The sequence below is a fragment of the Streptomyces sp. NPDC037100 genome, assembly GCF_055606225.1.
Window position 1 is genome coordinate 523,631 of record NZ_JBVJSX010000001.1, and the last position, 115,343, is coordinate 638,973.

The 115,343-nt window shown below is 71.0% G+C and carries 95 protein-coding genes and 4 tRNA genes (1 of these 99 cut by a window edge); 17 read left to right on the forward strand and 82 right to left on the reverse strand.

Features of this window, described 5'->3' with window-relative positions; all coding sequences use genetic code 11:
- Window positions 1-1,265 carry the 3' portion of an ammonium transporter gene (locus tag ACZ7EG_RS02415; RefSeq protein WP_471071048.1) on the forward strand. Its footprint begins 46 nt before the window's first position, so only the last 1,265 of its 1,311 coding nucleotides appear in the window; its start codon lies off the left edge, out of view; it ends in the stop codon at window positions 1,263-1,265.
- Window positions 1,262-1,600, forward strand: coding sequence for a P-II family nitrogen regulator (locus ACZ7EG_RS02420; protein WP_362232660.1), 339 nt, complete (start codon window positions 1,262-1,264; stop codon window positions 1,598-1,600). Before ACZ7EG_RS02415 ends, ACZ7EG_RS02420 begins: the two co-directional genes overlap by 4 nt.
- 49 nt (window positions 1,601-1,649) lie before the next feature.
- Here ACZ7EG_RS02420 and ACZ7EG_RS02425 read toward each other — a convergent pair whose 3' ends face one another.
- The 8 genes from ACZ7EG_RS02425 to ACZ7EG_RS02460 all read right to left on the reverse strand — a co-directional run bounded on the left by ACZ7EG_RS02425 (window position 1,650) and on the right by ACZ7EG_RS02460 (window position 8,800).
- Complete coding sequence (locus ACZ7EG_RS02425) at window positions 1,650-2,126, reverse strand: hypothetical protein (RefSeq protein ID WP_361870088.1); 477 nt, start codon at window positions 2,124-2,126, stop codon at window positions 1,650-1,652.
- A gap of 171 nt (window positions 2,127-2,297) precedes the next feature.
- A complete protein-coding gene (locus ACZ7EG_RS02430; protein WP_471071052.1) occupies window positions 2,298-2,651 on the reverse strand; it encodes a cytidine deaminase in 354 nt (117 codons plus the stop codon).
- Between the two features lie 20 nt (window positions 2,652-2,671).
- On the reverse strand, window positions 2,672-3,031 hold the full coding sequence (locus tag ACZ7EG_RS02435; protein ID WP_471071055.1) for an MmcQ/YjbR family DNA-binding protein: 360 nt from the start codon (window positions 3,029-3,031) through the stop codon (window positions 2,672-2,674).
- Window positions 3,028-4,332, reverse strand: coding sequence for a hemolysin family protein (locus ACZ7EG_RS02440; RefSeq protein ID WP_471071058.1), 1,305 nt, complete (start codon window positions 4,330-4,332; stop codon window positions 3,028-3,030). The genes ACZ7EG_RS02435 and ACZ7EG_RS02440 overlap by 4 nt, the downstream gene beginning before the upstream one ends.
- A 7-nt stretch (window positions 4,333-4,339) precedes the next feature.
- Complete coding sequence (gene ybeY / locus ACZ7EG_RS02445) at window positions 4,340-4,837, reverse strand: rRNA maturation RNase YbeY (RefSeq protein WP_033306334.1); 498 nt, start codon at window positions 4,835-4,837, stop codon at window positions 4,340-4,342.
- Between the two features lie 14 nt (window positions 4,838-4,851).
- Window positions 4,852-5,919 (reverse strand): PhoH family protein, encoded by a 1,068-nt coding sequence (locus ACZ7EG_RS02450; RefSeq protein ID WP_471071062.1) that lies wholly within the window; start codon window positions 5,917-5,919, stop codon window positions 4,852-4,854.
- Window positions 5,920-6,235: 316 nt separating this feature from the next.
- Window positions 6,236-7,372: a carbohydrate kinase family protein gene (locus tag ACZ7EG_RS02455; RefSeq protein ID WP_471071065.1), complete on the reverse strand. Its 1,137-nt coding sequence runs from the start codon at window positions 7,370-7,372 to the stop codon at window positions 6,236-6,238.
- Between the two features lie 138 nt (window positions 7,373-7,510).
- Entirely contained in the window at window positions 7,511-8,800 is a 1,290-nt protein-coding gene (locus tag ACZ7EG_RS02460) for a glucarate dehydratase family protein (protein ID WP_471071068.1), read from the reverse strand.
- 95 nt (window positions 8,801-8,895) lie between these two features.
- Here ACZ7EG_RS02460 and ACZ7EG_RS02465 point away from each other — a divergent pair, with 95 nt between their 5' ends.
- Together ACZ7EG_RS02465 and ACZ7EG_RS02470 are read left to right on the forward strand one after the other, a co-directional pair.
- On the forward strand, window positions 8,896-9,678 hold the full coding sequence (locus tag ACZ7EG_RS02465; protein ID WP_471071071.1) for an IclR family transcriptional regulator: 783 nt from the start codon (window positions 8,896-8,898) through the stop codon (window positions 9,676-9,678).
- 201 nt (window positions 9,679-9,879) lie between these two features.
- Window positions 9,880-11,193, forward strand: coding sequence for an MFS transporter (locus ACZ7EG_RS02470; RefSeq protein ID WP_471071074.1), 1,314 nt, complete (start codon window positions 9,880-9,882; stop codon window positions 11,191-11,193).
- A gap of 13 nt (window positions 11,194-11,206) precedes the next feature.
- On the opposite strand, the gene ACZ7EG_RS02475 is transcribed toward ACZ7EG_RS02470, so the two are convergent.
- From ACZ7EG_RS02475 to hrcA, 10 genes are all read right to left on the reverse strand, one after another.
- Complete coding sequence (locus tag ACZ7EG_RS02475) at window positions 11,207-12,199, reverse strand: adenosine deaminase (protein ID WP_471071077.1); 993 nt, start codon at window positions 12,197-12,199, stop codon at window positions 11,207-11,209.
- Window positions 12,200-12,219: 20 nt separating this feature from the next.
- Window positions 12,220-13,125 carry a ribonuclease Z gene (locus tag ACZ7EG_RS02480; RefSeq protein WP_471071080.1) on the reverse strand — a complete coding sequence of 302 codons (906 nt, stop codon included), beginning with the start codon at window positions 13,123-13,125 and terminating at the stop codon, window positions 12,220-12,222.
- A 6-nt stretch (window positions 13,126-13,131) separates the two neighbouring features.
- Window positions 13,132-13,485 (reverse strand): histidine triad nucleotide-binding protein, encoded by a 354-nt coding sequence (locus ACZ7EG_RS02485; protein WP_471071083.1) that lies wholly within the window; start codon window positions 13,483-13,485, stop codon window positions 13,132-13,134.
- 97 nt (window positions 13,486-13,582) lie between these two features.
- Window positions 13,583-16,774, reverse strand: a complete 3,192-nt coding sequence (locus ACZ7EG_RS02490) for a S41 family peptidase (protein ID WP_471071087.1) — start codon at window positions 16,772-16,774, stop codon at window positions 13,583-13,585.
- Between the two features lie 45 nt (window positions 16,775-16,819).
- A complete protein-coding gene (locus ACZ7EG_RS02495) occupies window positions 16,820-17,365 on the reverse strand; it encodes a hypothetical protein (RefSeq protein WP_471071090.1) in 546 nt (181 codons plus the stop codon).
- A 49-nt stretch (window positions 17,366-17,414) separates the two neighbouring features.
- Window positions 17,415-17,807: a VOC family protein gene (locus ACZ7EG_RS02500; protein WP_471071093.1), complete on the reverse strand. Its 393-nt coding sequence runs from the start codon at window positions 17,805-17,807 to the stop codon at window positions 17,415-17,417.
- Between the two features lie 16 nt (window positions 17,808-17,823).
- Window positions 17,824-18,564, reverse strand: coding sequence for a 16S rRNA (uracil(1498)-N(3))-methyltransferase (locus tag ACZ7EG_RS02505; RefSeq protein ID WP_471071096.1), 741 nt, complete (start codon window positions 18,562-18,564; stop codon window positions 17,824-17,826).
- Window positions 18,561-19,634, reverse strand: a complete 1,074-nt coding sequence (locus ACZ7EG_RS02510; protein ID WP_471071099.1) for a nitronate monooxygenase — start codon at window positions 19,632-19,634, stop codon at window positions 18,561-18,563. The genes ACZ7EG_RS02505 and ACZ7EG_RS02510 overlap by 4 nt, the downstream gene beginning before the upstream one ends.
- 306 nt (window positions 19,635-19,940) lie before the next feature.
- Window positions 19,941-21,077 (reverse strand): molecular chaperone DnaJ, encoded by a 1,137-nt coding sequence (gene dnaJ / locus ACZ7EG_RS02515; RefSeq protein WP_142164010.1) that lies wholly within the window; start codon window positions 21,075-21,077, stop codon window positions 19,941-19,943.
- The gene (gene hrcA, locus ACZ7EG_RS02520; RefSeq protein ID WP_033306349.1) at window positions 21,077-22,093 is read right to left on the reverse strand and encodes a heat-inducible transcriptional repressor HrcA; all 1,017 of its coding nucleotides are present in this window, start codon (window positions 22,091-22,093) and stop codon (window positions 21,077-21,079) included. The genes dnaJ and hrcA overlap by 1 nt, the downstream gene beginning before the upstream one ends.
- Before the next feature lie 171 nt (window positions 22,094-22,264).
- Between hrcA and ACZ7EG_RS02525 the strand changes: the two genes are divergently transcribed.
- Both ACZ7EG_RS02525 and ACZ7EG_RS02530 read left to right on the forward strand, forming a co-directional pair.
- Window positions 22,265-22,996, forward strand: a complete 732-nt coding sequence (locus ACZ7EG_RS02525; protein WP_471071103.1) for an MBL fold metallo-hydrolase — start codon at window positions 22,265-22,267, stop codon at window positions 22,994-22,996.
- A 31-nt stretch (window positions 22,997-23,027) separates the two neighbouring features.
- On the forward strand, window positions 23,028-23,831 hold the full coding sequence (locus ACZ7EG_RS02530; RefSeq protein WP_471071106.1) for a DUF3097 domain-containing protein: 804 nt from the start codon (window positions 23,028-23,030) through the stop codon (window positions 23,829-23,831).
- Window positions 23,832-24,239: 408 nt separating this feature from the next.
- On the opposite strand, the gene hemW is transcribed toward ACZ7EG_RS02530, so the two are convergent.
- Both hemW and ACZ7EG_RS02540 read right to left on the reverse strand, forming a co-directional pair.
- On the reverse strand, window positions 24,240-25,472 hold the full coding sequence (gene hemW / locus ACZ7EG_RS02535; protein ID WP_471071109.1) for a radical SAM family heme chaperone HemW: 1,233 nt from the start codon (window positions 25,470-25,472) through the stop codon (window positions 24,240-24,242).
- Window positions 25,473-25,499: 27 nt separating this feature from the next.
- Window positions 25,500-27,899 (reverse strand): SpoIIE family protein phosphatase, encoded by a 2,400-nt coding sequence (locus ACZ7EG_RS02540; RefSeq protein ID WP_471071112.1) that lies wholly within the window; start codon window positions 27,897-27,899, stop codon window positions 25,500-25,502.
- A 177-nt stretch (window positions 27,900-28,076) separates the two neighbouring features.
- On the opposite strand from ACZ7EG_RS02540, the gene ACZ7EG_RS02545 reads away from it, so the two are divergent.
- Window positions 28,077-32,156 (forward strand): HAMP domain-containing protein, encoded by a 4,080-nt coding sequence (locus ACZ7EG_RS02545; RefSeq protein WP_471071116.1) that lies wholly within the window; start codon window positions 28,077-28,079, stop codon window positions 32,154-32,156.
- Window positions 32,153-32,623 carry a response regulator gene (locus tag ACZ7EG_RS02550; RefSeq protein ID WP_471071119.1) on the forward strand — a complete coding sequence of 157 codons (471 nt, stop codon included), beginning with the start codon at window positions 32,153-32,155 and terminating at the stop codon, window positions 32,621-32,623. Before ACZ7EG_RS02545 ends, ACZ7EG_RS02550 begins: the two co-directional genes overlap by 4 nt.
- Window positions 32,624-32,688: 65 nt before the next feature.
- Here ACZ7EG_RS02550 and ACZ7EG_RS02555 read toward each other — a convergent pair whose 3' ends face one another.
- Together ACZ7EG_RS02555 and lepA are read right to left on the reverse strand one after the other, a co-directional pair.
- Window positions 32,689-34,560, reverse strand: a complete 1,872-nt coding sequence (locus ACZ7EG_RS02555) for an AMP-dependent synthetase/ligase (RefSeq protein ID WP_471071122.1) — start codon at window positions 34,558-34,560, stop codon at window positions 32,689-32,691.
- Between the two features lie 247 nt (window positions 34,561-34,807).
- Window positions 34,808-36,676 (reverse strand): translation elongation factor 4, encoded by a 1,869-nt coding sequence (gene lepA, locus ACZ7EG_RS02560; protein ID WP_471071125.1) that lies wholly within the window; start codon window positions 36,674-36,676, stop codon window positions 34,808-34,810.
- A gap of 240 nt (window positions 36,677-36,916) precedes the next feature.
- On the opposite strand from lepA, the gene rpsT reads away from it, so the two are divergent.
- Window positions 36,917-37,183, forward strand: a complete 267-nt coding sequence (rpsT, locus tag ACZ7EG_RS02565; RefSeq protein ID WP_053669127.1) for a 30S ribosomal protein S20 — start codon at window positions 36,917-36,919, stop codon at window positions 37,181-37,183.
- 175 nt (window positions 37,184-37,358) lie between these two features.
- Here rpsT and ACZ7EG_RS02570 read toward each other — a convergent pair whose 3' ends face one another.
- Window positions 37,359-37,754, reverse strand: coding sequence for a nuclear transport factor 2 family protein (locus ACZ7EG_RS02570; RefSeq protein ID WP_471071128.1), 396 nt, complete (start codon window positions 37,752-37,754; stop codon window positions 37,359-37,361).
- A gap of 101 nt (window positions 37,755-37,855) precedes the next feature.
- On the opposite strand from ACZ7EG_RS02570, the gene ACZ7EG_RS02575 reads away from it, so the two are divergent.
- A complete protein-coding gene (locus ACZ7EG_RS02575; protein WP_471071131.1) occupies window positions 37,856-38,281 on the forward strand; it encodes a VOC family protein in 426 nt (141 codons plus the stop codon).
- Window positions 38,282-38,372: 91 nt separating this feature from the next.
- Here ACZ7EG_RS02575 and holA read toward each other — a convergent pair whose 3' ends face one another.
- From holA to leuS, 9 genes are all read right to left on the reverse strand, one after another.
- Complete coding sequence (gene holA, locus ACZ7EG_RS02580; RefSeq protein WP_471071134.1) at window positions 38,373-39,362, reverse strand: DNA polymerase III subunit delta; 990 nt, start codon at window positions 39,360-39,362, stop codon at window positions 38,373-38,375.
- A 237-nt stretch (window positions 39,363-39,599) separates the two neighbouring features.
- Complete coding sequence (locus ACZ7EG_RS02585) at window positions 39,600-39,845, reverse strand: hypothetical protein (RefSeq protein ID WP_471071136.1); 246 nt, start codon at window positions 39,843-39,845, stop codon at window positions 39,600-39,602.
- Window positions 39,846-39,883: 38 nt separating this feature from the next.
- Window positions 39,884-40,765, reverse strand: coding sequence for a YceI family protein (locus ACZ7EG_RS02590; RefSeq protein ID WP_471071139.1), 882 nt, complete (start codon window positions 40,763-40,765; stop codon window positions 39,884-39,886).
- A gap of 173 nt (window positions 40,766-40,938) precedes the next feature.
- The gene (locus ACZ7EG_RS02595; protein WP_471071142.1) at window positions 40,939-41,769 is read right to left on the reverse strand and encodes an arylamine N-acetyltransferase family protein; all 831 of its coding nucleotides are present in this window, start codon (window positions 41,767-41,769) and stop codon (window positions 40,939-40,941) included.
- Window positions 41,770-41,773: 4 nt separating this feature from the next.
- Window positions 41,774-44,368, reverse strand: coding sequence for a ComEC/Rec2 family competence protein (locus tag ACZ7EG_RS02600; RefSeq protein WP_471071145.1), 2,595 nt, complete (start codon window positions 44,366-44,368; stop codon window positions 41,774-41,776).
- Window positions 44,365-45,495, reverse strand: coding sequence for a ComEA family DNA-binding protein (locus ACZ7EG_RS02605; RefSeq protein ID WP_471071149.1), 1,131 nt, complete (start codon window positions 45,493-45,495; stop codon window positions 44,365-44,367). The genes ACZ7EG_RS02600 and ACZ7EG_RS02605 overlap by 4 nt, the downstream gene beginning before the upstream one ends.
- Before the next feature lie 119 nt (window positions 45,496-45,614).
- Window positions 45,615-46,460 carry a DegV family protein gene (locus ACZ7EG_RS02610; RefSeq protein ID WP_471071152.1) on the reverse strand — a complete coding sequence of 282 codons (846 nt, stop codon included), beginning with the start codon at window positions 46,458-46,460 and terminating at the stop codon, window positions 45,615-45,617.
- A 72-nt stretch (window positions 46,461-46,532) separates the two neighbouring features.
- Window positions 46,533-47,336, reverse strand: a complete 804-nt coding sequence (locus tag ACZ7EG_RS02615; RefSeq protein WP_471071155.1) for a hypothetical protein — start codon at window positions 47,334-47,336, stop codon at window positions 46,533-46,535.
- 138 nt (window positions 47,337-47,474) lie between these two features.
- On the reverse strand, window positions 47,475-50,354 hold the full coding sequence (gene leuS, locus ACZ7EG_RS02620) for a leucine--tRNA ligase (RefSeq protein ID WP_471071158.1): 2,880 nt from the start codon (window positions 50,352-50,354) through the stop codon (window positions 47,475-47,477).
- A 469-nt stretch (window positions 50,355-50,823) separates the two neighbouring features.
- On the opposite strand from leuS, the gene ACZ7EG_RS02625 reads away from it, so the two are divergent.
- Complete coding sequence (locus tag ACZ7EG_RS02625; RefSeq protein ID WP_471071161.1) at window positions 50,824-52,089, forward strand: cytochrome b/b6 domain-containing protein; 1,266 nt, start codon at window positions 50,824-50,826, stop codon at window positions 52,087-52,089.
- Window positions 52,086-53,696, forward strand: coding sequence for an NADH-ubiquinone oxidoreductase-F iron-sulfur binding region domain-containing protein (locus ACZ7EG_RS02630; protein WP_471071164.1), 1,611 nt, complete (start codon window positions 52,086-52,088; stop codon window positions 53,694-53,696). Before ACZ7EG_RS02625 ends, ACZ7EG_RS02630 begins: the two co-directional genes overlap by 4 nt.
- Before the next feature lie 111 nt (window positions 53,697-53,807).
- Here the strand turns inward: ACZ7EG_RS02630 and ACZ7EG_RS02635 are convergent.
- The 10 genes from ACZ7EG_RS02635 to ACZ7EG_RS02680 form a co-directional block, all read right to left on the reverse strand.
- Window positions 53,808-53,880 (reverse strand) — tRNA-Ala (locus tag ACZ7EG_RS02635).
- A 122-nt stretch (window positions 53,881-54,002) separates the two neighbouring features.
- Complete coding sequence (locus ACZ7EG_RS02640) at window positions 54,003-54,236, reverse strand: hypothetical protein (RefSeq protein ID WP_006136074.1); 234 nt, start codon at window positions 54,234-54,236, stop codon at window positions 54,003-54,005.
- A gap of 3 nt (window positions 54,237-54,239) precedes the next feature.
- Complete coding sequence (locus ACZ7EG_RS02645; protein ID WP_104780615.1) at window positions 54,240-54,413, reverse strand: hypothetical protein; 174 nt, start codon at window positions 54,411-54,413, stop codon at window positions 54,240-54,242.
- 200 nt (window positions 54,414-54,613) lie between these two features.
- Window positions 54,614-54,686, reverse strand: a tRNA-Ala gene (locus ACZ7EG_RS02650).
- A gap of 97 nt (window positions 54,687-54,783) precedes the next feature.
- Window positions 54,784-55,452: a histidine phosphatase family protein gene (locus ACZ7EG_RS02655; RefSeq protein WP_471071168.1), complete on the reverse strand. Its 669-nt coding sequence runs from the start codon at window positions 55,450-55,452 to the stop codon at window positions 54,784-54,786.
- The gene (gene rsfS / locus ACZ7EG_RS02660) at window positions 55,449-55,895 is read right to left on the reverse strand and encodes a ribosome silencing factor (protein WP_471071171.1); all 447 of its coding nucleotides are present in this window, start codon (window positions 55,893-55,895) and stop codon (window positions 55,449-55,451) included. The genes ACZ7EG_RS02655 and rsfS overlap by 4 nt, the downstream gene beginning before the upstream one ends.
- Window positions 55,896-56,180: 285 nt before the next feature.
- The gene (locus ACZ7EG_RS02665) at window positions 56,181-57,893 is read right to left on the reverse strand and encodes an LCP family protein (RefSeq protein WP_471071174.1); all 1,713 of its coding nucleotides are present in this window, start codon (window positions 57,891-57,893) and stop codon (window positions 56,181-56,183) included.
- A 16-nt stretch (window positions 57,894-57,909) separates the two neighbouring features.
- A complete protein-coding gene (gene nadD / locus ACZ7EG_RS02670) occupies window positions 57,910-58,653 on the reverse strand; it encodes a nicotinate-nucleotide adenylyltransferase (RefSeq protein WP_471071177.1) in 744 nt (247 codons plus the stop codon).
- Window positions 58,654-58,738: 85 nt separating this feature from the next.
- The gene (locus ACZ7EG_RS02675; RefSeq protein ID WP_192583393.1) at window positions 58,739-58,903 is read right to left on the reverse strand and encodes a hypothetical protein; all 165 of its coding nucleotides are present in this window, start codon (window positions 58,901-58,903) and stop codon (window positions 58,739-58,741) included.
- A 164-nt stretch (window positions 58,904-59,067) separates the two neighbouring features.
- Complete coding sequence (locus tag ACZ7EG_RS02680; RefSeq protein ID WP_471071181.1) at window positions 59,068-59,226, reverse strand: hypothetical protein; 159 nt, start codon at window positions 59,224-59,226, stop codon at window positions 59,068-59,070.
- A gap of 124 nt (window positions 59,227-59,350) precedes the next feature.
- On the opposite strand from ACZ7EG_RS02680, the gene ACZ7EG_RS02685 reads away from it, so the two are divergent.
- Window positions 59,351-60,481, forward strand: a complete 1,131-nt coding sequence (locus ACZ7EG_RS02685; RefSeq protein WP_471072438.1) for a M48 family metallopeptidase — start codon at window positions 59,351-59,353, stop codon at window positions 60,479-60,481.
- 46 nt (window positions 60,482-60,527) lie between these two features.
- On the opposite strand, the gene ACZ7EG_RS02690 is transcribed toward ACZ7EG_RS02685, so the two are convergent.
- The 5 genes from ACZ7EG_RS02690 to proB form a co-directional block, all read right to left on the reverse strand.
- Window positions 60,528-61,598, reverse strand: a complete 1,071-nt coding sequence (locus tag ACZ7EG_RS02690; RefSeq protein ID WP_471071185.1) for an SCO2583 family membrane protein — start codon at window positions 61,596-61,598, stop codon at window positions 60,528-60,530.
- Window positions 61,599-61,687: 89 nt separating this feature from the next.
- Window positions 61,688-62,263, reverse strand: coding sequence for an SCO2584 family spore wall biosynthesis protein (locus ACZ7EG_RS02695; RefSeq protein WP_471071188.1), 576 nt, complete (start codon window positions 62,261-62,263; stop codon window positions 61,688-61,690).
- A gap of 193 nt (window positions 62,264-62,456) precedes the next feature.
- The gene (locus ACZ7EG_RS02700; RefSeq protein ID WP_471071191.1) at window positions 62,457-63,743 is read right to left on the reverse strand and encodes a glutamate-5-semialdehyde dehydrogenase; all 1,287 of its coding nucleotides are present in this window, start codon (window positions 63,741-63,743) and stop codon (window positions 62,457-62,459) included.
- Between the two features lie 72 nt (window positions 63,744-63,815).
- Window positions 63,816-64,274 (reverse strand): hypothetical protein, encoded by a 459-nt coding sequence (locus ACZ7EG_RS02705; protein WP_351632845.1) that lies wholly within the window; start codon window positions 64,272-64,274, stop codon window positions 63,816-63,818.
- Between the two features lie 131 nt (window positions 64,275-64,405).
- Complete coding sequence (proB, locus tag ACZ7EG_RS02710) at window positions 64,406-65,512, reverse strand: glutamate 5-kinase (protein ID WP_471072442.1); 1,107 nt, start codon at window positions 65,510-65,512, stop codon at window positions 64,406-64,408.
- Between the two features lie 321 nt (window positions 65,513-65,833).
- On the opposite strand from proB, the gene ACZ7EG_RS02715 reads away from it, so the two are divergent.
- Window positions 65,834-67,900 (forward strand): hypothetical protein, encoded by a 2,067-nt coding sequence (locus tag ACZ7EG_RS02715; protein WP_471071194.1) that lies wholly within the window; start codon window positions 65,834-65,836, stop codon window positions 67,898-67,900.
- Window positions 67,901-67,940: 40 nt separating this feature from the next.
- On the opposite strand, the gene ACZ7EG_RS02720 is transcribed toward ACZ7EG_RS02715, so the two are convergent.
- From ACZ7EG_RS02720 to ACZ7EG_RS02785, 14 genes are all read right to left on the reverse strand, one after another.
- Entirely contained in the window at window positions 67,941-69,149 is a 1,209-nt protein-coding gene (locus ACZ7EG_RS02720; RefSeq protein ID WP_471071197.1) for a glycosyltransferase family 2 protein, read from the reverse strand.
- A 202-nt stretch (window positions 69,150-69,351) separates the two neighbouring features.
- On the reverse strand, window positions 69,352-71,466 hold the full coding sequence (locus ACZ7EG_RS02725) for a hypothetical protein (RefSeq protein WP_471071199.1): 2,115 nt from the start codon (window positions 71,464-71,466) through the stop codon (window positions 69,352-69,354).
- A 174-nt stretch (window positions 71,467-71,640) separates the two neighbouring features.
- Entirely contained in the window at window positions 71,641-73,137 is a 1,497-nt protein-coding gene (locus ACZ7EG_RS02730; RefSeq protein WP_471071203.1) for a D-ribitol-5-phosphate cytidylyltransferase, read from the reverse strand.
- 571 nt (window positions 73,138-73,708) lie between these two features.
- Window positions 73,709-75,259 carry an alkaline phosphatase D family protein gene (locus ACZ7EG_RS02735; RefSeq protein ID WP_471071206.1) on the reverse strand — a complete coding sequence of 517 codons (1,551 nt, stop codon included), beginning with the start codon at window positions 75,257-75,259 and terminating at the stop codon, window positions 73,709-73,711.
- 178 nt (window positions 75,260-75,437) lie between these two features.
- Complete coding sequence (locus tag ACZ7EG_RS02740; protein ID WP_471071210.1) at window positions 75,438-76,925, reverse strand: VCBS repeat-containing protein; 1,488 nt, start codon at window positions 76,923-76,925, stop codon at window positions 75,438-75,440.
- A 144-nt stretch (window positions 76,926-77,069) separates the two neighbouring features.
- Window positions 77,070-78,506 carry a GTPase ObgE gene (gene obgE / locus ACZ7EG_RS02745; protein WP_471071212.1) on the reverse strand — a complete coding sequence of 479 codons (1,437 nt, stop codon included), beginning with the start codon at window positions 78,504-78,506 and terminating at the stop codon, window positions 77,070-77,072.
- A 124-nt stretch (window positions 78,507-78,630) separates the two neighbouring features.
- Complete coding sequence (gene rpmA, locus ACZ7EG_RS02750; protein ID WP_003990207.1) at window positions 78,631-78,885, reverse strand: 50S ribosomal protein L27; 255 nt, start codon at window positions 78,883-78,885, stop codon at window positions 78,631-78,633.
- 14 nt (window positions 78,886-78,899) lie between these two features.
- Complete coding sequence (rplU, locus tag ACZ7EG_RS02755; RefSeq protein ID WP_030836278.1) at window positions 78,900-79,220, reverse strand: 50S ribosomal protein L21; 321 nt, start codon at window positions 79,218-79,220, stop codon at window positions 78,900-78,902.
- A gap of 402 nt (window positions 79,221-79,622) precedes the next feature.
- Window positions 79,623-83,969: an Rne/Rng family ribonuclease gene (locus tag ACZ7EG_RS02760; protein ID WP_471071215.1), complete on the reverse strand. Its 4,347-nt coding sequence runs from the start codon at window positions 83,967-83,969 to the stop codon at window positions 79,623-79,625.
- A gap of 260 nt (window positions 83,970-84,229) precedes the next feature.
- Window positions 84,230-85,012, reverse strand: a complete 783-nt coding sequence (locus ACZ7EG_RS02765) for a TIGR03936 family radical SAM-associated protein (protein WP_471071218.1) — start codon at window positions 85,010-85,012, stop codon at window positions 84,230-84,232.
- A gap of 48 nt (window positions 85,013-85,060) precedes the next feature.
- Window positions 85,061-86,266, reverse strand: coding sequence for a hypothetical protein (locus ACZ7EG_RS02770; RefSeq protein ID WP_471071221.1), 1,206 nt, complete (start codon window positions 86,264-86,266; stop codon window positions 85,061-85,063).
- A 98-nt stretch (window positions 86,267-86,364) separates the two neighbouring features.
- Window positions 86,365-86,610 carry a hypothetical protein gene (locus ACZ7EG_RS02775; protein WP_471071224.1) on the reverse strand — a complete coding sequence of 82 codons (246 nt, stop codon included), beginning with the start codon at window positions 86,608-86,610 and terminating at the stop codon, window positions 86,365-86,367.
- The gene (locus tag ACZ7EG_RS02780) at window positions 86,607-86,837 is read right to left on the reverse strand and encodes a helix-turn-helix domain-containing protein (RefSeq protein WP_104780597.1); all 231 of its coding nucleotides are present in this window, start codon (window positions 86,835-86,837) and stop codon (window positions 86,607-86,609) included. Before ACZ7EG_RS02780 ends, ACZ7EG_RS02775 begins: the two co-directional genes overlap by 4 nt.
- The gene (locus ACZ7EG_RS02785; protein WP_471071228.1) at window positions 86,837-87,334 is read right to left on the reverse strand and encodes a DUF2975 domain-containing protein; all 498 of its coding nucleotides are present in this window, start codon (window positions 87,332-87,334) and stop codon (window positions 86,837-86,839) included. Before ACZ7EG_RS02785 ends, ACZ7EG_RS02780 begins: the two co-directional genes overlap by 1 nt.
- Before the next feature lie 734 nt (window positions 87,335-88,068).
- Here ACZ7EG_RS02785 and ACZ7EG_RS02790 point away from each other — a divergent pair.
- Window positions 88,069-88,344, forward strand: a complete 276-nt coding sequence (locus ACZ7EG_RS02790) for a hypothetical protein (RefSeq protein WP_471071231.1) — start codon at window positions 88,069-88,071, stop codon at window positions 88,342-88,344.
- A 220-nt stretch (window positions 88,345-88,564) separates the two neighbouring features.
- On the opposite strand, the gene ACZ7EG_RS02795 is transcribed toward ACZ7EG_RS02790, so the two are convergent.
- The 12 genes from ACZ7EG_RS02795 to ACZ7EG_RS02850 all read right to left on the reverse strand — a co-directional run bounded on the left by ACZ7EG_RS02795 (window position 88,565) and on the right by ACZ7EG_RS02850 (window position 104,690).
- Window positions 88,565-90,529 carry a TIGR03960 family B12-binding radical SAM protein gene (locus ACZ7EG_RS02795; protein WP_471071236.1) on the reverse strand — a complete coding sequence of 655 codons (1,965 nt, stop codon included), beginning with the start codon at window positions 90,527-90,529 and terminating at the stop codon, window positions 88,565-88,567.
- A gap of 88 nt (window positions 90,530-90,617) precedes the next feature.
- Window positions 90,618-92,123, reverse strand: coding sequence for a CYTH and CHAD domain-containing protein (locus ACZ7EG_RS02800; RefSeq protein ID WP_471071240.1), 1,506 nt, complete (start codon window positions 92,121-92,123; stop codon window positions 90,618-90,620).
- A 67-nt stretch (window positions 92,124-92,190) separates the two neighbouring features.
- Window positions 92,191-92,799, reverse strand: coding sequence for a hypothetical protein (locus tag ACZ7EG_RS02805; RefSeq protein WP_471071244.1), 609 nt, complete (start codon window positions 92,797-92,799; stop codon window positions 92,191-92,193).
- A 21-nt stretch (window positions 92,800-92,820) separates the two neighbouring features.
- On the reverse strand, window positions 92,821-94,023 hold the full coding sequence (rodA, locus tag ACZ7EG_RS02810) for a rod shape-determining protein RodA (protein ID WP_467051167.1): 1,203 nt from the start codon (window positions 94,021-94,023) through the stop codon (window positions 92,821-92,823).
- Complete coding sequence (mrdA, locus tag ACZ7EG_RS02815) at window positions 94,020-96,266, reverse strand: penicillin-binding protein 2 (protein WP_471071249.1); 2,247 nt, start codon at window positions 96,264-96,266, stop codon at window positions 94,020-94,022. Before mrdA ends, rodA begins: the two co-directional genes overlap by 4 nt.
- 148 nt (window positions 96,267-96,414) lie before the next feature.
- On the reverse strand, window positions 96,415-97,089 hold the full coding sequence (gene mreD, locus ACZ7EG_RS02820; RefSeq protein ID WP_471071252.1) for a rod shape-determining protein MreD: 675 nt from the start codon (window positions 97,087-97,089) through the stop codon (window positions 96,415-96,417).
- A gap of 13 nt (window positions 97,090-97,102) precedes the next feature.
- On the reverse strand, window positions 97,103-98,050 hold the full coding sequence (gene mreC / locus ACZ7EG_RS02825) for a rod shape-determining protein MreC (protein ID WP_471071255.1): 948 nt from the start codon (window positions 98,048-98,050) through the stop codon (window positions 97,103-97,105).
- A gap of 144 nt (window positions 98,051-98,194) precedes the next feature.
- Window positions 98,195-99,214 carry a rod shape-determining protein gene (locus ACZ7EG_RS02830; protein ID WP_004001297.1) on the reverse strand — a complete coding sequence of 340 codons (1,020 nt, stop codon included), beginning with the start codon at window positions 99,212-99,214 and terminating at the stop codon, window positions 98,195-98,197.
- 275 nt (window positions 99,215-99,489) lie between these two features.
- Entirely contained in the window at window positions 99,490-99,903 is a 414-nt protein-coding gene (gene ndk, locus ACZ7EG_RS02835; protein WP_104780585.1) for a nucleoside-diphosphate kinase, read from the reverse strand.
- A 65-nt stretch (window positions 99,904-99,968) separates the two neighbouring features.
- Window positions 99,969-100,325, reverse strand: a complete 357-nt coding sequence (locus ACZ7EG_RS02840) for a DUF4233 domain-containing protein (protein ID WP_471071258.1) — start codon at window positions 100,323-100,325, stop codon at window positions 99,969-99,971.
- 5 nt (window positions 100,326-100,330) lie between these two features.
- Window positions 100,331-101,854 (reverse strand): bifunctional tetrahydrofolate synthase/dihydrofolate synthase, encoded by a 1,524-nt coding sequence (gene folC, locus ACZ7EG_RS02845; protein WP_471071261.1) that lies wholly within the window; start codon window positions 101,852-101,854, stop codon window positions 100,331-100,333.
- Between the two features lie 211 nt (window positions 101,855-102,065).
- On the reverse strand, window positions 102,066-104,690 hold the full coding sequence (locus ACZ7EG_RS02850; RefSeq protein ID WP_471071265.1) for a valine--tRNA ligase: 2,625 nt from the start codon (window positions 104,688-104,690) through the stop codon (window positions 102,066-102,068).
- 138 nt (window positions 104,691-104,828) lie between these two features.
- On the opposite strand from ACZ7EG_RS02850, the gene ACZ7EG_RS02855 reads away from it, so the two are divergent.
- On the forward strand, window positions 104,829-105,782 hold the full coding sequence (locus ACZ7EG_RS02855; RefSeq protein WP_471071268.1) for a hypothetical protein: 954 nt from the start codon (window positions 104,829-104,831) through the stop codon (window positions 105,780-105,782).
- A 63-nt stretch (window positions 105,783-105,845) separates the two neighbouring features.
- Here the strand turns inward: ACZ7EG_RS02855 and clpX are convergent, their stop codons facing one another.
- The 5 genes from clpX to ACZ7EG_RS02880 form a co-directional block, all read right to left on the reverse strand.
- Window positions 105,846-107,132 (reverse strand): ATP-dependent Clp protease ATP-binding subunit ClpX, encoded by a 1,287-nt coding sequence (clpX, locus tag ACZ7EG_RS02860; RefSeq protein ID WP_031114127.1) that lies wholly within the window; start codon window positions 107,130-107,132, stop codon window positions 105,846-105,848.
- Window positions 107,133-107,313: 181 nt separating this feature from the next.
- Window positions 107,314-108,021: an ATP-dependent Clp protease proteolytic subunit gene (locus tag ACZ7EG_RS02865; RefSeq protein WP_399901920.1), complete on the reverse strand. Its 708-nt coding sequence runs from the start codon at window positions 108,019-108,021 to the stop codon at window positions 107,314-107,316.
- 109 nt (window positions 108,022-108,130) lie between these two features.
- A complete protein-coding gene (locus ACZ7EG_RS02870; protein WP_030818448.1) occupies window positions 108,131-108,736 on the reverse strand; it encodes an ATP-dependent Clp protease proteolytic subunit in 606 nt (201 codons plus the stop codon).
- A 334-nt stretch (window positions 108,737-109,070) separates the two neighbouring features.
- Window positions 109,071-110,450, reverse strand: coding sequence for a trigger factor (gene tig, locus ACZ7EG_RS02875; RefSeq protein WP_471071272.1), 1,380 nt, complete (start codon window positions 110,448-110,450; stop codon window positions 109,071-109,073).
- A 194-nt stretch (window positions 110,451-110,644) separates the two neighbouring features.
- Window positions 110,645-110,721: transfer RNA gene (locus ACZ7EG_RS02880), tRNA-Pro, on the reverse strand.
- Window positions 110,722-110,885: 164 nt separating this feature from the next.
- On the opposite strand from ACZ7EG_RS02880, the gene ACZ7EG_RS02885 reads away from it, so the two are divergent.
- Window positions 110,886-110,959, forward strand: a tRNA-Gly gene (locus ACZ7EG_RS02885).
- Window positions 110,960-111,024: 65 nt separating this feature from the next.
- Here the strand turns inward: ACZ7EG_RS02885 and ACZ7EG_RS02890 are convergent.
- From ACZ7EG_RS02890 to ACZ7EG_RS02905, 4 genes are all read right to left on the reverse strand, one after another.
- On the reverse strand, window positions 111,025-111,798 hold the full coding sequence (locus ACZ7EG_RS02890; protein WP_471071275.1) for a cation efflux transmembrane domain-containing protein: 774 nt from the start codon (window positions 111,796-111,798) through the stop codon (window positions 111,025-111,027).
- Window positions 111,798-112,133, reverse strand: a complete 336-nt coding sequence (locus ACZ7EG_RS02895) for an ArsR/SmtB family transcription factor (RefSeq protein ID WP_471071278.1) — start codon at window positions 112,131-112,133, stop codon at window positions 111,798-111,800. The genes ACZ7EG_RS02890 and ACZ7EG_RS02895 overlap by 1 nt, the downstream gene beginning before the upstream one ends.
- Window positions 112,134-112,283: 150 nt before the next feature.
- Window positions 112,284-114,809 carry a protein kinase domain-containing protein gene (locus tag ACZ7EG_RS02900; protein WP_471071281.1) on the reverse strand — a complete coding sequence of 842 codons (2,526 nt, stop codon included), beginning with the start codon at window positions 114,807-114,809 and terminating at the stop codon, window positions 112,284-112,286.
- A gap of 104 nt (window positions 114,810-114,913) precedes the next feature.
- Window positions 114,914-115,108, reverse strand: a complete 195-nt coding sequence (locus ACZ7EG_RS02905; RefSeq protein WP_003990237.1) for a hypothetical protein — start codon at window positions 115,106-115,108, stop codon at window positions 114,914-114,916.
- Between the last annotated feature and the right edge of the window lie 235 nt (window positions 115,109-115,343).

A 115,343-nucleotide genomic window follows, 5' to 3' on the forward strand; every position in this document is an offset into this window, starting at 1 on the left:
TGCTCGCCGCCACCGCCCTCGTCCTGCTGATGACCCCGGGTCTGGCCCTCTTCTACGGCGGCATGGTCCGCACGAAGAGCGTGCTCAACATGCTGATGATGAGCTTCGTGTCGATCGCCCTGGTGACGGTGGTGTGGCTGGCGGCCGGCTACTCCCTGGCCTTCGGCGAGGACGCGGCGGGAGGACTCATCGGCGGGCTCGACCACGTCGGCATGAGCGGCCTCGGCCCGGACAGCGTCCAGGGCACGGTCCCCACCCTCCTGTTCGCCACCTTCCAGCTCACCTTCGCGATCATCACGGCCGCCCTGGTCAGCGGCGCCGTCGCGGACCGGGCGAAGTTCGGGGCGTGGCTGGTCTTCGTGCCGGTGTGGGCGTTGCTCGTATACGTTCCGGTCGCGCACTGGGTGTGGGGCCCGGGCGGCTGGATCCTGGAGAAGCTGGGCGCCCTGGACTTCGCCGGCGGGCTGCCCGTGGAGATCGTCTCCGGCGCCTCGGGGCTGGCGCTGTGTCTGGTCCTGGGCCCGCGCATGGGCTTCAAGAAGGACGCCATGCGCCCGCACAACCTGCCCATGGTGATGCTCGGCGCCGGTCTGCTCTGGTTCGGCTGGTTCGGCTTCAACGCCGGCTCCGCGCTCGGTGCCAACGGGCTCGCGGCCGCCGTGTTCCTCAACACCCTCGCCGCGGGCTGCACCGGCCTGCTCGGCTGGCTCTTCGTGGAGCAGAAGCGCGACGGCCACCCCACGACCCTGGGCGCCGCGTCCGGCGCGGTCGCGGGCCTGGTCGCCATCACCCCGTCCTGCGGGTCGGTCTCTTTGCTCGGCGCCCTGGTGGTGGGCCTCGCCGCCGGTGTCGTCTGCTCGTACGCCGTGAGCTGGAAGTTCAAGCTGAACTACGACGACTCCCTGGACGTCGTCGGCGTCCACCTGGTCGGCGGGATCATCGGCACGCTCCTCATCGGTGTCTTCGCCGCGGAGTCGATGACCGGCGCCGCCGAGGGCCTTCTCTACGGCGGTGGGCTCGGTCAGCTCGGCAAGCAGTTGGTGGCCGTGGTCGTGGTGGCGCTGTACGCGTTCGGCGTGACGTACGGGATCGGGCGGCTGATCGACGTGACGATGGGCTTCCGTGCGAGCGAGGAGCAGGAGCAGACCGGTCTGGACCTTACGGTGCACGCCGAGACGGCCTACGATCACGGGGTCCTGGGCCACGGCGCCCCGGTCTCCTCCTCCGTCGTCTCCCCCGCCCAGAAGGTCACCCCCCAGGCATGAAGCTCATCACCGCGATCGTCAAGCCCTACCGTCTCGACGAGGTCAAGAACGCCCTGCAGGAACTCGGCGTGCACGGCCTGACCGTGAGCGAGGCCAGCGGCTACGGCCGGCAGCGCGGCCACACCGAGGTGTACCGCGGTGCCGAGTACCGGGTCGACCTGGTGCCCAAGGTCCGGATCGAGGTCGTCGTGGAGGACGCGGACGCCGAGGCCGTCATCGACGCGGTCGTGAAGGCCGCGCACACCGGCAAGATCGGCGACGGCAAGGTGTGGGCGCTGCCCGTCGACACCGTCGTGCGGGTGCGGACGGGCGAGCGCGGCCCCGACGCGCTCTGACACCGGGGCCGCACCGCTTCGGTCCAGGGCCTGTCGTATGGATCAGGTCCTAGTCGAACACGAACGGGCCCGGTGACTGCGGCCCGGCCGCCGTACAGGTGATGGTGATGCCGAAGACGGTCATCTTCAACGAGCCACCGAAGGCCTCCAGGCTGTCGCCGGAGGCCACGGTGCCGCTGAGGGGACCGACCTCGACCGGGGCCCCGGCGGCTATCGCCGGGTTCTCGGTGCCGGTGAAGTCGACGGTGCCGCCGCCGCTCTTCACCAGGGTGAGGGTGGACGAGATCGAGTCCTCTCCCAGCGCGATGGGCGCCGTGATCGCGGAGGACTTGACCGTGAGGGTGGCGGCGGTGCCGTCCTGCGTGGCCGTGAGCGTGGCCTCGCCACTGCCGAAGGCACCGCAGTCCGCGCTGATCGTCGCCGTCTGGGGGGTGACGGCGAGGGCCGCGGGGGCGAAGGCGAGCCCGGTGACCGCGAGGGCCCCGGCCGCCAGTGCCGCACCTGCTCCGATTCGCTTGCATCTCATGGGATTCCGGCTCCCTTTCCATGTGGGGGGACCGCTCGGCAGGTGAGTGCGGGCACGCTGCGCGAGAGCCGAACCTGACGGTCCGTCGGAACTTACGGTTCCATTGATGCGCGTGGGGCAGGGGTCGACAAGGTTGAAATCCGGCCTAATTACCGGCGGTTACAGCGAAGTTCAGCCAGCCGTGACGGTGGTCCGGACCGTTCCGTCGAACCCCGCCACCAGCACGGGCGTCTCCGCACCGCCGAGGTCCCGCACCGCCGCCCGGTCCTCCGCGGACGCGGTCTCCGCCTCGGTCACCACCGCCGCCGCCTCCAGGGACGTCGCGCCCGAGGCCACCGCCATCGCCACCGCCGTCTGCAGGGCACTGAGCTTCAGGGAGTCGAGGGCCACGGTGCCCGCGACATAGGTGCGTCCGGTCTCGTCCCGTACGGCCGCGCCCTCGGGCACGCCGTTGCGGGCCCGCGCAGAACGGGCCAGGGTGACGATCTTGCGGTCCTCGGGGTCGAGCGCGCTGCTGTCGGTCATGATCCGAGCATACGGAAGCCTCATGGACGGTCCAGGCGCAGGCGGTCCGCTCGGGGCAGGCCCGCGACGACCAGGTCGTACGAGTCCTCGATGAGCTCCCTGACGAGCTGGTCGGGAAGTCCGCCGTCCACCGTCACCGTGTTCCAGTGGCGCTTGTTCATGTGCCAGCCGGGGACGATGAGCCCCTCGTACTCGGCGCGGAGGCGGACGGCGTCGTCCGGGTGGCACTTGAGATTGGCCTTCAGGGGCCGCGCGTCGAGGTACGACAGGGCGAAGAGCTTCCCCCGCACCTTGAAGACCGAGATCTCCGGGCTGAAGGGGAAGTCCTCCACCGCCGCGTTGAAGGACAGGCAGAACGCGCGCAGCTCCTGCGGGGTCACTCCGGCTCCTCCTCGGGGGGCGGGTCCGCCGGGCCGACCGGCTCCGCGAGCACCGTCACGATCTTGTTCCGGCGCCCGGCGGCGGCCTCCGCGGTCAGGCGCAGCTTCCGCCCGTCGGGCAGGTCCACGACGGAGGAGGCTCCCGCGATGGGGACGCGGCCGAGCGCCTTGGCCAGCAGCCCGCCGACCGTCTCGACGTCCTCGTCGTCGTACTCCTCCAGGCCGTACAGCTCGCCCAGGTCGCTGATGTCGAGGCGGGCCGTGACGCGGAAGCGGTCCTCGCCGAGCTCCTCGACCGGCGGCAGTTCACGGTCGTACTCGTCGGTGATCTCGCCGACGATCTCCTCGAGGATGTCCTCGATGGTGACGATGCCGGCCGTGCCGCCGTACTCGTCGATGACGACCGCGACGTGGTTGCGCTCCTTCTGCATCTCGCGCAGCAGGTCGCCGGCGTTCTTGGTGTCGGGCACGAAGAACGCCGGGCGCATCGCCGTGGACACCTGCTCGGACTCGGCGTCGCGGCTGATGTGCGTCTTGCGGACCAGGTCCTTCAGATACACGATGCCGACGATGTCGTCCTCGCTCTCCCCGGTCACCGGGATGCGCGAGAAGCCGGAGCGCAGGGCGAGGGTGAGGGCCTGGCGGATGGTCTTGAAGCGCTCGATGACCACCAGGTCCGTGCGCGGGACCATGACCTCGCGGACGAGTGTGTCGCCCAGTTCGAAGACGGAGTGCACCATGCGGCGCTCCTCGTCCTCGATGAGGGACTCCTTCTCGGCGAGGTCGACCAGGGCGCGCAGCTCCGCCTCGGAGGCGAAGGGGCCGCGGCGGAAGCCCTTGCCCGGGGTGAGCGCGTTGCCGATGAGGATCAGCAGCGACGGGACCGGGCCCATGATCCTTGCCAGGGGCACCAGGACGTACGCGGAGACCGTCGCGGTGTTCAGCGGGTGCTGGCGGCCGATGGTGCGCGGTGAGACGCCGACGGCGACGTACGACACCAGGACCATGATCGCGATGGCGACCAGCAGTGCCTCGGTGGTGCCGTCGAACTCCTGCAGACAGCCGTAGGTGATCAGCGCGGCGGCGGCCATCTCGCAGGCGACGCGGACCAGCAGCGCCACGTTCAGGTAGCGGGTCGGGTCGGCGGCGACCTGGGAGAGCTTGGCGCTGCCGCGGCGGCCGGAGCGCACGGCCTCTTCGGCGCGGAAGCTGGAGACGCGCGCGAGGCCCGCCTCCGCACAGGCGGCGAGCCAGGCCACGACGACCAGGGCGATGGCGCCCAGGGCGAGTTGAGGACTCATCGACGGCTCAGGAGACCGTCGGCGCGGGGGACGGGCCGGTCAGGCCCCGCTCCGCGCGCCAGCCGTCCACGATGGCCGCCTGGAGGCCGAACATCTCGGCCTTCTCGTCGGGCTCCTCGTGGTCGTAGCCCAGCAGGTGCAGCACGCCGTGGACGGTGAGCAGTTGGAGCTCCTCGTCCATGGAGTGCTGCGTCTCCGCTTCCTTGCCCTGCTTCAGTGCGACCTCGGGACACAGCACGATGTCGCCGAGGAGCCCCTGCGGCGGCTCGTCGTCGTCCTTGGAGGGCGGGCGCAGCTCGTCCATCGGGAAGGACATGACATCCGTCGGACCGGGGAGGTCCATCCACTGGATGTGGAGCTGCTCCATGGCGTCGGCGTCCACGACGATCACCGAGAGCTCGGAGAGCGGGTGGATGCGCATCCGAGCGAGCGCGTAGCGGGCGATGTCGAGGATCGCCTGCTCGTCGACCTCGGTGCCGGACTCGTTGTTGACGTCGATCGACATGGTGCTGTGTGTGTCTACTTCCCCTTGTGCCCGGACTTGCCGCGGCCCTTGTGCGTGCCGTTCTGGGTGCCGTGCGTGGTGTCGTACTTCTCGTACGCGTCGACGATACGGCCCACCAGCTTGTGCCGGACCACGTCCTGCGACGACAGCCGGGAGAAGTGGACGTCGTCCACGCCGTCGAGGATGTCCTGCACCTGCCGCAGACCGCTCTTCGTCCCGTCCGGCAGGTCGACCTGCGTCACGTCACCCGTGATCACGATCTTGGAGTCGAAGCCGAGGCGGGTGAGGAACATCTTCATCTGTTCGGGGCTGGTGTTCTGGGCCTCGTCCAGGATGATGAAGGCGTCGTTGAGCGTGCGTCCGCGCATGTACGCCAGCGGCGCGACCTCGATGGTGCCCGCGGCCATCAGACGCGGGATCGAGTCCGGGTCGAGCATGTCGTGCAGCGCGTCGTAGAGCGGGCGCAGGTACGGGTCGATCTTCTCGTAGAGCGTGCCCGGGAGGAAGCCGAGCCGCTCGCCCGCCTCGACCGCCGGGCGGGTCAGGATGATGCGGTTGACCTGCTTGGACTGCAGGGCCTGCACCGCCTTGGCCATGGCCAGGTACGTCTTGCCGGTGCCCGCGGGGCCGATGCCGAAGACGATCGTGTGCCTGTCGATGGCGTCGACGTAGCGCTTCTGGTTGAGCGTCTTGGGGCGGATCGTGCGGCCGCGCGAGGACAGGATGTTCTGTGTGAGCACCTCGGCGGGGGTCTCCTGGCCGTCGCTCTCGCCGTTGTCGCTCGCCTTCAGCATGGCGATCGAGCGTTCCACTGCGTCCTCCGTCATCGGCTGCCCGGTGCGGAGCACCAGCATCATCTCGTCGAACACGCGCGAAATGAGGGCGACGTCCTTCGAGTCGCCGGCCGCGCTGATCTCATTGCCCCGGACGTGGATGTCGGCCGCCGGGAAGGCCTTCTCGATCACGCGCAGGAGGGAGTCGCCGGACCCCAGAACGGTCACCATGGGGTGCTGGGCGGGGACGGTGAACTGCGCTCTCGCCTGCTCCTGCGCGGGGGTGTGAGCTGTCGATGGTTGAGTCATGGGCCGGCGCTTAAGGCCTGCGGTTCCTCCTCGTCATGGCCGCACAGCTGAGGGCGGCCTCGCGATTCCCAGGGTACGACGGGGGAGTGACAACGCCGTAGGGGTTTTGGTGGTGGGGTCGGAAACGGGAGCCTACGACGGCTCCCGCCCGACGGCTTCGGAGGCGACAGGACTTCCTGGCCGACCGCCTCGAAGGCGACGGCACTTCCTGGCCGACCGCCTCGGACGCGACGGCACTTCCTGGCCGACAGGTACGGGCGGTGGGTGGGCACAGGCCGGGGGTCCAGGGGACGGAGCCCCCTGGCGGGCCGGGAGGTCACGCCGAGCGCCGGAAACCGATCGTGGGAACGGCACGCCGCAACGGCCAGGGCCGCACCAGTTCCTCCGACACCAGCCCCGCCAGGAACCCGTACCTCTCCAGCGCCACGGGTGACTGCCCCTCGACCGACTGCACCTCCCGCCACCACGCCGCGATCTCCGACCACCCCGGCGCCGACAGCGACCCCCCGAACTCCTGCACCGACAGTGCCGCCGTCAGCCCGGCGAAGGCCAGCCGGTCGGCGAGCGGCCAGTCCGCCAGGGTGCCGGTCACGAACCCGGCGACGAACACGTCTCCGGCGCCGGTCGGATCGAGTGCCTCGACCGCGATGGCCGGGACCTCCGCCGTCTCCCCCGTACGCCGGTCCACCGCGTACGCCCCCTCCGCGCCGAGGGTGACCACGGCGAGCGGCACGTACTCGGTCAGGGCGTGGGCGGCGGCCCGGGGGCAGTCCGCGCCCGTGTACCGCATGGCCTCCTCCGCGTTCGGCAGGAACGCCTCGCAGTGCCGCAGGTCGGACAGGCCCGCCAGGTCCCACGCGCCCGTGTCGTCCCAGCCGACGTCGCCGAACACCCGGGTGCCGTTGCTCGCGGCCTGGGCGATCCAGGGCGCGCTCACGCCGGGTGCGAGGGAGGCGACGGCGGCACGCGCGCGGGACGGGCATGCGGGGGCCGGCTCCTCGGGGGGTGGCTCGTGGCCGTGGGAGACCATCGTGCGCTCCCCCTCGTAGGCCATGGAGACGGTCACCGGGGAGTGCCAGCCGGGCACCGTGCGCGACGGGGAGAGGTCGATGCCCTCGCCGTGCTCCAGGGCGTCCCAGCAGTAGTCGCCGTAGTGGTCGTCGCCGAAGGCCGCCGCGAGGGATGTGCGCAGGCCGAGGCGGGCCAGGGCCGTCGCCATGTTGGCGACGCCGCCGGGGCTCGACCCCATCCCGCGCGCCCATGACTCCGTCCCGCGCACCGGGGCGGAGTCGAGGCCGGTGAAGATGATGTCCAGGAAGACGGTGCCGGTGAGGTAGACGTCCCAGGGCGGGTCGTCCGGTGTGCGCAGGGGGGCGAGGGGATCGACCTGGCTCTGGCGGTGCGATGCCTTTCCGGCCGGGCCCTTTCCGGCCGGGGCGGTGGACGCGGTCACGATGCGCTCCCTGACGTGGTGCGGATCAGGCCAGTCTGCACCACATCGCCGACGACGTGACGCCGATCACGCCGGACCCACGCGTACCGTGAGCTCGCGCCGGGCTCTCTCGCACCCCCGCCACGGCACCGGCGGGCCCTACCAGCGGGGCATCGCGGGGCTCACCCAATCCGGGTCGGCGTTCCGCATCGCCGCCGCGTCGTCGCGGTCCCGCAGGGCGCCGTCGTCGTCCAGCCACCGCTGGTGCAGTGCGGCCAGCCGCTCGTGGTCGAGCTCCACGCCGAGGCCGGGCGCGTCGGACACCGCGACCCTGCCGCCCTCGAAGGCGAGCCGCTCGGTGAGGACGTCCTCGGACTGCCAGGGGTAGTGGGAGTCGCAGGCGTGGTGGAGGTCCGGGACGGTGGCCGCCACGTGGGTCATCGCGGCGAGCGAGATGCCGAGGTGGGTGTTGGAGTGCATCGACACGCCGACCCCGAAGGTGCGGCAGACGGCGGCGAGCTGTTGGGTGTTGCGCAGTCCGCCCCAGTAGTGGTGGTCGGAGAGGACCACCTGGACGGCACCCCGGGTGAAGGCCTCCTTGATCTCGGCGAACGTCGTCACGCACATGTTGGTGGCGAGCGGCACGCCGGTGCGCTGGGCGACCTCGGCCATGGCCGGTGTGCCGAGCGAGGGGTCCTCCAGGTACTCGAGGACGTCCCCGAGCTCCCGGGCCACCGTCACGGACGTCTCCACGGACCAGGCACCGTTCGGGTCGAGCCGCAGCGGGTGCCCGGGAAAGGCCTCGGCAAGGGCTCTGATCGCCGCGATCTCCTCGTCGGGCGGGAAGACACCGCCCTTGAGCTTGAAGGAGGTGAAGCCGTAGCGCTCCGTGAAGCGGCGGGCCTGCTCCACCACGCCCGCCGGGTCGAGGGCGGCACCCCAGTCGTCCTTCTCGGCCGGCACGCCCTCGGGGTGGCCGGCCCACTTGTAGAACAGGTAGGCGCTGTACTCGACGGCGTCGCGCACCTTGCCGCCCAGCAGCGCGTGCACGGGCAGTCCGAGCGCCTTGCCGAGGGCGTCCAGGCAGGCGACCTCGAAGCCGGAGACGACGGACAGCCGCAGCTTGTCGGCGGTCTGGACACCGCGCAGCCCGCCGACGTCGACGGCGTCCTCGACACGGGAGGAGTCCACCGCGACCTGGTCCGCGACCGTGAACAGGCCGTTCAGATCGCTGACCTGACGCCCCTTCAGCCGCTCGGCGAGGGGCCGGGCCAGCTCCAGGTACTTGGCGTCGCCGTAGGTCTCCCCCACGCCGGTGATCCCGTCCGCCGTGACGACCTCGACGATCAGCCGGGGGGTGTACGGCTGGTGCACGCCCTGGGTGTTCAGCAGCGGCGGGTCGGCGACCAGGATGGGCGTGAGCCGTACGCCGGTGATGGTGAGGTTCACGAAGTCGTCTCCTCATGTAGATGTCATCTATATATGAGAATGCTGGTCGGGTTCGAGAACGTCAACCGCCCGGGCGGCCCGACTACCATCGGCGCATGTCAGACACAGGGGGCGTCCGCGAGGTGAAGTCCGCGGCGCGCACGGTCGAGCTGCTGGAACTTCTCGCCGCGCGCGGCGACCGACCGGCCCGGCTCCAGGAGCTGGCCGACGAACTCGGCGTACCGCGCAGCTCGATGTACGCACTGCTGCAGACCCTGATCTCGCGCGGCTGGGTCCGCACCGACATCACCGGCTCCCTGTACGGCATCGGCATCCACGCCCTGCTCACCGGCACGAGCTACCTCGACTCCGACCCCCGCGTCCGGGCCGTACGGCCGTACCTCGACGAGGCGTCCGAGGCGCTCGGCGAGACCATCCACATGGGCCGGCTGCGCGGCCGGGACGTGGCGTACCTGGCGACCCGGGAGTCGCACGAGTACCTGCGCACGATCAGCCGGGTGGGGCGGCGCCTGCCCGCGCACGTCGGGGCTCTCGGCAAGGCCCTGCTGGCGGAACGCCCGGACGGGGAGCTGCCGGAGGGCCCGTACGAGGCGCTCACCCCGAACTCGCACACGAGCAGGCGGTCCCTGGCGGCCGACCTCGCGCGGATCCGGGCACGCGGCTGGTCCGTGGACCGCGAGGAGAGCGTGCCCGGCATCGTCGGCTTCGGATTCGCCCTGCGCTACGACACCCCGGCACAGGACGCGATCAGCTGCTCGGTGCCGGTCGCCCGGCTCACGCCCGAGCACGAGAAGCGGATCGTCGCGGTCATGCGGGAGGTCCGGGCGAAGGCCGAGGCGACCGTTCCGGCGGGGCCCGGAGCGGTGCACTGGCGTTAGCGGAAGCAGCGTCGACGCCTGACGAAAGGCACGCGTTTACCCGGGCTTCACCACCCCAAACACAACGTGTTCCGGATCACACACCCCGGGCTCCCGTGTGCGACTACGTGCTTGATACAAATTGCTCGCGCGTTCCTGTCCGTCGACGGTCGTCGCCCACCCCCCTTTCCCCCGCTCCTTTCGCATGCCCTGGGAACGCCCGTGTTCGCCCCCCGCACCACTCCCTGGCCCCTCGTCGCCCTTTTCACGGCCGGGTACCTCGCTCCGTATCTGCTGCCCACCACCGTGGGCAGGCTCGACTCGGACCTTCCGCTCTCCGCCACCCAGGCCGGCGCCGTCGGCAGTGCCCTGCTGCTGAGTTCGGCCGCCGCCGGATTCGTCCTGGCCTCCCGGGTCGAACGGATCGGAGCCCGCACCCTCGCCCGGCTCGGCCTCGCCCTGGCCCTGCTCGGCTACGGCGGTGCCGCCCTGACCACCGCGATACCCGCCGTCGTCGCCGGCGCGATCGTCGGCGGGTTCGGCTCCGGCACGGCCACCACCGTCGCCGCGACCCTCATCGCCGGTCAGAAGGACCCGCACCGGGCCTCCACGGCCGGGCTGCTCACCGTCTCCGCCCTCGCGGGCGCCGTGTATCTGACCGTGCCGCACCTCGGCCCGGGGCACGGTCTGCCGCTGGCCGCGATCGCCCTCACGGCCCTGGCGGTCTGGCCGCTCACCGGCAGCCTCCCCACCGGCACGCCCGTCGCGCCCACCCGGCACGACAACGCCCGGCTGCCACATGCCCGTTCGGGGCTGCTGCTGGCCGCCGCCATGGTGTGCTGGTCGCTCGCCCAGAACTCCCTGTGGGGCGTGAGCGGACGCATCGGCCTGGAGCAGGCGCACCTCGGCGAGGCCACCGTCGGCGTCGTCTTCGCCGTCGCCCTCGGCGCCGGCCTGACCGGGGTCCTCGCGGCGGGCGCCCTCGGGGCCCGGCTCGGACGTGCGATACCCATCGGCGGCGGCACCGTCCTCATCGCCGCCTGCATCGCGCTCAGCGCCTGCGCGACCGACCTGGTGGGCTTCGCGGCCGGCGAGATCGCCTGGAACACGCTCTATCCGGTGGTGCTGTCGTACCTCATCGGGCTCGCCGCCTCGCTCGACCCGCGCGGCCGCTGGGCGGTGCTGGTCGGCTCGGCGTCCTCGCTCGGCACTGCCGCCGGGCCGCTGACCGGCAGCGTGCTGTCGGCGCAGGCCGGATTCCCGGTCATGGGCGCGGTCCTGGGCGCCGGGCTGCTGGTGATCGCCCTACCGATGACCGCCGTCGCTCTGCACACCGGCGGACGCCCGCTGCTGCCCGGCGCGATCCGCCGCCGCGGCGGCCACCCGGCCGCCCTGGTCGCCGCCGCCACGGGCACGCCCACCGGCGCGGTCCCCGAGATCGGCGCCCCGGAACAGCCGGTGGTGGAGATCCCGGTCGAGACCCCGGCCGTCCCCGCCCAGCGTGCCTACGACAAGGCGGGGTCGGAGGTCTTCTGAGACCCGCCCGGGGCTAGCCGAAGGTGTAGGCCTCCACCTCGGCGAGATACCGCGCCCGCAGCTCCTCGTCGTCCTCCAGGAAGGAGGCGAGGAAGGAGTTGCGGGCGAGCTCGCGCAGCCGCTCCTCGGTGAGGCCGAGGGTGGCGCGCACGGCGTCGAAGTTGTCGCCCGCGTAGCCGCCGAAGTAGGCCGGGTCGTCGGAGTTGACCGTGCACATGAGGCCCGCGTCGAGCATGGCGGGCAGTGGGTGGTCCGCGAGGGTGTCGACCGTGCGCAGCCGGACGTTGGACAGCGGGCACAGCGTCAGCGGCACCCGGTCGCGCACCAGCCGCTCCACCAGCGCCGGGTCCTCCACGCAGCGCAGCCCGTGGTCGACGCGCTCCACGCCGAGGATGTCCAGCGCCTCGGTGATGTACTCCGGCGGGCCCTCCTCACCGGCGTGCGCGACCCGCCGCAGACCGAGCGCGGCGGCGGCCTCGTAGACCTCGCGGAACTTCACCGGAGGGTGCCCGACCTCGGCGGAGTCCAGGCCGACGCCGGTGATCCGGTCCAGATACGGCTTGGCCGCGTCCAGCGTGGCCAGGGCCGACTCGGCGGACTCGTCCCGCAGGAAGCACAGGATCAGCCGGGTCGAGACACCGTGGTTGGCCTCGCTGTTCCCGAGCGCCCGCCACAGCCCCTCGACGACGGTGCCGATCTCGAGACCGCGGCTGGTGTGGGCCTGCGGGTCGAAGAAGATCTCGGCGTGCCGCACGCCCTGCGCGGCGGCCCGGGCGAGATAGGCGTTCGCCAGGTCCTCGAAGTCCCGCTCGGTGCGCAGGACGGCCATGAGTTCGTAGTACAGGTTCAGGAAGGACTGCAGGTCCTCGAACCGGTAGGCCTCGCGCAGCTCGTCGGTGTCGGCGTAGGGCAGCGTGACGGCGTTGCGCGCGGCGAGCTCGAAGGCGAGTTCCGGTTCCAGGGTGCCTTCGATGTGAAGGTGCAGTTCGGCTTTGGGGAGGGACATCAATTCATCGTACGGCCGTTTCACCGGCGCTTCGGAACCGGCACCCTCAGTAGATCGTGCGCCACGGTCAGCTCACCCTCGTATCCGGCAGCCCGGGCCTGACGCTCGAACTCGTCCGCATGGGTGTAGCGCTGGCTGAAGTGGGTCAGCACGAGATGCCGCACGCCGGCGTCGCGGGCCACCCGCGCCGCCTGACCGGCTGTCAGATGCCCGTGTTCGACGGCGAGGTTTTCGTCCTCGTCGAGGAACGTCGACTCGATGACGAGCAGGTCGCAGCCCTCGGCCAGAGCGTGCACGCCGTCGCACAGCCGGGTGTCCATGACGAACGCGAACCGCTGGCCGCGCCGCACCTCGCTGACGTCCTCCAGCGAGACCCCGCCGAGCGAGCCTTCGCGCTGGATGCGGCCCACGTCCGGGCCCTTGATGCCGTGCGCGGCGAGCCGCTCGGGCAGCATGCGGCGGCCGTCGGGCTCGACGATCCGGTACCCGTACGACTCCACCGGGTGCGACAGCTTCCGCGCCTGGAGCGTGTAGCCGTCCGTACGGGCGAGGGGCCCGTCGGCGGCGACCGGGGCCTCGGTGATGCCGACGGTCTCGCGGTAGGCGGTGGCGTACCGGAGCCGGTCGAAGAAGCGCTGCCCGGAGCGGGGGTAGTGGGCGGTGATCTCGTGCGGGACCTTGTCGAGGTTGATGCGCTGGATCACACCGGCGAGGCCGAGGGAGTGGTCGCCGTGGAAGTGCGTGACGCAGATCCGGTTCAGGTCGTGCGCGGCGACCCCGGCGCGCAGCATCTGGCGCTGCGTGCCCTCGCCGGGGTCGAACAGGATGCCCTCGCCGTCCCAGCGCAGCAGGTAGCCGTTGTGGTTGCGGTGCCGGGTCGGGACCTGGCTGGCGGTGCCGAGGACCACGAGTTCACGTACGGACAAGGCGTACTACCCGGGGGGCCACTGGAGGCCGCGGCCGCCGAGCACGTGGCCGTGCACGTGCCAGACCGTCTGGCCGGCGCCGCTGCCGGTGTTGAAGACGAGGCGGTAACTGTCGAGCTTTTCCTCGTCGGCGACGGCCTGGGCCTCGCGGAGCAGGTCCGCGGTGAGGGCCGGGTCGGCGGCGGCGAGGGCGGCGGCGTTCTCGTGGTGCGCCTTGGGGATGATCAGGACGTGGGTGGGGGCCTGGGGGTTGATGTCGCGGAACGCGATGGTCGTCTCCGTCCGGCGGACGATCGTCGCCGGGATGGTGCCTGCGACGATCTTGCAGAACAGGCAGTCTTCCTGGGGCTCCCCTGCCATTTTCCCTCCGGGGGTTGGCCGAATGTAGGTCCGACTCAGGCATCGTATCGTCGTCGTGTGGGTGCGTTGTGGCTGGTCGCGCAGTTCCCCGCGCCCCTCAGGTGGGCAGGCCCGGGGGCATTTTGGCGGGTGCTGTCTCCAGGCTCTGCAGCGCCAGTCGAATGGCCTCGTCCAGCTGCGTGTCCCTGCCCGCCGCGTAGTCCTGCGGGCGTTGCAGGACCTCCACGTCGGGATCCACGCCGTGGTTCTCCACGCCCCACTCGTAGCCCTCCAGCCAGAAGGCGTACTTGGGCTGGGTCACCAGGGTGCCGTCGACCAGGCGGTAGCGGCTGTCGATGCCGATGACGCCGCCCCAGGTGCGGGTGCCGACGACCGGGCCGAGGCCGAGGGCCTTGATGGCCGCGTTGACGATGTCGCCGTCGGAGCCGGAGAACTCGTTGGCGACGGCCACGACGGGGCCGCGCGGGGCGTCCTCCGGGTAGCTGTAGGGGCGCATGCCGCGCGGGACGGCCCAGCCGACGATGCGGCGGGCCAGTTTCTCGACGACGAGCTGGGAGGTGTGGCCGCCGCGGTTCTCGCGGACGTCGACGACCAGGCCCTCACGGGCGACCTCGACGCGCAGGTCGCGGTGGATCTGGGCCCAGCCGGGGGCCTGCATGTCGGGGACGTGCAGATAGCCGAGGCGGCCGCCGGACTTCTCGTGGACGTAGGCGCGGCGGTCGGCCACCCAGGCGTGGTAGCGCAGGGGTTCCTCGTCGGCGACCGGGACGACGACGGCGTGCCGGGGGTCGCCGCCGCCGGACGGGGAGATGGTCAGCTCCACCGGCTTGTTGGCCGTGCCGATCAGCAGCGGGCCGGGGCCGAGAACGGGGTCGACCGGCTGTCCCGCGACCGCCACGATGGCGTCCCCGGGGCGTACCGCGACGCCCGGTGCGGCCAGCGGGCTGCGGGCGTCCGGGTCGGAGGTCTCGGAGGGCAGGATGCGGTCGACGCGCCAACTGCCGTCCTCGTGGCGGGAGATGTCGGCTCCGAGCAGGCCCTGCCGGGGGCCGCCGCCGTGTCCGCCGCGCGGGGTGACGTAGGCGTGCGAGGTGCCGAGTTCGCCCTGCACCTCCCACAGCAGGTCGACGAGGTCGTCGTGGGTGGCGCACCGGTCCACGACCGGGCGGTAGCGGTCGAGGACGCCGTCCCAGTCGACGCCGCTCATGTCGGACCGCCAGAAGTGGTCCCGCATGATGCGGCCGTTCTCGTCGAACATCTGGCGCCACTCGGCCGCCGGGTCGACGAACTGGCGTACGCGGCCCAGGTCGACGGTGATGTTGGAGTCGCTGTCGTCGTCGCTCGATGCACGCCGGTCGCTGGGGACGACCTTCAGCCGCCCGTCGGTCCACAGCAGCACCCGCTTGCCGTCGCCGCTGACCGCGAAGTGGTCGGCGTCGACGGCGAGATGCTCGACCCGCTGCTGGGCGAGGTCGTAGCGCTCCAGCTCGGACTTGGGGTCGGGGTCGTCCGGAGTGGCCCGGGACGCGCCGAGCACACCGGCGACCGGGTGGCGCAGCCACAGGACGCCGTCCTTGGCGGCGCGCAGGTTGGTGTAGCGGCCGGCCTCGACCGGGAAGGGCACGATGCGGTCGGCGAGACCTTCGAGGTCGATGCGGGTGGTGGGGGTGCCCTCGCTGTCGGGGGTCTCCTCCCGGTCGGGCGTCTCGAAGGACCTGCCGTGCCGCTGCGGACCGAACGGGGAGGGCGTGGTGGCCGCGAGGGTGATCAGATGCGGCCGGGCGCCCACCACGAAGGCCAGGTCGAAGACGTGCTCGTCGTAGACCGGGTCGAAGGAGCGGGTCGACAGGAACGCGAGGTGCTTGCCGTCCATCGTGAACGCGGGCGCGTAGTCCTGGAAGCGCAGCGGGGTGGCCTCGGTGACCGACAGGTCGGTGGTGTTGGCGAGTTTCAGCTGGGCCAGCGGCCGGGGGCCGGGGTGGGACCAGGCCAGCCAGGACGAGTCGGGTGAGAAGACCAGGCCCGAGACGTCGCCGTCCTCACTGCGGTCGACCTCCCGCACCTCGCCCGTCTCCCGCTCCACCAGCAGCAGGCGCCCGTCGTGGCAGGACACTGCGGCCCGGCTGCCGTCGGGCGCCATGGCGAGGTCCAGCACCCGGCCGAGCTGCCCGGCGGCGATCCGGCGGGGTGTCGCGCCGGGGGCGAGTCCGGTGGCGGGCGCGAACTCCAGCGCGTCGTCGCCCTCGGCGTCCGTCACCCACACCACCCACTGCTCGCCGTCCGCGCGGAACGTCCGCGGCAGCCGGGCCCGTACGCCCGGTGTCGCGGCCAGGGCGCGGGCCGGGCCGGAGCGGTGGGTGACCCAGTGCACGGAGCCGCGTACGGCGACCGCGCTGCCGCGTGCGGTGTGGTCCGGGGACGCCGAGCCGAACCACCGGGAGGCGTTCACCGGGAACGGCTGAAGATCGGTGCGCTGTCCGCCCAGCCGCACGTCCAGCCGCCGGGGCTCGGCGCCCTCCAGGTCGTCCAGCACCCACAGTTCACCGGCGCTGGAGTAGACGACACGGGTGCCGTCGCTCGCGGCGTGCCGGGCGTAAAAGCCGTCGAGGGGGGTGTGGCGGCGCAGGTCGGACCCGTCGGCGAGGGAGGAGTAGAGCGCTCCGGTGCCCTCGTGGTCCGAGAGGAAGGCGATGCGGTCCCCCACCCACAGCGGGTACTCGATGTTGCCGTCGATGTCCTCGTGCAGCCGCACGAACTCCCCGTTGTCCTCGGGGTCGATCCACAGCTTGCCCGCCGTCCCGCCGCGGTACCGCTTCCACCAGGCCGCCTCACGTCCCATGGGCGCGGACAGCAGCACCGTGTGCGGGCCGTGCGCGACGTCGCCGACGGGCCCGTACGGCAGGGTGGTGGCCGGGCCGCCGTCCAGCGGGACGGCTCGCGCCCAGGTGCGTCGCAGGCTCGCCTGGCCCTCGGTGCTGATCGCCAGGACCTCGCCGTCCGGGGTCCAGCCGCGCACCTGTGTCTTGAGACTCCCCCAGTACGTCAGCCGCTTGGCCGGACCGCCGTCGACCGGGGCGATGAGCACCTCGGGGGCGCCGTCACGGGTGGAGGTCCAGGCGACGGTGGTGCCGTCGGGCGAGATGCGGGGCTGGGTCACCGGCATGTTGTCGGCGCTGACCCGCCAGGCCCGGCCGCCGTCGAGTGGGGCGAGCCACACGTCGTCCTCGGCGGTGAAGGCGACCAGGTCGCCGTGCACATGGGGGAACCGGAGGTAAGCAGGCGATGTCACCCGATCACCCTATGCAGGGACGACGCCGCGCGGACAGGGTTCGGATCACTTGCCCTCGACAGGGCGGCAGTCCGGGTACCGCTCGCACCAGATGGTCTGGGTGACGGTCACGGTGACCGTCGGCCCGGGCCGGCCGTTCGGGGGCCCGCCGACGGGCGGCGGGCTGGTGGCGTCGCAGTCGCCGAGGCCGTCGACCTGGAACCACACCTTGCCGTCCACCTTGGCGGTGATGTTCCCGCGTACGCAGGCGCCGTTCACCGCGTGGGTGACCTTGCCGTCGACGGTGATGTCCTTGCCGTCGTCGGTCTCGCCCTCGCAGTCGACGGTCGCGACGGTCCGCTCACGCGCCGAGGGTGACGATTTCCCGCCGCTCTCCCCGTAGGAGGCGGTGCACGTGAGCCACCGCACGTCCGCCTTCTGCCGGTTGAGCTCTTTGGTCACGGTCTGGTCGGTGGTGTACGCGACGGACGCGGCGCTGACGCTGCCGGGTTCGCAGGCGACGGCACCGCCCACGGCCACCACGGCGAACGTCGCCGCGACCGCCACACGCCGCCCGCGCGGACCCAGCCGATATTTCCTCGAAGCCCCCATGGAGGGGAGCCTGCCACTGCCGGGGGCCGCGCGGTAGGGCGCAAAGGCGTCAGCCGCGCAGCAGCAGCCACTCCTGAAGCTCCACCAGGTTGCCCTCGGGGTCCTTGAGATGGGCCACCCGCATGCGGTCGGTCATGGGTGCCGGGCCGTGCAGCACCGTGGCGCCGCGCATGGTGATCTCCTCGCAGTACGCGTCCAGCGCGTCCACCCGCAGCACGACCAGGGAGCGGTGGCCCTCGGCCGTGTCACCCAGTTCGTCGAGCACCTCGGCCATCATCGACCGGTCCTGCAGCGCGATCCCCGCGGAACCGACCGCGGGGCTGAATCTCTCGTACGGCCCGTCCGCCGCCCCCGACTGCGGTTTGAGGCCGAGGACCTCGCCGTAGAAGCGGTAGCAGGCGGAGAAGTCGGTCACGAGCAGACGGACCTGTGCGAGTTCCACGGTGCCTCCAAGGGGGTCAGGACCAGCGTCCGGTGCGTGCCAGGAGCACGGCCGCGGCGGCCGTCCCGGCAGTCGATGTGCGCAGCACACTGCGCCCGAGGCGGTACGCCTGCGCCCCCGCCTCCTCGAACAGCGCCAGTTCCTCCGGCGCGACGCCCCCCTCGGGCCCCACGACCAGCACGATGTCACCGGTGGCCGGCAGTTCGGCCGTCGCCAGCGGCGCGTCCCCGCTCTCGTGCAGCACGGCGGCGAAGTCCGCCCCGGCCAGCAGGGCGGCGACCTGCTTGGTCGTCGCCGCCTCCGCGACCTCCGGGAAGCGCACCCGGCGGGACTGCTTGCCGGCCTCCCGGGCCGTGGCCCGCCACTTGCCCAGCGCCTTGACCCCGCGGTCGCCCTTCCACTGTGTGATGCAGCGCGCCGCCGCCCACGGCACGATCGCGTCGACCCCGACCTCGGTCATCGTCTCGACGGCGAGCTCGCCGCGGTCGCCCTTGGGCAGCGCCTGGACGACGGTGACCCGGGGCTCCTCCGCGGGCTCCTCGGACACCGAGTCCAGCTGGAGGATCAGCCGGTCCTTGCCCTCCGTGTCGAGCACGACGCAGTCCGCCCAGCGGCCCGCCCCGTCCGTGAGGACGACGTCCTCACCGGCGCGCAGCCGCTTCACGGAGACGGCGTGCCGCCCCTCCGGCCCGTCGAGGACGTACCGGCCGCCGCCGCCCGCGTCGAAGTGCTCGACCACGAACACCGGCGCGGTCACAGCGCGCCTCCGCCCGTCAACGAGGCCCGGGCGGCGGCCAGTTCCCCCGCCAGCACCTCGACCAGTTGCCCGGCGGGCAGCTCCCGCGCCATCCGGTGCCCCTGCCCGGCCCACAGCGCCATGCCCTGCGCGTCACCGGCCTTGGCGGCGGCCTTGCGCAGCGGCGCGGTGAGGTGGTGGATCTCGGGGTAGGCGGCGGGCGCGTACGGGCCGTGCTCGCGCAGGAACCGGTTGACGAGGCCGCGCGCGGGCCGCCCGGAGAACGCCCGGGTCAGCTCGGTGCGGACGAACAGCGGGTTGGTCAGCGCCTGCTTGTGCAGGGCGTTCGCGCCCGACTCGTGCGTGGCGAGGAAGGCGGTGCCCAGCTGGGCCGCGCTCGCCCCGGCCGCGAGGACCCCGGCGATCTGGCCGCCGCGCATGATGCCGCCGGCGGCGACGATCGGAATGCTCACGGCCTCACGGACCTGGGCGATCAGGGACAGCAGGCCGATGCCGGAACCGTCCGTCTCGGGAATGTCCCGGTGGGTGCCCTGGTGGCCGCCGGCCTCGACGCCCTGGGCGATGACCCCGTCCGCGCCCGCCCGTTCGACGGCCCGGGCCTCGTCGGGGGTGGTCGCGGCGGCCAGGACGAAGGTGCCGCCGCGGTGCAGGGTGTCGACGATCTCGCGGCTCGGGACGCCGAAGTGGAAGGACACCACCGGTACGGGGTTGTCGCGCAGCACCACGAGCTTGGCCTCGAAGCCGTCGTCGCGTCCGCTGTCCGGGTCGCCGAGCTCGGCCTCGTACCAGGTGGCCTCGCCGGCCAGCTGGTGGGCGTAGACGTCGACGGCGGCGGGGTCGGCGTACTCCGGCTGCGGCATGAAGACGTTGACGCCGAAGGGCCTGCTGGTGAGGCTCCGGAGCTGCTTGATCTCCTGGTACATCCCGTCGGCGGTCTTGTACCCGGCGGCGAGGAAACCGAGCCCTCCCGCTTCGCACACGGCCGCGGCGAGCTGCGGCACGGAGACGCCGCCCGCCATGGGGGCCTGCACGATCGGGAAGGGGAAGAGATCGGTCAGTGCGGAGGACATGACCGCATGTTGTCACGTCCTCCGAACAACTCCGAAACCGGCCTGCCGACTGGCGTAGACCAGAAGCACGCCCCGCGTCAGCGCCCGTCGAAGGCATCCTTCAACCCCGAGAACAGCCCCTGCCGCCCCGGCTGACCGTGCCAGCCCGGGGAGCCCCCCCGGACCCCCGGCAGCGGCCGGACCACACACGTCAGCGCCCGTCGAAGGCGTCCTTCAACCGCGAGAACAGCCCCTGCCGCCCCGGCTGACCGTGCCAGCCCGGGGAGACAACCCCCCGGACCCCCGGCAGCGGCCGGACCACACACGTCAGCGCCCGTTGAAGGCGTCCTTCAACCGCGAGAACAGCCCCTGCTGCCCCGGCTGGAACTGCCCCGTGGGCCGTTCCTCGCCGCGGAGCTTGGAGAGCTCGCGCAGCAGGCGTTCCTGCTCGGGGTCGAGCTTGGTCGGGGTCTGGACCTCGACGTGGACGATGAGGTCGCCGCGTCCGCCGCCGCGCAGGTGCGTGACGCCCCGGCCGTGCAGCGGGATCGACTGGCCGGACTGGGTGCCCGGACGGATGTCGACCTCCTCCATGCCGTCGAGCGTCTCCAGCGGCACCTTCGTGCCGAGGGACGCCGCCGTCATGGGGATCGTCACCGTGCAGTGCAGGTCGTCGCCGCGCCGCTGGAACGTGCTGTGGGGCAGCTCGTGGATCTCGACGTAGAGGTCACCGGCCGGACCGCCGCCGGGGCCGACCTCGCCCTCGCCGGCGAGCTGGATCCGCGTGCCGTTGTCGACACCGGCCGGGATCTTGACCGTGAGCGTGCGGCGGGACCGCACGCGGCCGTCGCCCGCGCACTCCGGGCACGGAGTCGGCACGACCGTGCCGAAGCCCTGGCACTGCGGGCACGGGCGGGACGTCATGACCTGACCCAGGAAGGACCGGGTGACCTGCGAGACCTCGCCGCGGCCGCGGCACATGTCACACGTCTGGGCGGAGGTGCCCGGGGCCGCGCCCTCGCCGCTGCAGGTGTTGCAGACGACGGCCGTGTCGACCTGGATGTCCTTCGTCGTGCCGAAGGCGGCCTCGTCGAGCTCGACCTCGATGCGGATCATCGCGTCCTGGCCGCGGCGGGTGCGCGAGCGCGGTCCGCGCTGCGACGCCGTGCCGAAGAACGCGTCCATGATGTCCGAGAAGTTCCCGAAGCCACCGGCTCCGAAGCCGCCCGCGCCACCGCCGCCGGCCTGCGAGAGCGGGTCGCCGCCGAGGTCGTAGACCTGCTTCTTCTGCGGGTCCGACAGCACCTCGTAAGCGGCGTTGATCTCCTTGAACCGCTCCTGGGTCTTCGGATCGGGGTTGACGTCCGGGTGCAGCTCGCGCGCGAGCCGCCGGAAGGCCTTCTTGATCTCTTCCTGCGACGCGTCGCGGCGCACGCCGAGTACGGCGTAGTAGTCCGTGGCCACTACGACTCCGCCAGGATCTGTCCGACGTACCGTGCCACTGCGCGTACCGCTCCCATCGTTCCCGGGTAGTCCATGCGGGTCGGTCCGACCACGCCGAGCTTGGCGACTGCCTCGCCGCCCGAACCGTAGCCGACCGACACGACGGACGTGGAGTTGAGTCCTTCGTGGGCGTTCTCGTGACCGATCCGTACGGTCACGCCCGGATCCTTCGCCTCGCCGAGCAGCTTGAGGAGCACGACCTGCTCCTCCAGCGCCTCCAGCACCGGCCGGATCGTGAGAGGGAAGTCATGCCCGAAGCGGGTCAGATTGGCGGTGCCGCCGATCATCAGCCGCTCCTCGTTCTCCTCGACGAGCGTCTCCAGAAGTGTGGAGAGCACCGTAGAGACCGTACCCCGGTCCTCGTGCTCGAACGCCTCGGGGAGATCCTCCACCAGACTCGGCACATCCGCGAAACGCCGGTTCGCCACACGGCTGTTGAGCCGCGCGCGCAGATCCGCGAGCGAGGCGTCGCCGAAGGGCGCCGGGCAGTCGACGACCCGCTGCTCGACGCGCCCGGTGTCCGTGATCAGCACGAGCATCACGCGCGCGGGCGCCAGGGAGAGCAACTCCACGTGCCGCACGGTCGAGCGGGTCAGCGACGGGTACTGCACGACGGCGACCTGGCGCGTGAGCTGCGCGAGCAGCCGCACGGTGCGCGCCACGACGTCGTCGAGGTCGACGGCACCCTCGAGGAAGTTCTGGATCGCGCGCCGCTCGGGCGCGGTCATCGGCTTGACGCCGGCGAGCTTGTCGACGAACAGCCGGTAACCCTTGTCGGTGGGGATGCGCCCGGCGCTGGTGTGCGGCTGGGCGATGTACCCCTCGTCCTCGAGGGCCGCCATGTCGTTGCGGACGGTGGCCGGGGAGACGCCGAGGCTGTGCCGCTCGGTGAGGGCCTTGGAGCCCACCGGCTCCTCGGTGCCGACGTAGTCCTGGACGATGGCGCGCAGCACCTGCAGCCTGCGTTCACTGAGCATCGCGCACACCTCCAGAAGTCTCCGTCTGCTTGCCCTGCCGGTCCGGCCTGGCACTCTGCGCATGCGAGTGCCAGCGTTCCCCGGCCCAGTGTACGGCGGTGGGGTACACCCCCGGCAAGGCTGGTCGTGCGGCACCGTGCCCCGAGCGGGGGCACCCGCTAGCGTCGCCGTATGACGGTGACTTGGGAAGACCTCGGATGGGAGCGCGTGGCCGCCGGTGTGGGCCGGTGCCGGCTGCCGGTGTGGGACTGCACGATCGGGCTGGTCGCCGGTGAGGGGGCGGTCCTCATGATCGACGCGGGGTCGAGCCTCGCCGAGGGCGCGAAAATGGGGGCGCAGGCGCGTGCGCTCACCGGCCACCGTGTGACGCATCTCGCGCTGACCCATCCGCACTTCGACCATGTCTTCGGCGCCGCGGCGCTCCCGGACACCGAGGTGTTCGGCGCGGTGGGCGTGGACGCGCTGCTGACACGGGTGCGGGACCGCGAGGAACTGCGCGAGGACGGGGTGCGCCAGGGCCTGGCGGCGCCCACGGCCGAGGAGGCGGCGGAGCGGCTGGTCCCGCCCGGCCACCTGGTCTCCGGCGAGTGGACGCTCGACCTGGGCGGCGGCCGGCAGGTGCTGCTGGCGAACGTCGGCCCGGGGCACACCGCGCACGACCTGGCGGTGCTGGTGCCCGGTGATCCGGAGGTGGTGTTCTGCGGGGACCTGGTCGAGGAGTCCGGAGATCCCCAGGCGGGCCCGGACGCGGTGCCGTCGCACTGGCCCGCCGCCCTCGACCGGCTGCTCGACCTGGGTGGCGAGGACGCGGTGTACGTGCCCGGTCACGGAGCGGTGGTGGACGCGGCGTTCGTGCGGGCGCAACGGGACGCGCTGGCGGCGCGTTTCGGCGTGTCGCGGTGATCGCCGTCCGCCTTCTCCTATCGTCATTCGAATGCGCCAGTACTCCGCCGATCTGACCCCGCCGTGGAAGAAGCCGAAGCCGGTACCCGAGGTCGCTGCGGAGCCGGGCCTGGTGGTGGAGGAGCCGGGGACCGGTTTCTGCGGCGCGGTGATCCGCTGCGAGGCGGGCACGGTGACGCTGGAGGACCGCTTCGGCAAGCACCGGGTGTTCCCGATGGAGCCGCGTGGCTTCCTTCTGGAGGGCAGGGTGGTGACCCTCGTCCGCCCCGCGCCCGGCGGCCCGGCGCGTCCCACCCGCACGGCCTCGGGGTCGGTCGCCGTCCCCGGCGCCCGCGCCCGCGTGGCCCGCGCCGGCCGCATCTACGTCGAGGGCCGCCACGACGCCGAGCTGGTCGAGAAGGTGTGGGGCGACGACCTGCGCATCGAGGGCGTGGTCGTGGAGTACCTGGAGGGCGTCGACGACCTGCCGTCGATCGTCTCCGAGTTCGCCCCCGGCCCGGACGCACGGCTGGGCGTCCTGGTGGACCACCTGGTCCCCGGCTCCAAGGAGTGGCGCATCGCCCAGGCCGTCACCAGCGACCACGCCCTGGTCGTGGGGCACCCGTACATCGACATCTGGGAGGCGGTGAAACCGTCGTCCCTGGGCATCGAAGCGTGGCCCCGGGTCCCGCGCGGGCAGGACTGGAAGACCGGGGTGTGCCGGGCGTTGGGTTGGCCGGAGAACACGGGGGCGGCCTGGCAGCGGATCCTGTCGGGCGTGCACTCGTACAAGGACCTGGAGCCGGAACTGCTGGGCCGGGTGGAAGAGCTGATCGACTTCGTCACGGCTCCCTAGCCGCGGGCGCGCGTGCCGCCTCAGCCTCGATCGCGCACAGCCGCCCAACTGCCGCATGCGCGCCACCCGCTTCGTCACAGCTCCCCAGCCGCAGGCGCGCGTGCCGCCTCAGCCTCGATCGCGCACAGCCGCCCAACTGCCGCATGCGCGCCACCCGCTTCGTCACAGCTCCCCAGCCGCAGGCGCGCGTGCCGCCTCAGCCTCGATCGCGCACAGCCGCCCAACTGCGGCATGCGCGCTTCCCCCCAGTGCCTGAAGGGCCTGGGAGGTGCCCCCAGGGGCGGCATGTGTGGGCGTGGAGGTGCCCCTGCTCGAGCGAAGCCGAGAGCTCGGGGGAGGCCACCCCGCCGCGCCGGGCTGCGAAACACCCGCCCCGGCACTCACGCCGCGGCACCCACGCCGAGCAGCTCAGTCCACCAGATCCCGCACGACGCCGTCCGCCAGCAACCGCCCGCGCAAGGTCAGTACAGCCCGGCCCTCCGCATACGGCCCCTCCTGGAGCAACCCTTCGGACAAGGCCCGCCGAGACGCCGCAAGCCCCTCCTCCCTCAGCAGCGACAACGGCACCCCGTCCCGCAGCCGCAGCTCCAGCAGGATCCGCTCGACCCGCCGGTCCTCCTGCGACAGCACCTCACGCCCGGCCCCCGGCGACGTCCCCGAAGCCAGCGCAGCCGCGTACGCCCCCGGATGCTTGACGTTCCACCACCGCACCCCGCCCACGTGACTGTGCGCACCGGGCCCGGCCCCCCACCAGTCGGCCCCCCGCCAGTACAGCTCGTTGTGCAGGCACCGCCCGGCCTGAGAGGTCGCCCAGTTGGACACCTCGTACCACTCGAAGCCCGCCCCGGAGAACACCTCGTCCGCGATCAGGTACCGGTCGGCGTGGACGTCGTCGTCGGTCATCGGCACCTCGCCCCGACGGATACGACGGGCGAGCTGCGTGCCCTCCTCGACGATCAGGGCGTAGGCGCTGACATGGTCCGGCCCGGCGCCCAGCACCGCGTCCAGCGAGGCCCGCCAGTCGTCGTCGGACTCCCCGGGTGTGCCGTAGATCAGGTCGAGGTTGACATGCTCGAACCCGGCCGCCCGGGCCTCCGCCACACAGGCCTCGGGCCGCCCCGGCGTGTGCGTGCGGTCCAGCACCTTCAGCACGTGCTGCCGCGCGCTCTGCATCCCGAAGGAGATCCGGTTGAAGCCCCCCTCGCGCAGGGCGGCCAGGTACCCGGGATCGACCGACTCCGGGTTCGCCTCGGTCGTGACCTCGGCGTCCTCCGCCAGCCCGAACTCGTCCCGCACGGCCTTCAGCATCCGCACGAGATCACCGGCGTCCAGCAGCGTGGGCGTGCCGCCGCCCACGAACACCGTCCGCACCGGCCGCGGATCGTCCCCCAGCACCTTGCGCGCCAGCCGGATCTCGTCGGCCAGCGTCTCGGCGTAGTTGTCGCGGGACGCCAGCACACCGCCGGTGCCGCGCAGCTCGGTCGCGGTGTACGTGTTGAAGTCGCAGTAGCCGCAGCGGGTCGCGCAGTACGGGACGTGCAGGTAGAACCCGAGCGGACGATCGGCGGCCCCGGCGAGGGCGGACGCGGGCAGCGTGCCGTCGTCGGGGACGGGCTCGCCGTCGGGGAGTGCGGAAGGCATGCCTTCCATTGTCCAGCACCCGGGCGGTCAGTCCGCCTGGAGCACCAGCAGCGCCAGATCGTCCGCCGGGGGACGCGCCCCGAACTCGTGCACGAGCCGTTTGATCCGCTCGGCTATCAGCTCCGCGTCCAGGCCGGCGCACCCGGCCAGCGCCGCCGCGAGCCCGTCCCCGTCGTCGAACTGCCGGGATCCCGAGCGGCGCTCGGTCACGCCGTCGGTGACGCACAGCAGGGTGTCGCCGGAACGCAGCTCGAAGGTGTCGCTGGTGTAGGTGGCGTCCTCGACGACGCCGAGGAGGGTCTGGGGCTGCGCGGCCGTGTGCACCTCGCCGCCCGCCCCCAGCAGCAGGGGCAGTGGGTGCCCGGCGGAGGCGACGGTGCAGCGGACACCGTCCTCGAAGGGGACGAGCTCGCCGTAGAGCAGGGACAGGAAGCGGGTCTGGGGACCGTCGCCGGGCGGGGTCGGTCGCGCGCCCGCGGCGACCAGCGCCCGGGCGGCCGCGTCGGCGGCCTCCGTGGCGTCGTCGAGCAGGAGCTGGTTGAGACGGTCGAGGACGTCGGCGACCCGGTAGCCCTCGCGGGCCAGCAGCCGCAGCCAGGGCCGGGCCAGGCCGATCACGACGGCGGCCTCGGGGCCCTTGCCCTGGACGTCGCCGACGGCGAAGCACCAGCGGCCGTCACCGGCCGGGAACAGGTCGTAGAAGTCGCCGCTGGGACCGCCCTTGTCGCACGGCTCGTAGACGAGGGCGCTGCGCACGCCGGGGATCTCCGCCACGGCACCGGGCAGCAGCCCGCGCTGCAGCACGGCGCTGATGGTGGCCTGCCGGGCGTACTGGCGGGCGGCGCCGATGGCGAGGGCCACCCGGCGGCTGAGGTCCTCGACGAGGCCGGTGATCTCGTCGGGGAAGCCGGCCGGTCCGGACCGGCCGATGACGAGGGTGCCCAGCGGGCGTCCCCCGGCGACCAGGCGGTACGCCAGGGCCGAACCGGGCTCGCCGTCTGCGAGCGCCTCGCCGGGCCAGGGACAGCCGACGGGCCCGGATCCGCCCTGGTCCCGGCCGCGCTCGAAGGGGGACGCGCCCATCGGGTCGAACGGCTGCGGAGGGTCCTTCTCCAGGGCGCGGCGCAGCTCCTCGATACGGTTCTCGCTGCCGTGCCAGACCCGGGCGAGGCGTGGTCCGCCCAGGCCGGCTCCACCGCTCCAGCCGCCGGCGGTGGCCTCGTCCTCCAGCCACACCGCGCACCAGTCGGCCAGCCGGGGCACGATCAGCTGTCCGGCGAGGGCGGCGACGAGGTCCTCGTCGAGCTGTCCGGCGAGCAGGTCGGAGGCCTCGGCGAGGAAGGACAGGGCGCCGCGGCCGAGCCAGGCGCCGTCGGGACCGTTGCGTCCCTCACGGTTCTCGTGCCGGTCCCGCCAGTCCCGGAGGTCGTTCCAGTCGCGCAGTACACGGGACTCCCCTGAGCCGGGCCTGGGCTGTGTCTCTCCGCCGTGGCCTGGATTGTCCCGGTCCTGGCGCGAGGCCCCCGTCTCTTCGCCGTCCCATGAGACCCACAGTTCTCCGCCGAACCTTGTGCCCCCCGGCTCTCCCGCGCCCCCAGAGCCCCAGGGCTCTCGCTTCTCACGCGGGTCCCATGGGTCTTCGCCGCCGCGCCGGGACCGCGGGGCCTCCTCCGCCTCCTCCGCCTCCTCCGCCTCCTCACCCGAGCGTGGTTCGGGTGCCAGGATCTCCGCCACCCGCAGGCCGCGCGCCAGCATGTGCTCCCCGGCGTACGCCTCGATCTGCTCACCCGCCGCGCACCCGACGGCGGGCAGCCGGGCCCACACGGTCTTGCGGCCCGTGCGGTACGTGACCCCCCACGCCTCGGAGAGCGCGCCGACGAGCCGCAGGCCACGCCCGTACTCGGGGGTGTCGTGCGAGGTCTCCGGCTCGCCGCCACGCGGGGCACGGGAGGGGTGGTGGTCGGAGACCTCGACGACGACGGCAGTGTCCGGGGCGCCGTCCGCGCCGCCTTCCAGCCGGAACTCCGTCTCGACATCGGTGCCGGCGTGCACGACGGCGTTGGTGACGAGTTCGCTGACGACGAGCGTGGCGTCGTCGGCGAGGCGGTCGGTGAGGTGCTCGGCGCCGGGCAGTCCGAACCCGGTCCACTCGGCGAGAGCCTCGCGCACCAGGGCACGGGCGGCGCCCGGGGCGAGGGAACTGCCGGACAGGATCGCGTGCGCCCGCGCGCGCTCCGGTGCGGGCGCCTCGGCGGCGGGACCGGGCGCCGCGCATGCGGCCGCGGGTGTAGCGGGCGCCTCGGCCGCGGGCCCGGGCGCCGCGCATGCGGGCGCGCGTGTATCGGAGGCGTGCGCCCCGGCGGACGGTGTCATCACCTCCGCGGACGGTGCGGGCTCCTCGGGAACGGGCCCCTCCTGGACGGGCACGGACGTCTCCCAAGCGGGTGCAGGCGCTTCTGAGGCACGGGAGGCGGTCTCCCGTTGCGTCGGAATGGCCCCCATGGACAGCTCCCCGGGCAGTTCGTACGAATACGCCACAGTCGATGCCGACAGAGTGACAGACTGACTACGCCCATAAGCGCCGAGTTACCGAAGTGGGCCGCCATGAGTGAGAACAGTGCTACTCCTGTGGTCGAAGACCGGTACGAAGACGGTCAGATTCGTGCATCCGATCTGCGCCCCCTGCTCGCCGCCATGACCGCGGCACGCGACGGCGACTTCGCCAAGGTGCCGGAATCCGGCCACGGGATGGTGGCCGAGCTGACCGCCGTCTACAACCAGATCATGGACCGCAGCGTTCACTTCACCCACGAGGTGCAGCGCGTGCGACGGGAACTGGTCCGGCACGGCCGACTCGACGAGCGGCTCTCGGCCAGCCCGGGCCAGGGCTTGTGGACGTCCCGGGTCAACGATGTGAACCAGTTACTCGACGCCCTGGTCGCCCCGGCGGCGAACGCCACGCGCGTGCTGGACGCGGTGGCCGGCGGTGATCTGACCCAGCGGGTCGATCTGCACGACGGGACGCGGCAGTTGCGCGGCGATCTGCGGCGTCTGGGCCGGGCCGTGAACAAGATGGTGGACCAGCTGTCCCTGTTCACCGGCGAGGTGACGCGGGTGGCCCGCGAGGTGGGCACCGAGGGGCGGCTCGGCGGCCGGGCCAAGGTGCAGGGTCTGTCGGGCAGTTGGCGGGACGTGACGGAGGCCGTCAACACGATGGCGTCCCGGCTGACGGCCCAGGTGCGGGACATCGCGGCGGTGACGACGGCGGTGGCCCGCGGCGACCTGACCCGCACGGTGACGGTGGAGGCGACCGGCGAGCTGCTGGAGCTGAAGCTGACCGTCAACACGATGGTCGACCAGCTCTCCGCCTTCGCCGACGAGGTGACCCGCGTGGCCCGCGAGGTCGGCACCGAGGGCCAGTTGGGCGGCCGGGCCCAGGTGCGGGGCGTGTCCGGGGTGTGGAAGGACCTCACCGACAACGTCAACTTCATGGCGTCGAACCTGACCTCCCAGGTCCGCAACATCGCCCAGGTGACGACGGCCGTGGCCAACGGCGACCTGTCCCAGAAGATCACGGTCGACGCGCAGGGCGAGATCCTGGAGCTCAAGTCGACCATCAACACGATGGTGGACCAGCTCTCCGCCTTCGCCGACGAGGTCACCCGCGTCGCCCGCGAGGTCGGCACCGAGGGCAACCTCGGCGGCCGGGCCCAGGTGCGGGGCGTGTCGGGGGTCTGGAAGGACCTCACCGACAACGTCAACTTCATGGCGGACAACCTCACCTCGCAGGTCCGCAACATCGCGCTCGTCTCCACCGCCGTCGCGCAGGGCGACCTCGGCAAGAAGATCACGGTGGAGGCCAAGGGCGAGATCCTGGAGCTCAAGTCCACGATCAACACGATGGTGGACCAGCTCTCCGCCTTCGCCGACGAGGTCACCCGCGTCGCCCGCGAGGTCGGCACGGAAGGCAACCTCGGCGGCCAGGCGCAGGTGCGGGGCGTGTCGGGGGTCTGGAAGGACCTCACCGACAACGTCAACTTCATGGCGCTGAACCTGACCTCACAGGTCCGCAACATCGCCCAGGTGACCACGGCCGTGGCCAACGGCGACCTGTCGAAGAAGATCACGGTCGACGCCCGCGGCGAGATCCTCGAACTCAAGGACACCGTCAACACGATGGTGGAGCAACTGCGCGCCTTCGCCGACGAGGTCACCCGCGTGGCCCGTGAGGTCGGCACCGACGGGCGGCTCGGCGGCCGGGCACAGGTGCTGGGCGTCTCCGGGGTCTGGCGCGATCTGACGGACAACGTCAACTACATGGCCGACAACCTCACCTCCCAGGTGCGCAACATCGCCCAGGTCGCGACGGCCGTGGCGCAGGGCGACCTGTCCCGGAAGATCGACGTGGACGCGCGCGGCGAGATCCTGGAGCTGAAGACCACGATCAACACCATGGTCGACACGCTGTCCTCCTTCTCCTCGGAGGTCACGCGCGTCGCCCGCGAGGTCGGCTCCGAGGGCCAACTGGGCGGCCAGGCCCGGGTCGAGGGCGTCTACGGCACCTGGAAGCGCCTGACGACGAACGTCAACGAGCTCGCGTCCAACCTCACCACCCAGGTCCGCGCGATCGCGGAGGTCGCCTCCGCGGTGGCCCAGGGCGACATGTCCCGCTCGATCACGGTGGAGACGCAGGGCGAGGTCGCCGAGCTGAAGGACAACATCAACCTGATGGTGGCCAACCTGCGCGAGACGACCCGCGCGAAGGACTGGCTGGAGTCCAACCTGGCCCGCCTCGCCTCCCTGATGCAGGGCCACCGCGACCTGATGGAGGTCGCCGACCTGATACTGCGCGAGCTGACCCCGCTGGTGAACGCCCAGTACGGCGCGTTCTACCTGGCCGACCCGGAGGAGGCCGGAGCGACGGCTCCCACCAAGGGGCTCGCCTTCATCGCCGGGTACGGCGCCGCCCAGGACGCGACCGTCGAGACCGGCGGCCTGCCGGTGCACGGGCTGGTCGCGCAGGCGGCCCGGGAGAAGAAGCGCATCCTGGTGGAGGGCGCCCCACCCGACTACATCAAGATCAACAGCGGTCTGGGGGAAGCGGCCCCGACCACGATCGTCATCATCCCGATCCTCTTCGAGGACAAGCTCCTCGGCGTCATCGAACTCGCCTCGTTCTCCCGCTTCTCCGACGTCCACCTGGCGTTCTTCGACCAGTTCGTCAACACCATCGGCGTCGCCATCAACACGATCATCGCCAACTCCCGCACGGAGTCCCTGCTCGGCGAGTCCCAGCGGCTGGCCATGCAGCTCCAGGAGCGCTCGGACGAACTCCAGAAGCAGCAGGGCGAACTGCAGCGCTCCAACGCCGAACTGGAGGAGAAGGCCGCCCTGCTGGCCACGTCCTCGCAGTACAAGTCGGAGTTCCTGGCCAACATGTCCCACGAGCTGCGTACGCCGCTGAACTCCCTGCTGATCCTGGCCCGGCTGCTCTCCGACAACCCGGACGGCCATCTCTCCGACCAGGAGGTGCAGTTCGCCACGACCATCCACCGCTCGGGCTCGGACCTTCTGCAGCTGATCAACGACATCCTGGACCTGTCGAAGATCGAGGCCGGCCGGATGGACGTACGCCCCAAGCGGCTTCCGCTCATCAAGCTGCTCGACTACGTCCACGCCACCTTCCGGCCCCTCACCCTCGACCGGGGGCTCGCCTTCGAGGTCGCGGTCGGCGAGGACGTACCGCGCGAGATGTACTCGGACGAACAACGCTTGCAGCAGATCCTCCGCAACCTCCTCTCCAACGCGATCAAGTTCACCGCGAACGGCAAAGTCGAGCTGCGGGTGGACCGGGTGCAGGACACCGAGCACCGCTGGGTCCGCGACACCGACGACGTCGTCGCGTTCACCGTGTCCGACACCGGCATCGGGATCGCGCCGGAGAAACTCCCGGTGATCTTCGAGGCGTTCCAGCAGGCCGACGGCACCACCAACCGCAAGTACGGCGGGACCGGCCTCGGCCTGTCCATCAGCCGGGAGATCGCGGGCCTGCTCGGCGGCCGGATCGTCGCCGAGAGCGAACCCGGGAAGGGCTCCACGTTCACCCTGTACGTGCCGGTCGTCAGCCCCGGCCACACCGCGCCCGCACCCGTGCCCGAGGACCGCGCCGACCTGCCGCTGCCCCTCCAGCCGACCGCCGGGACCTTCCCGGTCGCGCACGACGCGGACGACGCCTGGCCGTCGCCGACGAAGCTGGAGGCCTGGACGTCCGGCCGGCCGGGCCGGATCCTGGCCGGGCGGCGGGTGCTGATCGTCGACGACGACATCCGCAACGTCTTCGCCCTGACCCATGTCCTGGGCCGGGTCGGCATGACCGTGCTGTACGCGGAGAACGGCCGCGAGGGCATCGAGACACTGGAGCGCAGCGCGGATGTCGAACTGGTCCTGATGGACATCATGATGCCGGAGATGGACGGCTACGAGACCATCTCCGCGATCCGCCGCACACCCCGCTGGGCGGGCCTGCCGATCGTGGCCCTGACCGCGAAGGCCATGCCCGGAGACCGGGAGAAGTCCATCGCCCGGGGCGCCAACGACTACGTACCCAAGCCGGTGGACATCGACGGCCTGCTGACGGTCGTGTGCGAACTGCTGGACCCCGAGGGCACGGAAGAAGAGGCATGAGCAGCACGGCCACTCACCCCGAACGCGCCGGAATCCTCCTCGTCGACGACATGGAGGACAACCTGACGGCCCTGGAGGCCGTCCTCGCCTCCCTCAACGAGCCGCTGGTACGCGCCCGTTCCGGCGAGGAGGCGATGAAGGCCCTGCTGCGGCAGCCCATCGCCCTGGTCCTGCTCGACATCCGCATGCCCGGCATGGACGGCTTCGAGACGGCCGCCCACATCAAGCGCCTCGACCAGACCCGTGACGTCCCGATCATCTTCCTCACCGGCGCGGACGACGACTCGGGCTACGCCTTCCGCGGCTACGCGACCGGCGCCGCGGACTACGTGACCAAGCCCTTCGACCCGTGGGTGCTCAGGGCCAAGGTCAGCGTCTTCCTGGACCTCTACCGAAAAGGCAGAGAGGTGGAACGCCTGAAGATGGAGATCCAGGACCTCAGACGCCGAGCGGGGGAACGCGGTTAGGGGCGCGGGGAACTGCGCGGACAACCCCGGCGAACCCGAGGTCGCCACACAGCCCCCGCGACCCCCTACGCCTCGCGAGACCCGTCGTACATCTCCTCGATCAGATGCTTGTACTCCCGCTCCACCACGGGCCGCTTCAGCTTCAGACTCGGCGTGATCTCACCGTGCTCGACGTCGAGATCCCGCGGCAGCAGCCGGAACTTCTTGATGGTCTGCCACCGCTGAAGCCCCTCGTTGAGCTGCTTCACGTACCCGTCGACCATCTCCACGGTCTGCGGCGCCGCCACGATCTCCGCGTACGGCTTGCCCTCAAGACCGTTGTCCTTGGCCCACTCGGTGATGGCGACCTCGTCGAGCGCGATGAGCGCCGTGCAGAAGTTCCGGTCGGCCCCGTGCACCAGGATGTTGGAGACGTACGGACACACCGCCTTGAACTGCCCCTCGACCTCCGCCGGGGCGATGTACTTGCCGCCCGAGGTCTTGATGAGGTCCTTCTTGCGGTCGGTGATCCGCAGGTACCCGTCGGCCGACAGCTCCCCGATGTCGCCGGTGTGGAACCAGCCGTCCGGCTCCAGCACCTCGGCGGTCTTCTCGGGCAGGTTGTGGTAGCCCTCCATGATGCCCGGGCCGCGCAGCAGGATCTCGCCGTCGTCGGCGATCCGCACCTCCGTGCCGGGCAGCGGCTTGCCGACCGTGCCGGTGCGGTAGGCCTCGCCCGGGTTCACGAAGGACGCCGCCGAGGACTCGGTCAGGCCGTAGCCCTCCAGGATGTGGATGCCTGCGCCCGAGAAGAAGTAGCCGATCTCCGGCGCGAGGGCGGCGGAGCCGGAGACGCAGGCCCGCAGGTTCCCGCCGAAGGCCTCGCGGATCTTGGCGAACACCAGCGCGTCGGCGACCTTGTGCTTCGCGCCGAGACCGAACGGCACGGACGCGGTCCCGGTCCGGCGGAAGTTGTCCTGCGCGACCTTGGCGTACTCGCGGGCCACCTCGGCCGCCCACTGGAAGATCTTGTACTTGGCGCCGCCGCCCGCCCGGGCCTTCGCCGCCACGCCGTTGTAGACCTTCTCGAAGATGCGGGGCACGGCCGCCATGTACGTCGGCTGCACCACCGGCAGGTTCTCGATGATCTTGTCGACCCGGCCGTCGACGGCGGTGACGTGCCCGACCTCGATCTGCCCGGAGGTCAGCACCTTGCCGAAGACGTGCGCGAGGGGCAGCCAGAGGTACTGGACGTCCTCGCCGCTGACCAGCCCGGTCGCGGCGATCGCCTTCGCCATGTACGACCAGTTGTCGTGCGGCAGGCGCACGCCCTTGGGGCGGCCCGTGGTGCCGGAGGTGTAGATGAGGGTGGCCAGCTGGTCCTTGGAGATGGCGCCGACCCGCTCCTTGATCAGGTCGGGGTCCTTCTCCAGCCGGGCCGCGCCGCGCTTCTCCAGCTCGTCCAGGGTGAGGATCCAGTCCGCGGTCTCGACACCGGCCCCGTCGATCACCACGACATGCGTCAGCTCGGGCAGCTCGGCGCGCTTCTCCTGGGCCTTGGCCAGCTGCTCGGCGTTCTCCGCGATCAGCACCCGGCTCTCGGAGTCCGACAGGATGTAGGCGGACTCGTCGGCGTTGGTCTGCGGGTACACCGTCGTCGTGGCCGCGCCGGCGCACATGATGCCGAGGTCGGCGAGGATCCACTCGATCCGGGTGCCGGCGGCGAGGGCGACGCGCTGCTCGGGCTGCACGCCCAGCTCGATGAGGCCCGCCGCGATGGCGTAGACCCGCTCGGCGGACTGCGCCCAGGTCAGTGACTTCCAGTCGTCCGGCCCCTGGCCCGCCGACGGGACCGGATACCGATAGGCCTCGGCGTCCGGCGTGGCCGCCACGCGCTCCAGGAAGAGGCCCGCCACGGACGGCGGACGGTTCTCGATCAGGGTCTGTGTGTCGCTCACGACATCCTCCGGGCCCGCGACGTGCGGCTGGCTCAGGTGCGGCTGGGTCCACTCGCGGGTCCTTGTTTAACTCGCGAGTAACTATCGAGCAGGGATCAGAGTAAAGGGCGACCGGCCCCTGCGTAAGGGGCCGCGGCCTGTCACTTCGTACAGAGAGCTACCCCAGGAACGCACGGGGCCCGCCGCACTTTCGCACGGCGGGCCCCTGTTCAACCCGGATTGCGGTGTAACCCGCGGTAATCCGTGATTACTTCTTGCCCTTGCCCGACCCCGCGCTGTCATCACTCGACAGGACGGCGATGAAGGCCTCCTGCGGAACCTCCACGGAACCCACCATCTTCATCCGCTTCTTGCCCTCCTTCTGCTTCTCCAGCAGCTTCCGCTTACGGGAGATGTCACCGCCGTAGCACTTGGCGAGGACGTCCTTGCGGATGGCGCGGATGGTCTCGCGGGCGATGACCCGCGAGCCGATGGCGGCCTGGACCGGCACCTCGAAGGCCTGCCGCGGAATGAGCTCCTTGAGCTTGGCGACGAGCCGCACGCCGTACGCGTACGCCTGGTCCTTGTGGGTGATCGCCGAGAAGGCGTCGACCTTGTCGCCGTGCAGCAGGATGTCGACCTTGACCAGGCTGGAGGTCTGCTCACCGGTGGGCTCGTAGTCGAGCGAGGCGTAGCCGCGGGTCTTGGACTTCAGCTGGTCGAAGAAGTCGAAGACGATCTCGGCGAGCGGCAGGGTGTAGCGGATCTCGACCCGGTCCTCGGAGAGGTAGTCCATGCCGAGCAGGACACCGCGCCGGGTCTGGCACAGCTCCATGATCGAGCCGATGAACTCGCTGGGCGCGAGGATGGTGGCCCGCACGACCGGCTCGTAGACCTCCGAGATCTTGCCCTCGGGGAACTCGCTCGGGTTGGTGACGGTGTGCTCGGTGCCGTCCTCCATGAGGACGCGGTAGACCACGTTCGGCGCGGTGGCGATGAGGTCGAGACCGAACTCGCGCTCCAGCCGCTCGCGGATCACGTCCAGGTGCAGCAGGCCGAGGAAGCCGACACGGAAACCGAAGCCGAGGGCCGCGGAGGTCTCCGGCTCGTAGACGAGGGCGGCGTCGTTGAGCTGGAGCTTGTCCAGGGCCTCACGCAGCTCGGGGTAGTCGGACCCGTCCAGCGGATAGAGCCCGGAGAAGACCATGGGCTTGGGGTCCTTGTAGCCCCCGAGCGCCTCCGTGGCCCCCTTCTGCTGGCTGGTGACGGTGTCACCGACCTTGGACTGGCGGACGTCCTTCACACCGGTGATGAGGTAGCCCACCTCGCCGACACCCAGACCGTCGGCCGGCAGCATCTCGGGCGAGTTGGTGCCGATCTCCAGCAGCTCGTGCGTGGCCCCGGTGGACATCATCCGGATCCGCTCGCGCCTGTTGAGCTGGCCGTCGATGACACGGACGTACGTCACGACACCGCGGTAGGAGTCGTAGACCGAGTCGAAGATCATCGCGCGGGCGGGGGCGTCCGCGACACCGACCGGCGGCGGGATCTCCGCGACGACCTTGTCGAGCAGCGCCTCCACGCCGAGGCCCGTCTTGGCGGACACCTTGAGCACGTCGTCGGGGTCGCACCCGACGAGGTTGGCGAGCTCCTCGGAGAACTTCTCGGGCTGCGCGGCCGGCAGGTCGATCTTGTTGAGCACCGGGATGATCGTGAGGTCGTTCTCCATCGCCAGGTAGAGGTTGGCGAGGGTCTGCGCCTCGATGCCCTGGGCGGCGTCGACCAGGAGGATGGTCCCCTCGCACGCGGCGAGCGACCGGGAGACCTCGTAGGTGAAGTCGACGTGCCCGGGGGTGTCGATCATGTTGAGGATGTGCGTGTCGTTCTTGTCGTGGGTGGGGGCCCACGGCAGACGCACCGCCTGTGACTTGATCGTGATGCCGCGCTCGCGCTCGATGTCCATGCGGTCGAGGTACTGGGCGCGCATCTGCCGCTGCTCGACCACTCCGGTCAGCTGGAGCATCCGGTCGGCGAGCGTGGACTTGCCGTGGTCGATGTGCGCGATGATGCAGAAGTTGCGGATCAGAGCCGGGTCGGTACGGCTCGGCTCGGGCACGTGGCTGGGGATCGCGGGCACGCAGGGTCCTGATTCTTGAGGCGTCCGCAGTGTCTGCGGTCTCGGGTCGGATCGATACGTAGCCTCCATGGTCCCACGGGTGGGGACCACGGACGGGTTTGGGCCGTGGAAGGGGCCGCTGGTAGCCTGGGTGGCTGTGCCTCATGCCCTCTCGCAGGAGGCACGACCCAAGAAATCACCCGGTACGGGAAACGTGCGGTGTCCGTGCGGTCTCGTGCCAGAACCTGAGAAGGCTCATTCGTGGCGAACATCAAGTCCCAGATCAAGCGGATCAAGACCAACGAGAAGGCGCGGCTGCGCAACAAGGCCGTCAAGTCCTCCCTCAAGACCGCGATCCGCAAGGCCCGTGAGGCTGCTGCCGCGGGTGACGTCGAGAAGGCCACCGAGTACCAGCGCGTCGCCGCGCGTCAGCTCGACAAGGCCGTCTCCAAGGGCGTCATCCACAAGAACCAGGCCGCCAACAAGAAGTCGGCGCTGGCTTCGAAGGTCGACGCGCTCAAGGGCTGACATCTGATGTGACGCCGGAGGGAATCGAGCGGGCCCTCTCTCATCCGCTCCCGTCCGGCACCCCCGGATCCGCGCGCGGCCTGCGTTCGCCACGCGGGCGCGGATCCAGCAGCTCGAACCGAAGGCCCCGCCCTCCACTCTTCCCCAGAGCGGCCGGCGGGGCCTTTCGGCCTGTTCAGGACCAGAACTCGTTGTTCTTGTCGATGTCCTCGACGCATTCGTCGAGGTCGGTGACCTTGTCGCCGACGATCCGGAAGACGATGCAGCCGGTGTCGTCGAGGCTCTTGCCGTTGCGCTCGGCCGTGAAGCGGGTCATGCCGACCGCGTGACCGCGGCCGTCGACAGCGACGCCGATCAGGTCGGCGCGCATCGTCCCGTTCGTCTCCGCGCCGAGCCGTTCGTACATCTCGATGATCGAATCCACCCCTTTGAAGTCACCCGACAACGGGTGATCGCCGGGCACGTGGTGGGTGGCGTCCCCGGCGATCAGACCGCGCAGGGCGTCCATGTCACCGCGCGAGAAGGCCTCGAACCCCTTGCGGACCAGCGCTGCGTGCGGGTGTTCAGCCATGGTCTTTCGCCACCTCTCCATCACTTGGCGACGTACGGCTGATACACCCGATTCTCCTCTTCGGCAGGAAGGGAGCGACTCGATCACGGCACAGTGGAGAGATGGACGCACACGACACCGAGGCACCGGTCCTGGTCCGCGCGGCGACCAGGCTCCCCGCCCAGGACTTGGAACGGGCCCGGCGCTTCTACTCGCAGAAACTGGGGCTGGATCCCGTGGACGAACGCCCCGGCGGGCTGCTCTACCGGTGCGGCGGCGCGGAGTTCGTCCTGTTCCGCTCGACGGGAGCCTCCCCCGGCACCTTCACGCAGATGGCGTTGGAGGTCGAGGACCTCGATGCGGCGGTCGCCGAGCTGAAGCGCCGCGGGGTGGTCTTCGAGGAGGTCGACGCCCCCGGCTTCCGCACGCGGGGCGGGATCGCCGAGATCGAGGGGAACTACCCGAGCAAGGGCGCGCGGGGTGAACGCGGCGCCTGGTTCCACGACAGCGAGGGGAATCTGCTGGGGATGGGGGAGCCGGTCTTGTGACGGGCCTGAACCGCTCCGAGAGAAGCGGCTGCGGCTCCGGGCAGGAGGTCGGGGACGAGGTCCGGAGCGGACCGCCCGGGCCCGGGTCCGGCTAAGACCGCCCCCTGGAGCGAGCCGCTCGGGCGATGGTGACGACGGCCTTCTCCAGGGCGTACTCGGGGTCGTCGCCCCCGCCCTTCACCCCCGCGTCCGCCTCGGCCACGGCCCGCAGCGCGACCGACACCCCGTCCGGGGTCCAGCCCCGCATCTGCTGCCGGACCCGGTCGATCTTCCACGGCGGCATACCCAGCTCCCGCGCGAGATCCGCCGGTCGCCCCCCGCGCGCGGAGGACAGCTTCCCGATCGCCCGGACACCCTGCGCGAGCGCGCTCGTGATGAGCACCGGGGCGACCCCGGTCGCCAGCGACCAGCGCAACGCCTCCAGGGCCTCCGCGGCGCGCCCCTCGACCGCCCGGTCGGCGACCGTGAAGCTCGATGCCTCGGCCCGCCCGGTGTAGTACCGCCCGACGACCGCCTCGTCGATCGTCCCCTCGACGTCCGCGACCAGTTGCGACACCGCCGAGGCCAGCTCCCGCAGATCGCTGCCGATCGCGTCGACGAGCGCCTGGCACGCCTCCGGGGTGGCGGACCTCCCCGTCGTCCTGAACTCGCCCCGCACGAACGCGAGCCGGTCCGCCGGCTTCGTCATCTTCGGGCAGGCCACCTCACGGGCCCCCGCCTTGCGCGCCGCGTCGAGCAGCCCCTTGCCCTTCGCGCCGCCGGCATGCAGCAGCACGAGAGTGATCTCCTCGGCCGGTGCCCCGAGGTACGCCTTCACGTCCTTGATCGTGTCGGCCGACAGATCCTGCGCGTTGCGTACGACCACGACCTTGCGCTCCGCGAAGAGCGACGGGCTCGTCAGCTCGGCGAGCGTGCCGGGCTGCACCTGGTCCGGGGGCAGGTCCCGTACGTCCGTGTCGGCGTCGGCGGCCTTCGCCGCGGCCACCACCTCCTGCACGGCACGGTCGAGGAGCAGGTCCTCCTGGCCCACGGCGAGCGTCACCGGGGCGAGGGGGTCGTCATTCGCAGTCTTCCTGGCCATCGCCCCAAGCATCCCACGCGCGACTGACAGCGGACCCCGACGGACCGGGGCGTACGCGCTTGGACAGGCGGGCCGACATGGGGACCCGGACGAGCCAGACCGACGTGGAGACCCAGACGAGCCAGACCGACGTATAGACCCAGACGAGCCAGACCGACATGGAGACCCAGACGAGCCAGACCGACATGAGGACCCAGACGAGCCAGACCGACGTGTGCCCGCCCAGGACCCGGATGCCTACGGCTCCTCCCGCCAGCCCTCCCACTCGCCGGCCAGCCGTTCCAGCTCCCCGGCGTCCAGCCGCTCGTCCTCGTCCCGCAGGACGACCAGCCACTGCGCGTCCTCGGCGTCGTCCTCGCCGGCCAGCGCGTCCCGCACCAGCTGAGGCTCCTCGACGACCCCGAAGCGCTCCCGCAGCGCCTCCACCACCTCTTCGGCGGCATCACGGTCGGGCAGCACCAGCACATGTCGCACATCACTCACGCCGGACATTGTCCGACACCACATCGTGGCCGGGTCGCTCAGCCCTTGCGGACGATCTGCACATCGAGGTCGACCTTGATACTCGGCCCCACCACCGCGATGCCGCGCGCCAGCATGGTCTGCCAGCTCACCGTGAAGTCGTCCCGGTGCAGTTCGGTCGTGGCCCGGCAGGCCGCCCGCACCTCGCCCTCCATGCCGTTGCCGAGCCCCAGGTACTCGGTGTCCAGCGTGACCGTCCGCGTCACGCCGTGCAGCGACAGCGCCCCCGTCACGGCCCACCGGTTCCCGCCCTTGTGCACGAACCGGTCGCTGTAGAACTCCAGCGTCGGGAACCTCTCGACGTCCAGGAAGTCCGCCGATCGCAGATGGTCGTCACGCATCCTCATGTTGGTGTCGATGGACGCCGCGTCGATCACCACGTGCATCGCCGACCGCTCCACCGGATCGGCGACCCGTACCACCCCCGCGAACGACTTGAACTGCCCGTGAATGCGGGCCAGTCCGATGTGCCGCGCGGTGAAGCCGATCGAGGAGTGCGCCGGCTCGACCTCCCAGTCACCGGCATCGGGAAGCTCCGGCGGCCGGGCCACCTGCAGCGTCACGTCCCCGAGCGACGCGAGCGCGTTCTCGGTGACCTGCGTCGTCGCCCGGTAGGGCGTGTAACCCTCCGCCGACACCGCGAGCCGGTACTCCCCTGCGGGCACCGTCGTCACGAACGACCCGTACGGATCCGCCCCGCCGCTGACGACCGGCCGCCCCACAGCGTCCGTCACCGCGAACTCCGCGTGCCGGACCGGCTCGTTGACCGGGTCCAGCACCCGGCAGGCCAGCACCCCCGCACTCGGCGGTGTCGGCACCGCCGCCAGGGGACTCGTCCGGTGCACCCGGTCGGTGCGGCTTGCCCGCCAGCGGCCGATCATCCACGGCTCCTCTGAGTGACTCGAAATCGCCTGTTGATCACTGTTGATCACACGTGCCGAAGACGCATTCGACCACCCATGAGGCTTTCGAGGCAAGACGGGACCACATCACGGGAAACCAGCAGATGTGCTGGTACTACGCCTGAGTAGCCCGGTGTGGCCGGAATTGACTTCTACGCGGGATTTCGCGACACCGGCACCCTGTCGAGCTCGATCCCGAACCGCTCCCGGTACACCCCGAGTACCTCCTCGTCCGTCTCCAGCTCCCTCTCCTCCCGTGTGCCGTCGGCCGCCGTCACCGTGAGCCGGCGCCCGCTGAGCGTGATCCGCCCTCCCTCCTCCGTCACCCGCGAACACACCAGCGACCGCGTGAAATGCGACACCGACGACGTGCTGTGCCACCACGCCCCGGCCACGAAGTCACCCAGCGCCCGAGGACGCACCTCCAGGCGGTACTGCGGTCTGCCGTCCCGGAACACGTCCAGGTCCGCAGCCTCCACCGTGCCGTGCCCACCGCGCACCCCGGCCGCGTCCGGCCCCGCCTCGACGATCCGGAACGTGCCCCCCGGGTCCTCCTGCTTCCCCCGGTCCCCGAACGCCAGCGGAAGGTGGCTGTGCGCCCCGAAACCGACATCGGCCAGCCAGTCACCCCCGTCCACCGTCCGTACCCTCAGCGCGAGATGGTCGTACGGGATCCCGAGCCGCCCCTCGTCCCCGTACACCCGCGCCGCCAGCAGCGCCACGTCGTACCCCAGTGCCGTGAGCAACGCCCCGAAGGAGCCGTTGAGTTCGTAGCAGAACCCGCCCCGCCGCGCGCTCACCACCTTGTCCAGCAGCCGCTTCTCCTCCAGCACGATCTCCTCGCCCAGATGGATCGAGAGGTTCTCGAAGGGCACGGTCTGCAGGTGCCGCAGGTGCAGTTCCCGCAGCGCGTCGACGGTGGGCCACGCCGGGTGCTCGACTCCCAGTCGGCGGAGATAGGCATCAACCTGTGCTGAGTTCATGACTTCAGTCTCGCGCCACCTTCAGCTCGCCGCCCTCTCCGGTGACCGCGAGCGCGCCGTCCCGGTCCGTCCGCAGCACCGTTGCGCCCCCGGCGCGCAGCGCCGCCACCGTGCCCGGCGCCGGGTGCCCGTACGAGTTGTCCTCGCCGCAGGAGATGAGGGCCAGCCGCGGGGCCGCCCGGCGCATGAGGCCCGGGTCCTGGTAGGCCGAGCCGTGGTGGGCGACCTTCAGCACGTCCACGCCCTCCAGCGCCTCGGCCGCCGGCGAGCGTGCCAGTGCCCTCTGCGCCGGGGGCTCCAGATCCCCGAGGAGGAGCAGGCGCAGTCCGGCCGAGCGGACCAGCAGGGCGACGCTGGCGTCGTTCGGCCCCTCCGGCACCGGGTGGGCCGGAAGCACCCCCGGGAGCACCCCCGGCGGCGAGTCCGGCGGCGGGCTCGGGGGCGGCCAGACCACCTGCCAGGACAACTCCCCCGTGCGCCGCTGTTCCCCGACCGCCGCCCGTGTCACGGGAATCCGCCGCGCCGCCGCCAGCCTCCGTACGAACGCGGCCTGGTCCGCGGGCTCCTCCAGCCCCGTCGTCCCGATCGCGCCCACCGCCCGTCCACGCAGCACTCCGGGCAGGCCCGCCACGTGATCGGCGTGGAAGTGGGTGAGCACGATCAACGGGATCCTGCTGATGCCCAGTGAGCGCAGACAGTGGTCGACGAGCCGCGGATCGGGCCCCGCGTCCACCACCACTCCGGCCCCCTCGCCCGCCGCGAGCACCAGGGCGTCACCCTGTCCCACGTCACACATCACCAGCCGCCAGCCGGGCGGCGGCCAGCCCGTCACCACCCTGGTCAGCGGTGGCGGCTGCACCACCACCAGAAGCAACAACACTCCGCAGACCCCGCACCACCAGGGATGCCCGAGCAACCGCCGTCCGACGAGCACCAGGGCCAGGATCACGGCAAGCAGCAGCGCCGCGCCCGTCCAACTGCCCGGCCAGTCCACTCCCCCGCCCGGCAGTGCCGCCCCGGTCCGGGCGATCCGTGCGATCCACTCGGCGGGCCAGTGCGCGCACCACGCCAGGGCCTTGGCCACCGGCATCGCCACCGGCGCCGTCGCCAGTGCCGCGAACCCCAGCACGGTCGCCGGCGCGATGGCGAACTCCGCGAGCAGATTGCACGGCACCGCCACCAGACTCACCCGCGCCGACAGCACGGCGACGACGGGCGCGCACAGGGCCTGCGCCGCTGCGGCGGCGCCCAGGGCTTCAGCCCACCTCGGCGGCACCCCGCGGCGCCGCAGCCCGGCACTCCAGCGCGGCGCGAGCGTGAGCAGGGCACCGGTCGCGACGACGGACAGCAGGAACCCGTAACTCCGCGCCAGCCACGGGTCGTACAGCACCAGCAGCAGAACCGCCGTCGCCAGCGCCGGGATCATCGACCTCCGGCGGCCGGTCGCCAGGGCGAGCAGGGCCACGGCTCCGCAGGCCGCGGCCCGCACCACGCTCGGATCCGGTCTGCACACGACGACGAACCCCAGCGAGAGCACACCGCCGAGCACGGCCGTCCCGCGCAGGGAGATACCGAGCCGGGGCGCGAGCCCCCGCCGCTCGACGTGTTGCGCCAGGCCCGGTGGCCCGAGCAGCAGCGCGAGGAGAATCGTGAAGTTGGCCCCGGAGACGGCCAGGGTGTGCGTGAGATCGGTCTCCTTGAACGCCTCCTCCAGCTCGGGTGTGATCCGCGAGGTGTCCCCGACCACCAGGCCCGGCAACAGCGCCCGGGCGTCCGCGGGCAGCCCGTCGGTCGCCTCGCGCAGCCCCGCACGCAACCGTCCGGCGAGCCGCTGCGGCCCCGAGGGACCTCCCACCACGTCCGGTCCGCCCTGATCCCGCACTCGCAGCACTGCCGCGACCCGGTCGCCGCCCGTCATCGCGGGCGCCAGCCGCGCACCGACCCGCAGCCGCGTCGACGGCAGCAGCCCGAGCCATGGCGACCGCCCCCTTCCACCGGCCACTCGTCCGGGTGGGGCAGGGCCCACGTCCACGATCACCAGCACCGGTGTCCGGGTGGTCACCGTCGTGCCGCCCGCCTCGTGGACGCGCAGCACGTCGGCGTAGATCAGGACGGCCGTCGGAGCCACGCGGTCGCCGCTGACCTCGGGCCGGGTGAGCCGGGGGTCGGACGTGAGCTCGACCTCGGCGGTCACCGTCGCGAACTCCCGCGCCAGGCCCGGTACGGGTCCCCGGCGCAGATCCGCCCCGTGCAGCCCGGCCGAGGCGGCAGCCCCAGCGACACACAGCAGCAGGGCGGCGAGCGTGGCGCGCGGCCATGACGCGGCCCGATGCCTCCGGGCCAAGGGCAGCAGTCCGACGATCACCAGGCAGCCGAGCACGACGCCGAGCACCCACTGGGGCGAGGTGTCCAGCACCAGCGCCGCCGTACCCCAGGCCGCGAGGGCGGGCGGTACGAGCCGCAGGTCCGTCGGGCCCTCCTGGCGTGGACGGGCGGTGCCCAGACGCGTGCCGGAGGACGCGTGCACGGGCGACCGGGCGGGGCGGAGCCCGGGCGCGGCCTCGTCCTGTCGTGCCGGCGGCCCGGGGAGGCTCCTCATGGCCGTACGAGGTCGCGCAGGTCGGCGAAACGGCGGTCGCCGATGCCGTTCACCTCGCGCAGCTCGTCCACGGAACGGAAACCGCCGTGCTGCGTGCGGTGGTCGATGATGTGCTGCGCCAGCACCGGGCCGACGCCCGGCAGGGTGTCGAGCTGTTCCGCGGTGGCCGTGTTGAGGGAGACCGGGGCCGCCGGCGCGGCCGCCCCACCCGCCGCCGCACCGGCCGGGCCACCGGGAGCCGTACCGCCCGCCCCCGGTCCGCCTGCGGGAGCCGGTTCCCCGACGATCACCTGCTCGCCGTCCACGAGGAACCGGGCACGGTTGAGCCCGTCGGTGTTCGTGCCCGGCTTCACCCCGCCCGCCGCGTGCAGCGCGTCCGCCACCCGCGAGCCGGGCGGCAGCCGGTGGATTCCCGGCTCCCGGACCTTGCCGCCGACGTCCACGACGATCTCGCCCGCCCCCGCCTTCACGGACCCGGACGAAGCACCGGATGCACCGGCGGCACCCGGACCGCGCTTCTGTCCGGCCGGTCCGCTCTCCAGCCGCTCCCCGTACGGCACCGCCGCCCGCACCACCTCCGGCGGCCGCACGGACTGCGTCCGTCCCGTCCAGAAGTGCTGCACGGCGAATGCCGCCGCGACGACGAGCACCACCGTCAGGGCCAGCACACTCCGCCGCTCCAGACCGCACCTGGCCTGCACCCACAGCGGCATGCGCTCCCGCAGCGCCAGGCCGGCCCGCTCCCGCCAGACTCCCTGCACGGCGCCGCCGCCCCCGCCCGCCGGCTCGCCAAGGATGCCCACGGGCTGCGTGACGGTCTCCTGACCACCAAGCCGCCGCCGGTTCTCCTCACCCTCGCCGGAACCCGGCGGCCCCTGCCCCGACTCCCGGTGCCCCAGGGCCCGCTCGACCGGATCGGCCCGCCCTGGATGCCCTACCGGCCCGGTGTGGTCGCCGAACAACACCCCTGCGCGCCGCCGAAGTTCCTCCGCCGAGGCATGCCGCTGCCGGGTCCGCCCGCGCGCGACCGGCGGGCGCCGGTGAGGACGGACGCGCCCGTCGGACGCCGGCCCACGGCCCGGCCCACTGGTCGCGGTCGCTGTGCGTGAACGTGATCGAAGTGCCATGCGACGAGGATCGGCCACCTCGCCCCACCCGCGATGATCTTGGTCAAATCCCGGGGACAAGGCCCCGGTTGTGGACAACTCCGTCACTCACACGGGCGGCCGGAGTCCCACAGCAACGTTCACCGGGGCGAAACCACGACCCCCAGCAGCCCGGGCCCCGTGTGGGCCCCGATCACCGCCCCGACCTCGCTGACATGCAGATCGGCCAGCCCGGACACCCGTGTCCGCAATCGGTCGGCGAGCGCCGACGCCCGGTCCGGGGCGGAGAGATGGTGGACGGCGACATCCACCGGGGCGCTGCCCGCACGGTCGGCCGCGATCTCCTCGAGGCGGGCGATCGCCTTGGACGCGGTCCGCACCTTCTCCAACGGTTCGATACGGCCGTCGGCCAGTTGCAGCAGCGGCTTCACCGCGAGCGCCGAGCCCAGCAGCGCCTGCGCGGCACCGATACGGCCGCCGCGCCGCAGGTAGTCGAGGGTGTCGACGTAGAAGTAGGCAGAGGTGCCCGCGGCTCTCTTCTCCGCTGCTGCCACGGCCTCGTCGACCGTCCCGCCCGACTCCGCTGCCTCCGCCGCGGAGAGCGCGCAGAAGCCGAGCGCCATCGCGATCATGCCGGTGTCCACCACCCGCACCGGCACCGGTGCCTGCCGTGCGGCCACGACGGCCGCGTCGTACGTGCCGGACAGTTCGGCGGAGAGGTGGAGGGAGACGATGCCGGTGGCGCCGGACTCGGCGACCTTGCGGTAGGTCTCCTCGAAAACCGCGGGAGCGGGCCGCGACGTCGTCACGGAGCGCCGCTTCTGCAAAGCCTGGGCGAGGGCACGGGTCGAGATCTCGGTGCCCTCCTCCAGCGCCCGGTCACCGAGGACCACCGTCAGCGGTACCGCTGTGATGCCGTGACGCTCCATCGTCCGGGTCGGCAGGTAGGCCGTTGAATCGGTGACGATCGCGACATGGCGGGACATGAGCTGGAGGTTACCTGCCGTAGCGCTCGTGTGGCAGCCCCGGCCCTGCGCCCTGCGGCGCGAGTGGCCGGTTCAAGTGGTGCTCTCGGGACGGGGCTTCTTCTGCCAGGGGTGGGTCAGGCGTGGTCCCGGCGGCGTGATGGCGGGCCGTGCCGGTTCCTGCGCCGGGCCCGGCTGCGCGCTGTCCGGCCAGGTCTGCCCGGCCGCGCCGGCGTCGGCGGCGGGCGCCTCGGGCCACGGCGCCGCGGGCTGCGACGGCGAGCCGGGCTGCCGGGACGACGAGGGCTGCTGCGAGGACGCGGGCTGCTGCGAGGACGCGGACTGCGGCTCCGGCCCCGTCCAGTGCCGCAGTGCGCCGGACTCCAGGTCGATCTGGGCACTGAGCGTGTCCAGGTCGTCGTCGGCGAAGCGGCGGGCCCGGTCGCGGGCCGCCCAGCGCAGCGAGTCCGCCGAGTGCGTGATGCGTTCGGTGCGCTCGCGCAGCCCGGGCAGCCGCTCGGTGAGGGCGGCGCGGTCCGGCTCGGACTCCAGGCGCTTGAGCTCGCCGTCCAGCTCGTGTCCGAGCGCGCTGAGCCGTTCGAAGAGGCCCACCGACTCCTTCAGGGACTCGTCCTCCGCGACGGTCGCGTGCAAGGCCTCCTGGGTGGCGCGCATCGAGGTGCGCAGCTTCAACCGGAGCTGGGCGAGTTCGCCCGCGGCGCCGGGCTGGGCGAAGGACTTGGCGCGCAGTGTGTGGTCCTCGACCGTGCGGCGGGCCTGGGTGATGCCGCGGTCCACGCCACGCTTGGCGGCGCCGACCGCCTTCACGGTGGCGTACGCCCCGAGCCCGAGAAAGAGCACGAAGAGCAGGGCGAAGACTGCGATCACTGCTTCCACAAGGGCTCCTCCTCAGGACGTCACGGCGCCTCGCGTCGCTCTTCCACGGTAAACGCAACAGGCAGGTCCGGAGTTCCAGAAAGACCCCGAACCTGCCCGTAGGGGACCACCCCGAGAGCGGTCCGTACGTCCTGGCGGCTACGCCGGAACGATGTTCACCAGCTTCGGCGCGCGCACGATCACCTTCCGGATCCCGGCGCCGCCCAGCGCGGCGACGACCTTCTCGTCCGCCAGCGCGACCTTCTCCAGTTCGTCGTCGGAGATCGACGGCGCGACCTCCAGCCGCGCCTTGACCTTGCCCTTGATCTGCACGACACAGGTCACGGTCTCGTCGACCACGTACGCCGGGTCGGCCACCGGGAAGTCCCGGTGCACCACCGAGTCCGTGTGCCCCAGCCTGCGCCACAGCTCCTCGGCGATGTGCGGGGCCAGCGGCGCGACCATCAGCACCAGCGGCTCGGCGACGGAGCGCGGCACTGCGCCGCCGGCCTTGGTCAGGTGGTTGTTCAGCTCGGTGACCTTGGCGATGGCGGTGTTGAACCGCATGCCCTCCAGGTCGCCGCGGACCCCGTCGATCGCCTTGTGCAGGGCACGCAGCGTCTCCTCGTCCGGTTCGGCGTCGACCACGGTCACCTCGCCGGTGGCCTCGTCGACGATGTTGCGCCACAGCCGCTGCAGCAGCCGGAACTGGCCGACCACCGCGCGCGTGTCCCAGGGACGGGAGACGTCCAGCGGGCCCATGGCCATCTCGTACAGGCGCAGTGTGTCGGCTCCGTACTCGGCGCAGATCTCGTCCGGAGTGACCGCGTTCTTCAGGGACTTGCCCATCTTGCCCAGCAGCCGGGAGACCTTCTCGCCCTGGTACCAGTAGGCACCGTCGCGCTCCTCCACCTCGGCGGCCGGCACCGCGATGCCGCGGCTGTCGCGGTAGACGTAGGCCTGGATCATGCCCTGGTTGAACAGCTTGTGGAACGGCTCGGCGGACGAGACGTGTCCCAGGTCGTACAGGACCTTGGACCAGAAGCGCGCGTACAGCAAGTGCAGCACGGCGTGCTCGGCGCCGCCGACGTACAGGTCGACACCGCCGTGCGGCCGGTCCTCGCGCGGTCCCATCCAGTACTGCTCGATCTCGGGGTCGACCAGCTTCTCGGAGTTGTGCGGGTCCAGGTAGCGCAGCTCGTACCAGCAGGAACCGGCCCAGTTGGGCATGGTGTTGGTCTCGCGCCGGTACGCGCGCGGGCCCCGGCCGTCGCCCAGGTCCAGGGTGACGTTGACCCAGTCCTCGTTGCGCGACAGCGGCGTCTCGGGCTGGGTGTCGGCGTCGTCCGGGTCGAAGGTGCGCGGCGAGTAGTCCTCGACCTCGGGCAGCTCCAGGGGCAGCATCGACTCGGGCAGCGCATGGGCGATGCCGTCCTCGTCGTAGACGATCGGGAAGGGCTCGCCCCAGTAGCGCTGGCGGCTGAACAGCCAGTCACGCAGCCGGAAGTTGACGGTGCCCTCGCCGACGCCCTCGGCCTCCAGCCACTCGGTGATGCGCGCCTTGGCCTCGACGACGCCCAGGCCGTCCAGGGACACGCCGGTGCCGGAGGAGTTCACGATCTTCGCGTCGTAGGAGGCGAAGGCGTCGTCCCACGTGGACGTGTCGGTGCCGCGGCCGTCGGTCGGCTCGACCACGCAGCGGATCGGCAGCTCGAAGGCCCGGGCGAAGGCGAAGTCGCGCGTGTCATGGGCCGGCACGGCCATGATCGCGCCGGTGCCGTAGCCCATCAGCACGTAGTCGGCGATGAAGACCGGGACCTGCTCGCCGTTGACCGGGTTGGTCGCGTACGCGCCGATGAAGACGCCGGTCTTGTCCTTGGCCTCGGCCTGCCGCTCGACGTCGGACTTCGAGGCGGCCTGGGCGCGGTAGGCGGCGACGGCCTCACCGGGGGTCGCGTGGCCGCCGGTCCACACCTCGTGGGTGCCCTCCGGCCAGGCGGCCGGGGTGAACTTCTCCACCAGCGGGTGCTCGGGCGCCAGCACCATGTAGGTGGCGCCGAACAGGGTGTCCGGGCGGGTGGTGAAGACGGTGATGCGCTCGCCGTCGATGGGGAAGTCGACGCGTGCGCCCTCGGAGCGGCCGATCCAGTTGCGCTGCTGCAGCTTGATGGCCTCGGGCCAGTCCAGCGCGTCCAGGTCCTCCAGCAGCCGGTCGGCGTAGGCCGTGATGCGCATGTTCCACTGGCGCAGCTTGGCCTTGAAGACCGGGAAGTTGCCGCGTTCGGAACGGCCCTCGGCGGTGACCTCCTCGTTGGCCAGCACGGTGCCCAGTCCCGGGCACCAGTTGACCGGCGCGTCGGAGGCGTAGGCCAGCCGGAACTCGCCCAGGACGTCGGCCTTCTCGGCGGCGCTCAGCTCGCTCCACGCGCGCGTGTGCCCCGGTACGGGCCGCTCACCGGACTCGAACTCGGCGACCAGTTCGGCGATCGGGCGGGCGCGGCGGGCGTCGTGGTCGTACCAGGAGTTGAAGATCTGCAGGAAGATCCACTGGGTCCACTTGTAGTAGTCCGGGTCGATCGTGGCGAACGACCGGCGCTTGTCGTGGCCCAGGCCCAGCCGGCGCAGCTGGGACTTCATGTTCTCCATGTTGGCCTCGGTGGACACGCGCGGGTGCGTGCCGGTCTGCACCGCGTACTGCTCGGCGGGCAGGCCGAAGGCGTCGAAGCCCAGGGTGTGCAGGACGTTGTGGCCGGTCATCCGCTGGAAGCGCGCGAACACGTCCGTGGCGATGTAGCCCAGGGGGTGGCCGACGTGCAGGCCGGCACCGGAGGGGTACGGGAACATGTCCATGATGAACTTCTTGGGGCGGTCGACGATCTCCCGGTCACCGGCCAGGTCGCCCTTGGGGTTGGGCGCGGCGTAGGTGCCGTCGGTGTCCCAGAAGTCCTGCCAGCGTGCCTCGATCTCGGCAGCCATGGCGGCCGTGTAGCGGTGCGGCGCCGCCACCTCGGAGGTGGCGGCGGGGTTCGTCTCGCTCATGATCCTCAAAGCTCCATCGATCGTCTCTGCCTGCGGCTGTCTGGTTCGAGAAACGAAAAATCCCCTCACACAGGAGGGGACGCCGCGCCGATGCCGGCCACTCGACTACTCCGGTGGCCGGGACTGATCAGCGCGGCCCGCTAAGCAGAAGGCGTACGGCACGCATGGCGCTAGGGTACCGCAGGCCCTCAGCGTGCCGCGACGCACTTCCGAGGGCCGTCCCGCCGCCCGAAAAGCTGAATCTTGGTCAATAGTTACTTCGCGTAACAGCCGCTAAGGGACATCGCAACAGCCATATTGTCCTTTGGTAACAACGCAATAACTCAAACCTCGTACTGATCGGTATGACTCCGCTTAGAGTTCGGCAGCGGGACCGCTGCTTTCCCGAACCGCTCGGAGTTGCCCCCATGAACCCTCATCGCAGTAACACCTCCCTACCCCCGGTCGCCGGGACGCGGGGAGGCCGGTCGTGAACCCCTACGACTCCACGGCAGACGACTCGTTCGCCGAGTTCCTCAACTTCGGTGCGGGCGTGCTGTCCCTCGTGTGTCTGACATGCTCGGTGATCTGGGGGCTGGTCGCCCAGGACCGGGTCCTGCTCGACACCCGCCGCCGCATCCTGGCCCAGGCCGTGCACCGGACCACTGCCGTCGCCTCGATCGTCTTCCTGCTGGTGCACATCGGGGTGAAGCTGGCGCTGGCCCACACCTCGTGGATCGCCGCGGTGATCCCCTTCGGGCTGGTGTTCACCGACGAGGAGCTGGTCGGAGGCAGGTCGTTCCTGATCGGCCTGGGCACCCTGGCGGGCATGCTCATGATCTTCGTGGGCATCACCGGCGTGCTGCGCAACCGCTTCGCGTCCCCCGCGCCCGTCGCGGCCCGCTGGCGGGCCATGCACATGCTGGCCTATCCGGCCTGGTGCGCCGCCCTGGTCCACGGCCTCTACGCGGGTCGCTCGGCCAAGCCGATCTTCGTCATCCTGTACTGCCTGTCCCTGGCCGGCGTGGCCGGAGCGCTCGCCCTGCGCGCGGCTCCGCGCCCGGTCAAGCGCCGGGTCGCCGACAAGATCGCCTCGATGATCGGACCCGGTGAGGGCCTGGGCCGCAGGGACCTGGAGGAGAGCCGGGCCCGGGCGGGCGGCGGCTTCGCGCCCCCCGACCGGGAGGGCCGGGGCTCGTCGGCGCGCCCCGCGGCGTCCCCGTCGGGGCCGCTGTACGAGAAGGCGGAACGCCCTGCGGCCAAGGAGCCGGCGAACGGCTTCGCCGCCGCCTACCGGGCCGTCTCGGGCCCTCCCCAGGGCCGCCAGGCCTACGCGCCCGGGTCGACCACCAGCATGCAGCTGCCGCTGGACATGCAGCCCACCGAGGCCATCCCGACCGTGGACGGCCCCTCCAGCACCTCGGGCAACTGGCCGATCCCGTCCCCGCCACCGGTCGGCGAGGCCCCGCCGTCCGCCTACGACCCGCTCCAGGACACGGGCTTCAACATCCCGCCCTACGACCCCCTCCAGGACACCGGACAAAGCATCCCGGCCTACGGCAATCCAGGCACCGCCGGTTACGGATCGAGTGACGTGTACGACACGGGTGAGACGAACGCCGCCTTCAACACGTACTACCCGAACGACACGTACAACAGCGGTCCCGCCACTGACACAAACCCCGGTGCGTCCTACGACTTCGACGCACCGGGATCGGGCGAACCTTGGAACACGCCTTCCGGAGGCTTTAAGTGAACGAGGCCCTGCCCGACGTACCCGAAGTCCGCGTGGTCGGCCTTCCCCAGCTCACGTCGGGCTTCGACCTTGTCGATCGGCTCGATCTGCCCATGCACCTCAAGGTGCACGGGCCGCTCGAGCCGATGGGCGGTGAGCAGCTCGCGCAGCTCGCCGAACGCATCAACCTGAAGGGCCGCGGCGGCGCGGGCTTCCCCTTCCACAAGAAGCTGCGCTCGGTCGCCGAAGCGGCGATCAAGCGCGGCGTCCGGCCGGTCGTCGTGGTGAACGGAAGCGAGGACGAGCCGGCCTGCCGCAAGGACACGGTGCTGATCAACCGTGCCCCGCATCTGATCCTGGACGGCGCGCTGCTGTGCGCCGAGGCCCTGGGTGCCCGCACGCTCGTGGTGGGGGTCACCCGTGAGTCGACCCAGCGCTCCATGGAGGCCGCGCTCGCCGAACGCGGCCTCAACAACGGCCGTCGGTCGGCACTACGCGCGCGTGTCCAGCGCAATCCGGTCCGCATGGTCACCGGTGCCGCCGCGTCGCTGATCCGCTCGATCGACGGCGGCCCGGCCATCCCGCCCGGCCGCAAGGTCAGCGCCTCGCAGAACGGCGTCGGCGGCGCACCCACCCTGCTCTCCAACGCCGAGACCTTCGCCCAGCTGGCGATCGCCGCCCGCATCGGCCCCGAGCGCTACGGCAACACCGGCCTGTACGACGAGCCGGGCACCGTCATGCTCACGGTCTCCGGCGCGGTCGCCCGCCCCATGGTGATCGAGGTCCCGACGGGTGTGCCGCTGCGCTACGTCCTGCAGCTCGCCGGCGCTCCGCCGGTACCGCAGGGCGTGCTCACCGGCGGCTACCACGGCAAGTGGATCGACGCGGCGACGGTCAACGAGGCGATCGTCTCCCGCAACTCACTGGACGCGGTGGGCGGTGCGCTCGGCGCCGGCGCGATCCTGCCGATCACTCAGGACACCTGCCCGCTGGGCGAGTCGCTGCGGGTGGCGCAGTGGCTGGCCGAGGAGAGCGCGGGCCAGTGCGGCCCCTGCTACCTCGGCCTGCCCGCCGCCGCGCGCGGCCTGGAGGACATCCTCAACGGCGGCGGACCGGCCGCCCTGGAGGCGCTCAAGCAGGTCGCCAAGACCGTGAAGCGGCGCGGCGCGTGCTCGCACCCGGACGGCTCGGCGATGTTCCTGGAGTCGACCATCAAGGCGTTCACGGACGACCTGGCCGCCCATGTCCTCGGCAACGGCTGCGGACGGCCCGTGGAGGGCGTTCTGCCGCTCTTCGAGGGGGGCAGGGCCCCGACGGGCATCCCCGGCGGCGGCGAGTCCGAGGAGAACGGCCCGAGCCGCCAGAAGATCTACGTCGACTGGACGCTGTGCCGGGGCCACGGCCTGTGCGCGGACATCCTCCCCGAGGTGTTCCAGCTGGGCGCCGACGGCTTCCCGACCGTGGCGCAGGCGCAGGTACCGCGGTACGCCGAGGCCAAGGCTCTACGCGCGGTGCGCCGTTGCCCGGCGCTGGCGCTGCGCATCGAGGAGTCGGGCGCACCGGGCGCGCCGTCCCGCAACCTCCCGGTCCTCTCCCAGGGCCGCGGCCGCCGCGCTCTCGGCCGCTGAGCGGACGCACCGGCGGGCTTCCCTCCAGGGGAGCCCGCCGTTCGCATACGCGCGACAAGCACGACAAGAAGGCGGGCCATCCGATCGGATGGCCCGCCTTCTCATCTGCTGTGGAGCTAAGGAGAATTGAACTCCTGACCTCCTGCATGCCATGCAGGCGCTCTACCAACTGAGCTATAGCCCCTTGCCGCGCTCCGCCCGGTTTCCCCGGCGGCGACGCCAACATTACTGGCCCTGCGGGCCCAACACCAAATCGGTTTCACCTTGCCCGATATGACTGTTATGTCGATCCCGAGACTTCGAGCGTCAGGCCGTGACGAACGAATAGAACCGCTTGAGCGTGCAGTGCTCCTCCAGGAGCCGGCCGTAGATCGGTTCGCCCTCCAACTCGCGGTACGTCTCGATCGGGTCGCCTTTTATGATCAGCGCCCGCGCGCATTCCTCGCACCAGTACTGGTAGTCGGGATTGATCGGTTCCATGTCGCGGACGATCGGAGTCCCACTGCCGCACCAGTCGCACTTCCGCCTGTGTGCACCCATCGATCAGCTCCAGCTGTGGCCGCAGGCCGTGCACACGTAGGAAATCCCGCCGTTGTCGCCGAGCATCTGGGCCACGTGCGCGGAACCGCAGGAAGGGCAGCTGAGCCGGGTGGACATGTCCCGTGTGAACGCTGCTTCGAGGAGGTGGTCGACCTCCTCGAGGATGCTCGCAGGCATCGCTACTCCTCCCGTCGGGCCGCGCCCCCTTCCGGCCGTTTGATTCTGCCACGGCCGGGCCAATACGGTCAGCGACGCCTCAGTACCAGTCCGGACACGCCACCCGGCGGGGCCGTAGAGGTATACGCCTCAGCGAGCCCGAGTGACTCAAGCCGGAGCACGAAAAATCCCGCCCCCACACCGGGAACGGGATCTTGACGTGGAGCTAAGGAGAATTGAACTCCTGACCTCCTGCATGCCATGCAGGCGCTCTACCAACTGAGCTATAGCCCCTCACACGCGGCGGAGCCGCATGTTGTTCTGTTGCCCCGCTGGCGGGGCGAACAAGAAGAACTTTAGCCTGCGACCTGCCGGAAAGTGAAATCCGGGGTCAGTCGTCGTCGCCGAGCACCGCTTCCGGCAGGGTGCCGGCGTTGTGCTCCAGCAGACGCCAGCCGCGGGCGCCTTCACCGAGGACGGACCAGCAGCAGTTGGAGAGTCCACCGAGGCTCTCCCAGTGGCGGGGGTCCAGGCCGAGGAGGCGGCCAATGGTGGTGCGGATCGTGCCGCCGTGGCTGACCACGACGAGCGTGCCGTCGTCCGGGAGCTTCTCGGCGTGCCGCAGCACCACGGGCGCGGCGCGGTCGGCGACCTCGGTCTCCAGTTCGCCGCCGCCGCGGCGGACGGGCTCGCCGCGCTTCCACGCGGCGTACTCCTCGCCGTACCGGGCGATGATCTCGTCGTGCGTCAGCCCCTGCCAGACGCCCGCGTAGGTCTCCCGCAGCCCCTCGTCGTGGGTGACGTCGAGGCCGGTGAGCGTGGCGAGCTCGGCGGCCGTGGCCGCCGCGCGCCGCAGGTCGGAGGCGACCATGGCGTCCGGCTTCAGGGAGGCGAGCAGCCGGGCGGCGCGGCGGGCCTGGGCGACGCCGGTCTCGGTCAGCTCGACGTCCGTGCTGCCCTGGAAGCGGCGCTCGACGTTCCACGAGGTCTGGCCGTGCCGCCAGAGGATGATGCGACGGCCACGGCCCTTCCCGGCGGACGCATCACTGGAGGGGGTCACCGCCAGTCACCGTCCAGTTCCGCCTCCTCCTCGGCCGCGCGCAGCTTGGCGTGCTCCTCGGCCTTGCCCCGGGTGGCCTTGGCCTCCTCGGGCAGCTCCAGTTCGGGGCAGTCCTTCCACAGCCGCTCCAGGGCGTAGAAGACGCGCTCCTCGCTGTGCTGGACGTGGACGACGATGTCGACGTAGTCGAGCAGGACCCAGCGGGCCTCGCGGTCGCCCTCCCGGCGCACCGGCTTCGCGTCGAGTTCCTTCGAGAGGCGCTCCTCGATCGCGTCGACGATCGCCTTGACCTGGCGGTCGTTGGGTGCGGAGGCCAGCAGGAAGGCGTCCGTGATGGACAGCACGTCACTGACGTCGTAGGCGACGATGTCGTGGGCCAGCTTGTCGGCGGCCGCCTGGGCGGCGGTGTTGATCAGCTCGTGAGAGCGGTCGGTCACGGTCACTGCATGGCTTTCGGTCGGCGGACACTTGACACCCAAGGGTCTCACGGACCGCCGCGGGCCCCCCACGCGATAACGGCGATCGCATGGGGAGCGCGCTCCCGCCGCCCAGCCGGCGGACGGCTCGTAGTCCTGGCCGAGGAGCACGGAGACGTCGGCGCTCGCCGTCTGGCCGGCGGACGGCTCGTAGTCCTGCCCGAGGACCACGGAGACGTCGGCGCTCGCCGTCTGGCCGGCGGACGGCTCGTAGTCCTGGCCGAGGACCACGGAGACGTCGGCGCTCGCCGTCTAGCCGGCGGACGGCTCGTAGTCCTGGCCGAGGACCACGGAGACGTCGGCGCTCGCGGAGATCTTGCCCTTGGTGACGGAGCCCGCGGGCAGGCCCAGGGTCTTGGCGACCTCGGCGGCGTTCGCCTTGTCGGCGGCGTCGGCGTACACGACCTCGGAGGCGGCCCGGGCGGCGGCGGTGCCGCTCTCCAGGAAGGTGAAGCCGCCGTTGAGGAGCACGACGCGGGCCTTCTCGGTGTTGTCCTTGACGCCGGTGGCGTTCTGGACGGCGACGCTGACGGCGGCGTCCTTGTCGGGGCTCTTGGCGGTGCCGCCGAGGACGTTCTTGACGACCCCCGCGCTCGCCTGGGCGCTGAGCGTGCCGTCGTTCTGGACCGGCAGCAGATCGGTTTTGACGTCGCCGCCCTTGGCGAGGTCGGAGAGCCCGGCGAGGAAAGTGCCGAGGTCCTTGTCGGTGAGGGACGGGTCGAGGATCTGGGCGAGCGTCTGGATGGTGGTCGTGGCGGCCTGCGGGTCGGAGGACATCTTGCGCAGGACGCCCTGCATGACCTGCCCGAAACGCTCCAGCTGGGCGTTCTGGGCCTCACCGGGAGCGCGGTAGGTGGCGTAGGCGACCGCCATCTTGCCGCTGAGCGTCTGGTCCTGGCCCTTGTTGACCAGGGGGGCCTCGCCCTTCTTCTTGGCGGCGGGGTCGGGGACGTCGGCGTCGGTGTCGACGTCGATGTTGCCGACCAGGTCGACGAGGTTCTGCAGGTAGGGGGTGTCCAGGCGCCAGGTGCCCTCGATGTCGGTGCCGAGGACCGTGTCGAGCGCGTCGCGGGTGCCGTCGGAGCCGTCGTCCTCGACCGACTTGGCGAGCGTCGTCGTGGTGCCGTCGTCGCTGGTCAGGGCGAGGGAGTTGGGCAGCAGGACGGTGGTGCCCCGCTGGGTGGTGGTGTTGTCGACGAGGAGGGCCGTGGAGGTGCCGCCGCCCTTGGTGTCGTGCAGGTGGACGACGATCACGTCGCGCTTCTGGGCACCCGCGGCCGTCGCCGTGCCGGCCTTGGAGTCCTCGGAGGACAGGCCGGGCAGCTTCCCCGCGTACCAGAGCCAGCCGACGCCGCCGGCGGCGACGAGCGCGAGGACGACCCCCAGGGCGACGATCCGGCTGCGGGCCCGGCGCCGGGCCTCCTCGCGGCGTTCGGTTCGGTTCTCGGTGAACTTGAGCCAGTCGATGACGTCTTCGGAGTTGGTGTCCGGTTCCTCGACGAAGGCGAACTGCTCGGTGTGGTAATCCCGTTGCGGCTCGGCGGGAGTGTCCCGGTCGTGGGCCGGGCCGGCCTGCTGCGGGATGTGGGCGGTCTGCTGGGCCGGCTGTTCCGCGACGCGGGGCTGCCGGCCGGTGGAGCCGGCGGCGGTGGCCTGGCCGTAGGGGTCGTGCGGGGCGCCCTGCGCGGGTCCGCCCTGTTGCGGGGCGGTGCCGTACGGATCGTAGGAGCCGTAGTCGGAGGCGGGCTCGCCCGTGCCGTGGCCGTACGCGGACGGAGGCTGCTGCGCCGCTTGCGCGTACGGGTCGTAGCCGTAGCCCTGCTGGTACTGCTGGGCGTACGGGTCGTACGTCTGCTGCTGGGTCTGGACCTGCCGGTAGACCGGCCGGCCGTACTCGTCGTAGCCGACGAGCTCGTACTGGTCGGCGCCGTGGTCCGCGGCCCCCGCGTCGTATCGGTCGTTCACCGGTGCCCCTCTCGGCTCACTCGCCGCGGTACAGCTCGCGCTTGTCGATATAGCGCACGACGCCGTCCGGCACCAGGTACCAGATCGGATCGCCCTTGGCGACTCTCGCGCGGCAGTCGGTGGAGGAGATCGCCAGGGCGGGAACCTCCACCAGCGAGACACCGCCCTCCGGGAGTCCGGAATCGTCCAGCTGGTGGCCCGGCCGGGTGGCCCCGATGAAGTGCGCCAGGGAGAACAGCTCCTCGCTGTCCCGCCAGGTGAGGATCTGGGCGAGCGCGTCGGCGCCGGTGATGAAGAACAGGTCCGTGTCGGGGTTGAGCGCGCGCAGGTCGCGCAAGGTGTCCACGGTGTAGGTGGGACCGCCCCGGTCGATGTCGATGCGGCTCACGGAGAACTGCGGGTTCTCGGCGGTCGCGATGACCGTCATCAGGTAGCGGTCCTCGGCCGGGGAGACGCTGCGGTGGCTCTTCTGCCAGGGCTGGCCGGTCGGGACGAAGACCACCTCGTCGAGGTGGAACGCCGCGGCGACCTCGCTGGCCGCCACCAGGTGCCCGTGGTGGATCGGGTCGAAGGTGCCGCCCATGACGCCGAGCCGGCGCTTGCCGGGCCGTGAAGGCCCCTCACCGGTGCCGTCGGTGCGGGGGGCCGTCGCGGAGGCACGGCGGGGCTCCGAGTGTCGCTCGGTGCCGCTCGCCGTCTCCTGTGCCGGGTCGTGCGGCGTCTCGTTCGCCGGACCGGTAGGCATGTCCTGCTCTCCCATGCGTGCAGACCCTACCGGCCCTGCCTGAGGGCTCCGGCCGCCCCCGTGGTCCCCCGGGCATCCTCGGCGGGATGCCCCGCCGGTCTCAGCGGTCGCGGTTGAAGCGGGTGGTGATCCACAGCAGGAGCAGCAGGACGAAGAGCGCGCCGCCGCCGGTGAGGTAGGGGCTGAGGCTCTCGTGGTTTCCGCCGTGCTCCTCGCCCTCGGCGGCGAGGGTGACCAACTGGGCAGCGGTGCTGTGGAAGCTCATCTTCGGCAGGACCTATCGCGTGTGGGCGGGTTAAAGACGTCGGCTCATCGTAAGCGGGCGCCCGTCGCGCGATCACCCCGACTCCGCCTGTTCGTCCCGCGGGCGCTGCCACGTGCCGCCGCCGGGCCCGGCCCCGAAGCCCGGCGGGGAACCTTCGCGTGGCCTCAGTCGTCCTTCCGTCTGTAGCCACGCAGCAGGAACCACGCGGTCAGCGCACAGCCCAGGATCATCACGATCAGCACGATCCGCAGCAACCCCGGCCCCTCCCCCTCGGCGGCGCTCGCGGCCTCGGCGAGCCAGGCGGTCGCGGGGTGGTGGTCCATGGCGGTGGTCTCCTTCGCTGTACTGCCCGACCACCGTAACTCCGCCTAGGCTGGGCTCTGCCTCGGGGAAGCAAAAGGCCGCACAAAGGGCCGCAAAGGTCACACCAGACGCATGGGGGAAGACATGTCCGACGGCCACGAGCACCACGGGCACGAGCGAGTGCCGAGCAGGCAGCGCAGGCGCTTCCCCGGGATCTCCTCGCGTACGTACGAGCACCCGGCCGACCGTTCCGCTCTGGTGGCACTGCGCAAGCTGAGCGGTTTCGACACGGTGTTCAAGGCGCTCAGCGGTCTGCTGCCCGAGCGCAGTCTGCGGCTGCTGTTCCTGTCCGACTCGGTGCGGGTCTCGGACCAGCAGTTCGCCCATCTGAACGTGATGCTGCGGGACGCCTGCTACATCCTGGACCTGGAGAAGGTCCCGCCGATGTACGTGAACCAGGACCCGCAGCCGAACGCGATGTGCATCGGCCTGGACGAGCCGATCATCGTCGTCACGACCGGTCTCGTCGAGCTGCTGGACGAGGAGGAGATGCGGGCGGTCGTCGGGCACGAGGTCGGGCACGCGCTGTCCGGGCACTCCGTCTACCGGACGATCCTGCTGTTCCTGACGAGCCTCGCCGTCCGGGTCGCCTGGATCCCCCTGGGCAATCTCGCGATCATGGCGATCGTGACCGGGCTGCGGGAGTGGTTCCGCAAGTCGGAGCTGTCCGCGGACCGCGCGGGCCTGCTGGTCGGGCAGGACCTGCAGGCCTCGATGCGGGGTCTGATGAAGATCGCGGGCGGCAACCACCTGCACGAGATGAACGTGGACGCGTTCCTGGCCCAGGCCGAGGAGTACGAGGCCGGGGGCGACCTGCGGGACTCCGTACTGAAGATCCTGAACGTGCTGCCCCGCTCCCACCCCTTCACCACCGTGCGGGCGGCCGAGCTGAAGAAGTGGGCGGAGTCGCGGGACTTCCAGCGGATCATGGACGGCCACTACGCGCGGCGGGACGAGGACAAGGACACCTCGGTCCGGGACTCCTGGCGGGATTCGGCGAACCACTACACCTCCCACGTGAAGAGCTCCAAGGACCCGCTGATGAAGCTGGTCACGGACCTCGCGGGCGGCGCGGGCGACCTGGGCGACCGGGTCCGCCGCGGCTTCAACGGCTTCACGACCGCGCCCCCCAAGCCTCCTCAGGGGCCGGAGACGGACCCGTCGGACCCGTCGGACCCGTCGGGTGACGACCGGCCGCCGCGCGACGAAAGCTAGCCGCCACAAGGCCGCCCACCGGCCCGTCGGCCCTCTCGGGTGCCCCTCACGCCTTCGGCTGCGCGCTCGTCGCCAGAGTGCCGCACAGGGCCGTCGCGCCGCCCGTGGCGTAGGGGTCGGTGCCCGCGGGGCCGCCCTCCTTGGCCGTCTGGCCGGCCAGGAGGGGCCGGAGGTGGTTCGTGGAGTCCTCGGCGCAGGAGAGGGGGCCGGCCTGGACGTAGGAGACCAGAAGCTGGGCCTGGTGCAGCCGCAGGTCCTCGCGGTCGAAGCGGAAGTGCAGCTCACGCCGGAGGGTGAAGAGGGACACGTCGTCCTTGTCACCGGCCCCGGCCGCCCGCAGCGCGTACACGAACGTGTGGTCGGCGGTGACCTCCAGCGTCGACGCGTTGGCCTCGGCGGCCTGCAGCGTGCCCTGGACCCGGACCTTCCGGTCGGCGAGCTCGGCGCGTGAGGGGTCGAAGCGCACCAGCCAGCCGGTGGGCGCGTGGCGTCCGTCTGCGGTGGGGCGGGCGAAGCTCTGGTCGAACTGGTCCAGTTGGTCGGGGTCGAGCAGCACGCGGACGGCGCGCACCTCACCGCCCGTGAGGACCTCGGGGTCCAGGGCCGAGCGGACGATGTAGTCCTTGGCGGTGGTCAGGGCGCTCACGACCTGGCTGTCCGAGAAGTGCGCGGTGCGCCGCGAGGCGGGCAGGGGCACTCCCTCCGCGCCGGTCCGGAACTGTGCGGCGGGGCTGTGCTCGTACAGGTAGGCGGGATCTGCCGTGCCGGGCACCTTGCCCTCGGGGGCGAGCGGGATGACGGTCATCCGCAGGGGCTCGACGGCCTCCCGGGCGGCGGGCGCCTGGTAGGGGTGCCGGACGCCCATGTAGATCGCGGTGCCGAAGGCGACGGCGATCAGCAGGACGAGGACCAGGGCCTGCCGGGACAGGCCCCGGCGCAGCGGCGGGCGGCGTCGGACTGCGGGGGCGTGGTCGGCGATGCGCTCCTGCGCGGAGAACTCCTGGAGGCGGGCAGCACGGACGAACGACTCGTCGAACACGACGGATCGGTACTCGTCCTCTCCACCTCCGGGGGCGCCCTCCGGAGTCCCCTCAGGTGGGTTTCCAGGCCCGCCCATATCTTCAGGGTAGGTCGCCGGAAGCTCGGGTAAACGCCCGGCTGCTCCACAAGTTCTGACAGGTTCTCACCAAGATGGGCGGGTTCCGGTCAGGGGCCGTGGGGGATCACCGAGACGGCCGGCGGGGAGTGCTCGGCGGAAGCCGAGGGGGCCACCGCGCTGCCCTGTTCCAGCCCGGTCGACGCGGGCGGCGGCGCGGGCTCCTCACGGTTGGAGGACGCACCCCGGTAGACCGCCGTGAAGGCCAGGGCGACCATGCCGATGCCCATCACGAGGGCGAGCAGCCAGGCGACGGGGCGGTGCCAGCGGACCTGTTTGGAGTACGGCCCGGTGCCGCCGTAGTGGTCCTCGAGGATGTCGGGGTCGTGGAGCTCGTCGAGGTCGGAATCATGACCGAACCCGCCCCGCCCGTCCGGGCCGTACCCGTCGTCGTAGCGCTCGCCTCTGGTGTGGGCGCGGCGCGCCTCGGCCTCGGAGGCCTCGGCTCTCGCCTGCGCGGCGGCCAGGAGGCGCTCCACCGCGGTCGGCTCGTGCACCACGGCCGCGCTTACGAAGGCCTCGTCGAAGACCACGGAGGCGAACTCTTCGTCCGACACCCCGCGGTCGTGGTCGTCGTCGGGCTCCCGGCCGTCCGGAAACGGCGTGCCCCCCACGTCCTCCGGCACGGATCCAGAGTAGACCTGGGGGGTCTTTTTGGGCAGACGGTATGGAAATTCATCCGCCGGTCGAGACGGCTTCCACGGGGCGCCGGAGGGCGCACGCCCGCCCGGCACTCCTCCCGTACGCGTCTACGCCACCCGGGTGACCCTGCACCGGCATGCGACGGCGCGCATACCCGTACTCCCCGGTCGGCACGGCTCAGCGCCGTACGTGCCCGTCCCCGGTGACGATGTACTTCGTGCTGGTCAGCTCCGGCAGGCCCATGGGGCCCCGGGCGTGCAGCTTCTGGGTGGAGATGCCGATCTCGGCGCCGAAGCCGAACTGGCCGCCGTCGGTGAAGCGGGTGGAGGCGTTCACGGCGACGGTGGTGGAGTCGACCAGCTGGGTGAAGCGGCGGGCGGCCTGCTGGGAGGTCGTGACGATGGCCTCGGTGTGGCCGGAGGTCCACAGCCGGATGTGCTCGACGGCCTTGTCCAGCGAGTCCACGACCGCGGCGGCGATGTCGTACGACAGGTACTCGGTCTCCCAGTCCTCGGCCGTCGCCTCGACGACGGTGGCCTTGGAGTCCTTGGCGTGGGCCTGCACGCGCTCGTCGGCGTGCACGGTGACCCCGGCCTCCGCGAGGGCGTCCAGGGCGCGGGGCAGGAACTCCGCGGCGATGTCCTGGTGGACCAGGAGGGTCTCGGCGGCGTTGCAGACGCCCACCCGGTGGGCCTTGGAGTTGATCAGGATCTCGACGGCCATGTCGAGGTCGGCCTGGGCGTCGACGTAGACGTGGCAGTTGCCGGTGCCGGTCTCGATGACCGGGACGACGGACTCCTGGACGACCGTGTTGATGAGGGAGGCGCCGCCGCGCGGGATGAGGACGTCGACCAGGCCGCGGGCGCGCATCAGCTCGCGGACGCTGTCGCGGCTCTCGCCGGGGACGAGCTGGACGGCGTCGGCGGGCAGTCCGGCCCCGCCGACGGCGTCGCGCAGGACACGCACGAGGGCGGTGTTGGACCGGTACGCCGAGGAGGAGCCGCGCAACAGGACGGCGTTGCCGGACTTCAGGCAGAGGGCGGCGGCGTCGACGGTGACGTTCGGCCGGCCCTCGTAGATGATCCCGACGACGCCGAGCGGCACCCGGACCTGGCGCAGGTCGATGCCGTTGGGCAGCGTGGAGCCGCGGACGACCTCGCCGACCGGGTCGGGCAGCGCGGCCACGTCGCGTACGTCGGAGGCGATGGCGCGGATCCGCTCGGGGGTGAGCGTGAGCCGGTCGATCATGCCTTCGCTGATCCCGGCCTCGCGGGCCTTGGCGACGTCCTCGGCGTTGGCCTCGACGATCTCGCTCGCACGGACCTCCAGCGCGTCCGCGATGGCGAGCAGCGCGTCGTCCTTCTCGGCCCGGGGCAGCGGCGCGAGGGCCGCGGCGGCGGCCTTGGCGCGGTAGGCGGCCTCGGTGACCGGGGACATGGAGTCGTACGGAGAGAGCGTGGTCATGAGGGAAGGGTAGTGCGCCGGGCGGCTCGGTTCATCGTTCGTTTCACAGCGCGAGACACTTCGTGGAACGGGTCAAAACGGGTGGACGCCGACCGGGGACGCCGGTGGCGGACCGTACCCCTCGGCGATGCGCTGGTGGTAGGTCGCGCGGTCGATGACCTCCAGGCCGACGATCTCCCAGGGCGGCAGCCCGGCGGTCTGCCGGTGCTCGCCCCACAGGCGCAGGGCGACGGCGGCCGCGTCGTGCAGGTCGCGGGCCTCCTCCCAGTAGCGGATCTCGGCGTGGTCGACGGCGTAGCGGCTGGTCAGGAAGAACGGGTGGTCGTGGGCGAGTTGTTCCAGAGCGCGCCGGACCTCGGGGAGCGGGGCCTCCTTGCCGGAGACGCTGAGGGTGACGTGCCACAGGCGCGGGGTGTCCACGGGTTCCTCGCCCTCGAACCGGTCCCCGGCCGCCACGCTGGTCAGGGCGCGCTCCTCACCGGCCGCGCGGGAGCCGGCACCACCGCGGGACGCCTGAGTCCCAGGGCGCACTCGTCTCACGACGGCCTCCTTTGCACGGCGCTGCTGCGGGATAGGTCCCCGAGACAAAGTTGAGCAGGCCGCAAGGGATCGCGTGGCGGTTTTGCGGAACGTCCACCACCGGTGGCGGACGTTTCGACACATTAAGGGTGCAGGACCACCAGGTCGTCCCTGTGTACGACCTCGCGTTCGTACGCGGGTCCGAGCTCCCGGGCCAGTTCCCGGGTGGAGCGGCCGATCAGCCGGGGGATCTCCTTGGCGTCGAAGTTGACGAGGCCCCGGGCCACCGCGTGCCCCGTGCCGTCCCGCAGCTCGACCGGGTCGCCGGCGCTGAACTCACCCTCGACTGCGGCGATACCGGCCGGCAGCAGCGACTTGCGGCGGTCCACGACGGCCTGCACGGCGCCGTCGTCCAGGGTCAGCGCGCCCTGCGGGGTGGAGGCGTGCTGGAGCCACAGCAGCCGGTCGGCGGAGCGTTTGCCGGTGGGGTGGAAGAAGGTGCCGGTGTCCTGGCCGGTCAGCGCGTCGGCGGCATGGACGGCGCTGGTGAGAACGACGGGGACACCGGCGGCGGCCGCGATACGGGCGGCCTCGACCTTGGTGACCATGCCGCCGGTGCCGACGCCGGCCTTGCCCGTGCTGCCGATCTCGACGTCCGCGAGGTCGGAGGGGTCGCGCACCTCGCCGATGCGGGAGGTGCCGGGCCTCGCGGGATCCCCGTCGTAGACGCCGTCCACGTCGGACAGCAGGACCAGCAGGTCGGCGTGGACGAGGTGGGCGACCAGGGCGGCGAGGCGGTCGTTGTCACCGAAGCGGATCTCGTCCGTGGCGACGGTGTCGTTCTCGTTGACGATCGGGAAGGCGCCCATCGCGAGCAGCTTGTCGAGGGTGCGCGAGGCGTTGCGGTGGTGCGAGCGGCGGCTCATGTCGTCGGAGGTCAGCAGGACCTGCCCGACGCGAACGCCGTAGCGGGCGAAGGAGGCGGTGTAGCGGGCGACCAGCAGGCCCTGGCCGACGCTGGCGGCGGCCTGCTGGCGGGCGAGGTCCTTGGGGCGGCGGCGCAGGCCGAGCGGGGCGAGGCCGGCGGCGATGGCACCCGAGGAGACCAGGACGATCTCGCGCTCTCCGCCGCTGCGGACCTTGGCGAGGACGTCGACCAGCGCGTCCACGCGGTCCGCGTCCAGGCCGCCCGAGGCGGTGGTCAGCGAGGAGGACCCGACTTTGACGACGATCCTGCGGGCCTCGCCCACGGCCTGCCTTGCCCCTGCCACGTCGCCGTCCGTCCCCTCGCGTCGATGAGCTCCCTCACCAGGAAATCTACGGGACGGCCGGACGGGGCGCGGCGCCGGTCCACGCTACGGACGGTGCCGTCCGCGTCACGGGAGCGCGACCACCCCCCTCCGGCCCGCCCCACGACAGGAGGCCGGTCTGCCGTCTCTTCGGCCCCGCCCGCGACAGGAACACGATCTTCCGCTACGGTCCGACGACACGCCGGATGGCAACCACCCCCACGCCCCGGCGACACGCGCGTGTCGTCGGGAGGCCGCCGCGCGTTAACCCGGACGGCCGACATGCGCCGACCCGACGCTCCTGGAGTGACCGCAGTGCCCGTACCTCTCCCCCGTCAGCAGGCCCTCCTCAAGGGGCTGGTCGCCGTCGTCCTGGCCGCCGCGTTCGCCGCCCAGGCGGTCGCGGCGCTGCTGCCCCACGTCCCCCTGCTGCTCGCCGCGACGGTCGTCTCCCTGGCCACCGAGGGCGTCCTGCACCGGTGGCAGCGCGGGGTGCTGTCGTTGTTCGCCAAGGCGCACGCGGACATCACCGTGCGCCAGGTCGTACGGGACCTGCTGCTGGTCGTGGCCCTGCTGCGGCTGGGCGAGCAGGACCGGGAGACGGTGTACGCGCCGCTGGTGGCCGGGCTGCTCGCCTGCTACGCCCTGCACTGCGCGATCCAGGCGGTCTCCGTGCTGGTGCGCCGCACCCGCACCCTGCCGGTGGTGACCCGGAACATCGACGCCTCGGCGCTGCGGCTGTCCCCGGCCCCGTCCTTGCTGCTGCGCCGTCCCGGCCACCGGCTGCTGGTGTTCGGCCTGCCGGCGACGGCCGGGCTGCTGGCCGGCGTGCCGGGCGACCGTCCGGTGTACGCGGCGGCGGGCATCGCGCTCTCCCTCGCCCTCGGGCTGACCGGCCTCGGCGCGCTGCTTCTGCGGCTGCTGCCGAGCCGTCGTCCGGCGGACGAGCAGGAGGTGCTCGAGTGGTTCGACGCATGGCTGGCCGCGTACCGGCCGACCGCCGGCCTGTACTTCTCCGGCGGCGCCGCCTCGGCCTACCAGGCCAACATGTGGCTGGAGCCGCTCGCCGGCCTCGAGGGCAGGCCGGTCATCATCCTGCGCGAGCGGTTCATGGTGCAGAAGATCGCGGCGACGGACATCCCGATCGTCTGCCTGCCGAAGGTGTCGACGCTGATGCGCCTGGAGCACTCCACGCTCCAGGTCCTCATCCACCCGTCGAACTCCGGCAAGACCTCCCAGGTGCTGCGCATCCCCACCATCAGGCACACCTTCGTCAACCACGGCGAGAGCGACAAGCTGTCCTCGTGCAACCCGTACGCGAAGGCGTACGACGAAGTGTGGGTGGCCGGGCCCGCCGCGCGCGAGCGGTACGCGCTGGCCGAGGTCGGGGTCGAGGACAAGGACGTGGTGGAGACGGGCCGGCCGCAGCTGGACGGCGTGCTGCCCTACGCAGGACCGCCCGCCGGGCCTTGGACGACCGTGCTGTACGCGCCGACCTGGGAGGGCTGGGACGGCAACCCCGGCAACACGTCGGTGATCGAGGCCGGGGAGAACCTGGTGCGGGCGCTGCTCGCGGACCCGGGCGTGCGGTTGCTGTACAAGCCGCATCCGCTGACGGGTTCGGTGGATCCGCGCGCGGGCGCGGCCGATCTGCGCATCCGGGAGCTGATCCGGGCGGCCAACCGGGAGCGGGCGGTGACGCGCCCCTCCGACGGCGCGGAACTCGCCCGCCGCACCGCCGAGCTGGACCGGCTCACCACGTCGGTGTTCCGCTCCGGGGCCGACACCGTGGAGCGGATGCTGGTGCAGTCGGCGCCGGAGCCGGGCCGCGCGGAGGCGGTGGCACGGGCGACGGCCGCGTGGGAGGAGGCGTACTGGGCCTCGCTGCCGCCGGGTGAGCACCAGATCGTCACGGACGCCCGGCCCGCGCTGTACTCCTGCTTCAACGTGGCCGACCTGCTGATCAGCGATGTGTCGAGCGTGATCAGCGACTTCCTGGCGAGCGAGAAGCCGTACGCGGTGGCCAACACCAGCGGGCTGTCCGAGGAGGCCTTCCGTGCGGCGTTCCCGACGGTGGTGGCGGCGACGGTGCTGACGCCGGACGCCGCCGGTGTGCCGAGCCTGCTGGAGACGGTCCGGCACCCGGAGCACGACGAACTGGCCGAGGCGCGAGCCGAGTTGAAGCTGCGCCTGCTGGGCCCGGCGGAGCCGACGTCGCAGGAGCGGTTCAACGAGGCCGTCCGGGCGCTGAGCGCGGAGGCCCGGGAGCACCGGGCCCGGGTGACGGAGCGACTGGCCGCGGTGCCCGGTCAGCGCACCGGGACCGCGCTCCCGACCGCACCACGCTGAGCGACGGCACACCCGGCATCTCCGCGGACGTCAGCTGCGGTCACGCAGCGTGCCGTACCTCCCGGGACGTCAGCACCCTGCGGGCCTTGCGCACCGCCCGGCGCATGAACGTGTCGACGCCGCCCTCGCGGTACCCCGGGAAGGCGCGGGCCTCCCGGGGCTCGGCGAGGTAGACCGAGTCGGGGACGCCGGCGGCGCGGTCCCGGAAGTGCGGGTAGGCCAGGTACACACGGCGGCCCTTCCTCTCCAGGAGGGCCGCCGCCTGCTTCTTGCTCTTGACGAACTTCACGACGTCCAGGAGCAGTTCGGGACGCTGCTCGGCGACCAGGTGCAGCCGCAGCCGTTCGTGGACCTTGAGGCGCTGGGCGACGCCCTCGGTCCAGTAGGTGTCCATCAGCGGCTTGGCGAGCTCGAACTTGTGCCGCCGTATCTCCTCGCTGTCCGTCAGGTACTTGGGCCCGAACTGCGGCAGCAGCGTGATGAGGAAGGGCCGGACCATCAGCTGGTCGCGCCGGCCGCCCGCGGGGACGAGTTCGGCGATGAGCTCCATCAGGGCCCGCGCGGAGTCGAAGCGCAGCGTGTAACTGCCGCTCTTGGTCACGTGCTTGCCGTCGTCGCGGCCCACCAGGTAGTAGCAGGTGTGGTCGGCGACCACGGAGACGCCGTCCGCCCGCAGATACGCCTCCATGGTGAACAGCGCGTCCTCGCCGGTGAACAGCGACTCGTCGAAGCGCATGCCGTGCCGGTCCAGCAGGGCGCGGCGGAACAGCTTCTGCGCGCTGAGCGTGAACTTGATGTTGGAGGAGAAGACGTCCGTCCGCTCCACGGTCTTGCCCCACATGGACTTCGGCGCCGAGCGGTTGACTCCCTCGACCTTGCCGAGCACCACGTCCGTGCCGGCCCGGTCCGCCATGGCGACCATCCGCTCCAGGGCCTCGGGACCCAGCCGGTCGTCGGCGTCGAGGAAGAAGACGTAGCGCCCGGTGGCCTTGCCCAGACCGACGTTGCGCGGGCCGCTGGGGCCGCCGGAGTTCTCCTGACGGATCACCAGGACGTGCATGGGAGCCCGCTCGGCGAACTCCTCCAGGTACTCCCCCGTTCCGTCCGTCGAACCGTCGTCCACCGCGATGACCTCGACGCGCGTCGGATCGATGGTCTGTGCCTCGACGGACGAGAGGCACTCGATCAGATACGGCATCGCTTCGTACGCACCGATGATCACACTCACATCAGGCTGCGTCACGGTCACGTTTCCCCCTAGTCAACGGGATATTCCCTCCGTATCGCCTCATTCGCTACTTGATAGACGGGTGATCGCGGCAAGCGGTTGCCTACCACACCCGTACTAGTGGGACACGTCACACAGTGCTTCGACAGGCTGCGGAAAAGAGAAAGAGTCCGGCCCCGAGGATGACTCCCCGGGGCCGAACTCTTCGCTCGGCGGCGGTGGTTCAGGCCGTGCCGACACCGTCCGTGTCACCGGCGGCGGACATCCGCTGCCCGGGCACGGCGTTCGCCAGCTCGGCCTCGGTCTCCGCGAGGGCGGCCGCGTCCCGTGACTGCTGGCCGACGTTGCGGGTCTCGGCCTTGAGGGCGAGGTTCGCCACGGCGGTGTTGAACTGCTCCAGCGAGGTCGGCTCGTCCGGGCCCAGCAGGTACTGCTTGAGCTCCTTGCGGTCCTCGGCCAGCGGGTCGGTGTCCGGGGCGCGAACCGCGCCGAGCAACTCGCCCAGCTCGTCCGCGCTGTTGGAAAGGATCACCGCGGCACGCACCGCCGTGTTGTTCCGCTTGAACTCCTCGACGCCCACCCCGGCGGAGTCCGTGACCGCGTACGGCTTGCCGCTCGCGATGAAGTCGGAGACCACGCTGGAGATGTCGGAGACCATCGCGTCGGAGACGTTGAAGCAGTCGTACAGCCGCGGCTCGGCGCCCGTGATGACGCGGTGCTCCCAGGACGGGAAGGACCGCCAGTAGGCGTCGTTCCACTCGGCGCGCAGCCGGGCGACCTCCTCGTGCCGGGCGACGTCGACCAGCCCGTCACGGGTGGCCACGGCCTCGTCGCCACGGTCGCCGCGGGAGCCGGACAGCTGCGCGAGCCGGGCCTGGATCCGGTCCAGCTCGGCCTTGGCCTGCGCCTGGGCGGCGGTGTCGGCGACGAACCGGGGGTTGATGGCCCGCTCGGCGGCGGCCTTCTGCACCAGGGCGGTGATCCGCCGGTGCGCGGCGCCGGCCTCCTTGCTGACGTTGCCGGTGAAGGGGTGCGGCTTGTACAGGACGCGGACCGGCGGGTCGGCCTGCACCAGCTGCTGCACGATGTTCTCGCCGGCCAGCACGACGGAGGTGTTGCCGGGGTTGCCGTCCCAGCCCTCCCAGGTGGGGGCGTACAGGACCGTGGGGATGCGCCCCTCGGGCACGCCCTGCCAGGTCTGGATCGGGGCGAGCTGCGGGCGGCCGACCTCGACGATGTCGTCGTCGCGGACACCGACGTCGGCGATGGCGTAGCGGTCGCGGCCCGCGCGGCCGGCCGTCCACACCTCGTCGTAGACCTTGCTGTACGGGTTGACGCTGGCGAGCTTGTCGCTGTCGCCGTGGCCGATGAAGACGTGCTTGATGGTGGGCACGCGCAGCATGTGGATGTTCTTGCCCACGTTGGCCGCGTAGAGCGCGACGCGCACCGTGGACAGGTCCATGTTCATCAGGTGCACCCCTCCGGGCACGCAGATGACGGGGACCGTGGTGGGCGCCAGATTGTTCAGGATGGCCCGCTCACGCAGGATGATCAGCGGCTTCGACTCCAGCTTCTCCATGGTGTCGAGCCACATGTTGACCTGGTAGGCGGAGTCCTTCGAACCGGAGAAGTACAGGACCGTCTCCGGCTTGTACTCGCCGAGCCAGTCGTCGACGGCGGCCAGAACCGTCTCGGCCCTCGGCGGGATCTTCCGGCCGCGCACGAACGGCACGAGCGTCAGGACGTACAGGGTGGCCAGGGCCACCGTGATGCCGATGCCGATGAAGCCGATCAGGGCCGACTTCACCTGGGCGGCGAGCAGGATGCCGACGACGGCCGCGAGGTCGAGGTGGAGCATCTTCTCGGCGGAACGGTGCAGCAGCTTGCGCGGCGGGGCGTCCGGGATGCGGATCCGGGAGGCCAGGTCGACGTTGCGGGTGGCGACCGGCATGCGGCGGCGGTTGCGGATCAGCTGCACCAGCGCGCCGTGCGGGGCCTGCAGGCCGTAGAAGGCGATGAAGCAGGCGATCGCCCCGTAGTAGATCAGGTTGTCCGCGAGGGACAGCCGGGCCAGCAGCAGGACGAGCAGCAGCTGCCGGATCAGGAAGCGGATCGACAGGCCCGCCCGCACCTTGCCGAGGCGGTTGATCAGATAGCTGCCCTTGCGGTGCAGATAGTGGTCCGCCAGGTACGTCACGGCGGCCGCTGCCGCGAAGGCGGGAACGCTCGGGACGAGCGCGGCCAGCATGAGGGCGGGGAAGCCCGCCACCATGAGGACCGCCGCGGCCAGCTCGGCCGCGCTGCCCACCCGGGCGACGCGAATAGCGGTGGATATCACGGAGAAACCTGCTCTTGGGAGGGGTGTGCCGGTCTTGGTTCGAGAATGCGGCTGGTCTGTGAATATTCGCGGGACTGTATGGATTCAGGCCCCTGCGAAACCACCTGTACACGGAAACCCGTTATCAGGAGGGCGCAGAGGCCTGAATTACTGAAGTCTATTTGGCGCCAATTATTACACGCCGTCCTGCCGGTCCAGCACCGTGGCCAGGGCCTGCTCGAAGCCGGATGCCCGGGCCGCGCCGGCCGTCGGGTCCTGCTGGCGGACGTCGATGACGTGGCCGGTGAGCTCGGAGAGCAGCACGTCGAGGGAGGTACGGGCCACGGCCTCGGAGGACAGCAGGGTCCCCGAGGGCTCCTGGCCGAAAGCCTTGGTGCGCATCGGGGTGGCGGTGCGCTCGGGGTTGATGCAGTTGACGCGGACGCCGTCGCCGGCCCACTCGTCGGACAGGGCCTGGGTGAGGTTCACCATGGCGGCCTTGGTGGAGGAGTACAGGCTGTACTCGGCGCGGCCCCGGGTGTAGCTGCTGGAGGTGTAGAGCAGCAACTGGCCCTTGGTCTCGGAGAGGTACTTGTACGACGACCGGGCGATCTGCACCGGGGCGAGGTAGTTGACCTTCAGCGCCTCTTCGATGGTGGCGTTGTCGGTCTCGGCGAGCTTGCCTATGCGCAGCACGCCGGCGGTGTTGACCACGTAGTCGATGCGGCCGGTCTCGGCGTACGCCTTGGACAGGGCGTCGTCGACCTCCTCCGGGTTCTCCACGTGGGTACCGGTGGTGGAGCGGCCCAGCGCGTAGACCTTGGCGCCGTAGGACTCGGCGAGTTCGGCGATGTCCTTGCCGATGCCGTAGCTGCCGCCGAAGACGACCATGGTCTTGCCGGTGAGCAGCTCGCGGTAGGCCTCCTCGGAGACCTGCTCGGGCGCGGCGGTGGAGGCCAGCTGGAACAGCTTGTCGGCGATGAACACGTCGACGGGCTGCGTGACCTTCATGTTGTACTCGTCGCCCGCGACGACGTGGATCGGCACGTCCGGCAGGTACTTGAGCACGACGGAGCAGTCGTCGGTGGCCTGGAAGTTGGGGTCGCCGGAGGCGACCTCGTAGGCCCGCTTGATCGTGGACAGCTTGAACGCCTGCGGCGTCTGGCCGCGGCGCAGCCGGGAGCGGTCCGGGATCTCGGTGATGAACTCGCCGTCCTCGCCGTGCGTGCGCGTGACGATGATGGTGTCCGCGGACGGGATGGCCACGTCGACGGCCTGGTAGCGCTCCAGTGCGACGACGCAGTCGTCGATGACGCGCTGCGAGAGCAGGGGGCGCACGGCGTCGTGGAAGAGGACGTTGGCGTCCTCGCCCTCGGCCAGGCCCTCACCCAGCGCGGCGATGGCGCGCTCGGTGGTCTCGTTCCGTGTGGAGCCGCCCTCGATGACCTTCGAGACCTTCTTGAAACCGGCCTTCGCGACGATCTTCTCGATGTCGGGCACGTAACCGGGCGCCATCAGCACGATGATGTCGTCGATCGAGTCGGCGTTCTCGAAGGTGGTCAGCGTGTGCTCGATGACTGCCTTGCCGGCGATCTTCAGCAGCTGCTTGGGGATCGACAGACCCACGCGCTGACCGGTGCCACCGGCCAGGATCACTGCGGTGGTACGGGGCTTGGCTATGTGCTGGGACACAGGTGACCTACCTTGGGGCGACAGGGAACTCGGAAATGGTCCCACTTGTGGTTACCGCGATGCAAGGTGAGCGCCCTCCACCGCATATGTGCGCGCCACCTCTCATTCACCTGACGGCACTGGTGATTGCGGACGGTCGCGCGAGCCCCGGGAAATTGCGCTGTGAGTAACTGCACAGAAGCTCAGCGACAGCGGAGCCGCACGGGACAGCGGTGACCGGGGACCTTCACGGGTTCCTCGGACGATGTCCAGTGCACGGTACGCGCTTTGAGGGTGCCCCGCGTACCGCGCCCGCCGCCCGCGGGGCAGGACACGCAGGTCCCGGGTGCGCGGATCCCCGCTTCCCGGTGCGCACGGCTGCACGCGTTCTTCATGACGGCCGGCCGCGAATACGGCTCTCCCGGCAGCTCATTGCCACGGAATTCCTGGTTGCGATTCCGCAGCATTTCGGTCTCGGCGAGAGCAATACGCCGCAAACCCGGGTCGGACTTCTCACCCCGTCCTCCCGCCCCGTACGGCGACGAGCCCGGGACTCCGACGAGTCCCGGGCTCACGCGGCTCACGGGCCGGGTCAGACGACCTCGACGCCCGGTCGGCCCGCCTCGACCCTCAGCCGGGCCAGCGTGCTCGGGGTCGCCGTGGGCCGGCGCACCGTGTCGACCACTCTGACCAGGGCGTCGATGCCGCCACGGCGGACGTCGAAGAGGTGGTAGCCGCGGTGCGCGTCGAGCAGCTTCCAGTGCGGGTTGTCCGGGCGTCGCGGGTCCCACTCCTTGCGGAAGGCCTCCTGGTCCTGGTCACCGTTGCTGGAGATGGAGGTGCCGACGAACTCGGCGCCGACGACCTGCGAGTCCGGGTCGGCGTAGTCCTCCTTGAGGTCGCTGATCATCGTCAGGTGTCGGTCCCCGGAGAGCACCACGGGGTTGCGGACCTGCCGGAACTCATCCAGGAACGCGTTGCGTTCGGCCTGGTAGCCGTCCCAGGCGTCGTAGAACCAGAGCTTGCCCTCGCCGACCTTGAGGTCGGTCTCGGCCATCATGATCTGGGAGGCGATGAGGTTCCAGCGGGCGGGCGAGTTCTGCAGCCCGTTCAGCAGCCACTGCTTCTGCCGCGCGCCGAGCATGGTCAGCGAGGGGTCCTGGGCGCCTTCCTGGCTGGTGGCCTGGTCGCTGCGGTACTGGCGGGTGTCCAGGACGTTGAGCCGGGCCAGCCGGCCGAACTCCAGGCGGCGGTACATCCGGATGTGCGGTCCGTCCGGAACGGCGGTGGCACGGACCGGCATGTGCTCGTAGAACGCCTGGTACGCCGCGGTCAGCCGGGCCACGAACGCGTCGTGCGGCTGCTTGTCCGGGTCCTGCGGGATCTCGCCGGCGAAGTCGTTGTCCACCTCGTGGTCGTCGAAGGTCACCACGAAGGGCGCGTTGGCGTGCATCGCCGCGAGGTCCGGGTCGGTGCGGTACTGGGCGTACCGGTTGCGGTACTGGACGAGGCTGAACGGCTCACCGGTGCCCTCGTGCCGCCGCAGGGCCGTCGCCGAGGGCGTGGACTCGTAGATGTAGTCGCCCACGAACACCACGACGTCCGGGTCCTGCTCGAGCATGTCCGCGTATGGCGTGAAGTAGCCGTGCTGCCAGTTCTGACAGGAGGCGAGGGCCATGCGCAGGGAGCCACCGGAGCTGTGGGGGTGGGGCGCGGTACGGGTGCGGCCGACGGGCGAGAGCTGCCCGCTGGTGCGGAAGCGGTACCAGTAGGTACGGTCCGCGCGCAGTCCGCGTACGTCCACATGAACGGTGTGCCCGTACTCGGGCCGGGCCTGGGCGGTGCCCCGTCGGACGGGCTTTCTGAACCGGGGGTCCTCCGCGAGCTGCCACTCCACCGGCACCACCCGGTCGGGCATGCCGCCGCCGTTCAGCGGGTCCGGGGCGAGCCTGGTCCAGAGCACGATGCCGTCCGGGAGCGGGTCGCCCGAGGCGACGCCGAGGCTGAACACACCGTCCGGCAGCGGCGTCTCCGCCGCGCGGGCGGCGGCCGGGAGCCACAGCTGGGCGGAGGCCGCGGCACCGAGCACGGCGGCACCCGCGGTCAGAAAGCGGCGTCGGTCGGGGGATACTGCTCCGGTCATCGGCTGACTCCCTTACCTCGCTGGCCACATGGACACGGGGAAGCTTCACGCTCGCGGGCAGTCCGCCCGCTGAACGCCGGGGTTCACGTACATGACAACTAAGCAGACAAAGAGAGACTCGCCGCAGCATCGGAACAAGCCGTTGCCGGGGCGAGTCTGACAGGTGATCAGTAACGGGTCAGCGAGCGAAACCCCTGCCGAGGGAGGAGCCGCTCTTGACCGTGCCCAGGGTGCCCGCGCCGAAGCTGACCGAGCCGGTCGCGGTGGGGGTGTTCAGCGGGTTGGGGAACGCCCAGACGCCGCCGTCCCGGTTCTCGCCGGTGGCGCCGGCGAACAGCTCGGCCCGGCCGTCACCGTTGACGTCGAGCAGGTTGGTGTCGCCGCCGAAGAAGTCGTTCTGCTCCGCCGTGCCCGGGACGTTCTTGGTGTTCTGGTTCATGCTGTAGGCGCCGTCTCCGGTGAGCCCCTTCTTGCCGCCGCGCAGGACGGTGACCTGACCGGCCGCGTACACCTCCCCGAGGTCCTCGCTCGAACTGCCGGTGGAGACGTCCGCGTAGCCGTCGGCGTTGGCGTCGCCGACGGAGATGCTCCCGCCGAAACCGTCGGACCACTCCGAACTGCCGGGCACACCCGGGGTCTCCTGCGTGATGATCGTCGTACGGGAGGTGTCGGGTCCGCCGGCCGAGCCGTGCACCACGCCGATCTGACCGCCCTTCAACAGCGGGTCGTCGAGGTCGACTTCGCCGAAGCCGTCGTTCGGGCGGCCGATGACGAGGTCGGCGTACCCGTCCTTGTCCACGTCACCGACACCGAGGCTCTCGCCGCCGCGCATGCGCGTGCCGTCGGGGTTGTTCACCGGGGCGGGAGCGCTCAGGCCGTCACGGGTGCCCCGCAGGAAGACCGCGCGCCGGTGCCTGTAGTCGGGGTCGTGCATGTCGTCGTCGCTGACGTCGTGGATGAGCGCGACCAGGTCCGTGATGCCGTCGTGGTCGACGTCGCCGGCGGCCACGTCGTCCGTGACGTACGCGGGCTCGATGGCCAGGGTCCGACTCTTGGCGGCACCCGTGGTGCGGTCGAACGGCCCGTACAGCAGGCGGTTGCCGGTGGCGAGGTCCAGTTGTCCGTCGCCGTTGAAGTCGCCGAGCGCCGGGGTCTCGGGGTCGACCCGGTCCTCCTCGGTGCCGGTGGCGACGGCGGTACCGCCGGACAGGCCCTGCTTCCCGCCCCACAGCACGGCGAGCGTACCGGCGTAGGTGACCTCCCCGACGCTCTCGCCCGGGGCGCCCACGACCAGGTCGGCGTAGCCGTCGCCGTCCAGGTCACCGGCGGCGAGACCGTCGCCGTAGTCGTCGTTGGTCTCCGCGGTACCGGGTATGCCCGGGGTGTTCTGGCTGATGACCTGCTTGCGCGTGAGGTCGAGGCCCTTGGCCGAGCCGTACACGACGGCCACGTACCCGGCCTGGGCCTGCCCGTCGACCTTGCCGCGCGGGGCGGCGACGGCCAGGTCCTGGTAGCCGTCACCGTTGAAGTCGTCCTGGAGCTTCTTCGCGACGGACGGGGCGGTCGGTGCGGCGGGGGCCGCGTGCGCGGCGGCCACCGGGGTGGTCACGGCCGCGACGACGGCGATGGCCGCGGCGACCGCTCGGCCGACCCTGCGCTTACTCATGGACTGAGGCACGTCAACTCCGTTGATCCGCTGGGCAGTTACAGCGCGATGGGGAACAAGATCCCCACCGGCGCCACCCTGTACGACTCACCGAAGAACGACTTGGTTGCACCGAAGTCCGTTGCGAATTTGCTGTTTGTTAACTCAGAACGGCTCGAAGTCGTCGAACTCCTGCTGCGCCTCGTCCCGCTCGGCCTGCCGGTCCTTGCGGCGCTGCGCGGCCGGCCGCTCCCCTTCGAGCCGGTGGTCCTCACCACGGCGGCCGAGCATCTCGGCCCCGGCCGTCATGGACGGCTCCCAGTCGAAGACGACCGCGTTGTCCTCGGGGCCGATGGCCACGCCGTCGCCGCCTCGGGCGCCCGCCTTCATCAGCTCCGCTTCGACACCGAGCCGGTTGAGCCGGTCCGCGAGGTATCCGACAGCCTCGTCGTTGTTGAAGTCGGTCTGGCGCACCCAGCGTTCGGGCTTCTCGCCCCGCACCCGGAACAGTCCGTCGGCCTCCTGCGTCACGGTGAAGCCGGCGTCGTCCACGGCCTTGGGCCGGATCACGATCCGGGTGGCCTCTTCCTTCGGCTTCGCGGCCCGCGACTGCGCCACGAGCTCGGCGAGCGCGAAGGACAGCTCCTTCAGGCCCATGTGCGCCACGGCCGAGACCTCGAAGACGCGGTAGCCGCGCGCCTCCAGGTCGGGGCGCACCATCTCGGCCAGATCCTTGCCGTCCGGTACGTCGATCTTGTTCAGGACGACCATGCGCGGCCGGTTGTCCAGCCCGCCGTACTGCCGCAGCTCTTCCTCGATGATGTCGAGGTCGGAGACCGGGTCACGCTCCGACTCCAGCGTCGCGGTGTCGAGGACGTGCACGAGCACACTGCACCGCTCCACGTGCCGCAGGAACTCCAGGCCCAGGCCCTTGCCCTGGCTGGCGCCGGGGATCAGACCGGGCACGTCGGCGATCGTGTAGACCGTCGAACCGGCCGTGACGACACCGAGGTTGGGCACGAGCGTGGTGAAGGGGTAGTCGGCGATCTTCGGCTTGGCGGCGCTCAGCACCGAGATCAGCGATGACTTGCCGGCACTCGGGTACCCGACGAGGGCCACGTCGGCGACGGTCTTCAGCTCCAGGACGACGTCCCGCAGGTCCCCCGGCTCGCCGAGCAGCGCGAACCCGGGCGCCTTGCGCCGTGCGGAGGCCAGCGCCGCGTTGCCGAGTCCGCCCCGGCCGCCCTGCGCGGCGACGTACGACGTGCCGTGACCGACCAGGTCGGCGAGGACGTTGCCCGCCTTGTCCAGCACGACGGTGCCGTCCGGCACCGGCAGGACGAGGTCCTGCCCGTCCTTGCCGGAGCGGTTGCCACCCTCGCCGGGCTTGCCGTTGGTGGCCTTGCGGTGCGGGGAGTGGTGGTAGTCGAGCAGCGTGGTGATCGACTGGTCGACGGTGAGGATCACGTCCCCGCCGCGCCCGCCGTTACCGCCGTCCGGCCCGCCGAGGGGCTTGAACTTCTCACGGTGGACGGAGGCACAGCCGTGGCCCCCGCTACCCGCGGCGACGTGCAGCTCGACGCGGTCCACGAAGGTGGTCATGGTGTGTGCCTCCAGGTGCGTACGTATGTGTACGAGGTTCTACAGGGGTGTTCTCTGCGTAACACGCGAAAGGCGGACCCGCTTCCCGTGAGGGAAGTGAGGTCCGCCTCGCGAAAGCTTCCGATCAGGCGACCGGAACGATGTTCACGACCTTGCGGCCACGGTGGGTGCCGAACTGCACCGAACCGGCCTCGAGGGCGAACAGCGTGTCGTCGCCGCCACGGCCGACACCGGCGCCCGGGTGGAAGTGGGTGCCACGCTGACGGACCAGGATCTCACCCGCGTTGACGACCTGACCGCCGAAGCGCTTCACGCCGAGCCGCTGGGCATTGGAGTCGCGACCGTTCCGGGTGGACGATGCGCCCTTCTTGTGTGCCATTTCTCCTCAGTCCCTTACTTCGCAGCCGTGGGGATCTCAGTGACCTTGATCGCCGTGTACTGCTGGCGGTGGCCCTGGCGACGGCGGTAACCGGTCTTGTTCTTGTAGCGCAGAATGTCGATCTTCTGGCCCTTGTGGTGGTCCACGACCTCGGCCTGGACCTTGATGCCGGCCAGCACCCACGGGTCGCTGGTCACGGCGTCGCCGTCGACAACGAGCAGGGTCGAGAGCTCGACCGAGTCGCCAACCTTGGCAGTGGAAATCTTGTCAACCTCAACGATGTCGCCGACAGCAACCTTGTGCTGGCGACCACCGCTGCGCACGATGGCGTACACGCGGAACTCACTCTCTAGCTCGGGAAACGGCACCCCCGCAGGCCAGCCGCCCGACTCAGCGAGCAGCCTCTCCTGGGCGCCCGGCGCCCGGAGGATGAAGGTTTACGGGGATGTGACGTGTCAGTCGACACGCCGACGGTCAAGGTTACGGGGCCGCGGCCGAAGGGGTCAAACCGAGCCGGACCCGCGGCCTGTGCGACCGGTCACGCCGGTCGCGTCCCGGGCGTACGCGAGGTTCGCGCACGCCCCGGCGGTCGCGTGCCCCGGGGCATACACAAGGTTCGCGCACGCCCCGGGGCAGACGAGGCCGGTCATGACCCGCCGCCTGTGCGACCGGTCACGCCGGTCGCGTCCCGGGGCGTACGCGAGGTTCGCGCACGCCCCGGGGGCAGACGAGGCCGGTCAGCCCTCGTCGGTGGAGGCCGAGACGGAGGCCCCGGCGGACGCCGACTGCTCCGCCGCCACGGTCTTCTTCGACGCGGTCTTCTTGGCGGCGGTCTTGGTGGTCTTCGCCGCCTTCTTGGCCGTCGTCTTCTTGGCCGCGGTCTTCTTCGCCGCGGTCTTCTTCGTGGTGGCGGCCTTCTTCGCCGTGGCCTTCTTGGCCGTCTTGCGGGCCGTCTTCTTGGCGGGGGCCGACTCCTCGGCGGCCTCCTTCGTGGCGGCACCGTCGGACGCGGGCAACCCTGCGGCCTCCTCGGACGCGGGCCCCCCTGCGGCCTCCTCGGACGCGGGCGCTTCCGTGGCCTCCTCGGACGCTGCCGACGGGACGACCACGACGGCCGTCTCCTCGGACGCCGTGGACACCGTGGGCTTGCGCACGGCACGACGCCGCGGACGGGCCGGGGCGGCGTTCCCGGCGGGCGCCTCGGCGACCGGCTCGGCGGCCTCGGGCTGCGCGTCCTGCTCGGGCGCCTCAGCGGCGTCGGCCACCGGGGCGGTCTCGGCGACCGTCACCACGGTCGCCTCGGCCCCGGCCGGGGAACCGGCCGGAGCGGACACCTTGCGGGTGGCCCGACGCCGGGTACGGCCCTTGGGCGCCGCTTCCTCGACCGGAGCGGCCTCAGAAGCCTGAGCCGACTGAGAAGCCTGAGCCGGCTCAGAGGCCTGAGCGGCCGACGGGGCCTGAGCGGCCTCGACCACCGGGTCCTCCACGGCCATCGGCTCGGCCTGCGCCTCGGCGGCCGGCTCCGGCTGCACCGGACGGGCGACCTCCTGCTCGGCGGTCACGTCCTGCGCCGTCGGCACCTCGGCCTCGGCCTGCTCGGCCCTGCCCCTGCCCCGCCGGGTCTTCTCCCTGCCCTGCTCGGCCTTCGGCTCCGCGGCCTCACCGCGCGGCGAGCCCGCCGGAGCCGACGCCCGCCGGCTCGCCCGGCGACGCGACCGCCCACGGCCGGCCGCGGCCTCCGCCTCAGCGGCGCTGCTGTACAGCTCCTCGTCGGGCTCGAAGGACGGCTCGGGCAGCGCGATCGGCTCGGCGGCCTCGGCTCCGACCTCGGCCTCGGTCTCGGCCTCCTGCTCGGCGGTCTCGACGGCCGCCTCGTGCACGTGCGGCTGCTCGGCGGCGCCGGCACGCGCGCGCTTCTTGCGCTTGCCGCCGCCCCCGGGGGCCGTCGGCTGCTCCATGTGCACGATGACACCGCGTCCGTTGCAGTGGACGCAGGTCTCGGAGAAGGACTCCAGCAGCCCCTGCCCGACCCGCTTGCGGGTCATCTGCACGAGCCCCAGCGAGGTCACCTCGGCGACCTGGTGCTTCGTGCGGTCGCGGCCCAGGCACTCCAGCAGGCGCCGCAGCACCAGGTCCCGGTTGGACTCCAGCACCATGTCGATGAAGTCGATGACGATGATGCCGCCGAGGTCCCGCAGCCGCAGCTGACGCACGATCTCCTCGGCCGCCTCCAGGTTGTTCCTGGTGACGGTCTCCTCGAGGTTGCCGCCCTGGCCGGTGAACTTGCCGGTGTTGACGTCGACCACGACCATCGCCTCGGTCCGGTCGATCACCAGCGAGCCGCCGCTGGGCAGCCAGACCTTGCGGTCCAGGGCCTTGGCGAGCTGCTCGTCGATCCGGTACGTGGCGAAGACGTCGACCTCGGAGGTCCACTTCGACAGCCGCTCGGCGAGGTCCGGCGCGACGTGCGAGACGTAGCCGTGGATGGTCGACCACGCCTCGTCACCGCTGACGACGACCTTGGAGAAGTCCTCGTTGAAGATGTCGCGCACGACCCGGACCGTCATGTCCGGCTCGCCGTACAGCAGCGTCGGCGCGTTGCCGTTCTTGGCCTTCTTCTGGATGTCCTCCCACTGCTGCTGCAGCCGCTCGACGTCCCGGCGCAGCTCGTCCTCGCTCGCGCCCTCGGCGGCGGTGCGCACGATGACGCCCGCGTCCTCGGGGACGATCTTCTTGAGGATGGTCTTCAGCCGGGCCCGCTCGGTGTCGGGCAGCTTGCGGCTGATGCCGGTCATGGAGCCCTCGGGCACGTACACGAGGTAGCGGCCCGGGAGGGAGACCTGGCTGGTGAGGCGGGCGCCCTTGTGGCCGATCGGGTCCTTCGTCACCTGGACGAGCACGGACTGGCCGGACTTCAGGGCGGACTCGATGCGCCGCGGCCCGTTGGCCATGCCCAGCGCCTCGAAGTTGACCTCACCGGCGTACAGGACGGCGTTGCGGCCCTTGCCGATGTCGATGAAGGCGGCCTCCATCGACGGCAGCACGTTCTGCACCTTGCCGAGGTAGACGTTGCCGACGTACGAGGTCGACTGCTCCTTGTTGACGTAGTGCTCGACGAGCACGTTGTCCTCGAGGACGCCGATCTGCGTGCGGTCGCCGTGCTGGCGGACGACCATCACGCGCTCGACGGCCTCGCGGCGGGCCAGGAACTCGGCCTCGGTGATGATCGGGACGCGCCGGCGGCCCTGCTCGCGGCCTTCGCGGCGGCGCTGCTTCTTGGCCTCCAGGCGGGTCGAGCCCTTGATGGACTGCACCTCGTCGGACGGCTCTGCCTTGGGGCGGGGCTCGCGGACCTTGACGACCGTGCGCTCGGGGTCGTCGTCCGAGGGCTCGGAGTCGGTGCCGGAGTCACCGGCACGGCGACGGCGGCGACGGCGACGACGGCTGCTGCTGGAGCCGCCCCCGCCGGACTCGTCGCGGTCGGTGGCGTCCTCGGAGTCCTCGTCGTCCTCCTCGGCGCTGTCCTCGGCGTCCTGCGCGGCGGCCGACTCGGACTCGGCGTCCTCGCCGCCCTCACCGTCGGAGTCGGCGGACTCACCACGCCGGCGGCGGCGACCGCCCCGGCGACGGCGGCGGCGCGAGCCGGTGCCCTCGGACTCGTCCTGCTCGTCGCCGTCGGCCTGGTCCTCGGCGGAGTCGTCGGCCTCCTCCGCCTCCTCGGCGGTGGTGTCGGCGGCGGCGGTCTCGGGAGCCTGCGCCTCGGGCTCGTCGCCACCGCTGCGGCGACGGCGGCGGCGACGCGAGCCGCCGCTCTGCTCCTCGCGCTGAGCCTCGGCCGGCGCGGACTCCTCGGCCTCCTGGGGCTCCTCGGCCCCGGCCGCCTCGGCGGCGGCAGCGGCAGCGGCCCGCTCCGGCGTCTGGAACTGGGGCTCGGTGAAGACGGGCGCCTGGAACAGCGCGACGGCGGGCCGCCTCGGACGCGAGGACGACTCGCTCTCGCTGTCGGCCGCATCCGCGGACACCCGAGCGGCGGCCTGAGAGGCCCTCCCGCCCTTGGCGGGCTGGGCGGGCTCGGCGAAGCCGCCGGCGGCCCGGCGCACGACCCGGCGGCGGCGACGCGGACCGGCCCCTTCGACCGACTCGGCCGACTCGGCGGCGGTTTCGGCGCGGACCTCGGCAGCGCGGGCGGGCTCGGCGGCAGCGGTCTCGGAGCCGGTGACCTCGGACGCAGGGGCGGGCTCGGCGGCCGCGGTCTCGGAGCCGGTGACCTCGGACGCAGGGGCGGGCTCGGCGGCGGGGTTCTCGGTCACAGGTGCCTTGGTCTCCTCGGCGTTCCCCTCCACCGCGTCCGCGGCGGAAGGCGCCCCGGCAGGCGCGGACGCCCGCCGCGAGGCACGTCGGCGAGTCCGACGCGGAGCAGCCTCTTCAGCGGCCTCGGCACCTTCGACGGCGCCGTCGGTCACGACCGCCGGCTGGGCGGCCTCGGCCTCGACCGGCGCCTCGGCCGTCTCGGCCGTCTCGGCCGTCTCGGCCGTCTCGGCCGTCTCCGCAGGAGCGGCGGCGGGCGAGGTCACGGTGCGGGTGGCACGACGCCGGGCGCGCCTGGGGGCGGCGTCCTCGGAAACCTCGGCGGGCGCGGCGGCCTCGGCGGGCGCGGCGGCCTCGGACGGCTCGGCCGTCCGGTCGGCGGCGGGGCTGCCGGCGGTCACCGGGACCACGGTCTCGGCGACCGCTGCGGCTTCCGGAGCGCCGGCAGGTGCCGAGGCACGGCGCACGGCGCGACGCCGCTTGGGCGGGGCGGGCGCGGCGGCCTCGTCACTCTCGACGGCCTCCGGAGCCTTGTCCGCCTCGGCAGCGGCTTCCTCGACCTCGTCGGCCTCCACGACGTCGGCCGCGAGGTCCTCGGCCTCAGCGGCCGGTATGGCCGGCGCGACGGTCTCCACCGGCGCGTCGGAGGAGGCACCGGTGGGCGGGCCCGCCGGGCGGGATGCGGCACGGCGCCGCCGGCGGGGCGGCAGGGTGTCGCTGGGGGTGTTCTGTTCGGAGCCCGTGGAGGACTCTGTGGGTTCGGTCGGTTCGAGCATGCGGGCTTGTCTCCCGTCAGGCTCCCGGGCGCCGCGCCTGGCCCGGCGATGCCGGTGACGTCCGCGGCGCGCGCTGTGCGCGTTCGCCGCCGTCCGGGGCGCGGGCGCCGCACGGGAGCTCTCTGTGTCCTGTCTCGCCGGTTCCGTATGCCGAATGCGTACGGCCTGGCGAAAGTCTTCTGGTCGGTACGCTGCCCGACCCAGGTGGCTCCCGAGTCCGAGGGCGGCGCTACGACGTCCGTCCCTACGCGGAACCTTCCTTACGCCGGCGCCGTCGCGGTGGCGGTCGGTTCGGCCGTTGAGTGGGCCTCGACTGCCTCGCGGTCAGGCGCGAGCGGGTCGGTCACCGTGCCGGTCTCTTCATCGAACAGCCCCTGCGCCAGCCTGGTCACCGCTGCGGGGACCGGCGGCGCCAGGTCGGCCACGGCGCGGAGTCCGGACAGGACGTCGTCGGGTCGTACGGCAGGCGTCACGTGCCGAACAACCAGCCGCAGTATCGCACAGGGCTGGTCGGTCGGCCTATCAGCCTGCGAACTGTGCGTTTCCGTGAGGTCGCGGACCTCGAGGCTCGCCACGGCGGCACGGGCGTCGAACGTACGGACGCCGTTCTTGGCCAGCCGCTGGACCTCGACGGTCTCGGCCGCGTTGAAGGCGTCCGCCGCCCGGCGGGCCTCCTCCGGCGCCACTCCGTCCAGCCGGAGCTCCCAGACGGAAGCCGTCAGCCGGTCGGCGAGTCCCGAGGTGCGGGCCTCGACCGCCTCGGTGATGTCGAGCCCGGTGGGCAGCGACTCGTCGAGAAGGGCCCTGAGCTGCTCCGGGTCGCGGGGCGCGGTGAGGGCGATCTCGAGGTACTCCGCCTCACTGCCCGTGCCGGTGGGTGCGGCATTGGCGTACGACACCTTCGGGTGCGGTGTGAAGCCCGCCGAGTAGGCCATCGGCACCTCGGCACGGCGCAACGCACGCTCGAAGGCGCGCTGGAAGTCACGGTGGCTGGTGAACCGGAGGCGGCCGCGCTTGGTGTAACGCAGTCGGATGCGCTGCACCGCGGGTGCGGGCGGCGGGCCTTCGGGCTGTCGCTTGCCCAGTGTCGTTCAGTCCTTCGTGAGAGCGGTCGTACTGCTACCAAGAGTACGTGCCTCGCGTCGTGAAGGTTCCCCGCGGTCGGCGAGCTGCGGCCGGCGCGGCTCGCCGAAGAGCATCCGCCGGAAGTCGGCGCGGGCCTGGCGTACGGATTCCCGGGCGGCGGCCACTGCCTGCCGGGTGGCCCGCCGCACACTGCGGGCGGCCTCGGCGGCGGGCCGCAGGACGGTGTCCCGGACGACGTGCCCGACGGGCGTCAGGACACTGCGGTACACCCACCGCACCGGCTCGACGAAGATCCACCGCAGGAGGGTGCCGAGGAACCGCCCGACGGCCAGCGAGATGTGCCCGGCGACGCGCCAGGCGTGACCGAGGGCGTCCCACACCTCCCGCCCGATGACGGCGAGGACGCGTCCGACCGGCGTGAGGACCCACCGCCAGAGGGCGAGCGCGGGCAGGACGAGCAGGACGCGGGCGATCCAGTAGAGGGCCACGCCGATGCCGGTGACGGCCGTGCTCACCAGCCACACCAGCCCCTTGGCGCACCACGCGACCGCGCGGCCGACGGGCGCGAGCACCCAGGTGTACAGCCACACGGCCGGTACGGCGACGAGGTACTTCGCGAGCCAGGACACGACCGTCCAGACGCCGATGCCGAGCGCGGCCAGTCCACCGCCGAGCCCCTTCAGGACCCACGTCACCGCGTGCCCGACGGGCGTGAGCAGGTACGCGTACACCCAGCCGAGCGCGGCTCCCGCACCCCGCGCGACCCAGCCGATCGCGGCCCCGAAACCCCGGGCGACCCATGCGATCGCGTGCCCCACCGGCGTCAGCACGCAGCGGTACAGCCACACCAGCGGCACGACGACGAGGACGTTGCCGAGCCATCCGAGGGCCTTGCCCACCGGGACGACGACGTAGCGCCACACCCCCACGAACGGCCAGACGAACACCGCACGCCCGAGCCACAGCAGTGCCCGGCCGAGCGGCCGGAGCAGCGTGTCGTTCAGGAACCGCCCGGTGACGACGAGCGCGTCCCACAGCATCCGCACGGGCACGACCAGGACCAGCACGATGATCCGTACGGGAATCCGGATGGCGACGGCGAGGCACCCCTCGGGCGCCTGCGGCTCGCGCGGGACGGGCGGCTCGGCCGGCCGCTTGTGCAGATCGACCCGCGCCTCGGAACCCTCGCGAGAATGCTTCTCCAGATCCATACCGTCGTAGACGCTCTCAGTGCCCCGTCCGGATCCAGCACCGCACAACCCGCCCCGTTCTCCCGCGATTCCGCCACTCGGCCGCAAGATCGTACGGCTCAGACGCGGGCGACCTGCGCCTGCAGCAGCCGGGGCGACTCCTGAAAGCCGCTGCGGGCGTACGCGGGGACGGCTCGCCCACTGGAGTGGACGGTCACGCGTTCCAGCCCGACGAAGTGCCGTACGAGCTTCTCGCGTTCGCCGAGGTCCTCCGAGCCGTGCTCGACGAGCCACTCCCACCGGAGGGCTGCCACGGCCGCGAGTTCGGAAGGCCGGGCAGGACCGATGCCGATGTTCTCCGTCACGGCATCGTCGGGTCCGCCGCTCCGTCCGTCTCCCAGCGCAGCAGATCCCCCGGCTGGCACTCCAGCACCTCGCACAGCGCGGCGAGGGTGGAGAAGCGGACCGCCTTGGCGCGGCCGTTCTTGAGGACCGCCAGGTTGGCCGGGGTGATGCCGACGCGTTCCGCCAGTTCCCCCACCGACATCTTGCGCTTGGCCAGCATCACGTCGATGTCGACGGCGATCGGCATCAGATGACCTCTTCCAGCTCTGCCTGCATCTGGGCCGCCTCGATGTCGCGCGCGACGGCCTGCGCGAGCAGCATCCGCAGCACGAGCACGACCAGCGCGACGCCGAGCACGGCCACCACCACCCCGCACAGCAGAAGGACCACCCCCGGAGCTACGGCCTCGCCCGGCGCGAGCACGACCGCGAGCGCGAAGACCAGCAGGGCGGCCGCCACGAACGCGCCGATCACGATGTGCACATAGCGGAAGGCGGCAGTGGAGAACACCGTCCCGCGGCGCACCATCGTCACCAGCCGCCACACGCAGACCACGACGACCTGGGCCGTCACGATACCCAGGACCGTGATCACGAGGATCGGAGTGCGCAGATACGCGTACTCGGCCCTGAGTCCGTTCATGTCCACGGCCAGCAGCGGCACCATCACCGCCTGCACGAACAACGACCCTGCGAGCAGCACCACGAGCACCCCACGCAACGCCGCCACGGCCAGCTTCCCCATTGCCACCCCTTCGATCGCCTCACGATGGAAATCTATCGAAAGTCGATAGGGTGGGCAAGGGGCTGCCGACAGGCGACCTGCTCGCCCCGGACTCGGTCGCGACGCATCACCAGAGCCGCCGCCGGACCGACGGCTCCCCCAGCACACATTCTGAACTGGGGGAACCTGGCCGGGTCGATCCCCCGGGGGAGCGTCACCAACTCGACCTCCTTAGCGGGTCCCCCTCGGAACGGCCCTCTCACCTCCCGCCTCCTCCCCGCCCGGGACGCGACGCGAGCTTCGTGTTCTTCGTCGCCCCCTTCTTCGGATGAGCCGCGGGAGCGGATCCGGCAATTCATGAAGCCCGCCGAACAGAAGCCACCTGTGCGAGTCAATGCATCGATTGCACGTTCAGGCAAACCACATCAATGTCTCGTTCTTTCCATCCCGCGCCCCGATCGAGAGGTCGCGCCCGTGGCCAGGGGGTGCGTCAGCGGTCCAGCGGTGTGATGGTGGAAAGGTAAGACGCCGCAAGAGAAGACGGTTCTTGAGGAGGCTTGACTGGAGAGGGCGTGCCGGACGACTGCAAGCTGGGCCCCTTTGCGCTCGCGCCGCCTGTCGTCATCATTTCGCCTCCCACGACTTTGACTGAAGCGTCTTCGGCCGGGCCTGGTCGGGCCGAAGACGAACACGCAGGCGAGATGCGTACGACCTCAAGCGGACAGAGACAAAAGCGGAGTGGAATGGAGTCTGTCATGCCCGAAGAACCTGAGCTTCGCGGTACCGTCAGAAAAGTGGGAGAGGAAACGGTTGAGGTCTACAAAATCTCCCTCGACCTCGATGATGCATCACGAGAGAAACTGAAGGCGGACCCTCGCGGGGTCATGAAGCGCTTTCTGGAATCCCAGGGATACACGGTCAACGCCCTGACAATGCCGGATGTGCAGGCCTACGACGATGAGTGGCCCTCGGGATGGCACCACATTCCCAGCGGCCCGGACAAGTCCCACTGGCATCAGATATTCCTATAGACGAAAAACATCAAGCACTGAGGCAATCGCCCTTCGCCATGTCGCGCCCTTCATCGCTTTTCCAGAACGCGGCGCCAAGACGACTGACCGCGCCCCCTCCGGGTCGAAGGGGGCGCAGTGGTCGCGCAGGGCTTCAGCGAGGCTCCGACAGGTTCAGGCCCACGCGTCCTCACTCGCCCCCGCCAAGGCGCCCGTCACACGAACGAGCACGTCACTCACCTCAGTGCTCGTGCCCGCTCGGAGCCGGCGCGGCGTTCTTGACCGTGAGAGGCAGCAGCTTCTTGCCCGTCGGGCCGATCTGGATGCTGGTGTCCATCTGCGGGCAGACCCCGCAGTCGAAGCACGGCGTCCAGCGGCAGTCGTCGACCTCGGTCTCGTCGAGGGCGTCCTGCCAGTCCTCCCAGAGCCAGTCCTTGTCCAGGCCGGAGTCGAGGTGGTCCCAGGGGAGGACCTCCTCGTAGGTGCGCTCGCGGGTGGTGTACCAGTCGACGTCGACGCCGAAGGGGGCCAGTGCCTTGTCGGCACACTGCATCCAGCGGTCGTACGAGAAGTGCTCGCGCCAGCCGTCGAAACGGCCGCCGTCGTCGTAGACCGCGCGGATGACCGCGCCGATGCGGCGGTCTCCCCGGGACAGGAGGCCCTCGACGATGCCGGGCTTGCCGTCGTGGTAGCGGAAGCCGATCGAGCGGCCGTACTTCTTGTCGCCGCGGATCTTGTCCCGCAGCTTCTGCAGCCGGGCGTCCGTCTCCTCCGCGGAGAGCTGCGGGGCCCACTGGAACGGCGTGTGCGGCTTGGGGACGAAGCCGCCGATCGACACCGTGCAGCGGATGTCGTTGGAGCGGGAGACCTCGCGGCCCTTGGCGATGACCTTCGTCGCCATGTCGGCGATCTGGAGAACGTCGTCGTCGGTCTCCGTCGGCAGGCCGCACATGAAGTACAGCTTCACCTGGCGCCAGCCGTTGCCGTAAGCCGTCGCGACCGTGCGGATCAGGTCGTCCTCCGAGACCATCTTGTTGATGACCTTGCGGATGCGTTCCGAGCCGCCCTCGGGGGCGAAGGTGAGGCCCGAGCGGCGGCCGTTCCTGGTCAGCTCGTTGGCCAGGTCGATGTTGAAGGCGTCCACGCGGGTGGAGGGGAGCGACAGGCCGATCTTGTCGTCCTCGTAGCGGTCGGCGAGGCCCTTGGCGATGTCGCCGATCTCCGTGTGGTCGGCGGAGGACAGGGACAGCAGGCCGACCTCCTCGAAGCCCGTCGCCTTCAGGCCCTTCTCCACCATGTCGCCGATGCCCGTGATGGACCGCTCGCGCACCGGGCGCGTGATCATGCCGGCCTGGCAGAAGCGGCAGCCGCGGGTGCAGCCGCGGAAGATCTCCACCGACATGCGCTCGTGGACCGTCTCGGCCAACGGGACCAGCGGCTGCTTGGGGTAGGGCCACTCGTCGAGGTCCATGACGGTGTGCTTGGAGACCCGCCACGGGACCCCGCTGCGCTTCGGCACGACACGGGCGATCCGGCCGTCCGGCAGGTACTCGACGTCGTAGAAGCCGGGCACGTACACCCCGCCGGTCTTCGCGAGACGGAAGAGGAGTTCCTCGCGGCCGCCGGGGCGGCCCTCCGCCTTCCAGGCGCGGACGATCGCGGTGATCTCCAGGACCGCCTGCTCGCCGTCGCCGATCACGGCGCAGTCGATGAAGTCGGCGATCGGCTCGGGGTTGAACGCCGCGTGGCCGCCGGCCAGGACGATCGGGTCGTCCAGACCACGGTCCTTGGACTCCAGCGGGATGCCGGCCAGGTCTAGGGCGGCCAGCATGTTCGTGTAGCCCAGCTCCGTGGAGAAGGACAGGCCGAACACGTCGAAGGCCTTCACCGGCCGGTGGCTGTCCACCGTGAACTGCGGGACGTGGTGCTCCCGCATGAGCTCCTCGAGGTCCGGCCACACGCTGTAGGTGCGCTCGGCGAGGACGCCCTGCTGCTCGTTGAGCACCTCGTAGAGGATCATGACGCCCTGGTTGGGAAGACCGACCTCGTAGGCGTCCGGGTACATGAGCGCCCAGCGGACGTCACAGGAGTCCCAGTCCTTGACCGTGGAGTTGAGCTCTCCGCCGACGTACTGGATCGGCTTCTGCACATGCGGGAGCAGAGCTTCGAGCTGCGGGAAGACCGACGCAGCGACTTCGGCAGGCATGTCGCGCACCTTCGTGAGCTGGACTGAACTGACAGGGGTTGACCATCCAGACTAACGCGGTCGCGGGGTACCTCCGTACGCCGGACGATCAGAGGTCCGCCGCACGGTCCTTGATCCCGTCCCAGAACCCGGGCAGTTCCGCCTCCACGCGCAGCGCTCGCTGCTCCTCGCGTTCATGGAGAAGGCCGTAGGTGAAGGCGCTCTCCCCCGCGGCGTGGGCGACCGCCGACAGCTCGCGCAGGGTCTGCCGGGCCATCACGCTGTCTTGGTGCTCACCGAGCAGGTTCTGCAGCCCCTTCATGGACTTGACCATGGCCTTGGCCGGTTTGCCGAGGACGGGTTCGGCAGCCTCGGCCGCGTAGCGGGTGCGTTTGGCCTTCTTGCGGGCATCGTGCAGCACGGCGTCCCGGTCGGTGCCGGGCTCCAGGTCCGCCGCCCGCGCGATCAGCTTCGACACCTTGCGGAAGTCCTTCCGCACGGCCTTGGCGATCGGCTTGCGGGGTTTCTTGCCGGCCGCCTTCAGCAGGGGCGGGTCGGCGATCAGTGCGTCCAGGGTGTCGAGCAGGGTCAGGTAGCGGTGGGAGTCCAGGACACCGAGGAGGCGGCCGCGGGCGCTTCCGTGTTCGGCGCTCGACCAGGAGTGAAGGCGCCCGGCGACCGGGCCGCGGACCAGGCCCTGGGGCACCTCGTCGACGGCCGACGTCAGCCGCTCGGCCAGCACCTCGCGGTCCCGGTCCAGGCCCAGCTCGCCGGCGAGCCACTTGAGCTCGTCGGCGACGGGGCCGGTGACGGCCCGGTCGAGGATCTCGCCGAACGACTTGAACGTGCTGCGCAGCCGGCGGGTGGCCACCCGCATGCTGTGCACGGAGTCCTCGGCGTCCCGGCGGACGGCGGGATCGAGCTCGACGATCGCGTCCCGCTGGGTGCGCATGTAGGCGAGCACATGGTCTCCGGCGGTCACTGGTTTCCGGACGGACGCTGACCTGCGCCGCTTCCCCGGTGCCGTCTCCTCCAGGGCGCGGGCCAGCTTCGACGACGACGCCGACGGCCGTACGCCCGCCTTGCGCAGTCGCTTCTCCACCTTGTCGAGCAGGGCCGGGTCGCCCCCGTCGGCGAGTTCCACCTCGATCTCGGTCCACTGCGCTTCGCCGCCGCGCCCCGTGAGCCGCTCGGCGTGCACGGTGTCCACGCTCACCTCGGCGAGCAGCCGGCCGTCGGTGTCGAGCAGGTGCCGTACGTCGCGCTCGGAGCGCAGCCTGACCACGGGAAGCAGCTCGCTGTCGCGGACGCGGGAGCGGATCAGCGCGGCGAGGTCGTGGGGAAGGGTGTCGGAGAGCGGGGCGCGGATCTCGTCGCGGACGTCCGGAGCGATCGGGAACTTGAGGTGCCAGCCGGCGTCGGAGCCACCGGTGCGGCGGCGCAGGGTGACGGACGACGCGGCGAGGCGTTCGTCCGCGGTGTCGTGGTAGGTGGCGTCGAGGTGGGCAACGCCCTTGTCCACGACGGCCGCGACCCCGGCGACGCCGGTCAGGTCGGGAAGCCCGCCTTCGTCGGATTCGTACTTGCGCTCGATCTCGCGTTTCGTCTCCGCCATGCAACAAATCTAGTGGCTGACCGGCCTGGACATCAGTGGTGGGCGCCTTCCGGGCGGGCCGTCACGTTCAGGTCGCCAGCAGGGCCCGCAGTTCCTCGCCGTCCGGGAACGGCGCGTCCTTCGCCGTCCGGGAGACGAGGTACACATGGGCGTCCTCGAACTGGTGGTACGACAGCGGCTCCGGGCCCTGCCCGACGATCAGCACGTTGTGTTCCAGGCGCCAGCTGACGTACCGGGTGTCGTACCGGGGCTGCCGGATGTCGTGGTTCGGCAGCCCCAGCCGGTCGGTGAAGCGCTGCACGACGGCGGCGTAGTGGGCGTCGAACTCCGGCCGCCAGGCGCCCTCCTCGCTGGTCCAGCCGGGCAGGGGGCCCCAGCAGTCCTCGTCGAGCAGACCGCCGTCGACCGAGTAGAGGTAGGCGAAGGGAAGGCGGAGCGAGCCGTCGCCGTCACAGGTGACGAAGTGTCCCTGCGGGGTGACGTAGGTGGCGTCGGGGATGTCGGGTGTGTCCTCGTACGCCGGGCCCGCCACCGCCTGCGACCAGTCGGGCCAGCCGGCCTCTCGCATCCGTGCCTCGATGGCATCGCCGTCGGTCAGATCCAGCTCCGCCAGCGCGAGGAACCGGCTCACCAGATCCTCGGTCACCGGGCACCGGGCCACGTACTCCCCGGACATTCCGCTCCCCCTCCCGGGATGCTAGGCCGACATCGGCCGCTGCACCCGGATCGACTGCAACAACCCCACCGCTATCCACACGGCGAACATCGACGATCCGCCGTACGACACGAACGGCAGCGGCAGTCCCGTGACGGGCATGATGCCGAGTGTCATGCCGACGTTCTCGAACGTCTGGAAGGCGAACCAGGCGACGATGCCGGCGGCCACGATCGTGCCGTACAGGTCCGTGGTCTCGCGGGCGATGCGGCAGGCCCGCCACAGGACGATGCCGAGGAGCACGATGATCAGGCCGCCGCCGAGGAAGCCCAGCTCCTCTCCCGCCACGGTGAAGACGAAGTCCGTCTGCTGTTCGGGCACGAACTGGCCGGTGGTCTGCGAGCCGTGGAAGAGGCCGGAGCCGGTGAGGCCGCCCGAACCGATGGCGATGCGGGCCTGGTTGGTGTTGTAGCCGACGCCGGCCGGGTCGAGCTCGGGGTTGGCGAAGGCGGCGAAGCGGTTGATCTGGTACTCGTCGAGGATCCCGATCTGCCAGACGGTGACCGCGCCGAGGGTGCCCGCGCCGAGCAGGCCGAACACCCACCGGTTGGACGCCCCGGAGGCCAGCAGCACGCCGAGCACGATGATGACCATCACCATGACCGACCCGAGGTCGGGCATCAGCATCACGATCAGCATCGGCACGGCGGCCAGGCCGAGCGCCTGCACGACCGTGCGGTGGTCGGGGTACTGCTTGTCGCCGGCGTCGACCCGGGCCGCCAGCAGCATCGCCATGCCCAGGATGATCGTGACCTTCACGAACTCGGAGGGCTGGAGGGAGAAGCCGCCGGGCAGCTTGATCCAGGAGTGGGCGCCGTTGATGGTGGAGCCGAGCGGGGTCAGCACCAGCAGGATCAGCAGCAGCGAGAAGCCGTACAGGACCGGGACGGCCGTGCGCAGGGCGCGGTGGCCGAGCCAGATCGTGCCGGCCATCAGCGCGAGGCCGATGCCGGTGTTCAGCAGGTGCCGGACGAGGAAGTAGTACGGGTCGCCCTGGTTGAGCTCCGTGCGGTTGCGGGTCGCCGAGTAGACCAGGAGCGTGCCGAGCAGCGACAGGGCCACCGCCGACAGCAGGATGGGCCAGTCGAGCCGCCGCGCCACCGAGTCACGGGCCAGCAGCCGCGTCCAGCCGGAGCGCTCGGGCCCGTAGCCGGAGACCTGGAAGCTGTTTACTCCGCCGGTCATGCTGGGCACCTCCGGCTTCCCCGGCGGCGCCGCCGCCTTCGGGTGTCACGGTTCTCGGGTGACGGCGGGGCCGACGTGACCGGCTGGAGCGGGTCCGCCGGGGCGTTCGGGTCCTTCTTGTCGGCCTTCTGGTCCTTGGCCGGGTCCTTCGGGACCTTCGGGGAGGCGATGGTGCCGTCCGTCTTGACCTTCGGCAGGCTCTTCTGCGGCGTGGGCAGCAGTGCCTTCTTCGTGTCGATGTCGCCGTCCTCGGAGACGCCGTACAGCGCGTTGTAGATGTTGCGGACGGCGGGGCCCGAGGCGCCGGAGCCCGTACCACCCTGGGAGATCGTCATGACGATCGAGTAGTCCTTGGTGTACGTGGCGAACCAGGAGGTCGTCTGCTTGCCGTAGACCTCCGCCGTACCCGTCTTGGCGTGCATCGGGATCTTGTCCTGCGGCCAGCCGCCGAACCTCCAGGCGGCCGTACCGCGGGTGGCGACTCCCGCGAGGGCTTCGTCTATCTCGTCGCGCGTCTTCTGCGTCATCGGCAGCTTGCCGTGCGCCTCGGGCTTGATCGGCGTGACGGTCTTGCCGTCGGCGCTGATGACGGCCTTGCCCACGGAGGGGTTGTAGAGGGTGCCGCCGTTGGAGATGGCGGAGTAGATGGTGGCCATCTGGATGGGCGTGACGAGCGTGTCGCCCTGGCCGATGGAGTAGTTGACGGAGTCACCGGCGCGCATGCGGTTGCCTTCGAGGCAGTTCTCGTAGGCGATCTTCTCGGCGTAGCTGCCGTTGCGCTTGCCGGTGCGGCACCAGGCGTCCTTGTTGGCCTTCCAGTAGTCCAGCTTCCACTTGCGGTCGGGGACGCGGCCGGTGACCTCGTTGGGCAGGTCGATGCCGGTTTCCTTGCCGAGGCCGAACTGGTGGGCCGTCTTGTAGAACCAGTCGTTGGCGTTCTTCTTCGGCTTGGTGCCGCCGTCGCGCTTCCATTCCTCGTGGGAGAGGGCGTAGAAGACGGTGTCGCAGGACACCTCCAGGGCGCGGCCGAGGCTGATGGGGCCGTGGCTCTGGGATTCGAAGTTCTTGAAGACCTGGCCGCCGATCGAGTACGAGCTGGAGCAGTTGTAGGGGCCGTTGAAGGAGTACCCGGCGTTGACCGCGGCGGCCGTCGGGATGACCTTGAAGATGGAGCCGGGGGCCGACTGGCCCTGGATGGCGCGGTTGAGCAGCGGGTAGTTGGAGCTCTTGCCGGTGAGGCGTGTGTAGTCCTTGGCGGAGATGCCGCCCACCCAGGCGTTCGGGTCGTAGGTGGGGTTCGAGGCCATGGCGACGACGCGGCCGGTCTTGGCCTCCATCACCACGACGGCGCCGGAGTCGGCCTTGTAGTTGGTGCCGGTGTTGCGGTCGTGCTGCTTGCGGGCTTCCTTCATGGCCTCGTTCAGCTGGTACTCGGCGATGCGCTGGACCCGGGAGTCGATGCTGGTGACGAGGTTGTCGCCGGGGTGGGCCGGGTCGGCCTCGGCCTGGCCGATGACCCGGCCGAGGTTGTCGACCTCGTAGCGGGTGACGCCGGCTTTGCCGCGCAGTGCCTTGTCGTACTGGCGCTCCAGGCCCGAGCGGCCGACCTGGTCGGAGCGCAGGTAGGGCGAGTTGGTGTTCTGCGCCTTCTTGATCTCCTCGTCGGTGACCGGCGAGAGATAGCCGAGGACCTGGGCGGTGTTGGCCTTGCCGGGGCTCGGGTAGCGGCGCACGGCCTCCGGTTCGGCGGTGATGCCGGGGAAGTCCTCGGCGCGCTCGCGGATCTGCAGGGCCTGCTTGGCGGTGGCCTCGTCGGTGATGGGGATGGGCTGGTAGGGCGAGCCGTTCCAGCAGGGCTGCGGCGTCTTGGCGTCGCACAGCCGGACCTTCATCTGGACGTCCTCGGGCGTCATGCCCAGGACCCCGGCGAGCTTGGTGAGGACTTCCTTGCCGTCGTCCTTCATCTTCAGCAGGTCGGTGCGGGAGGCGGAGACCACGAGCCGCGTCTCGTTGTCCGCGATCGCCACGCCCCGCGCGTCCAGGATCGAGCCGCGGACGGCCGGCTGGACGACCTGCTGGACGTGGTTGCCCGAGGCCTCCTTGGCGTAGGCGGCGCCCTCACGGATCTGGAGGTACCACAGGCGTCCGCCGAGGGTGAGCAGGAGGGAGAGGACGAGGACCTGGATGACGACGAGCCGGATCTGGACCCGTGAGTTCCTGCCGGTCTCGGGAATGTTGGTCACTGCGGCTGCCTCCCCCTCTCGGTGCGCGTACGGGTGTGCGGGTGCGACCGTGCGTCCGGGCACGGATGTGCGGATACGAGTGATGAACGACTGGCCCACGAGCCGGCGTTCCTACTGGACCGGCCCGTTCGGGTGAACTTCCCTGCGGTCACAGCCGCTTGACCCCCTTGATGCGCCCGGCGCGCGCCATCCGTGCCCGGGCGGCCTTCACGCGCAGCCCGTTGCGCTGGCTGCCGATCTTCAGGCCGGTGCCGCCGGAGAGCCAGCCGGAGGAGATGTCCGTGGCCTTGGCGGCGGCCGAGGTGGACTCGGCGAGCGGATCGTTGTCGGCGCGCCGGGCCAGGGCCATGATCCCCGGCACGACGAACGGGGCGAGCAGCAGGTCGTACAGGGCGGCGGTGAACAGCAGGCTGCCGAGGCCCACGTGGCGGGCTGCGGTGTCACCGACGAGCGCACCGACGCCGGCGTAGAGCAGGGTGGAGACGACCGCGGCGGCCGCCACCACGACCATGGGGCCGGTGGCGGACTTCAGCCGGCCCGTCTCGGGTTTCACCAGGCCCGCGAGGTAGCCGATGACGCACAACACGAGGGCGTAGCGCCCGGCGGCGTGGTCGGCGGGCGGGGCCAGGTCGGCGAGCAGACCCGCGCCGAAGCCGACGAGGGCGCCGCCCACATGGCCGTACACCAGCGCGAGGCCGAGCACGGTCAGCAGCAGCAGGTCGGGCACGGCGCCCGGCAGATGGAGGCGGGCGAGGACGCTCACCTGGATCACCAGGGCGACGACGACCAGGGCGGAGGAGAGCAGGATCCGGTTGACGCGCATGGGGTGACAGCTCCTACTGCTCTTGCTGGTTCTGGCCGTCCACGGGTGCCTCGGGGGACGGCGTCACGGTCACCGTCACTGTCGGCCTGGGGGTCGGCTTGGGCTTGGGCGGGAGCACCGTGTCACGCGGGTCCTTCTTCGGGGCCTCGACGACGACACCGACGATGTCGAGCTTGGTGAAGCCGGCGTACGGCGTGACGTACAGCGTGCGGGTCAGGCCGCCGCCGGAGGGGTCCACGCGGGACACCACGCCGACGGGCACGCCGGGCACGAACGGCCGGTCGGCCTGCGAGCCGAAGGTGACCAGGCGGTCGCCCTTCTTCACCTCGGCCTTGCCGTTGAGGAGTTCGACGCGCAGCGGGCGGTCGCCCTGCCCGGAGGCGAAGCCGAGCTCGTCGCCGGACTCCATGCGGGTGCCGACCGTGAAGTCGGGGTCGCTGGCCAGCAGGACCGTCGCGGTGTCGGGGCCGACGGTGGTGACGCGGCCGACGAGCCCCTCCCCGTTCAGGACGGTCATGTCGCGCTTGATGCCGTCCTTGGCGCCGACGTCGATGGTGATGGTCCAGGAGAAGCCCTGCGCGGCTCCGATGGCGATGACTTCGGCGCCCTTGATGCCGTACTGGCCCTGACCGGCGATCTTCAGCATCTTGTCGAGCTGCTTGAGGCGGCTGCGGCTGCGGTCGTCGCTGCCGAGCCGGGCCTTCAGGGCCGCGTTCTCCTCTTCCAGCGCGGCGAGCCGGTCGTGCCGGTCACCGGAGTCGCGGATGGCGGAAACCGCGTTGCCGACCGGGTCGACCGCGGCCGAGACGCCGCTCTCGATCGGGCCGAAGACCGTCGCCGCACCCTGCCGGGCACCGTCGACGGGCGAGTCCTCCCCACCGCGGATGTCCACCGTGATCAACGCGAACGCGATGGCGATCAGCAGCACCAGGAGCAGCCGGCTCTCTCGTGTGTCCCTCACGTGCGGCGGCCGTGCCCTTCCTCATAGGAATTCGGGAAGCCCCAGGGAAACCCGAGGGGCTGCTTTGTGGGAGCTTATGCATCTGTAGCGACGATCCGCCGTACGAGAGGAGATCGTCCCGTACGGCGGAATCGAAGAGTTATGTCATCTGCGCGGCTGGGCGTCCAGCACCTGCTGGAGCGCCTCGAACTCCTCGACGCACTTTCCGGATCCGAGCGCCACGCTGTCCAGCGGGTCCTCGGCGATGTGGATCGGCATACCGGTCTCCCGGCGCAGCCGCTCGTCGAGACCGCGCAGCAGCGCTCCGCCACCGGTCAGAACGATTCCTCGGTCCATGATGTCGCCGGACAGCTCCGGCGGACACTTGTCGAGGGTCGTCTTGACGGCGTCGACGATCGCGTTGACCGGCTCCTCGATCGCCTTGCGGACTTCGGCCGCGGAGATGACCACGGTCTTCGGCAGTCCCGAGACGAGGTCCCGGCCGCGGATTTCGGTGTGCTCGTCGGAGTCGAGGTCGTACGCCGAACCGATAGTGATTTTGATCTGCTCGGCCGTGCGCTCACCCAGCAGGAGGGAGTACTCCTTCTTGATGTGCTGGATGATCGCGTTGTCCAGTTCGTCGCCCGCGACACGGATGGACTGGGCGGTGACGATGCCGCCGAGGGAGATGACCGCGACCTCCGTGGTGCCGCCGCCGATGTCGACCACCATGTTGCCCGTGGCCTCGTGGACCGGCAGGCCGGAGCCGATGGCGGCGGCCATGGGCTCCTCGATGATGTGCACCTGACGGGCGCCGGCCTGGGACGACGCCTCGATGACGGCGCGGCGCTCGACACCCGTGATGCCCGAGGGCACACAGACGACGACCCGCGGACGAGCCAGATACCGCCGCTTGTGGATCTTCAGGATGAAGTAGCGGAGCATCCGCTCGGTGATCTCGAAGTCGGCGATCACGCCGTCCTTCAGCGGCCGCACGGCAACGATGTTGCCGGGCGTGCGCCCGATCATCTTCTTCGCTTCGGCACCGACCGCGAGGATGCCACCGGTGTTGGTGTTGATCGCGACGACGGACGGCTCGTTGAGTACGATCCCGCGACCCCTGACGTACACCAGCGTGTTGGCGGTCCCGAGGTCGACAGCCATGTCACGGCCGATGAACGACATTGAGTTCCCCATCAGGATTCGTCTGGCCTTCCCACTAGCTTTTGAGGGCTTTTCAGGTAGGCAAAGGTGGGTGCTGTGACGTGAAGGCTTCCATCGTAGACGCGCCTTCGCGAACACTGCGGGAGGGTCTCCGCCATTGTCAGCAGATGGCGGCCGCATTCGCTTCTGGAGACGGGCGTTCGGGGCCCATCGTTCCCTCGATCGCCACGCATATGCCGCAAAGTCCGGGGGACTCGCCCCCAGACTCTGCCGTATGTGCTGGTGAGGTGCGGACGCTACGCCCGGCCGGGGAAGAAAATCTTCACCTCGCGCTCTGCGGACTCCTCGGAGTCGGAGGCGTGGATCAGGTTCTCCCGGACGATGACGCCGTAGTCGCCGCGGATGGAGCCGGGGGCGGCGGCGATCGGGTCGGTCGGGCCGGCGAGGGCGCGCAGCCCCTCGATGACCCGCTCACCCTCGACGATCAGTGCCACGACGGGACCGGACGCCATGAACTCCACCAGCGGCTCGTAGAAGGGCTTGCCCTTGTGCTCGCCGTAGTGCTGCTCCAGCGTGTCCTGGTCCAGGGTGCGCAGCTCCAGCGCGGTGATCTGCCAGCCCGCCTTGCGCTCGATGCGGCTGATGATCTCGCCGGTCAGGCCACGACGGACGGCGTCGGGCTTGAGGAGGACGAGGGTGCGCTGGCTCACGACGGGCTCCTTAGAGGTGAAGGTCTTGCGGTGGGACGAGATTACCCGGCGTGTCGGGGCGCCTGTTACGCAGCGTCAGGTGTGGACGAGCTCGCCTGGGCCGCGAATCTCGCCTTCGCCTCGTCCACCTTCCGCCCGTAGTGGACGGACGCCCACCACAGGGCCGCGAAGACCGCGCCCAGGAAGTACATGGTCGGCACGATGAACCCCGACGCGATGAGCGCGATCTGCAGCGTCCAGCCGAGGGCGACCCCGCCCGGGCGCGTCACCAGGCCGCACAGCACCAGACACAGGAACATCGCGATGCCGCTGACCGTCCACACGGTCGACATGGACAGGTCCGGGTCCTTCATGGCGACCAGACCGGCGAACCCGATGACGAAGAACTCGCCGATCAGCGTCGAAGAACAGAGCGTGCGCACGGGACTCAGCCCCTCCCCAGGAGCAGTCGGGCCTCGCCGACGGTGATGACGGAACCGGTGACGAGCACACCACCGCCGGAGAACTCGCCCTCTTCCTCGGCCAGCGTGATGGCGGCCTCCAGGGCGTCCGGCAGCCGCGGCTCGACCTGGACGCGCTCCTCGCCGAACACCTCCACGGCGATACCGGCGAGCTCGTCGGCGTCCATCGCGCGGTGGCTCGAGTTCTGCGTGACCACGACCTCGGCGAACACCGGCTCGAAGGCCTCCAGCAGCTCCCGCACGTTCTTGTCGCCGCTCGCGCCGACCACCCCGATGAGGCGGCTGAACTGGAACGCCTCCCCGATCGCCTCGGCCGCCGCCCGGGCACCCGCGGGGTTGTGGGCGGCGTCCAGCACGACCGTCGGCGAACGGCGCACGACCTCCAGCCGGCCCGGCGACGCCACGGCGGCGAAAGCCTTGCGGACGGTGTCCAGGTCCAGCGCGTCGGCCCGCTGCGCGCCGACGCCGAAGAACGCCTCGACGGCGGCGAGCGCGACGGCCGCGTTGTGCGCCTGGTGAGCGCCGTGCAGCGGCAGGTACACCTCGGGGTACTCGCCGCCCAGCCCGCGCAGCGTCACGAGCTGTCCGCCGACGGCCACCTGCCGCTCGACGACACCGAACTCCAGCCCCTCCCGGGCCACGGTCGCGTCCACCTCGACGGCCTTCTTCAGCAGCACCTGCGCCGCGTCGACCGGCTGCTGCGCCATGATGACCGTCGCACCCTGCTTGATGATGCCGGCCTTCTCCGTGGCGATCTCGGCGTGCGTTTCCCCGAGCCGGTCGGTGTGGTCGAGGTCTATGGGCGTGACGACGGCGACGTCCCCGTCGATCACGTTCGTCGCGTCCCAGGAACCGCCCATGCCGACCTCGACCACGGCCACGTCCGCGGGGGCGTCGGCGAACGCCGCGTACGCCATGCCCGTGAGCACCTCGAAGAAGGACAGCCGGTACTCCTGGGAGGCGTCGACCATCTCCACGTACGGCTTGATGTCCTGGTACGTCTCGATGAACCGCTCGGGCGCGATGGGGGCGCCGTCGAGACTGATGCGCTCGGTGATCGACTGCACGTGTGGCGAGGTGTAGCGGCCGGTGCGCAGCTCGAAGGCGCCGAGCAGGGCCTCGATCATGCGGGCCGTGGAGGTCTTGCCGTTCGTCCCCGTGATGTGGATCGACGGGTACGACCGCTGCGGCTCCCCCAGGACGTCCATCAGCGCGGCGATACGGCTGACGGAGGGCTCCAGCTTGGTCTCGCCCCACCGGGTGGCGAGCTCGGTCTCGACCTCGCGCAGGGCCTTGTCGACCTCGGGGTCGGCGGGGCGCGTCGGGATGTCGGCGTCGGGCGGGCCGCCCTGGGTGCGCAGGGTTCGGCTGCCGGCTTCGATGACCGCGAGGTCGGGGTCGCGGGTGGTTTCCTCCGCGATGATCTCGTCGAAGCTGTCGAGGGGGTCGGGCTGGTCGTCGGCGTTGTGGTCTGGAGGGAGCTCGCTCACGGGGCCAGTCTACGGACGGGCGGTGACATCGGTCGGGGGTGGTTTGTGTCGTCCGGTGTCTGCGGGTCTGTGGGGGCTTGTCGCGCCCACGCGGCGGAGCCGCATATCGGTACAGCCCCGCGCCCCTGAACAGCAGGTACGTGCCCCTCAGGCATGCGTGAGGCCCCCGGGCCCGACACGGCTCCGGGGGCCTCACACACCGTACGGATCCTTACGCCTGCGGCAGGCGCTCCAGCTGGGCCTGGATGCGGGCGATGTCCTCCTCCGCCTTGGCGAGGCGGGTGCGGATCTTGTCGACGACGTGGTCGGGGGCCTTCGCCAGGAACGCCTCGTTGCCGAGCTTGGCGTTCGCCTGGGCCTTCTCCTTCTCGGCCGCGGCGAGGTCCTTGGCCAGGCGCTTGCGCTCCGCCGCGACGTCGATCGTGCCCGACAGGTCGAGCGCGACCTCCGCGCCGGCGACCGGGAGGGTCGCCGTGGCGGTGAAGGCGTCGCCCTCCGGCTGGAGGCGGAGCAGCTGGCGGATGGCGGCCTCGTGGGGGGCCAGGACGGTGCCGGTCAGGTCCAGGCGGGCCGGGACCTTCTGGCCGTCCTTCAGTCCTTGGTCCTTGCGGAATCGGCGGACCTCCGTGATGACCCGCTGGACCAGCTCGATCTCCTGCTCGGCGGCCTTGTCACGGAACCCGGAGTCCTTGGGCCAGTCGCCGATGACCAGGGACTCGCCGCCGGTCAGGGTGGTCCACAGGGCGTCCGTGACGAACGGGATGACCGGGTGGAGCAGACGCAGCATTACGTCCAGGACCTCGCCGAGGACCCGCCCGGAGACCCTGGCCGGCTCGCCGCCCGCGAAGAACGTGGTCTTGGACAGCTCGACGTACCAGTCGAAGACCTCGTCCCACGCGAAGTGGTAGAGCGCGTCGGCGAGCTTGGCGAACTGGTAGTCGTCGTAGTACGCGTCGACCTGGGCGACCGTGGTGTTCAGGCGCGAGAGGATCCAGCGGTCCGCCGCGGACATCTCGGAGGCGTCCGGCAGCGGGCCCTCGATCGTGGCGCCGTTCATGAGGGCGAAGCGGGTGGCGTTCCAGATCTTGTTGGTGAAGTTCCGGGACGCCTTGACCCAGTCCTCGCCGATCGGCACGTCCGCGCCCGGGTTGGCGCCGTTGGCGAGGGTGAAGCGGACGGCGTCGGAGCCGTAGGCGTCCATCCAGACCAGCGGGTCCACAGCGTTCGGGTTCGACTTCGACATCTTCTTGCCGAACTCGTCGCGGACCAGGCCGGTCAGCGCGATGGTGTGGAAGGGGGCCTCGCCGTCCATGGCGTAGAGGCCGAACATCATCATCCGGGCGACCCAGAAGAAGATGATGTCGTGGCCGGTGAGCAGGACGTCGGTCGGGTAGAACTTCTTGAGGTCCGGGGTCTTCTCCGGCCAGCCGAGCGTGGAGAACGGCCACAGGCCGGAGGAGAACCAGGTGTCCAGGACGTCGGAGTCCTGGGTCCAGCCCTCACCGGTGGGCGGCTCGTCGTCCGGACCGACGCAGACGACCTCGCCGTCCGGGCCATACCAGATCGGGATGCGGTGGCCCCACCACAGCTGGCGCGAGATGCACCAGTCGTGCATGTTGTCGACCCAGTCGAAGTAGCGCTTCGACATGTCCTCGGGGTGGATCTTGACGCGGCCGTCGCGGACCGCGTCACCGGCCGCCTTGGCGAGCGGGCCGACCTTGACCCACCACTGCATGGAAAGGCGCGGCTCGACCGTGGTCTTGCAGCGCGAGCAGTGACCGACGGAGTGCATGTACGGGCGCTTCTCGGCGACGATGCGGCCCTGCTCCTTGAGTGCGCCGACCACGGCCGAGCGGGCCTCGAAGCGGTCCAGGCCGATGAAGGGGCCATGAACCGTGATCACGCCGTGCTCGTCCATGATCGTCAGGGACGGCAGGTCGTGGCGGCGGCCGATCTCGAAGTCGTTCGGGTCGTGTGCCGGGGTCACCTTGACGGCGCCCGTGCCGAACTCGGGGTCGACGTGCTCGTCGGCGACGACCGGGATGGAGCGGTCGGTCAGCGGCAGCTTGATGAGCTTGCCGACCAGGTGCTTGTAGCGCTCGTCCTCGGGGTGGACGGCGACGGCCGTGTCACCGAGCATCGTCTCCGCGCGCGTGGTCGCGACGACGAGGCTGTCCTCGCCCTCGCCGTAGCGGATGGAGACCAACTCACCCGCGTCCTCCTGGTATTCCACCTCGATGTCCGAGATGGCCGTCAGACAGCGCGGACACCAGTTGATGATGCGCTCGGCGCGGTAGATCAGCTCGTCGTCGTAGAGTCGCTTGAAGATGGTGAGGACGGCCTTGGAGAGGCCGTCGTCCATCGTGAAACGCTCACGGCTCCAGTCGACGCCGTCACCGAGGCGACGCATCTGGCCGAGGATCCGACCGCCGTACTCCTCCTTCCACTGCCAGACGCGCTCGACGAACTCCTCGCGCCCCAGGTCGTGTCGGGACTTGCCCTCCTCGGCGAGCTGCTGCTCGACCTTGTTCTGCGTCGCGATACCGGCGTGGTCCATGCCGGGCAGCCAGAGCGCCTCGTACCCCTGCATGCGCTTGCGGCGCGTGAGGGCGTCCATGAGGGTGTGCTGGAAGGCGTGCCCGAGGTGCAGGCTGCCCGTGACGTTCGGCGGCGGGATGACGATGGTGTAGGGCGGCTTGTCGCTCTTCTCGTCAGCCTCGAAGTAACCCCGCTCCACCCAGCGCTCGTACAGCGGCCCCTCTACGTCGGCCGGCGCGTACTGGGTCGGCAGGTCGGTGCTGGGCGCTGGTGGCTGCTGCTGAGCGTTCTCGGTCACGGGGGTCAGTTTAGAGGTGTCACCACCCCGTCCCGAAACGCGTTTCGTTTGTAACGGTGGGGGGCCCGATGCCATGCACACGGCGGGTCTGCGCCAGGATGTCCGGAACACATAAGCATCTGGAGGGGAACCCAGAACATGAGCTACAACCAGCCGGGCCCGTACGGCGGGCAGCCCCAGCAGCCCGGTCCGTACGGCCAGCCCGGCCCGTACGGCCAGCCGCCGCAGGCGCCCCAGCCCGGCTACGGCTACCCCCAGCAGGCCCCTCCGCCCCAGCCCGGCTACGGCTACCCGCAGCAGCCCCCGCAGGGCGTCCCGCCCCAGCAGCCGCCCTACGGCCAGCAGCCCCCGTACGGCCAGCAGCCGCAGCCGCCCTACGGCCAGGCCCCCTACGGCGTGCCCCAGCCTCCGGCCCCGGGCGGCGGCAAGAAGAAGACCGGCATCATCCTCGGCGCGGTGGCCGTGGTCGCCGCGATCGGCGTGGGCGCGTACTTCGTGATCGGCGCCAGTGGTGGCGGCCTGGAGGACGACGGGCCGCACAAGATCGCGACACCGGCGAAGGTGCTCAGCGAGTACAAGCGCACCACGAAGGACGGGCAGACCGCAGGAAACGCGTCGGAGTTGGAGCAGAGCGGCGTCAAGGGTGCCAAGACCGCCGCGGGGCTCTACTCCACAGTGGACCTGAGCGACTACGACCCCGACGATCCGTCGTCCGCGGCGAAGATGGCGTCGGCCAAGACCCTTACGGTGGCGGGTGCCTACGGCGAGATCTCCGACCCGGAGGCGACGCTGGACCTGTTCTTCGCCAACTTCAAGAAGTCGTCCGAGAAGGAGGCCTCGTCCGGGTCCGGCAAGCCCGAACTCATCGGGGAGCCCGAGGAGGCCGACCTCGACGGCGCGGCCATGAAATGCCAGTCGGCCAAGTCACAGGACCAGCTGACCAAGAAGGAGAAGATCAACTGGTTCTGCGCGTGGGCCGACTACAGCACCATCGCCATCGTGTCGCCGGCTGAGGCAGCGCAGGGGGTCACCAAGGACGTGGCGATCGACCTCACCACCAAGGTCCGCGAGGAAGTCCGCGTCAAGGCCTGACGCACGCGACGACGAAGGCGCCCAGCACAAGCAGTGCCGGGCGCCTTCGCGTGCAGTGGGTGACTAGGCCGTCTTCTGCTCCCCCGGCCCCCGCCCCCGCGCATCCCGCGGAATCAGCGTCGGGTTGACGTTCGACTGGACGACGTCCGCCGTGATGACGACCCGGGCCACGTCCTTGCGGGACGGGACCTCGTACATCACGCCCTGGAGGACTTCCTCCATGATGGCGCGCAGGCCGCGCGCGCCGGTCTGGCGCAGGATGGCCTGGTCGGCGATGGCTTCGAGGGCCTCGCGCTCGAAGTCCAGCTCCACGCCGTCGAGTTCGAAGAGGCGCTGGTACTGCTTGACGAGCGCGTTGCGCGGCTCGACGAGGATCTGCAGCAGGGCCTCGCGGTCGAGGTTGTGGACCGAGGTGATGACCGGGAGACGGCCGATGAACTCGGGGATCATGCCGAACTTGACCAGGTCCTCCGGCATGACCTCCTGGAACTGGTCCTTGGACTCCATCTCGCGCTTGGAGCGGATCTGCGCGCCGAAGCCGATGCCCTTGGCACCCGCCCGGGCCTCGATGATCTTCTCCAGGCCCGCGAAGGCACCGCCCACGATGAACAGCACGTTCGTCGTGTCGATCTGGATGAACTCCTGGTGGGGGTGCTTGCGGCCGCCCTGGGGCGGGACCGAGGCGGTGGTGCCCTCCAGGATCTTCAGCAGGGCCTGCTGGACACCCTCGCCCGAGACGTCGCGCGTGATCGAGGGATTTTCACTCTTCCTCGCGACCTTGTCGATCTCGTCGATGTAGATGATCCCGGTCTCGGCCTTCTTGACGTCGTAGTCGGCCGCCTGGATCAGCTTGAGCAGGATGTTCTCGACGTCCTCGCCGACGTAACCGGCCTCCGTGAGGGCCGTGGCGTCGGCGATCGCGAAGGGGACGTTCAGCATGCGCGCGAGGGTCTGCGCGAGGAGGGTCTTGCCGGAGCCCGTGGGGCCCAGGAGCAGGATGTTGGACTTCGCCAACTCGATGGCGTCGTCCCGCCCGTTCGCCCCGCCGTTCTCGCCGGCCTGGACGCGCTTGTAGTGGTTGTACACCGCTACGGAGAGGGCCTTCTTGGCGGCCTCCTGGCCGACCACGTAGCCCTCGAGGAACTCGTAGATCTCGCGAGGCTTGGGGAGTTCCTCCCAGCGGACCTCGCTGGTCTCCGCCAGCTCTTCCTCGATGATCTCGTTGCAGAGATCGATGCACTCGTCGCAGATGTACACACCGGGCCCTGCGATGAGCTTCTTGACCTGCTTCTGGCTCTTGCCGCAGAACGAGCACTTGAGCAGATCGCCGCCGTCACCGATGCGTGCCACGGTGTGCTTCCCCTTCGCCTGGGAGACTCCTGGACGTCGACGTCCAGCGGACTCCTGGTGCTGCCTTATGTCCGACGGTACCTTGCCGAGCCCCCCGTCCGGGCCCCCCTTGGCACGGTTCGCTTTGACGTGAACCGAGCCAAACCGTGCCAAGGGGCGGCAGACGTTACAGCCTCTCGCCTCAACGCAGGCTCGAGTTGTCCATCTTCCGGGTGCTGATGACCTGATCGATCAGGCCGTAGCTCAGCGCGTCCTCGGCCGTGAGGATCTTGTCGCGCTCGATGTCCTCGCGGATCTTCTCGACCGGCGTGGTGGAGTGCTTGGCCAGCATCTCCTCCAGCTGCGAGCGCATCCGGAGGATCTCGTTCGCGGCGATCTCCAGGTCGGACACCTGACCGCGGCCGGTCTCGCTGTACGGCTGGTGGATCAGGACGCGCGCGTTCGGCAGGGCCATGCGCTTGCCCGCCGTGCCGGCGGCCAGCAGGACGGCGGCGGCGGAGGCGGCCTGGCCCATGCAGACCGTCTGGATGTCCGGCTTCACGTACTGCATCGTGTCGTAGATCGCGGTGAGCGCCGTGAAGGAGCCGCCGGGGCTGTTGATGTAGACCGAGATGTCACGGTCGGGGTCCATCGACTCCAGGCACAGCAGCTGCGCCATGACGTCGTTGGCGGAGGCGTCGTCGATCTGGACGCCGAGGAAGATCACGCGCTCCTCGAAGAGCTTCGCGTACGGGTCGTACTCACGGATGCCCTGGGAGGTGCGCTCGACGAAGCGCGGAATGATGTAGCGGGACTCGGCCTGCGGGCCGGTGTAGCGGCCCTGCGAGGCGTTCATGTCCTGCACGGCGTGCATACGGTCGTAGATCCCGCTGCCGGGGAACTGGTTCACGGTGTCTCCTGAAAAGGGCTGAGGCGGTCGACTGGGGCTGTCTGGGGTCGCTGGGGCCCGGGAGGGCTCCGTGGGCCTCACGGGGCGCCACAGGCCCCGTGGGGACCGCTCAGGCCCCGGTGCCGCCGCCGCCCGGCATGCCGGCGGCCGTGGGAATCACGTCGTCGATGAGGCCGTACTCCTTGGCCTCGAAGGCGTCGAACCAGCGGTCGCGGTCCGAGTCGCGGGTGATCTGCTCGACCGACTGCCCCGTGTGCTGGGACGTGAGCTCGGCCATGCGCTTCTTGGTGTGCAGCAGCCGCTCGGCGTGGATCTTGATGTCCGAGGCCGAGCCGGCGAGGCCGGCGGAGGGCTGGTGGATCAGGATCTCGGCGTTCGGCAGCGCGAAGCGCTTGCCGGGGGTGCCGGCGCTGAGCAGGAACTGACCCATCGAGGCCGCGAGGCCCATGGCGATGGTCACCACGTCGTTCTTGATGAACTGCATGGTGTCGTAGATCGCCATGCCGGCCGTGATGGAACCGCCGGGGCTGTTGATGTACAGGTAGATGTCCTTGTCCGGGTCGGCGGCAAGGAGCAGCAGCTGCGCGGTGATCTTGTTCGCGATGTCGTCGTCGACCGGCTGGCCGAGGAAGATGATCCGCTCGTTGAGCAGCCGGTTGTAGACCTGGTCACCGAGGCCACCACCGATGGAAGGCTCGCCGGCGGCTGAGGGCATCAGATTCGTCACGTATCCACCTGCTCGTCTTACGACGGCGCCGGGCCGTCTCACGTTTCCCTAGGGGCTCGGAGCCGTTCGGGGACTCCACTGCCCTCGTATTCATGGACCCTAACGCGCGGGTCCCTTCGGGGAATCCCGGAGATGGGAGTGTTCGCCGGGGGCGTAGCGCTGCGCGGCAGGGCCGGGGTGGTTTCGGGCCGTGGGCGGCTGCAGGTGCGCGGGGGCATGTCGCGCAGTTCCCCGCGCCCCTGGGGTGCGCTGCCCTCCCGAGTGACAGGAAGGCCCCGGGGTGCACCCCGGGGCCTTCCTCACGAACTCACCGCGACGGGACTCAGCCCTCGGTCTTCTCCTCGGCGGAGGCCTCGGTGGCCTCGGCCTCGGCGGACTCGGTCTCGTCCTCTTCGTCGTCGAGGTCGATGATCTCGCCGTTGGTGTCCTTGACCGTGGCCTTCTCGACCACGACGGCCAGGGCCTTGCCGCGGGCGACCTCGCCGACCAGGAGCGGAACCTGACCGCCCTCGACGACCGCCTGGGCGAACTGGTCGGGGGACATGCCGGAGGAGGCCGCACGGCGCATGAGGTGCTCGGTGAGCTCCTCCTGGTTGACGTTCAGCTTCTCCTGCTTGACGAGCTCGTCGAGCACGAACTGGGTCTTGATGCCCTTGACCGCGGCCTCGCGGGTCTCGGTCTCGAACTCCTCCTCGCTCTTGCCCTGGATCTCCAGGTACTTCGCGAGGTCGAGGCCCATCTGGCCGAGCTGGTGGTGCTCCAGGTTGTGCTTGCGCGTGTTGACCTCGTCCTCGAGCAGCTTCTCGGGAACGGGGACCTCGACCAGCTCGAGCAGCTTCTCCAGGACGCGCTCCTGGGCCTGCGTGGCCTGGTCGTACTGCTTCATGTTCTCGAGGCGCTTGCGGCTGTCCGCGCGCAGCTCCTCGATGGTGTCGAACTCGGAGGCGAGCTGCGCGAACTCGTCGTCCAGCTCGGGCAGTTCACGCTTGGCGACCTGGGTGACCTTGACGGTGACCTCGGCCTCCTTGCCGGCGGCCGAGCCGCCCTTCAGCTCGGAGGTGAAGGTGGCCTCGCCACCGGCCTCCAGGCCCTTCACGGCGTCGTCGATGCCGTCCAGCAGCTCACCGGAGCCGATGGTGTAGGAGACGCCGTCGGCGACGCCGTCCTCCAGGACCTCCCCGTCGACCTTGGCCTGCAGGTCGATCGTCACGACGTCGCCGTCCTCGGCGGCACGCTCGACCGGGGCGGTGGAGGCGAAGCGCTCGCGCAGCTCCTCGACGGCCTTGTCGACGTCCTCTTCGGTGACCTCGACCGCGTCGACCTCGACCTCGATGCCGGAGAAGTCCGGGATCTCGATGGACGGGCGGATGTCGACCTCGGCGGTGAAGTTCAGCGTCTCGCCGTCCTTCAGCTCCGTGATGTCGACCTCGGGCTGGCCCAGCACGCTGAGCTCGGCCTCGTTGACCGCGTCGGTGTAGAACTTCGGAAGCGCGTCGTTGACCGCCTCCTCCAGAACCGCACCGCGGCCGAACCGCTGGTCGATGACCCGGGCCGGGACCTTGCCCTTGCGGAAGCCCTTCACCGTGACCTGCTGGTTGATCTTCTTGTACGCCGCGTCGAGGCTGTCCTTGAGCTCCTCGAAGGGCACCTCGACAGTGAGCCGAACCCGAGTCGGGTTCAGGGTCTCCACGGCGCTCTTCACGGTTCGGTCTCCTTGTGGCTGACTTCTTGGTTTCTGCCGGGGCCAGAACGGCCCGGCGGATTTCGCCGCCCGGAGGACTTCAGACGATGAGACACACGGGCGTGCAGCTTGCATAGTAACGGCAGCGACTACACCGCCCAAAAGGCGATCACGTGAGCGATCGAGTGGGCGATCACGCGAGATGATCGGGTGGCTGGTCGGGGTGGCGGGATTTGAACCCACGGCCTTCCGCTCCCAAAGCGGACGCGCTACCAAGCTGCGCCACACCCCGTCTGGTGCGACACGTAGGGTACATGCCGCACGGCGGTGCGGCCGCCGCATTTCCCCAGGACGTGTGCCGCGCCGTCTCCGGCGGGAATGCGGTGTGCGACGGAGGGGGCCGACCCGCTACGATGCCTTCAGTGCCGCGGTCACCCGACCTGCGGCGCGTGCTGTGCGGGCGTAGCTCAATGGTAGAGCCCTAGTCTTCCAAACTAGCTACGCGGGTTCGATTCCCGTCGCCCGCTCCATTCGGCTCAGGGCCAGGTGGAGGATCACTCCTCCACCTGGCCCTGAGTGTTTCCCGGAGCGATGTTCAGTTCGTCGTGCCCCTCCGTGCCCCTCCGGCTCCTGATCCTGCTTCGCCTGGACTTGCGGCCCTGCAGCAGTCGCAACCAGGACGACAACCACACGCATCCGCCTCGGCGCCGGCGGACGGTGCGGCAAGCGTGGCCGAGGGCGCGCAGCACCCCTTGCCCTGCCAGGCGTTCCGGCCCTCCTTGATGGCTATGGCGGCGATGATCAGGGCGGCGATCGGATCGGCCCAGGACCAGCCGAGGGTGGCGTTGAGGACCAGGCCGACGAGGAGCACGGCAGACAGGTACGTACACAGAAGCGTCTGCTTGGAGTCGGCGACCGCACTCGCGGAGCCGAGTTCCCTGCCGGCACGGCGCTGGGCGGCGGACAGGAAGGGCATCACCGCGAGGGACAGCGAGGCGAGGACGATGCCGGGGAGAGACCTTTCTGCCTCACCGGCTCCGGTCAGAGCCCGGGCCGCGTCGAAGGTGACGTACACGGCGAGCGCGAAGAAGGACACCGCGATGATCCGCAGCGTGGTCTGCTCGCGGGCCTCACGCACGGTGTGCTCGGAGGCGGAGAACTGCCAGGCGACCGCGGCGGCCGAAGAGACCTCGATGACCGAGTCGAGGCCGAAGCCCATCAACGCAGTGGACGAGGCGAGAGTGCCGGCGGTGATGGCGACGACCGCCTCGATGACGTTGTAGGTGATGGTCGCGGCGACCAGCAGCCGTATGCGGCGGGTCAGCGTGTCACGGCGGGCCGGTGAGGGCCCGAGAGATATCGCGGTCATCAGCAGCATCCCTGGTCGGCGGCATCGACACAGGTACGGTCGGTCTCCACAGCCACCACGGCGGTGCGCAGGTCGTCCAACGCGTGGCCGAGGCGTTCGTCGGCCAGCTCGTAGCGGGTGCGACGGCCGTCGGGCGCGGTGACGACCAAGCCGCAGTCGCGCAGGCACGCCAGGTGGTTGGACAGCCGGGTGCGGGACACGCCGAGCACCTCGGCGAGTTCGGCCGGGTAGGCCGGAGCATCCCGGAGGGCGAGCAGGATACGACAGCGGATCGGGTCGGCCAGCGCACGGCCGAAGCGGGCCAGCACGTCGATGTCGGAGGCAACGGTCAGCACCCTCCGGAGAGTACAGGGGATCCTGAATTCATGGAATCCTGAACACTCGGGGCTGTTCGCTGAACTGGCCCCGAGTGTTTCCACGACGATGCGCGCGTCGTCCCGCCGGCCCGGTTCGGTCTCGCCCACGGATGGGACGAGAAGCCGGCGTCAGAGGTCCCGGACGTCCACGGTGTAGACGGAGCGGACGCCGTACGGGACGTACAGGGCGTCGCCGACGAGCAGGGGCGGTGCTCCGGAGGTGACGAGCATGCTGTCGACCCGGCCGCCGTCGTCGCGGCCGTCCCGGGTGTCCTCGACCTTGCCGCTGCGCGCGTTCAGCGCGGCCAGGCGGCCGCTGGGGGACGCGAAGTACACATGGGTGGCCGAGGCGGTCGGCGGTCCCTGCCGCTCCAGGGTGGAGTTGGATTCCCACAGCGTGCGCCCGGTGAGGGGTGCGACGGCGCGGACGCCGCCGCTGCTGCGCGTGAAGTAGACGGTGCCGCGGGCCAGGTACGCCCTCGACCCCTCGGGCCGGGGCTTCGCCAGTCGGCGCACGGTGAGCTCGTGCGAGGCGACGTCGATCAGGGCGAGGCCTCGGGCCGTGGAGTAGCCGTCCGCGAGCACCAGGCGCCCCCCGTGCCGGCCGAGCAGTTGCAGGGCGCCCTCGGCCTCGACCGTCCAGCGGGGCTTTCCGGTGGCCGGATCGATCTGCGAGACGGTGGTACGGGCGGTCTTCTCGTCGTCCGTCCCGGCCGTGCAGAGCAGGTAGGCGTGGTCGGCCGCCGCGTCCAGGACGCAGTCGCCGCGGGTCCGCGGCTCCGGCTGCCGCCAGCGGACCTTGCCCGTTCCGGCGTCCAGCAGGGCGTACTGGTCGCCCTGCGATCCGTAGAAGGTGATGACACCCTCGGGCACAGCCGTGGCGGCGCCCTGGGGCCCCTCGGGGACTCTCGCCATCTCGCCGCTGCCGGTCGGGGTCCGCCAGAGTTCCTTGCCGGTGCCGGCGGCCAGGGCGTGGACCGTGTAGCTGGACCCCACGCCGCTCGTGCCGTCCAGGTCCTCGGACCCGTAGGCGTAGACGCGGCCGTCGCCGGTGCCGATGAGTGCGCCCTCGTCGCCGGAGGCGCCGTCGGGCGTGGTGTCGACGGGCCGGCTCCAGGTGTTGCGGCCGTCGGCGAGACCGAAGCGGGTCGCCATGAGGTCGGAGCCGGCGCAGACGAGGGAGGCGTCGACGACGGAGCAGCCTTTGAAGGAGGTGTCCACCCCGGCCAGGCCGCCCTCGCTGCCCGCGGGGGCCTTCGCGGTGGCGACCCACGGTTCCCAGCCCTCGGGAAGGTCGGCCGCGCCCTTGGGAGGGTCGGCCGCCTTGGCGGCGGACGAGGGTGGGCGGTCGTGGTCGCGGATCAGGGCGAGGGTGGAGGTGACGATCGCGGCGAGTGCGACGGCCGCGGCGGCAGAGATCAGCAGCAGTCCGTGTCGGCCGCGGCTGCGGGTGCCCCCGGGCGGCCATGTCCGGGCCGGGTCGGGCGGCGGCTGGGGCTGCGCCGTCGGGGTCCTGTCCGGCCGGGGGCGTCCCGGGCCGCCGCGCCGCGCCTGGTCCCGCCCGGCGTGCGCCGCGTCGCGCATGTGCCCGGCGTGCGCCCCGTCGCGCATTTCGTCGTCCAGCTCTCCGGCCGCTCCCTCGTCCACCCCTCCGTCCGCTGCATCGTCCGCCACGCCCTCCGCCCCGTCGTTCGCCTCGGCGGGCAGGGCGTGGGACGTTCCGCTCCGCTCGGCGCGGGCCGCGTCGGGCCAGGCCGGGCCGGCCGGCTCGGTCGGCCGTGCGCCCGGCCATGGACGCAAGGGGCGGGGTGCGCCGGTGCCGGGCACGGTGAGCGTGGCGGGGGTGCCGCCTTCACGGAGCAGCGTGAACAGTTCGTCCGCGGCGGGGCGGGACTTCTGGTGCTTCTCCAGACAGACGCGGATGAAGGGGAGCAGTTCGTCGGGGACGCCGGTCAGGTCCGGTTCGCCCTCTACGACGCGCAGGGCCGTTTCGTACGGGCTCGGGCTGTCGAAGGGGCCGCGGCAGGTGGCGGCGTAGGTGAGGACCGAGCCGAGGGAGAACATGTCGGCGGCGGGGCCGACGTCCTGCGGGGAGGCGAACTGCTCCGGGGACATGAACGGCGGGGTGCCCATGACGCGGCCGGTCTGGGTGAGGGCGTCCGAGGCGGCGAACTCGGCGGCGCGGGAGATGCCGAAGTCGATGACGCGGGGGCCGTCCTCGGCGAGCATCACGTTGGCCGGCTTCAGGTCGCGGTGGACGACTCCGGCGCGATGGATGTCGCGCAGCGCCTCGGCGAGGCCGGCGGCGAGACCGCGCAGGCGGGGCAGCGGGAGCGGGCCGTGCTCGCGGACGTGGGTGCCGAGGTCCGCGCCCGGTATGTAGAGGGTGGCCATCCAGGGGTGGATGGCGTCGGCGTCCGCGTCCACGACGGGGGCCGTGAAGGCTCCGCTGACCCGGCGGGCGGCGGCCACCTCGCGGCGGAAACGGGCGCGGAACTCGTCGTCGTCGGCGTACTGGCTGTGCACGACCTTGATCGCGAGGCGGCGTCCGGAGGCCGAGCGGGCCAGGTAGACCACTCCCATGCCGCCGGAGCCGAGGCGGTCCTCGATCTGGTAGCCGCCCACCTCCGCCGGGTCGGAATCGCGCAGCGCCATCCCCGTACGTTCCCCCCGTCACGCACCGTCCTGTGATCGGGGCGAGCGTAGCCGCCCGTGCCGGAGGCGCGTAGCGCGGGGCTCGGGAGGGTGCGTCGTCCCGGTCAGAAGCTGATGGAGTTGATCGTCTCCGCTATCGAGTTGAGGAACCGCTGGATGTCGTCGGCCATGCCGGTCGAGGCGAGGAAGAAGCCGAAGAGGACCGCCACGATCGCGGGACCGGCCTTGATGGATCCGCCTCTCAGCAACACCACAAGGATGATCGCCAACAGCAGCACCACAGACAGTGAAATGGCCACAACTGATCACACCCTCGGTCGGTCCGCTCTCCCGGCCCGGGGACGCGACCCGCGCACCCCGCCAGAACCATCGTGCCACCAACATGGCCGGGCTATGCGGGCGCTGACGCATCGACCACATTCGTGTCGCCCCCTCCCGTGTGAGCCGCCCGCGCCTGGGGACCCGACTCCGAGTAGTCGCACGGCAATTCGACGAGCCACCCGCTCAGGAAATTCGACCGGATCGTTTCCGTCT

Bases quoted from the DNA above. Each gene is read 5' to 3' on its own strand.
- ybeY (WP_033306334.1), bottom strand. From the start codon at position 4,837: ATGTCGATCGACGTCAACAACGAGTCCGGCACCGAGGTCGACGAGCAG.
- ACZ7EG_RS02760 (WP_471071215.1), bottom strand. From the start codon at position 83,969: ATGCTCGAACCGACCGAACCCACAGAGTCCTCCACGGGCTCCGAACAG.
- ACZ7EG_RS02590 (WP_471071139.1), bottom strand. From the start codon at position 40,765: ATGATCGGCCGCTGGCGGGCAAGCCGCACCGACCGGGTGCACCGGACG.
- ACZ7EG_RS02675 (WP_192583393.1), bottom strand. From the start codon at position 58,903: ATGAGCTTCCACAGCACCGCTGCCCAGTTGGTCACCCTCGCCGCCGAG.
- rpmA (WP_003990207.1), bottom strand. From the start codon at position 78,885: ATGGCACACAAGAAGGGCGCATCGTCCACCCGGAACGGTCGCGACTCC.
- ACZ7EG_RS02550 (WP_471071119.1), top strand. From the start codon at position 32,153: ATGAGCAGCACGGCCACTCACCCCGAACGCGCCGGAATCCTCCTCGTC.
- ACZ7EG_RS02420 (WP_362232660.1), top strand. From the start codon at position 1,262: ATGAAGCTCATCACCGCGATCGTCAAGCCCTACCGTCTCGACGAGGTC.
- ACZ7EG_RS02525 (WP_471071103.1), top strand. From the start codon at position 22,265: ATGACGGTGACTTGGGAAGACCTCGGATGGGAGCGCGTGGCCGCCGGT.
- ACZ7EG_RS02450 (WP_471071062.1), bottom strand. From the start codon at position 5,919: ATGACTCAACCATCGACAGCTCACACCCCCGCGCAGGAGCAGGCGAGA.
- ACZ7EG_RS02510 (WP_471071099.1), bottom strand. From the start codon at position 19,634: ATGTCCTCCGCACTGACCGATCTCTTCCCCTTCCCGATCGTGCAGGCC.
- ACZ7EG_RS02610 (WP_471071152.1), bottom strand. From the start codon at position 46,460: ATGTCCCGCCATGTCGCGATCGTCACCGATTCAACGGCCTACCTGCCG.
- mreD (WP_471071252.1), bottom strand. From the start codon at position 97,089: ATGCGCGTCAACCGGATCCTGCTCTCCTCCGCCCTGGTCGTCGTCGCC.
- ACZ7EG_RS02900 (WP_471071281.1), bottom strand. From the start codon at position 114,809: ATGGCGCTGCGCGATTCCGACCCGGCGGAGGTGGGCGGCTACCAGATC.
- nadD (WP_471071177.1), bottom strand. From the start codon at position 58,653: ATGGGAGAGCAGGACATGCCTACCGGTCCGGCGAACGAGACGCCGCAC.
- ACZ7EG_RS02570 (WP_471071128.1), bottom strand. From the start codon at position 37,754: ATGGCTGAACACCCGCACGCAGCGCTGGTCCGCAAGGGGTTCGAGGCC.
- ACZ7EG_RS02545 (WP_471071116.1), top strand. From the start codon at position 28,077: ATGAGTGAGAACAGTGCTACTCCTGTGGTCGAAGACCGGTACGAAGAC.
- hrcA (WP_033306349.1), bottom strand. From the start codon at position 22,093: ATGCTCAGTGAACGCAGGCTGCAGGTGCTGCGCGCCATCGTCCAGGAC.
- ACZ7EG_RS02800 (WP_471071240.1), bottom strand. From the start codon at position 92,123: ATGGCGGAGACGAAACGCGAGATCGAGCGCAAGTACGAATCCGACGAA.
- ACZ7EG_RS02465 (WP_471071071.1), top strand. From the start codon at position 8,896: ATGTCAGACACAGGGGGCGTCCGCGAGGTGAAGTCCGCGGCGCGCACG.
- ACZ7EG_RS02640 (WP_006136074.1), bottom strand. From the start codon at position 54,236: ATGGGTGCACACAGGCGGAAGTGCGACTGGTGCGGCAGTGGGACTCCG.
- ACZ7EG_RS02770 (WP_471071221.1), bottom strand. From the start codon at position 86,266: ATGGATCTGGAGAAGCATTCTCGCGAGGGTTCCGAGGCGCGGGTCGAT.
- ACZ7EG_RS02605 (WP_471071149.1), bottom strand. From the start codon at position 45,495: ATGGCACTTCGATCACGTTCACGCACAGCGACCGCGACCAGTGGGCCG.
- ACZ7EG_RS02485 (WP_471071083.1), bottom strand. From the start codon at position 13,485: ATGGCAGGGGAGCCCCAGGAAGACTGCCTGTTCTGCAAGATCGTCGCA.
- ACZ7EG_RS02600 (WP_471071145.1), bottom strand. From the start codon at position 44,368: ATGAGGAGCCTCCCCGGGCCGCCGGCACGACAGGACGAGGCCGCGCCC.
- ACZ7EG_RS02715 (WP_471071194.1), top strand. From the start codon at position 65,834: ATGCGCCGACCCGACGCTCCTGGAGTGACCGCAGTGCCCGTACCTCTC.
- ACZ7EG_RS02855 (WP_471071268.1), top strand. From the start codon at position 104,829: ATGAGCTACAACCAGCCGGGCCCGTACGGCGGGCAGCCCCAGCAGCCC.
- ACZ7EG_RS02735 (WP_471071206.1), bottom strand. From the start codon at position 75,259: ATGACCGGAGCAGTATCCCCCGACCGACGCCGCTTTCTGACCGCGGGT.
- rodA (WP_467051167.1), bottom strand. From the start codon at position 94,023: ATGACCGGCGGAGTAAACAGCTTCCAGGTCTCCGGCTACGGGCCCGAG.
- leuS (WP_471071158.1), bottom strand. From the start codon at position 50,354: ATGAGCGAGACGAACCCCGCCGCCACCTCCGAGGTGGCGGCGCCGCAC.
- obgE (WP_471071212.1), bottom strand. From the start codon at position 78,506: ATGACCACCTTCGTGGACCGCGTCGAGCTGCACGTCGCCGCGGGTAGC.
- ACZ7EG_RS02690 (WP_471071185.1), bottom strand. From the start codon at position 61,598: ATGGGCGGGCCTGGAAACCCACCTGAGGGGACTCCGGAGGGCGCCCCC.
- ACZ7EG_RS02645 (WP_104780615.1), bottom strand. From the start codon at position 54,413: ATGCCTGCGAGCATCCTCGAGGAGGTCGACCACCTCCTCGAAGCAGCG.
- ACZ7EG_RS02575 (WP_471071131.1), top strand. From the start codon at position 37,856: ATGGACGCACACGACACCGAGGCACCGGTCCTGGTCCGCGCGGCGACC.
- hemW (WP_471071109.1), bottom strand. From the start codon at position 25,472: ATGCCTTCCGCACTCCCCGACGGCGAGCCCGTCCCCGACGACGGCACG.
- ACZ7EG_RS02685 (WP_471072438.1), top strand. From the start codon at position 59,351: ATGTCCGACGGCCACGAGCACCACGGGCACGAGCGAGTGCCGAGCAGG.
- ACZ7EG_RS02830 (WP_004001297.1), bottom strand. From the start codon at position 99,214: ATGTCGTTCATCGGCCGTGACATGGCTGTCGACCTCGGGACCGCCAAC.
- ACZ7EG_RS02785 (WP_471071228.1), bottom strand. From the start codon at position 87,334: ATGGGGAAGCTGGCCGTGGCGGCGTTGCGTGGGGTGCTCGTGGTGCTG.
- ACZ7EG_RS02740 (WP_471071210.1), bottom strand. From the start codon at position 76,925: ATGAGTAAGCGCAGGGTCGGCCGAGCGGTCGCCGCGGCCATCGCCGTC.
- ACZ7EG_RS02795 (WP_471071236.1), bottom strand. From the start codon at position 90,529: ATGCCTGCCGAAGTCGCTGCGTCGGTCTTCCCGCAGCTCGAAGCTCTG.
- ACZ7EG_RS02700 (WP_471071191.1), bottom strand. From the start codon at position 63,743: ATGACCACGCTCTCTCCGTACGACTCCATGTCCCCGGTCACCGAGGCC.
- ACZ7EG_RS02475 (WP_471071077.1), bottom strand. From the start codon at position 12,199: ATGTCCCTCCCCAAAGCCGAACTGCACCTTCACATCGAAGGCACCCTG.
- ACZ7EG_RS02495 (WP_471071090.1), bottom strand. From the start codon at position 17,365: ATGGGGGCTTCGAGGAAATATCGGCTGGGTCCGCGCGGGCGGCGTGTG.
- ACZ7EG_RS02870 (WP_030818448.1), bottom strand. From the start codon at position 108,736: ATGCCCTCAGCCGCCGGCGAGCCTTCCATCGGTGGTGGCCTCGGTGAC.
- ACZ7EG_RS02890 (WP_471071275.1), bottom strand. From the start codon at position 111,798: ATGACCGCGATATCTCTCGGGCCCTCACCGGCCCGCCGTGACACGCTG.
- ACZ7EG_RS02430 (WP_471071052.1), bottom strand. From the start codon at position 2,651: ATGACCGACAGCAGCGCGCTCGACCCCGAGGACCGCAAGATCGTCACC.
- ACZ7EG_RS02425 (WP_361870088.1), bottom strand. From the start codon at position 2,126: ATGAGATGCAAGCGAATCGGAGCAGGTGCGGCACTGGCGGCCGGGGCC.
- ACZ7EG_RS02680 (WP_471071181.1), bottom strand. From the start codon at position 59,226: ATGGACCACCACCCCGCGACCGCCTGGCTCGCCGAGGCCGCGAGCGCC.
- ACZ7EG_RS02780 (WP_104780597.1), bottom strand. From the start codon at position 86,837: ATGCCGATCGCCGTCGACATCGACGTGATGCTGGCCAAGCGCAAGATG.
- ACZ7EG_RS02805 (WP_471071244.1), bottom strand. From the start codon at position 92,799: ATGTCCGGGGAGTACGTGGCCCGGTGCCCGGTGACCGAGGATCTGGTG.
- holA (WP_471071134.1), bottom strand. From the start codon at position 39,362: ATGGCCAGGAAGACTGCGAATGACGACCCCCTCGCCCCGGTGACGCTC.
- ACZ7EG_RS02790 (WP_471071231.1), top strand. From the start codon at position 88,069: ATGCCCGAAGAACCTGAGCTTCGCGGTACCGTCAGAAAAGTGGGAGAG.
- ACZ7EG_RS02595 (WP_471071142.1), bottom strand. From the start codon at position 41,769: ATGAACTCAGCACAGGTTGATGCCTATCTCCGCCGACTGGGAGTCGAG.
- ACZ7EG_RS02440 (WP_471071058.1), bottom strand. From the start codon at position 4,332: ATGAGTCCTCAACTCGCCCTGGGCGCCATCGCCCTGGTCGTCGTGGCC.
- ACZ7EG_RS02530 (WP_471071106.1), top strand. From the start codon at position 23,028: ATGCGCCAGTACTCCGCCGATCTGACCCCGCCGTGGAAGAAGCCGAAG.